Here is a 112,881-nt window from a genome sequence, read left to right as displayed (position 1 = left end):
GGGCCCGGCCGCGCCGCCCGCGCCGCCGCGTCACTGCACCGCCTCCGCCTCGCCCCCGGCCTCCGCCCCGGCGCCCGCCTTCGGCCCGGCACGGCCCCCGGCCCGCGGCAGGTACCGCAGCGAGACGGCCCCCAGCGCCGCGTGCAGCAGCGCCGCGACGAGCGCGGCGGCGTGCAGCCCGGTGACGAACGCGGACTCCGCGTCCCCGGCGGCCGCCGCCGTGATCCCCGGCACCCGCAGCGTCTCGGTGAGCGTGCCGGCCAGGTCCGGGCCCTGCAACCGGAAGACCAGCGCCGCGAGCGAGCCGAGCAGCGCGATGCCGAGGGCGTTGCCCAGCTCGTTGCTCGTCTCGGCGATCGCCCCGGCCGCGCCGGCGCGCTCCGGCGGCACCGCGCCGACGGCGGTCTCGGCGACGACGCTGAACGAGATGCCGTAGCCGACGCCGGCGACGGCGGTGGACGCGACGTACCAGCCGGTGCCGCCCGAGACCCCCGTGGGCAGGATCAGCAGCAGGCCCCCGGCGACGAGGAAGTGGGAGGCGAGCAGCGCGGCCCGGGTGCCGCGGCGCGCCACCACCGCGGGCGCGACGACGGTGGTGACGGTGAGCACGACGGCGCCGGGGAGGGTGACGAGGGCCGCGTCGAAGGCGTCGAGCCCGCGTACGGACTGGAGGTAGACGCCGCCGAGGTAGGCCACCGCCGACCAGGCCGCCAGCGGCAGCAGCCCGGTGACGGCCGCGATCGCGAACACCCGGTCGCGGAAGAGGCGCAGGTCGACCAGCGGGTGCGGCAGCCGCAGCTGGCGGCGTACGAACCACCGGAGCAGGACGACGCCCGCGCCGGCCGCGGCGAGCGGGACGGCCGCCGGGCCCTCCGCCGCCGTGTGCTTGATCCCGTAGACCGCCAGCAGGATGCCCGCGGCGGACAGCGCGACGCTCCGCGCGTCGACACGGCCCGGCCCCCCGGTGCGTACCTTGCGCAGCAGCCGCGGCGCCAGCAGCAGGAACAGCGCGACCACCGGCAGGTTGATCAGGAACACCGAGCCCCACCAGAAGTGCGCGAGCAGCTGCCCGCCGACGACCGGGCCGAGCGCGAAGCCCGCGGCGAAGGCCGCCGCGAAGATCCCGATGGCCTGCGCCCGCTGCCGGGCGTCGGTGAACAGCTCGCTCAGCACCGCGAGCGCCGACGGCAGCAGCGTGGCGCCGGCCACGCCCATGAGCACCCGGAAGGCGATCAGCAGCTCCGCCGACGGCGCGAACGCCGCGCCCGCGGACGCGGCGCCGAAGAGCGCCGCCCCGATCATCAGCAGCCGGAGCCTGCCGTAGCGGTCGCCGATGTTGCCGAAGGCGATGAGCAGCGAGCCGACCGCGAAGCCGTAGCCGTCGAGGATCCACAGCGCCTGGTCCGCGGACGGCGACAGGTCCGCGGTGATCCGGGCCGTCGCCAGGAACAGCACCGAGCCGTCCATCGCGACCAGCAGCACCGGGCCGAGCACCACGAGCAGCCCGAGCCAGGCCCGCCGCCCGGGGGCGGGGGGAGCGGCGGGGCCGGGGGGAGAAGAGGCAGGTCGTACGTCCATGGCCACGACGGTGCTCCGCGGCGGGCCCGGCAGCCATCCCCGCGCCGTGGGTACACCCCGCGGGGATACCCGGGGCGGGCCCGCGACCGCTCACGCCCGCGTAGCCTCGGAGCCATGGAACCGGAGAGCCTCGGGGCGTACCTGAAGACCCGCCGCGACCGGGTCACGCCCGCCGCCGCCGGACTCGGCACCTACGGCGCCGTCCGCCGCGTGCCGGGCCTGCGCCGCGAGGAACTGGCGCAGCTCGCCGGGGTGAGCGCCGGCTACTACACGCGGCTGGAGCAGGGGCAGGCCGGCACCGCCTCCCGGCAGGTGCTCGACGCCCTCGCCCGGGTGCTGCGGCTGGACCCGGCCGAGTCGGCCCACCTGCACAACCTCGCCCGCCGCCCGGCCGCGCCGCGGCTGACCCGCCCCGCCCCCGAGGAGCCGCACCCCCGGGTGCTGGCGCTGCTGGCGTCGCTGGCCGAGACCACGCCGGCCGTCGTGCTCGGCCGCCGCGGCGACGTGCTGGCCTGGAACCGCACCGGGCACGCGCTCGTCGCCGAGCACGTCGGCTTCGACGCGCCCCGCGACCCCGCGCACCGCCCGTCCGTCCCCCGGATGTTCTTCCTCGACCCGCTCGTGCGGGACCAGCACGCCAACTGGGCGGAGCTGGCCCGCATCCACGTCGCCTACCTGCGGCTGACCGCCGGCCGCTACCCGGCCGACGCCCGCCTCGCCGAGCTGATCGGTGAACTCGCCATGCGCAGCGCCGACTTCGCCGCCCTGTGGGCCACGGGCGACGTCGCCGACTGCACCGTCGGCGCCATGGACCTGCGGCACCCCACCGTCGGCGCGCTCGACGTCGACTACCAGGTCTGGCTCCAGCCCGACAGCCCCGATCACCGGCTGGAGGTCTACACGCCCCGCGACTCCGCCGCGGCGGACGCGCTCCGGCTGCTGGCCGCCCCGTGGCAGTCGGCGCCCGCCCGGCCCGCCGCCGCCGACGCCCCCGCCGCCCCCGATGCCTCCGCCGCCCCGGGTGACCTCGGTGCACGGGCAGGGTAGGCGCGACGGCCGGGAACGGCCGGAGGCGCACGGGCAGGGCGGGGAGAAGAGCCGCCAGGCGGCCTCCTTCGGCGCGGCGGCCGCCGCCTACGAGCGCGGCCGCCCGCCCTACCCGCCCGAGGCGGTGGCCTGGCTGGTGCCCGCCGGCGCCCGCACGGTGGTCGACGTCGGCGCCGGCACCGGCAAGCTGACCCGCGCGCTGGCCGCCCCCGGCCGGGAGGTCGTCGCCGTGGAGCCCTCCGCCGGCATGCGCGAGCAGTTCGCCCGCGTGCTCCCCGGGACGAGGGTCCTGGCGGGCACCGCCGAGGCGGTCCCCCTGCCCGACGCGAGCGCGGACACCGTCGTCAGCGCCCAGGCGTGGCACTGGGTGGACCCCGCCCGGGCCGTGCCGGAGGCCGCCCGGGTGCTGCGGCCCGGCGGGCGGCTGGCCCTGGTGTGGAACAGCCGCGACGAGTCGGTGCCCTGGGTCGCCGAGCTGGGCCGCATCCTGCGCGAGTACGCCGCGGCGCCCGCCGAGGACCGCCAGACCGACCGCGTCGGCGCGCCCTTCGGGCCGGTCGAGCGGCGCGACTTCCGCTGGCGGCACCCGGTGTCCGCCGCGGAGATCGCGGACATGGTCGCGTCCCGCAGCTACGTGATCACGCTGGCGCCCGCCGTCCGCGCCCGCCTGCTGGACCGGGTCCGCGCGCTGCTCGCCGCGGAGCGACCGGGTGAGATGCCGTACGTGACCGAGTGCCACCGCGCCCACCGATGAGTTTCGCGGGGCCGGGTGGTCTATCCGTAGGGAAAGGCAATCCCCGAACGCCGGAGGACCACCATGACCGCCAAGGCACTGCCGCCCGTCGTCGACGCCGAGACGTGGCGGCGCGAACTGGATGAACTGCGCGTCCGGGAGAAGGCCGCGACCCGGGAGCTGGACGCCGTCGCCGCGCAGCGGCGCCGGCTGCCGATGGTCGAGATGCCCGACTACACCCTGGAGGGTGAGGAGGGGCCCGTCCGTCTCGTCGACATCTTCGACGGCAAGTCGCAGCTGATCGTCTACAACCACATGTGGTTCGAGGGCAAGGAGTGGCAGTGCGGGGGCTGCACGAGCCTCACCACCCAGTACACCCGGCTGGGCTTCCTCGACCCCTACGACGCGCGGTTCGTCATCGTGACGCAGGGCCCGATCGACGAGGCGCTCGCGTACAAGAAGCGCGTCGGCAACAAGATGACCTGGTACTCCACCGCGAACAGCCCCTTCGGCGCCGACGTCGACGCCCCGCCCGGCGGCGGGTTCGGCTTCAACGTCTTCCTGCGCGACGGCGGCACCGTCTACCGCACCTGGCACACCAACGGCCGCGGGGCCGAGCAGCTGAGCTACACGTTCCCGCTGGTCGACGTGCTGCCGTACGGCCGCCAGGAGGAGTGGCAGGACTCGCCGGAGGGCTGGCCGAAGTCGCCGGCGTACAGCGGGTGGCTCGACTCGAAGGATGTCGCCCGCCTCTACGGCGAGGACGCGTAGGGCCCCGGCCGGCTCCGGCCGGAGGGCGACCGCGGCCTGCCGCCGGCCGGGGCCGCCCCGCTAGGGTCGGGCCGTGCTTCTGTTCGTGCGGATGCGGGAGTCCCGGGTGCGCGGGGCGCTGGCGCGGGCCCGGCGGCGGGAGGGGGAGGGCGACCACCGGGAGGCGCTGCGCGACTACCGCGCGGCGCTGCGGCAGCACCGCCGGCTCCTCGACCGCGGCCACCTCCTCACCGGCGTCGACGTCCGCGTCACGGCCACCGCCGGGATCCACCGCGCCCTGCGCGAGCTGCACCGCCACGCCCCCGCCGAGACCCGCGCCGGCCTCACCGCGGAGCTGGCCGCCGCGCGCGCCGCCGCGCTCCGCGCGGTGCTCGGCCGCGCCCGCGGCCACCGCGAGCGGGGCCTGCTCGCCGACGCCCAGCGCGACTTCCGGACCGTCGTCGACGACGGCGAGGGCAACGGCGACGGAGCCGGCGGCCTGCCGGGCGAGGCCGCCCGCGAGCTCGCCGAAATGATCGACGACGCCCGCGGCAACCCGCGCCACGACCGCTACCCCGACACCCCGTACGACCGCGACCAGCCCCGGCCCGTCCGCACCCCCGCGCCCGGCTCCCGCGCCCGCCTCCGCGCGCTCGGCTACGCCACCGAGGCCGACGCCCGCGCCGCCGCCGTCCGCCTCTGCCGCACCGCCCTCGCCCACCCCACCCCCGTGTTCGAACGCCACGGCGTCTCCGCGCTCCTCGCTCAGCTGCTGGAGGACGACGGCGACGCCGAAGGCGCGGCCGCCGCCCGCGCGCACGGCCGGATACCCCTCCTCCTCGACGGGGCCCTGACCGACGCCGGCCACAGCCACGCGCACTCCCGGGCCCAGGAGTTCGCCCCGTACGTCATCGCCCGGCTGCGCCCCGCCGAGACCGTCGAGCACCTGCGCTGGTCCACCCTGACGCTGCCGCACCCCCCGGGTTCGTACCGGACGGGCTACCTCCTCCGCACCGGCGAACGGCTGCTGTTCCTGGAGGACTTCTTCTATCCGCACCTCCGCGGGGACGACGGGCGGCCGCCCCCCTACGAGGCGCTGGCCGTCGAACGCGCCCACGTCCGCGGCACGTTCGCCACGGACGAGCGCGGCGGCGTCCGCTGGCACCTGACGTTCGGGCCCCGCGCCGACGGCGCGATGGCGCACCAGGGCGAGGTCTTCGTGGCCCTCGGCAAGGACCCCGGGCCGTGGCGGAACGCCGCCGGTGCACCCGGCTAACCTGGCCCGATGACGCGATTCGACGGGTACGCGGTGCTGGTCACGGGCGCCGGGCAGGGCATCGGGGAAGCGGTCGCGCGGCGGTTCGCCGCGGAGGGCGCCCGCGTCCTCGTCACCGACCGGGACGGCGGCCGCGCCGAGCGCGCCGCCGCCGCCGTCCGCGCGGCCGGCGGTACGGCCGCGGCGCGGGCGTGCGACGTGACGGACGGCGCGGCGGTCCGGGCGGCGGTCGCGTACGCCGCGGAGTCCTTCGGCGGGCTGCACGTGCTCGTCAACAACGCCTACTCCGTCCACCTCGACCCGCCCCGCTTCGAGGACGGGCAGGAGCCGGCCTGGTACGAGGACTTCGAGGTCACCCTGCACGGCGCGGCGCGCTGTGCCCGCGCGGCGCTGCCGCTGCTGGCCGGGGCGCCGGGGCGGGCCGCGATCGTCAACATCGGCTCGGTCAACGCCGAACGCCACTACGGCGAGCACGCCTACAGCGCCGCCAAGGCCGCGCTCGTCTCCCTCACCCGCACCCTGGCCGTGGAGAGCGCGGCGCGCGGCGTGCGCGTGAACCTCGTCGAGCCCGGCACCGTCCGCACCGCGGTCTGGGAGGGCCGGCCCGAGGTCCTGGCCCGGGTCGTCGAGCACTACCCGCTGGGCCGCGTCGGCGAGCCGGACGACGTCGCGGCGGCGGTCGCGTTCCTCGCCTCGCGCGACGCGGCGTGGATCACCGGCGTGGCCCTCCCGGTGGACGGCGGGCTGCTGGCGAGCCATCTCGCGATGTCCCGCGGCATGTCGGGCGACGGCGCGGGCGATGGCGGGGGCGGCGGGGCGGCCCCCGGCGTGTAGGCGCGCGCGGGCCGTAAAGTTCGGGCCAAGGCGCGGTTCCGCCGCCCGCGGCGGGTTACTCTACGCCGGGTAGCGTCAGTCTTGTCAGCGAGCGCCCCTCACCCGCGGAGGACCGATGGCGGTGCCGATGCCGGCAGCGTACGGGCCGGAGAACCGGCCCGGCGGCGACCACGAGCGCGGCGGCCGGCCCGTCTGCAGGTCCGTCCTCGGCTCCCGGCTGCGCCGGCTCCGCCGCGAACGCAACGTCCAACTGCAGGAGGCCGCCCGGGAGATCGGCGCCTCCGTCGCCAAGCTCTGCCGGCTGGAGCTGGGCCAGGGCGGCTGCAAGGACCACGACGTCGCGGCGCTGCTGGACTACTACGGTGTCGTGGACGAGGACGAGCTGGACGAGTACGCGGCGCTGACCCGCGGCGCCAACGCGCCGAGCTGGTGGCAGGAGTACAGCGACCTGATACCCAGCCGGGCGGAGACCCACCTCGGCCTGGAGGAGGCCGCCACCGTCATCCGCGCCTACCAGTCCCAGCGCATCCCGGAGCTGCTGCAGACCCCCGCGTACGCCCGTGCCGTGACGCAGCTCGGCTACCCGCTCGACCCGGCGCAGACGGTGGAGCGCCGCCTGCACCTCCTCGAACGCCGCCAGCAGGCCCTCACCCGCGCCGACCCGCCGCGCTGCTGGGTGCTGCTGGACGAGGCGGCGCTGCGGCGCTCCGTCGGCGGCCCGGAGGTGATGGACGGCCAGCTGGCGCACCTGCTGCGGCTGCACGTCGACCACCCGACGGTCACGCTGGACGTGGTGCCGCTGGCGGCGGGCGGCCCGGCGGTGATGGCGCAGTCGCTGACGCTGCTGCGGTTCGCCGAGCCGGAACTGCCGGACGTGGTCTGCCTCGACCAGCTCTCCGGCACGGTCCGCATCGACAAGCCGAGCGAGGTCGACCGCTACCGCCTGGCCATGGACAACCTCGCCGCGGCCGCCAGCGCCGGCACCGACACCGCGGAGTTCCTGACCCGCCTGCTGCACGGACGCTGACGACACCCCGCCCGACCCGCTGTTCCGCCCCCGCGCACCCACCGGCCACACTGGCCCCATGACGGAAACGGAATCCTTCGCGTACGACGTGGTCGTCCTCGGTGCCGGGCCGGTGGGCGAGAACGTCGCCGACCGCACCCGCGCCGCCGGGCTGTCCACCGCGATCGTCGAGAGCGAGCTGGTCGGCGGGGAGTGCTCGTACTGGGCGTGCATGCCCAGCAAGGCCCTGCTGCGGCCGGTGATCGCGCGCGCCGACGCCCGCCGGGTCCCCGGGCTGAGCGGGCTGGCGGCGGGCGACCTCGACGTGCCCGCGGTCCTCGCCCACCGGGACGCGTACACCTCGCACTGGCGGGACGACGGACAGGTCGGCTGGCTGGACGGCATCGGCGCCGACCTCTACCGCGGGCAGGGCCGCCTCGCCGGGCCGCGCACGGTGACCGTGACCGACGCCGACGGCGGGGTCCGCACCCTCACCGCCGGCCACGCCGTCGCCGTCTGCACCGGCAGCCGCGCCTCGCTGCCCGACCTGCCCGGGGTCGCCGACGTCGCCCCGTGGACCAGCCGGGAGGCCACCAGCGCCGCGAGCGTCCCCGGCCGGCTGATCGTGGTCGGCGGCGGCGTGGTCGGCGTCGAGATGGCGACCGCCTGGCAGGCCCTCGGCTCCCGGGTCACCCTGATCGTCCGCGGCGACGGCCTGCTGGACCGCATGGAGCCCTTCGCCGGCGAACTGGTCGCCGAGGCGCTGGCCGAGGCCGGGGCGGAGATCCGTACCGGCACCTCCGTCACCTCCGTGGCCCGCGAGAACGGCACCGTGGTCGCGACCACCGACGCCGGCGACACGGTCGAGGCCGACGAGATCCTCTTCGCCACCGGCCGCGCCCCGCGCACCGACGACATCGGCCTGGAGACCGTGGACCGCACGCCCGGCTCCTGGCTGCCCGTCGACGACAGCCTGCGGGTCGAGGGCAGCGAGTGGCTGTACGCGGTCGGGGACGTCAACCACCGCGCGCTGCTCACCCACCAGGGCAAGTACCAGGCGCGGATCGCGGGCGCCGCGATCGCCGCCCGCGCCCGGGGCGGGCCGCTACCGGAGCCGGCCCCGTGGGGCGCGCACGCCGCGACCGCCGACCACGGCGCCGTGCCGCAGGTCGTCTTCACCGACCCGGAGGCCGCGGCCGTCGGGCTGTCGCTGGCCGAGGCGGTACGGGCCGGCCACCGGGTGCGCGCGGTGGACGTGGAGCTCGGTTCGGTGGCGGGCGCGGGGCTGTACGCGGACGGCTACCGCGGGCGGGCGCGCATGGTCGTCGACCTCGACGAGGAGATCCTGCGCGGCGTCACGTTCGTCGGGCCGGGGGTGGGGGAGCTGATCCACTCGGCGACGGTCGCGGTCGCCGGGCAGGTGCCGGTGAGCCGGCTGTGGCACGCGGTCCCCGCGTACCCGACGATCAGCGAGGTGTGGCTGCGGCTGCTGGAGGCGTACCGCGGCTGAGCGCCCGGCCGCCCGGGCTCCCGCGCGGCCGGAACCGGCGAAAACCCGTCGCGCGCCCCGCGCCGCGGTCGCTACCCTCCGTCTGGCGCCGCGGGACGCGCGGTCGCGCGGGGGAGGAGACGGGGATGGCCGACGGGCGGGCGGGGAGCGGGCGGCTGCGGCTGCTGCTGGACCAGTTCGACATGGCGCGGGAGAACGCCGAGCTGCGGCTCTCCGGGCTCGGCGACGAGGAGTTCCGGTGGGAGCCGGTGCCCGGGTGCTGGTCGATCCGGCGCCGGGCGGAGGCGGTCACGCCCGGGGCGTACGGGCCGGGGGAGTGGGTGCTCGACAGGGGCGCCCCCGACATCCCCCACAGCGAGTACGCCGGGGTCGTCGAGGACGTCGCCGGCGGCATGTCCGTCGAGAAGGTCGCCGCGGACTGGCACGTGAGCGTCGAGCGGGTCCGCGAGGTGCTCGCGTACACCGGCCCGCTGGAGCCCGACACGGCCCCGGTCACCACCATCGCCTGGCGGCTGGGGCACCTGCACACCGGCATCGCCGGCGGCTGGGAGTGGACCTTCGGCGAGCGGCGGCGGGACCCGAAGCTGCTGGTCGACTTCACGCCCGACGCCGGGCAGGCGGTGGCGCGCTTCTGGGAGAGCGTCGACCGCTGGCGCGCCGGCGTCGCCACGGTCACCGACGAGCAGCTCGACACGGTCGGCTTCTCGCAGTACCCGTACGCCTCCGACCCCGACGAGAAGTACGTCGACGTGCTGTGGGCGGGCAATCTGGAGTTCATTCACCACATGGCCGAGATCGCGCTGCTGCGCGACCTGTGGCGGGCCCGCTCCGGCGGCTCCGGGAACGCCGCCGGCTGAGCGCCGCGCGCCCCGTGCGCCCGGCCGGGCGCACGGGGCCCGCGGGCCGCGTACCGTACGGGCTCAGAGGCCGAACTCCGAGGGCGGCAGGCCCAGCGCCGTGCACGCCTCGCGGAGCACCTGCTGCTCGGCCGGGTCGGTGTGGCCGTCGGCGCCGGCGATCACGAACCCGGTCTGGATCACCGCCCGCGCCTCCGCCGGCTTCTTCTTCGCCTTGGCGATCTCCTGCATCGCCTCCGCCTTGCCCTGCTGGAAGTTCACCGTGAGCCGGTCGAGGTGCTGGGTGAACCGCTGCCGCAGCTGCTCCGGCGGGAAGTTCTGCAGCACGTCGTTGCTCACGATCAGCGAGTCCATGCGCTCCCGCTCGGCGGGGTGCACGTGCCCGTCCGCGGCGGCCACGAGCGCGCAGACCGCCATGCTGGCGTCGCGGTACGCGCCGCTCTTCAGCTCCGACTTCATCGAGCTGAGCTGCGACTTGAACAGGCTCATCAGCTGGGCCTTGGACCCGCCGCCGGAGCCCGTGCCGCCGGAGCCCGTCCCGCCGGGCCGCGCACCGCCGCCCCGGGACTGCTGAAGACCCTTGGCCTGGTCCTTGATCCGATCAAACATCGACACTGCATGCCACCTCGGGTTGCGGGCGTGCTGCCCGGCTCATCGGTTCCGGTCAGTCTCTCAACGCGCCCGCAGGACGGTGAGGTTCCGCATGGCCCCCGTCCGGGGGAACCGGCCGGGGCGCGGCGCCGTCGAAACCGGCGTACGGGGGAGGCGAAGGGGGACGTATGACGGGGGACCGGACCGTGCCGTGGCGGCGCCGCGGCGGGTGGACGGTGGCCGCCGCGGTCGTCGCGGGGGTGCTGCTGGTGGCGAGCGTGTGGTGGGCGGTGGCCGACTCGACGGGGCCGCCGGGGCCGCCCGGGTCCGGGCCGGACGGCGGCGGCACGGTGGTGGCCGGGGCGGATGCCGTGCACTTCGAGCAGGGGCACGGGCTCGCGGGCGTCAGCACGGTGCTGCGCTCGCCGGCGGACGTGCGGGTGTTCGCCGGCCGGTACCCGCAGGACGGCGTCGGCGCCGAGCTGCGGGAGAAGCTGCTCGGCCGCGACCTGGATGCCGAGGCGCTGGTCGCCCTGGCCTGGGGCAGCGGCTGTACGAGCGCGGAGGGCGCGGTGCTGACGTACGCCGAGGGCACCGGCTACTCCGCGCGGCTGACCGGCACCACGACGTACCAGACCTGCGAGAGCCCGTGGGAGGTGCTCGCGGTCTTCGCCGTCCCCGAGGAGGACGTCGGCGCCGAGCCCCTCATCGGCGGCACCTCGCCCGACCCGCCGGGGCCGGCCACGTTGCTCGCCCACGCGCCGCTGGAGGGCCGCGGCGCGGCGGCGCGCGGGCCGCGGGCCGCCGAGGTCAGCCAGCCCGACCAGTTCGAGGACTTCGTACGCCCGCTGCCCGAGGAGGCGGCGAGGCTGCTGGAGAGCGAGCTGGGCGGCGTCTACGACGCGGAGCTGCCGGGCCCCGCGCGGCGGTTCGCCTTCGAGGGGCGCGGCTGCGGCGAAAAGGCGCGGCTGGAGATCACGGCGGAGCGGCTGCGGCCGCTGCCGGCCGACGGCTCGTGCCGGGATCCGCGGCCGTACGTGGCGGTGTTCGCGGTGCCGGCCGACCGGGTGCCGGCGAGCGCGGTGATCGGCGGCTGACCGGTTCGAAAGTTTCGTTCGACATAGCGAAAGTGGCCGGAAACCCCTGTTGTCGTGTTCAGGCCACCTCTCTACGGTGTGGGAGCGCTCCCGAGAAATCCGGAGGTACCCCCCATGCGCTTCCACCCGCTCCGCCGGCACCGGGCACCCGCCTGGGCCGTGGCCGCCGTCGTGGCCGTCGCGGCGGTCCTCGCCGGGACCCTCGACGCGCGGCCGGACGCCGCGGCGGCACCCTTCCAGCCCGTCGCGCAGGCCGACCCGCCGGTCGAGGACGACGGCGCCGACTGCCCCGTACCCGACCAGCCCACGCCGAGCGACCCCCTGCTGCCCGACCCCTTCACCCGGCTGGACGGCACCCGGATCTCCACCGTCGCCGACTGGCGCTGCCGCCGCGCCGAGATCAGGGAGCTGGCGGAGCGCACGGTCTACGGCCAGAAGCCGGCGAAGCCGGCGAGCGTCACCGGCGACGTCTCCTCGTCCCGCATCACCGTGAACGTCTCGCACCAGGGCCGCAGCGCCGGCTTCTCGGCCGGGGTCGACCTGCCGAGCGGCAGCGGCCCGTTCCCCGCCGTCATCGTCTTCGGCGGCTTCGGCGCGGACACCGCCGCCATCAAGGCCGCCGGCGCCGCCGTCATCAGCTTCGACCCGTACGCCGTGGGCCGCGAGGGCACCCCGCGCGACAACAAGCAGGGCGCCTTCTACAGCGTCTACGGCTCCTCCAGCGGCACCGGGCTCCTCATGGCCTGGGCCTGGGGCGTGAGCCGGATCATCGACGTCGTCGAGCAGTCGGACGGCAGCGTGCTGCGGGCGGAGGCGACCGGCGTCACCGGCTGCTCCCGCTTCGGCAAGGGCGCGTTCGTGGCCGGCGCGTTCGACCAGCGCATCGCGCTGACCATGCCGATCGAGTCGGGGACCGCCGGCGCGCCCGCCCTGCGCGCCGTCGCGCGGGAGAGCGGCGCACAGCCGCTGAGCAGCGCGTACTCCGAACAGCCCTGGCTGGGAGACGCGTTCGGCTCCTACACCGGCGACCCGGCCCGGCTGCCCGTGGACACCCACGAAATGGTCGGCATGGTCGCGCCGCGCGGGCTGTTCCTCATGGAGAACCCGCACGTCGACTGGCTCGGCGCCACGTCCGGCAGCGTGGCGGCGCTCGGCGGCGCGGAGGTCTACCAGGCGCTCGGCGCCGGCCAGAACATCAGCTACTGGTCCGACGTGCAGGACGGCACGCACTGCGCCTCGCGGCCCGAGTGGCGCGGGCCGCTCCAGCAGAGCATCGCGGCGTTCCTGCACGGTACGGGCAGCGCCCCCGGCGTGTTCCGGATCTCGCCGCGGAAGGCCGGCGACCTCGCCGAGTGGCGCGACTGGCGGACCCCGGTCCTCACCGCCGGCGGCTGACCCCGCGCCGCCCCGCCACCCCCTCGGCGTACGCCCGCCCGAGGGGGTGGCTCTGCGCGGGAGTTGCGGCGCTCTCTGTGAGACGTTGTGGTGGGTGACCGGCGCGCGGCGGGCCGCCGCGCCGGGTCGCCGGGGCCGCGACGTGACGAGGAGGAGCGCTGAGGTTCGACGTGGCCGACGCCGTCCGGCGCCGTCCCTCCCTGGCCCGCCTCGCCGAGCGCGCCCGGGCGCCCGCGGTGGGGCAGACGCTGCGCGCCGCCATGGCCGCCACCATCGCGTACGCCGTCGCCCTCCAGCTCAGCAGCGCGGCCAGGCCGCTGACCGCGCCGCTCACCGCGCTCCTCGTCGTCCAGGTGACCTTCTACGCCACGCTCACCAAGGGCGTCCGGCGCGTCACCGCCGTCGTCGTCGGGGTGCTCATCGCCAGCGGGTTCAGCCTCATGGTCGGGCTGAGCTGGTGGAGCCTCGGGCTGATCATCCTCGCCTCGCTGATCGCGGGCCGCATCGTGCGCGTGAACGAGTTCGTGCCCGAGGTCGCGATCAGCGCCATGCTCGTCCTCGGCGTCACCCGTGTGGAGGGCACGGCCTGGGCGCGGATCCTGGAGACGCTCATCGGCGCCGTCGTGGGCCTGACGTTCAACCTGGTGCTGGCGCCGCCGGTGTGGGTGGAGACCGCCGGCGAGGCCATCGAGGACCTGGCCCGCCGCATGCGCCGGCTGCTGCTGCGCAGCGCCGAGCAGCTGACCGTCGTCACGCCGCACGCCGAGGCCACCGACCGGCTGCACGCGGCGCGCGAGCTGGACGACTCCGTCGGCGACGTCGACGCCTCGCTGCGCCGCGCCGAGGACAGCCTGCGGCTCAACCCCCGGGTGCGGGAGGCCCTGATGCACCGGGTGGTGCTGCGCACCGGGCTGGACACGCTGGAGATCTGCGCCGTGGTGGTGCGCACCCTCACCCGGGCGCTGGCGGACCTGGCGAAGGCGCGGGAGCGCGGCGAGCCGCTGTTCCCCCGCGACGTCGGCGCGGCGCTGGAGGACCTCCTCGGCTACGTCGGGGACGCGCTGGTGAGCTTCGCCCAGCTGGTGTCGACCGAGGTGTCGGCGAACGCCGAGACGGCCGCCGGGCGGCTGGAGGCGGACCTCGGCGCGGCCCGTGCCGTACGCGACCGGGTGGAGGCCCTGCTGCTGGACAGCGTGGAGCGCGACGAGGAGAACTGGTTCCTGTACGGGGCGCTGCTCGCCGACGTCAACCGGATACTCGACGAGCTGGACACCGAGCACCGCTCCGCGCGGCTGCTGGAGGCGCTGGACCGCAGCGGACGCGACCTCCGCGAGGACCTGCCCCGGCTGCCCCGGTTCCGCGCCTGGCTCACCCGCTGACCCCGCCCCGGCGTGGCGCGGCGGTGCGGAAGATCGCCCGTTAGCCCGCCCCCGGGCGTGGTACCCGGCCCCTGTGACCTGCCCGGAGACGGCGCGTACGGGCGGCCGGGGACGGCGTGCCGCCGGGCCCCGGGCCCGCGCCCGTACGCCCGCCGCCCGGGGCGCGCCCAGCACGAGAAGGAGACCGACATGACCGTCGCCGCCGTGGATCCGCGCCGCACCGCCGAGCTCGGCCGCCGGCTGCGCGTCGACGTCGTACGGGCCGCTGCCGCCGCCGGATCCGGCCACCCGACCTCGTCGATGTCCGCGGCCGACCTGATGGCCGTCCTGCTCGGCGGACACCTGCGCTACGACGTCGACCGGCCCGACCACCCCGGGGCGGACCGCCTGGTCCTGTCCAAGGGGCACGCCTCGCCGCTGCTGTACGCGGCGCTGAAGGCGGCCGGCGCCATCGACGACGAGGAGCTGCTGACGTTCCGGAAGGAGGGCAGCAGGCTCGAAGGCCATCCGACGCCGATGCTGCCGTGGGTGGACGTGGCCACCGGCTCGCTCGGGCAGGGGCCGGCCATCGGCGTCGGCATGGCGCTGGCGGGTAAGCGGCTCGCGCACCTGCCGTACCGGGTGTGGGTGCTGTGCGGCGACAGCGAGCTGGCCGAGGGGGCGGTCTGGGAGGCGTTCGAGCACGCCGGGTACGAGCACCTCGCCAACCTCACCGTGATCGTCGACGTCAACCGGCTCGGCCAGCGCGGGCCCACCCGGCACGGCTGGGACCTGGACGCGTACGCGCGCCGGGCGCGGGCCTTCGGCTGGCACACCGTCGAGGTCGACGGGCACGACACCGCCGCCGTGGAGGCCGCGTACACCGCGGCCGAGGAGGTGACCGACCGGCCGACGGCCGTGCTCGCCCGCACCGTCAAGGGCAGCGGGGTCGCGGCCGTCGCGAACCGCGAGGGCATGCACGGCAAGCCGCTGCCCGACCCGGACGCCGCGATCGCCGAGCTGGGCGGCACCGGCGACGAGGTGCGCGTCGAGCTGCCGGCCCCGCCGCCCGCCGCCGACCCGCCGCGCGGGTCCGCCTCCCATCCGGCGCTGCCGCTCTACGACGCCGGGGACGAGGTGTCCACGCGCGACGCGTACGGGCAGGCGCTCGCGGCGCTCGGCGCGGTGCGGCCGGACGTCGTAGCCCTCGACGGCGAGGTCGGCGACTCCACGCGCACCGAACTCTTCGCCAAGGAGCACCCGGAGCGGTACTTCGAGTGCTACATCGCCGAGCAGCAGCTCGTCGCGGCGGCCGTGGGCATGCAGGCGTGCGGCTGGACGCCGTTCGCCGCGACCTTCGCCGCGTTCCTGACCCGCGCCCACGACTTCGTCCGCATGGCCGCCGTCAGCCGGGCGAGCCTCAACCTGGTCGGCTCGCACGCCGGCGTGGCCATCGGCGAGGACGGCCCGTCGCAGATGGGCCTGGAGGACCTGGCGATGTTCCGCGCCGTGCACGGCAGCACGGTGCTGCACCCGTGCGACGCCAACCAGGCCGCGCGGCTGGTCGCCGCCATGGCGGCCGACGACCTCACCGGCGTGCGCTACCTGCGGACGATGCGCGGCGCCCGGCCCGTCCTCTACGGGCCCGACGAGGACTTCCCCATCGGCGGCAGCCGGCTGCTGCGCGCCGCGGCCGGGGACGACGTGACGATCGCCGCGGCCGGGGCCACCGTGCACGAGGCGCTGGCCGCCGCCGACCTGCTGGCCGCGGCGGGCGTCGGGGCGCGCGTGCTCGACCTGTACTCCGTCAAGCCCGTCGACGCCGCCGCCGTGCGCGCCGCGGCCGAGCAGACCGGCCGGGTGCTCACCGTCGAGGACCACCGCCCGGAGGGCGGCCTGGGCGACGCGGTGGCCGAGGTGTTCGCCGACGGCCGCCCGGTCCCGCGGCTCGCCCGGCTGGCGGTACGCACCATGCCCGGCTCGGCGACAGAAACGCAGCAGCTCGCGGCGGCGGGCATCGACGCGGCGGCGATCACCGCGGCGGCCCGCGACCTCGTCGCGGCGGACCGCGCCCGGACCGCCTGAGGACCGCCGGAGGAAGGAGGACGGAACCGTGACGACGCGGGAGAGGCGCACGGTGCACGCGCTCCTCGACGGCTACGGACGCACGTACGCCGAGGACGCGGGCATCCGGCTGCGCGACACCCCCCAGCCCCTCTACCGGCTCCTCGTGCTCTCCCTGCTGCTCAGCGCCCGGATCCGGGCGAGCGTCGCGGTCGCCGCGGCCCGCGCGCTGTCCGACGCCGGGCTGCGCGACGCGCGCCGGATGGCCGGCGCCACCTGGCAGCAGCGCGTCGACGCCCTGGGCGAGGGCGGCTACCGGCGCTACGACGAACGCACCGCCACCCAGCTCGGCGACGGCGCCCGGCTGCTGCTCGACACGTACGGCGGCGACCTGCGCAAGCTGCGCCGGGAGGCGGACGGCGACGTCCGCCGGCTCGGCGCTCTGCTGCGGCAGGTGCCGGGAATCGGGCCCACGGGCGCCACCATCTTCCTGCGCGAGGTCCAGGGGATCTGGCCGGAGGCCGCGCCGTACATCGACGCCAAGGCGGTCCAGGGCGCCGGCCGGGTGGACCTGCCGGAGGACCCGGCGCGGCTCGCCCGGCTCGTGGGCGAGCCGGAGCTGCCGCCGTTCACCGCGGCCCTGGTGCGCTGCGCGCTCGACCGGAGCGTGTCGGACGACGTCAGGGAGCACGCGCACGCGTGAGCGCGCACGGCCGGTCCCCGGGGATCCGGCAGCACCACGAGCGCGTCGGCCCCCGGGTCCTGATGCGGCTCGGCCTGCGCTGAGCGGCGCGGCGGGACGACTCGCCCCCGTACCGCCCGCGCAGGCCCGCGCCCGCGGTCCCGCGCCCGCGCCGGGAACCCGGGCCTGCGACGCCCCGGGTTGCTCCCCCCGGCGCGGGGCGGGGCCCCGCTATCCGCGGATCAGTCCTCGCCGGGCAGGCACTCCCGCCAGGCGACGTGGTACGTGGTCTCGATCTCTCCGTCCGTCGAGTCCATGGTCAGCAGGCTGGTGGTCGTCTCCGGGTCCGACGTGCCGGCGTTGACGCGCAGCTCCGTGTTGATGTTGAAGTTGCGGATCTCGCCGCACGGCGCCCAGACGAGCGATTCCAGATCGGTCTCGTCCGTCGTGGTCCAGTTGTCGTCCATCGGCCCGTTGAAGTTGTGCGTGAACGTGTCCGTGTCGGGCGAGCCCTGGAAGTAGTACGACGCCTTCTCCAGGCCGGTCGCGCCGTCCTCCAGGTAGCCGTACCCCCGGTAGTCGACGCTGGCGATGGCGTAGGTGAAGCCGCCCGGCACCTTGATGGCCAGGTTGAGCTGGCAGTTCTTGCGGAAGTCCATCGGCGTGGCGCCGACCCCGACCAGAGCCATGTACTCGCTGTAGGTGACGGTGAAGGCCTGGTTGTCCGCGGAGACCGCGATGGCGGCGGTGCCCGGTTCACAGCCGGTGCCGTTGACGGTGAGGACCTCGATCGCCATCTGGTCGGGCGGTACGTCTTCGAAGTACGGCGGCGTCGCGATATCGTTGGACGGCGACGCGATGGGGCTGGTGACGGTCGCGGCCAGTAATGCTGCGAGGACACTGCCTGCGACAGGAATCATGGTTCTCCAATCGGTCGGATGGACCGCTGCCCGGGCACGGCAATGCCCACGAGCGGGCCATGCGGGCGGAATCTGGCGAGCGGGCGGCGAACGGGTCCGCTGGCCGGATTCCGTCAAGACACACACCGGCGGCGTACCGGCGCGAATAGCGGGACAGGCAGGAATTCCGCTGCCGTCTCCGAAGGCGTACCGCGGGTAAGGTCCTTACCCGCGGTATTTCAGCACTCCTTCCAGGCCAGGTGGTACTTCGTGCTCACCGCGCTGTCCGTGGAATCCATCGTCATCAGGCTCGTCGCCCGCTGGTCGGAGGATCCGCGGTACACCCGGAGTTCGGTGTTGACGTTGAAGTTCCGCTGCTCGCCGCAGGGCGCCCACACCAGCTCGGCCCACTCCTTGGAGTCGGTCACCTGCCAGTTGTCGTCGTACGGGCCGTCGAAGCTCTGGCTGCTGGTCGTCGTCTCCGGCGAACCCATGTGGTAGTACGACGCCTGCTCCAGCCCGGACGCGCCGTCGGCCAGGTACGCGTAGCCCCGGTAGTCCACGCTCTGGATCGCGTACGTGAACCCGGAGGGAACGTCCAGCACCAGGCTGAGCTGGCAGTTCTTGCGGAAGTCGAGCGGGCTGGCGCCGGCCCCCGCCGCCGCCAGGTAGTCGCTGTAGGTCACGGTGAACGCCGTGCTGTCGGCGTTGGCCGCCACCGCCGCCGTGCCGGCCGAGCACCCCGAGCCGTTGATGGTCTGGATCCCGACCTTGATCTGCTCGTCGGGTCCGTCGGCCGGCTCCTCGCCCGCCGCCGTCTGGGCGGAGAGGGTGGTGGCGACTAAGGCCGCCAGGGCTCCACCAGCTATCAACTTACCGGACATGGTTCTCCTATCCTTTGTCTCCGGGCCGGGCCGGGGCGAAACCGGCGCCGGCCGTCCTGAATGGGGCACGGGAGAGCCGGATTGCGGCTCGTGAAAGAGCACATGCGCCGCAGGCGGGGCGAAACGGTACGGCCGCTCCTGAGGGTCGCGCAGGGCATGGCGAAGAACTCCCGGGCGCCCGCGGGCGCGAGGGTGCTGAAAGGGGAGAGCGGCTTCGGGGACTGGGAAGCATTCGTGCGGAACGCTGTGGGTGGGGGTGCCGTACCGAATGCGTCCCCGACCTCACTGGAGCACATGAGGTGGGAGCGTTCTCATGCTAGGGCCAGGTAAAGCCCGTGTGAAGAGGAATTTCACCTGGAGGGGCGCGAGTCCGAAAACCGGTTCTCGCCCGTCTTGACGTCGGGCCGCCGGCTGTCAACTCTACGCGGGTGGACACCCGGAATACGCGAGAGTAGGGAAACAACCCCTCCGGCCGCACCGCGCCGGCTGCCGGAGTCCGGCCACCGGTACGCGCTTGCGGTGCGGAAGTTACCGGCGGGAAGCCCGACCGGCCCAACGGGTCCGCGCCACCGGCGGGCCGGGTGTGCGTGAGTTCCGCACCGCGGGTACTTGTGCGGTGTCCGGCACCGTCGTCCTCGTATCGGGTGAGAGTGAATGACCGACCGCTTCACCGTCCGCCAGTCGGTGTTCGACGCCGTGGCGGACAGCGGCCCGGGCGAGCTGCCCGGCCGGCTGTGCCGGCTCCTGTGCGCGGAGCTGGACCTGGACGCGGTGGCGATCTCGCTGCTCAGCCACACCCCGTACCGGCAGGTGTACGCGGCCTCCGACGCGACGGCGCTGCGCGTGGCGGAGCTCCAGTTCGAGCTGCTGGAGGGCCCGTCCGTACGCGCCTCCGCCCACGGCCGCCCCGTCGTCGTCCCCGATCTGCACGGCGGCGACCGGCGCTGGCCGGCGTTCGGGGCCCGGGCCCGCGAGGAACTGCCGGAGGCCGGCGCGGTGTACGCCTTCCCGATGCGGTTCCGGCGGCGCGTCCTGGGCGCCGTCTGCATGGTCAGACGTACGCCCGGGAGCCTCACGGGGGCCGGGTACGAGCGGTGCGCCATCGCCGCCGACGCCGTGGCCGTCGCCCTGCTGGACGACTTCCACCGGCTGTTCCACCGCACCGTGCCCCACCCCCGGTCCCCGGACTGACCGTTTGCCCCGGACTGCCACCGTTCCTGAAGAGGAAGGATGTCTAGAAAGCCGCCAGTTGGGGTACCCGAGGCTGATGAGAGTCGGCGTGATCGATGCGGGTTCGAACACGGTGCGGCTGGTGGTCGCGGACGCGGACGGCCAGGTGCCGCTGCCCGTGCACACGTCCAAGCGGCAGCTGCGGCTGGCCGAGTTCGCGGACCCCGACGGGCGGCTCGGCGAGCGGGCCGTCGGGGAGCTGGCCGCGGCCGTCGGCGCCGCGCGCGAGGAGGCCCGGCGCTGGGGCGTCGCGGAGCCGTTCGCCTTCGCCACCGCCGTCGTCCGCGACGCCCCCAACTCCCGCGACATCTGCCGCGCCGTCCGCGAACGCACCGACGTGGCGCTGCAGTTGCTCCCCGGCGAGACCGAGGCGGAGCTGACGTTCCTGGCCGCGCGCCGCTGGATGGGCTGGCGCGCCGGGCCGATGGCCGTCCTCGACATCGGCGGCGGCTCGTTCGAGGTGGCCTGCGGCCGCAGCCGGCTGCCCGACTTCGCCATCGCGCTGCCGCTGGGCGCCGGCCGGCTGACCCGCGAGTTCTTCGGCAGGCACGACCCGCCGCCGCCCGCGGCGGTCAAGGCGGTACGCCGGCACGTCCGGCACCGGCTGCGCGACGTGGCCGCCCGCATCCGCTGGGAGGCGCCGCGCACGACGGTCGTCACCTCCCGCACCATGCAGCAGCTCGCCCGCCTCTGCGGCGCGGCGCCCGGGCGGCACGGCCCGTTCGTAGCGCGCACGATGGCCCGGGAGGACCTCCGCCGGGCGGTCAAGCAGCTCCAGGGGCTGCCCGCGGCGGAGCGCGCCCGGCTGCCGGGCATCTCCCCGGCGCGCGCCCGGCAGTCGCTGGCCGGCGCGGTGGTCGCGCACACCGCGATGAAGCTGATGGGCATCGAGACGGTCACGGTCTGCCCCTGGGCGATCCGGGAGGGGATCCTGCTGCGCACGATCGAGGAGGGCAGCGTGAGCTGGTGGACGGCCCCGGCCGGCGCCGGGCCCCGCGTGCCCGGGCAGCGCCGGCCGCCGGCGCACCCCGGCCCGGACCGGTTCCGGCAGCAGATCAACCTGCCGAACTGAGCCGGGAGGCCGCCCGGAGGCTCAGCCGTGCGGCGTCGGCCGGTACACCAGCTCCTGGATGGAGCCGTCGAGCGTCCGGGTCCCGACCAGGTCGAGGTCGAAGTCGGCCGCGCCCCGGAAGACGGGGTCGAGCCCGGTCCGGCCGGTGATCACCGGAAAGAGCGTCACCTGGACCCGGTCGACGAGGCCGGCGGCCAGCAGCGCCCGGTTCATCGACAGGCTCCCATGCGAGCGCAGCGGCACGTCGGACTCCTCCTTCAGCCGGGCGACGACGTCGACGGCGTCGCCGCTCGCGACGGTCGCGTCCGCCCAGTCGAGGGGCTCCGTCAGCGTGGTCGACACGACGGTCGCCGGCAGCCGCGTCATCCGGGTCACCCACGGGTCGCGTACGTCGGAGTCCTCGGTGCTCTCCGCCAGCATCCGCGAGAACAGCCGGAAGGTCCGCGCCCCGAAGACCATCCGCTGGTCCGCCTCGTACTGGCCGAGGCGGTGGTCCAGCAGCTCCGGGCCCTGCTTGCCCCAGTAGCCGGTCCAGTCGCCGCCGGCGGCGCCGAAGCCGTCGAGGCTGGTGAAGACGTCGAAGGTGTAGGTGGCGGTCACGGTGCCCTCCAGGGTGCGGTCCGTCGGTGCGCAGTCATTGAGACGGCGCGCCGCGGCGGAACTCATCGCCGCCGGGGCCGGCCCGGGCGCTCAGGCGGTGGCGAGCAGGTCCCGTACCCCCTGGGCGGTCAGCGCCATCTCCTCCGGCGCGCCCGCGTCGATGACCAGCGACGGGCCGTCGGACGGCCAGCCGCGGGCGAGGTCGCCGAGCGCCACCGCGTTGTAGTGCTGAATCTCCGGGAAGACCTGTTCCAGCCGGTCGGCGGAGGTGAAGACGGGCACCAGCCGGGTGCCGTCGCCCTGCTCCACCACCGGCAGGCTGAGGGCCCGCGCGTCCTCGGGCGCGGCCGGCTCGGCGGCCGGGTCCGGGTCCGGCAGCAGCACCCGGCTCTCGGCGAGCGTGTGCAGCGCCTCTTGGTCCGGGCCGTTCTCGGCGACGGTGTGCAGCGCCTGCTGGGCGGCGGAGCGCAGGCCGTCGGGGTGGTACGTCATGGGAGTCCCTTCGCTGTGGGGCAGGCCGGTCACGGCTCGGGTTCCCCGGCCCGCCGACCGGAAACCAGGGCGAAGAACTGACCCTTCTGTCCATTTGATACGCAATTCATCCTGGCTGACGATGAGGGTGTCCGACCGAACCGCCGCCAGGGAGAGAGCATGCCGAGCGGATCCAGCCCCAAAAGGGAACGCCAGTACGAACACATCAAGAAGGGCGCCCAGAAGCGCGGCGCCCGGACCGCGCGGGCGAAGGAGATCGCCGCCCGGACCGTGAACAAGGAGCGCGCCCGGACCGGCGAGTCCCGTACCGCCAGCCGCACCTCCACCCGCGACATCTCCGCCGCCCGCCGGGGCGGGCTCCGCTCCCACCGCGGCGCCGCGGGCCCCACCTACGACCAGCTCTACGCCGAGGCGCGGCGCCGCAACATCCACGGCCGCTCGTACATGAACAAGGCCCAGCTCAAGCGCAAGCTCGGGCGCTGACGGCGGCGTACGCCGGGTCGGCCGCACCCGCCGTCACCCGGACGGCGGGCGCGGCCTCTCAGGAAGCGGCCGGGCGGATGTTCTGGTTCAGGTGGAAGACGTTCCGCGGGTCCCACACGGCCTTCAGGGCGGCGAGCCGGGCCAGCTTGGCGGCCGGGTAGGCGCGGCGGACGCCGCGGTCGCCCTCGTGGGCCGTCAGCGAGTTGACGTAGACGCCGTTCGCGTACGGGGCGAGCGCCGCGCCCGCGGCGCGGGCGGCGGCCATCCGGGCGTCGTCCTCGGCCGCGTCCGTCCAGCGCGACCCGGCGCCGAACTCGAACGCCGTGCCCCGATGGCCGAACGCCGCGTCCCCGTCCGGCACGTCGGCGATGGCCCCGCCGTGGGCCTGCAGCCCGACGCCGGGCAGCCCGGTGCCGGCGCCCGCGCCGCGGCGGGTGCCGCGCAGGTCGGCGGCCCCGCGCAGCAGGAAGTCCTCGACGGCCGCGGCGGGCAGGTCGCGCAGGTAGTGGCCCGCGGAGTAGCGCCGGTAGGCGTGGCCGCCGGTGGAGTCGTCGCGGCGCTGCAACTCCAGGTACGAGGGCGTGGTGATCCGCGTCGCGACCGGCCGGCCCAGCGCGCGCAGCGCGGGCAGCAGCCGCCGCCCCCGCTCCGGGTCGCCCACCCACACGAACCCGACGGTGGCCACCGGCCCGCCGCCCGCCGGCCCGTCGGCGACCGAGGCGGTGAACGTCGCCTCCCGCGGCGCGGCCGCGCTCAGCTCCCGCCAGCCGGCCAGCACCGGCACGGCGTCCTCGGCGCGGAAGTCGAACTCGGCGACCAGGGTGCGGGTGCCGGTGCGGTGCAGCCGGAACTCGAACTCCGTGACGACGCCGAAGTTGCCGCCGCCCCCGCGCAGCCCCCAGAACAGCTCCGGATGCTCGGTGCGGCTCGCGGTCACGGTCTCGCCGGACGCCGTGACCATCGTGTACGACTCGACGTTGTCGCACGCGAGACCGTACCGCCGGGCCAGCCAGCCCATGCCGCCGCCGAGGGTGAGCCCGCCGACGCCGGTGTGCGAGACGTTCCCGGCGGTGGTCGCCAGCCCGTACGGCTGCGTGGCCCGGTCGAGCGCGCCGAGCAGCGCGCCGCCCTGGACGCGGGCCCGCCGCCGCACCGCGTCGACGCGCACGCCGCCCATGGGGGTCAGGTCGATCATCAGGCCGCCGTCGGGGACGGCGAAGCCGGCCACGTTGTGCCCGCCGCAGCGGACGCCGATCTCCAGCCCGCGGTCGCGTGCGAAGCGCACCGCGGCCGCCACGTCGGCGGCGCTCGCGGCCTGGACGACCATCCGGGGCCGGCGGTCGACCATGGCGTTCCAGACGGTACGGGCGGTGTCGTAGCCGGCGTCGCCGGGGGTGAGGAGGCGGCCGTCGAGGCGGGCGGCGAGGGCGGCTTCGGGGCCGGCGTCGGGGTTGCGGGTCCCGGGGAGGTGCGTCGCTGTCGTCATGTCTGGAGCCTGACGCGGATCGGTACCCGCGGTAAGGTCCGATTCCATGCCCGGCACAAGGACCAATCTGACCAATTCCAGCACGGCCGAGGACCTGCTCATCGAGCTGGACCGCGACCGCACGCGCGCGGAGCCCCTGCACCGGCAGATCGCCGCGTCGATCCGGGAGAGCGTACGGGCCGGCCGGCTGCGCCACGGCGCGTCGCTGCCGCCCAGCCGCACGCTCGCCACCGGCCTCGGGGTGTCGCGCGGGGTGGTGGTCGAGGCGTACCAGCAGCTCACCGCCGAGGGGTATCTGACCAGCCGCGCCGGCGGCTACACCCAGGTCGCGCTGGAGCCGGACGCCGCCCCCGCACCCCCCGCCACGCCCGCCCCGGAGCGGGCGGCGGCGCCGGCCGTCGACTTCGGCTACGGCCACACCGACGTCTCCACGTTCCCCCGGGCGGCGTGGCTGCGCTCGGTGCGTACGGTCTTCACCGCCACCCCCAACGAGCGGTTCGCCTACCTCGACGGCCGCGGCGTCCCGGAGCTGCACCAGGCCCTCGCGGACTACCTCAACCGCGTCCGCGGCACCTCGGCCGAGCCGCGGCACACGGTGGTCTGCAGCGGGTTCGGCCAGGGCGTCTCCCTGCTCATCCAGGTCCTCGCCGCCCGCGGCGCCCGCCGGCTGGCCGTCGAGGACCCGTCGCCCGACGACGACGCCCGCCCGCTGGCCGGCGCGGCCGGTCTTGACGTCGTCGGCATCCCGGTCGGCCCGGACGGCATCCGCGTGGCGGAGCTGGAGCGGTCCGACGCCGACGCCGTCGTGCTCACGCCGTCGCACCAGTGGCCCACCGGCGGCGTGCTGTCCGCGGCGGCCCGCGCCCGGGTGATCGCCTGGGCGAAGCGGCGCGGGGCGCTGGTGATCGAGGACGACTACGACGCCGAGTACCGCTACGACCGCGCCCCCGTCGGTGCGATCCAGGGCCTGGCGCCCGACCACGTCGTCTACTGCGGTACGGCCAGCAAGACCCTCGTGCCCGGGCTGCGCCTCGGCTGGCTTCTGGTGCCCCCGCACCTGGTGGCCGACGTCGCGCAGGCCAAGCTGCTCGCCGACCGCGGCTCGGGGGTCATCGACCAGCTGACGTTCGCCGACTTCCTCGGCCGCGGCGAGTTCGACCGCCACCTGCGCCGCATGCGGCCCGTCTACCGGCGCCGCCGCGACGCCCTGCTGACGGCGCTCGACACGCACCTGCCGGAGCTCACCCCGACCGGCGTCGCGGCCGGCCAGCACGTGGTGGCCTGGCTGCCGCCGGAGCTCGACGAGGCGGCGGTCGTCGCCGCGGCGGCCCGCCGCGGCGTCGCGCTGCGCGGCGTCGCCCGCTACCGCCTCGACCCCGCCGGCCCGGGCGGCCTGATCTTCGGCTACGCGACCCTCACCGAACGCGCCATCGCCGGCGGCGTCGCCACCCTCGCCCGGGCGGTGGCGGACGTACGCGCCGTGTAGCCCGCGCCAACCGGCGCCGGGCGGACGGGAGCCGCCCGGCGCCCCGGCCGCGAAAGGTTTCGTACGGGTGAACCCGGGGGAGGGGTCGGATGATTGGGAGCGCTCCCAATCTCCGCACCTCCCAACCACCCCCTCCCGGAGGAGGAGTCGCAGTGTCATCGCCACGGAACGATCGCACCGACGCGCGGAGCCTGCCCGCCCGCGCCCTTCTGGCGGTCCTGGCCGCCGCAGCGCTCCTGCTGACGCCCTGGACCGGCGGCACCGCCCAGGCACACGGCTCGGCCGCCGACCCCGTCTCCCGCAACTACGGCTGCTGGCAGCGCTGGGGAGACGACTTCCAGAACCCGGACATGCAGCAGCAGGACCCCATGTGCTGGCAGGCGTGGCAGCACGACACCAACGGCATGTGGAACTGGAACGGCCTCTACCGCGAGGGCACCGGCGGCGACTTCCAGGCCCACATCCCCGACAACCAGCTCTGCAGCGCCGGCCGTACCCAGGACGGCCGCTACGACTCCATGGACACCCCCGGCCCCTGGCAGACCTCCGACCTCGGCACCGACTTCACCGTCGACGTCCTCGACCAGGCGCACCACGGCGCCGACTACCTCTACGTGTACGTGACCCGGCAGGGCTACGACGCGCAGAACGACGCGCTCGACTGGGGCGACCTGGAGCGCGTGGCCACCGCCGGCCCGTACGGCCCCGCCAGCCACTACACCGCGGACGCCAGCGCGCCCGGCCGCAGCGGCCACCACATCGTCTACACCATCTGGAAGGCGTCGCACGCGGACCAGATCTACTTCTTCTGCAGCGACGTGACGTTCTGACCGCCGCGGCGCCGCGCGTCAGGCCCGGCTGACGCGACGCGCCGGGCCGGAGCGGACGGGGAAGGGGCGCCGGACCGGACCGGCGGGCCGGCATCCCGCCCCGGACGGCGGAGGCAGAGGCGCGCCGCCGGGAGGCCGGCCCCGGGGCGTACCGGACGGACGCCCGCACCCGGGAAATCGGCGCCGAACCGCACCGGTTGGGCGGCCACGCGGGAGTGCTCTCCGCGCACGCCGGGGTGCGGGCCGCCCTGGGGCCGCCGCACGCGCGCCACCTCAAGGGCGCGTGGGACGGCATCGGCGACCGGCTCGGGTGACCGCCCGCGGGACCGCCGCACCCCAACGCCCATGTTGCAAAAGGAACTCGACCGGGGAACGCGCCGAACGTACGCGCGGAGGTCACGTCTATGATCAGGCATCAGTCCGTCCGGCACCCCGCCAGCCCGACCGGCCCCCCGGCCGCCCGAACGTTTCTGGATCTCATATGCCTCTGCACCACGTGCGTAGAAAGGCGGCCCCCCTCGCCGCCGCCGCAGCAATGCTGTCCGTGCTGGCCGCCTGCGGCGACAGCGACGACGGCGACGGCGACAACGCCGGGAGCAGCGCCTCCCCGGCCGCGGGCGCCGGCGGCGCCGCGGACCTGAGCAAGGTGTGCCCGGAGACGATCGTGGTCCAGACGGCGTGGTGGCCGGACATCACCTCCGCAGGCGCCATGTACCAGCTCCTCGGCGACGACATGGACGTCGACGCCGGCGCCAAGAAGGTCACCGCCCCGCTCGTGGCCTCCGGCGGCAAGGACACCGGCGTGCGGCTGGAGCTGCGCTCCGGCGGCCCGGCGATCGGGTTCAACCCGACGTCCTCGCAGATGTACACGGACGACAGCATCCACCTCGGCATACCCCAGGGCTTCGACGAGGCGATCCAGAACTCCGAGAAGCAGCCGACGCTCGCGGTGATGTCGCTGCTGGCGAAGAACCCGCAGATCATCATGTGGGACCCGGAGACGCACCCGGACGTCGAGACGATCGAGGACCTCGGCAAGACCGACACCACCGTCGTCTACGTCCCCACGCCCTACATGGACTACCTGACCAGCACGGGCATCCTGAAGAAGGACCAGGTCGACAGCTCCGGCGACGGCTCCCCGGCGCGCTTCGTCGCCGCCGGCGGCGACGTCGCCACCTCGGGGTACGCCACCGAGGACCCGTACATCTACGAGAACGAACTGCCCGACTGGGGCAAGCCGGTCGCCTCCCAGCTGGCCTACGAGTACTACCCGAACCCCGGTCCCTCGCCGATGATCCGCCCCGCCGACAAGGCCGAGCTGGCGCCGTGCCTGGAGAAGCTGGTGCCGGTCATCCAGCAGGGCGCGGTCGACCTGCTGGACAACCCGGACCCGGTCATCGACAAGGTCATCGAGCTGCGCGACGCCTTCAAGGCCGACCAGCCGTTCTCCAAGGGCGTCGGCACCTACTCCATCGAGCAGATGAAGGCCCTCGACCTGGTCGCCGACCCCGGCCAGCCGGTCGGCAAGTTCGACACCGGGCGGGTGCAGGAGCTGATCGACCTCGCCGGGCCGGTCTTCGAGGCCCAGAAGAAGCCGATCAAGGACGGGCTGAAGCCCGCGGACCTGGTGACCAACGAGTTCATCGACACGTCGATCACGCTCGGCGGCGAGTGACAGGGAGGCACGGATGACGGCTGACGGGGCTCCGGCCGGACGCGGGGCGAGAATGCCGCTGCCGGACGCGCGCAAGGCGCATCCCTCGCGGTTCTGGGACTACGCGCTGGGCGGCCGTGACAACGTGCACGCCGACCGCGACCTGCTGGCGGAGGCCGAGCAGATCATGCCCGACCTCAAGGTGCTCACGCGGGAGCAGCGGCTCTTCGTCGACCGCACCGTCGAGTTCTGGGTCGGCGAGGCCGGCATCCGGCAGATCCTCGACATCGGCGGCGGGATGCCCACGGACATCTACGACAACGTCCACGAGGTCGCGCACCGCATCGCGCCCGAGACCCGGGTGGTGTACGTCGACAAGAACCCGGTCGCGGTGGCGCACATGGCGGCGCTCCAGGCCGACGGCGAGTACACGGTGGCCCTCGAAGGCGACGTGCGCGAACCGGACTCCGTCCTGTTCCACGACGCCGTGCGGGCCACCCTGGACTTCACGATGCCGATCGGCGTCCTGTTCTCGGGCATCCTGCACTTCCTCACCGACGCCGAGGACCCGGCCGGCATCGTCGCCCGGGTGCGCGAGGCGGTCGTCCCCGGGAGCTACCTGGCGGTCAACCACATCTCGTCCGACGTCGACCCCCGCGTGCCGGCGGTCATCGAGGTGTTCGGGCAGGCGAGCGACCCGCTCGTCGACCGCGGCCGGGCGGAGCTGGAGCGGATCCTCGACGGCTGGACACCGGTGGAGCCGGGGCTCGTTCCGGTCAGCCAGTGGCGTCCGCGGGGCCCGGCGCGGCAGGCGTGCGACGCCTACGGGGCGGTGCTCCGCAAGTCGTGACGCAGGGCCGCGCCGGCGGGCGCGGCCCTTCGGCGTCACCGGCACGAAGGCGCCGGTTCCCGGTAATTGACGGACCAGTAAATTCCGCGTGCCTTTTCGGCGGTGCGGACGCGTCTGTCAAGCACTCGCCAAGTGCGCGTAAAGTCAGCGCCAAGCGCGATCTGGGATGATACGGACGTGTCCCCAAGTCGATGCGGCTTGTACCCTCAATGCCCACACCTGCTTCGGGTCGTCCGAAAGGAAATTCCCGATGCCGACGCGGGCGCGGCCGGGCGAAGTGAACCGAATGGGGTCATGGGTCACAGAATTTTGCCGTTCTGCTGAACACCGAGGTCGACCCCCCTGGAGGAAGAATGCCTGAGGCCACCAAGCTGGAAACGGTTTACTCGGCCATCGAGGAAACCGCCCGGCTCGTGGACGCGTCCTGCTCCCGTGAGAAAGTCTGGCCGGCGCTGGACACCTTCGGCCGGTGGTTCGACGACTCGCACATCATCTTCAGCATGGGGACGGGCAAGCGGTACCGGGGCGAGCTGGCCTTCGACTTCACCGTGCCCACCGAGGCCGGCGACCCCTATGCCGCCGCGGTGGCCGGCGGCCTGCTGGAGAAGACCGACCACCCGATCACCGGGCTGTTCGCCGAGATCGAGGAGCGGTTACCCATCGACGCGTACGCCGTGGACTACGGCGTCGTCAGCGGCTTCAAGAAGGCGTGCGTCTTCTTCCCGCTCGACCGGCCGGCGAGCATGAAGGCACTCGCGGAACTGCCGTCCATTCCGCCGGCCCTCGCGGCGCACGCCGGGTACTTCGCCGACGCCGGTCTCGACGGCAAGGTCTCCTGCATCGGCATCGACCACCGCAATCGGACGTGGAATCTCTACATCAGCGGGCTGACCCCCGAATACACCCGGCGGGAGGCTGTCGGAGAGACCCTCCGCGGCCTGGGGCTGCCGGAGCCGAGCGAGCAGATGGGGGAGTTCATCAGCACCTCCTTCGCCCTGTACCCGACTTTCGGCTGGGACAGCACCCGGATCGAGCGCATCTGCTTCTCCACGCGGACCTCGGACCCGAACGCGCTCCCGGCCCGCGTCGACCCCGACGTCGCGAAGTTCGCCCGCGACATGCCCACCGCACACGGCGGCGAGCCCAGCTACGTCTATGCCGGCACGGTGACGCGGGGCGGCGAGGAATTCTTCAAACTCGCCTCGTACTACCAGTTTTCGTCCCAGGTTTCCGAGCGGGTCCGTCCGGCGGACTGAACCCGACAGAAAACCAGTGAGGATCAGGATCCGAGCATGACCGAGACCCGAGAAAGCACCGAAACCGAGGATCCGGCCGCGCCGTCCGTGCACGTCCGCAACCGTCAACCCGCCCCCGCCGCGCCCGCCGCCGTCGCGTGCCCCGGCGCAGCCGAGAGGGGCGCCCGATGACCGCACCCGTCCTCATCGCCGGCGGCGGCATCGGCGGCCTCACCGCCGCGCTGAGCCTGCACGCCGCCGGAGTCGACGCGCTGGTCGTCGAGCACGCCCGCCGCATCGAGCCCATCGGCGTCGGCATCAACCTCCTCACCCACGGCGTCCGCGAACTGACCGAGCTGGGCCTCGGCGACGAACTCGCCGACATCGGCGTGGCCACCGCGGAGTACGTCTTCTGCGACAAGGCCGGCAACCCGCTCTTCACCCAGCCGCGCGGCGAGGGAACCGGCTCCAAGTGGCCGCAGTACTGCATCCACCGCGGCGAGCTGCACCTGATGCTCCTGGAAGAGGTACGCCGGCGGCTCGGCGCCGACGCCGTCCGCACCGGTACCCGGCTCCAGGACTTCACCCAGCGCGACGACGCCGTCGAGGTCCAGGTCGTGAACCGGGAGAGCGGCGCCGTCGAGACCCTCCGGGCCGCCGCGCTGATCGGCGCGGACGGGCTGAACTCCACGGTCCGCGCCCGGCTGCACCCCCAGGAGGGGCCGCTGGCCTGGTCCGGCCAGCGGATGTGGCGCGGTGTGGCCGAGGGCGTCCCGCCGTTCTTCACCGGGCGCTCCTGGGTCGGGGTGGGCGACGGCGACGTCACGCTCGTCGCGTACCCGGTCGGCAAGGGCCGTACCAACTGGGTCTCGCTGGTACGGGTCGCCGAGCCGGGTCCGCTGCCCGAGGGCGGCGACGCCCCGATCGACGACCAGCGCGAGGGGCAGCTGCAGGAGGTGCTCGGGTACTACGCGGACTGGTCGATCGACTGGCTCGACGTGCGCGGCATGCTGGAGAGCTCCGGGACCATCCTGGAGTACCCGATGGTCGACCGCGACCCGCTGCCCGCCTGGGGCCGCGGCCGGGTGACGCTCCTCGGCGACGCCGCCCACCCGATGTACCCGGCGGGCGGCAACGGCGCGGCGCAGGCCGTCCTCGACGCCCGTGTGCTCGCGTACGAGCTGGCGCGGGCGGACGGCGACGTGCCGGCGGCCCTGGCCGCGTACGAGGCCGCCCGGGTGGAGGAGACCGGCGGCGTCGTCATGGCCGCCCGGGCCATGGAGCGCGCCACCGGGCCGGACTCCTGGGACCGCGAGCAGGTCACCCGGATCATGGAGATGTACCGCAAGAAGGCCGAGAGCGAGGCGGCCCAGCTCAACTCCCGCCCGTCCTACGCCCCGCCGGGCCGGACGTAGCGCCCGCGACGGGAACACCGCGGAAGCCGAGACCGAAGGGGCCCGTCAGCGTCCGCTGGCGGGCCCCTGCCGCTTCATCGGTCCACACCCCGTACCCCACACCCCACACACCGACCACCCGCATTCGTCCGCTTGCGCCAGGAGGCGCCATGACCTCGTCAGTGCCGCTCCGATCAGACACGGCATCCCCGGTGTTCACCCACCACCACGACCTGCGGGCCCGCAACCGCGCGGCCGTCGAGCAGTACATGCAGACCGGCGCCGAGGCGCGGCTGCGCCGCTACACCCTGTACACCGAGGACGGCTCCGCGTCGCTGTTCTACACCGACGTCGGCCGGCCCATCGTCGTGCGGGGCCGGGAGAAGCTGAAGCGGCACGGTGAGCTGTCGATGCAGGTGCTGCCGGACTGGCAGTGGGAGGGCGTGAGCATCTACGAGACCCAGGATCCGTCCGTGATCTGGGTCGAGTGCGAGGGCGAGGGCACGATCCGCTTCCCGGGCTATCCCCAGGGGCGCTACCGCAACCACTTCATCCACGGCTTCACGCTCAGCGACGGCCGCATCGTCGCCAGCCGCGAGTACACCAACCCGATCGAGCACATGCGCGCGCTGAGCATCGAGACGCCGCACATCGAACGGGGCTGGATCCCCTCCTGAGCGGGCGCCCCCCGCCCTCCCGGGTCGGGCCACCCGCCGGGTGACCCGACCCGGTCCGCCGGCGCCGTTGCGCCGGCGGCCCCGGGACCTCGTACGGCCCGGGGCACGACCGCCGCGCCCGGCCCGCAGGCCCCGGCGCCGCCTCGACGATCACCGCCTGCCGGACCGGCCGTCGTTGTATCCCCAGCGCGTTCAGCGCACCTCCGGCCCCGCGCAGCCGCCCGGCCGCCGCGCCCACGAGGGCGGCGCCGGGCAGGAACGCGTACCGACCGCGCCCGGCGCGCGCCCCTTTCGGGGGAGTTCCGTGTCCGGTTCCGCACCCGCGCCCGCGGCGCCTCCGGGGCGGAAACCGGCCGGAGTACCCCCCTGAGTCCCCCCTACGGCTTTCCGGCAGCGGTGCCCGATACGCCCGCGCGACGCTGCGCCATTGCCGCTCTGAGCGGCGCGGTTTAGCCACCGCCAATTCCGTGCCAATCCGAGATGTACTGCTCTTTAAGACACGGGGGTGAAACTGGCCAAATCCGCAACTCGCGGGCAGACCACCGTACGTACCCACGAGGAGGACACGTGTCCAGCAACCCACAAGCGGCCGCGGCAGCGGCGGCACCATCCGGAACCGGGCGGCCCGGCACCGGCGTTCGCGGCGCGGACGCCGGCACGTCCGGCGCGTACTCGGTGCTCGACTTCCTGACCGAGGGCGAGAACGACGTCGCCGGACGCCAGGTCGCCCAGCTCTTCTCCGGCTACCTTTACACCCCGATCGCCGTCGCGATCGTCGAATTGGGCATCCTCGGCCGGTTAACGGGCAAGGCGCTGACCGCGGAGGAGATCGCCAAGGAGGGGGGAACCGACCCCGACGCCACCGCCCGGCTGTTGCGCGCGGGCATGGCCGTCGGGCTGATCTCCGGCACCGAGGACGGCCGGTTCGGGCTGACCGCGGCCGGTGAGCGGCTCGGGCCGGACGCCGGGCGGCTCGGCGAGATGGCCGTGCTGTGGCTGGAGCCGATCCGCGAGGCCATGGCCGGTCTCGCCGAGCACGTACGCACCGGGCCGCAGGTGGACCCGGCGGCCCCCGGCGGCTTCTGGGACTACCTGGGCAGCCACCCGGGCGAGGCGGTGAAGTTCGCCCGCGCCATGGGCTACGCCACGTCCCGGGTGCCCGGCGCGCTGGCCGCCGCCGGCTACCGGCCGCCGGCCGCCTCGCGGGTCGTCGACGTCGGCGGCAACCGGGGCACGATGCTGGCCTGGCTCCTCAAGGAGCTGCCCGAGGCGGCCGGCGTGATCATCGACCGGCCGGAGGCCATGGCGACGGCGCCGGACTTCCTCGGCGCCGCCGGCGTGAAGGAGCGCACCGAGCTGGTGCCCGGCAGCTTCTTCAACGAGGTGCCCCCGGGCGACCTGCACCTGCTCAGCCGGGTACTGCACAACTGGGACGACGCGAGCGTGCGGCGGATCGCCGGCAACTGCGCCGGGGCGAGCGCCCGGGGCGGTTCGCTGGTCGTGATCGAGTACGTCCTGCCCTCCGTTCCCGAGCCCACCGTCGGACATCTCATGGACGTCATGATGATGGTCCTCTACGGGGGCCGCGAGCGGACCCTGGAGCAGCACCGGGCGCTCATCGAGCCCGCCGGGTACGAGCTGCGCCGGGACTTCCCGGTCGGGGCGGTGAACGGCGGCCAGCCGCCGCTGCGGGTGCTGGAGTTCTCCCGCACCTGAGCCGCCCGGTCAGACATCCCCATCGGTGGCCGATATCGGACACCGGGCACGGTTCGTCGGCGCCACCGCGCCGACCGCGCACGGACCGTGCCCGCCCCGGACGGCCGCGAGCCCCGGCCGACGGGAGGCCGACCGGGGCGAAGTACCGTTCCTCGCGGGTGTGCGCCGGGTCTAGAAGACGTCGACGCCGTACACGTCGAGGGCCTCCACGACCGGCTGGTAGAACGTCGTGCCGCCGGAGGAGCAGTTGCCGCTGCCGCCGGACGTCAGGCCGAGGGCCGTGCTGCCGGAGAAGAGCGGGCCGCCGCTGTCGCCGGGCTCGGCGCAGACGTTCGTCTGGATCATGCCGTACACGACGTCGCCGTTGCCGTAGTTGACGGTGGCGTCCAGGCCCGTGACGGACCCGCCGTGCAGACCGGTGGTGCTGCCGCTGCGCTGGACGGACTGGCCCACCGAGGCGTTGGCCGCGTCGGTGATGTCCTGGTACTGCCCGTTGTACAGCGAGACCCGGCCGTCGGCGGCCGCCGGGTCGGAGTGCCGGATGATGCCGTAGTCGTTGGTCGGGAAGCTGGTGCCCGCCGTGGTGCCGATGCTCCACGAGCTGCCGATGTTGGTACAGTGGCCGGCGGTCAGGGCGTACTTGGTGCCGTCGCCGCTCTCGACGTTGAAGCCGAGCGAACAGCGGGCGCCGCCGGTGGTGATGGCCTCGCCGCCGGCGATGTACTTGGTGAACTTCCCGTTGGTGCGCTGGACGTCCACGGCACCGGCGTGGGCGCCGGCCGCCTCGGTGATCCGGGCCACCTCGGCCGCGGAGACGGTGCGGTCGACGGTGACGACGACGGTGTCGCTGGCGTCGTCGACGTACCAGGCGGTGCCCGCGACGTCCGCCTCGCCGACCGCGAGGTCGACGGCCTTGAGCTCCGCCGTGCTGAACGAGGGTGCGGCTTCCTGGGCGTTGGCGCCGGCGGGGAGCGCGAGCGCCGCCGCGGCGGCGAGCCCGGCGGCCGCGGTGATCAGCCGCAGTCGGCCGCGGGAAGCCCCGTGGGGGGTGGTGTGCGTGATCTTCACAGATGTCTCCTCTGGTTTGGGGGAACCGGGGCTCGAGGTGACGAGCCCGTGAGACACCGTCAGCGGCGCGGCTTTTGCCGTGCCCCTGACACGTCGTAGGGGAGTCTTGGCCACGCGGCGGAGATGCGCAAGACCGCCCCCGGCCCCGGACCCCGCGCGGACCGCCCGCAGGCGGCGGCCGGACGGCGGGCACGGCGGCGGATATCGACGCGCCTTCATGACGCTGCACATTCATCGCGAAGACACCGCACCGGCATATTGCACCGACGGCCGGAATCAGAATGGCAATTCATTGCCAGCCGTCCCTATGAAGCTGCTACGCCGCGCCGGACGGACCCCGCAGACGGATATGGTGCAGGAGCAGGTTCGGATCCGTACAAGGGACAAGGGAGGTTCAGCTCGGTGGTACGCGTTTCCGTCCGATCTTTCATCGCGGCCGCACCTCCGACGCGGCGGTTCCGTGTCCCGTGTGCCCGCCCTGCGTGGGGGTTTGCCCGCGGCGCCCCCCTGCCGACGGGGAATTGCAGACCGTCTCACTAGCGCCGCGCGAACCGCTCCCGTGCCGGGAAACGGAATTTCATCGAACCGAACCAGGCAGCCGGGCGCACCGTATTCAGGACGGCGAAGTCCGTACGGCATCCGCCCCGTCCCGCCCCTTCAGTAAAAGGAAGTGAGTCCAGCTATGTCCGGCGACAATGAGGTACGCGACCACAACCGCGCCATCGTCGAGAAGTACATGCACTGCCGCGGCCAGGACCGGCTGGAGCGGCACCTGCTGTTCACCGAGGACGGCACCGGCGGCCTGTGGACCACCGAGACCGGCGAGCCGATCGTCATCAGCGGCCGCGACCGGCTCGGCGAACACGCCGTCTGGTCCCTCCAGTGCTTCCCCGACTGGGCCTGGATCAACATCGAGATCTTCGACACCCAGGACCCCGACCGCTTCTGGGTGGAGTGCGACGGCGAGGGCAAGATCGTCTTTCCGGGCTACGAGCCCGGCCACTACCGCAACCACTTCCTGCACTACTTCAAGTTCGAGAACGGGAAGATCAAGCAGCAGCGCGAGTTCATGAACCCCTGCCAGCAGTTCCGCGCCCTGGGCATCGAGGTGCCCAAGGTCCGCCGCGAAGGCATCCCGACCTGACGGCGACCGCCCGACGACCCTCGTACCTCGACACGCACACTCGGCAGGGGGAGAACGTGCCTACCTCAGTCCAGGAAGTCCACGCGCCACCGGCTCTTCAGCAACCCGTGTGGGAGGACCCCGGCCAGGTGCGACTGGTACGGGAGGCCCTCGAAGCCGCGCCGCCGCTGGTCACCGGCGACGGTGCGGCGCGGCTGCGGCGCCGGCTCGCCGAGGTCGCCGAGGGACGGGCGCACCTGATCCAGGCGGGCGACTGCGCCGAGGACCCGGCGGAGTCGACCCCGTACCACGTGCGGCGCAAGAGCGCGCTCCTCGACGGGCTCGCCGACACCGCGGCGCAGCTCACCGGGCGGCCGGTGTTACGGATCGGCCGTCTCGCCGGACAGTTCGCCAAGCCGCGCTCCAAGCCCGTCGAGCAGGTCGGCAACGCCACGCTGCCCGTCTACCGCGGGCACATGGTGAACCGCCCCGAGCCCGACGCCGCGGCCCGCCGGCCCGACCCGCGGCACATCCTGGAGTGCTTCCGGGCCGCCCAGGACGTCGTACGCGAACTCGACGCCGTCAACGCCGGGCGCCCGGACGACGAACGGGTGTGGATCAGCCACGAGGCGCTGCTCCTCGACTACGAGACGCCGATGCTGCGGCGCGGCGCCACCGGCGAGCAGTACCTCTCCTCCACCCACCTGCCGTGGGTGGGGGAGCGCACCCGCAATCCCGACGGGGCGCACGTCGCGCTGCTCGCCGGCGTCGCCAACCCGGTGGCGTGCAAGATCGGTTCCGGGACCACGGCCGCGGACGTCACCGAGCTGGCCGAACGGCTCGACCCGGCCCGCCAGCCCGGCCGGCTCGTGCTCATCTCCCGGATGGGCGCCGGCTTCGTCACCGGCCGGCTGCCGGGCCTGGTGCAGGCCGTCAACGCGGCGGGCCACCCCGCGGTGTGGATCTGCGACCCCATGCACGGCAACACCGTCACCGGCCCGGACGGGCAGAAGACCCGGCTGATGGACGCGATGCTCACCGAGATCCGCGGCTTCTGCGAGGTCCTCGCCGCCACCGGCGGCGTCAACGGCGGGCTGCACCTGGAGACCACCCCGGACCTGGTGACGGAGTGCGCCGCCGACACGGCCACGATCGGCTCCGCGGGCCGGCGCACCACCTTCTGCGACCCCCGGCTCAACCCGGGCCAGGCCCACCAGCTCGTGGCGGCCTGGGCCGGCACGAGCTGAGAGCCGCCGCCGGGACCGGGGCCCCGCCCCGGTCCCGGCGGCGGCGGCGCGGCCGTCCGCACCGGCCGCGCACCCCACCGCACCCGAGAGGAGCCGAACCGTGGTCGGCATACCCGTCATCGACCCGTACGAGCTGCCGACGGCAGCGAACCTGCCGGCCAACCTGGCGGCGTGGACGCCCGACCCCGCGCGGGCGGCGCTGATCGTGCACGACATGCAGCGGTTCTTCCTGCGCCCGGTGCCCGAGACGGTCCGCTCCCAGCTCGTCCACAACGCCGCGCTGCTGCGCAAGCGCGCCGCCGAACTCGGCGTGCCCGTCGCGTACTCGGCGCAGCCCGGCGGCATGAGCCAGGAGGAGCGCGGCCTGCTCGTCGACTTCTGGGGACCGGGCATGCGCACCGCGCCCGAGGACCGCGAGGTCGTGCCCGAGCTGGCCCCCGCCGACGGCGACTGGCTGCTGACCAAGTGGCGCTACAGCGCGTTCTTCAAGTCCGGGCTGCTGGAGCGGCTGCGCGCCGAGGGCCGCGACCAGCTCGTGCTGTGCGGCGTCTACGCCCACGTCGGCGTGCTGGCCACGGCGATCGAGGCGTTCACCCACGACATCCAGGTGTTCCTCGCCGCCGACGCCGTCGCCGACTTCACCGCCGACCAGCACCGGATGGCGCTGGAGTACGTGGCCCAGCGCTGCGGGATGGTCGTCCCGAGCGCGGAGGTCTTCGCGTGAGCGCCGCCCCGGGCCCCGCGGGCTCCCCGGGTGCCGCGGACACCGGCGCCGGTCTCCTCGACCGGCTGCTGACCGGGCCGCTGCCGCCCGCGTTCGCCCTGCTGCACCGCCCGGAGAGCGGCACCCCCGGCACCGTCGACGTACTCCTCGGCGACGTCTCCCACCCCGGCTCCCTGGCCGGCCTGCCGCTGCCCGAACCCGCCGCCCCGCCGGCCGCGCCCGCCCACCGCACGCTGCTCGTGGTGCCGTACCGGCAGCTCACCGAACGGGGCTTCGCCGCCCCCGACGACGGCGCCCCGCTGATCTCCATGAACATCACCGAGCAGGCCGCGCTGCCGCTCGCCGACACCCTCGCCCGGCTCCCCGACACCCCCGCCGCGCTGACCGGGCACCGCTTCGACCTGTCCGACGAGGAGTACGCCGACGTCGTACGGCGCGTGGTGACCGACGAGATCGGCACCGGCGAGGGCGCCAACTTCGTCATCAAGCGCACCCTGCTCGCCGACGTCGGCGGGGAGCCGGCGCGCGCGGCGCTGACCGTCTTCCGGCGGCTGATCGCCCTGGAGCCCAGCGCCTACTGGACGTTCGCCGTCCACGTCGACGGCCGCACCTTCGTCGGCGCCACCCCCGAGCGGCACATCTCCGTCACCGGGGGCCGCGCCGTGATGAACCCCATCAGCGGCACGTACCGCTACCCCGCCGGCGGCCCGACGCTCGACGGCCTCACCGCGTTCCTGCGGGACCGCAAGGAGACCGACGAGCTGTACATGGTGCTGGACGAGGAACTGAAGATGATGTCCCGCATCTGCCCGGACGGCGGCCGGGTCACCGGCCCCGCGCTGAAGGAGATGGCGCGGCTCGCCCACACCGAGTACTTCATCGAGGGCCGCACCGAGCGCGACGTACGGGACGTGCTGCGCGAGACGCTGTTCGCGCCGACCGTCACCGGCAGCCCGGTGGAGAGCGCCGCCCGCGTCATCGCCCGCCACGAGCCGCAGGGCCGCGGCTACTACAGCGGCGTCGCCGCGCTCGTCAGCGACGAGCCCGACGGCAGCCGCACGCTGGACTCCGCGATCCTCATCCGCACCGCCGACATCGCCGACGACGGGCGGCTCTCGCTCGCCGTCGGCGCCACCCTCGTACGGCACTCCTCGCCGGAGGGCGAGTCGGCCGAGACCCGCGCCAAGGCCGCCGCGCTGCTCGACGCCCTGGGCGCGGACCCCGCCGCCGGGGCCGCCGGGGCTGCCGGAGCCGCGCCCGCCGCCCCGCGCTTCGCCGGGCACCCCGCCGTCCGCGACGTACTGCGCGACCGCAACACCGGCATCGCCGACTTCTGGCTCGCCCGCACCGGCGCCCGCCCGCTGACCGTGCCCGCGCTGGAGGGCATGAAGGTCCTCGTCGTCGACGCCGAGGACACCTTCACCGCGATGATGGTGCAGCAGCTGGAGGCCCTCGGCCCCACCGCCGAGGTACGCCGCTTCGACGAGCCGTACGACGTCGACGGCTTCGACCTCGTCGTCATGGGCCCCGGGCCCGGCGACCCCCGCGCCGCCGCCGACCCGAAGATCGCCGCGCTGGACAAGGCCGTCGCGGGGCTGCTCGACAACCGCACCCCGTTCCTCGCCGTCTGCCTCAGCCACCAGGTCCTCAGCCTCCGCCTCGGCCTCGACCTGGTCCGCCGCAACCGCCCCAACCAGGGGGTGCAGCGCGAGATCGACCTCTTCGGCCGGCGCGAACACGTCGGCTACTACAACACGTTCGCCGCCGTCAGCCCCGCCGACGAGCTCGACGTGCCCGAGGTCGGCCGCGTCCGCGTCAGCCGGGACGCGGACACCGGCCAGATCGACGCCCTGCGCGGCCCGCACTTCGCCTCCTTCCAGTTCCACGCCGAGTCCGTCCTCACCGTCGACGGCCCCCGCCTCATCGGCGACGCGCTGCTCGGGGTGATCGGCCGGCCTCCGCCGACCGCCTGAGCCCCGACGCCGGGGCCGTCCCACCCGCGCCGACCGAAGACCCGTACATCCGCCCGTCAGGAGTGCCGTACATGCCCGATCTCGACTACATGCTGGTGGACGCCTTCTCGCGCAGGCCGCTGTACGGCAACCCGGTCGCCGTGTTCCTCGACGCCGAAGGGCTGACGCCCGACCTGATGCAGCGCATCGCCCGGGAGATGAACCTCTCCGAGACCACCTTCGTGCTGCCCCCCGGCGAGGGCGGCGACGCCCGCATCCGCATCTTCACGCCCGTCAACGAGCTGCCCTTCGCCGGCCACCCGCTGCTCGGCACCGCCGTCGCCCTCGGCGAGACGCGCAAGCAGGACAAGCTCCGGCTGGAGACGGCGATGGGCGTCATCCCCGTGACCCTCACCGACGACGAGGGCGCGGTGCAGGTCCGCATGCGCCAGCCGCAGCCGGTGTGGGAGCCCTACGCCGAGGCCGACGAACTCCTCGCCGCCCTCGGCGCCGACGACTCCGTCGCGCCCGTCGAGGTCTACCGCAACGGCCCCCGGCACGTCTTCGTCGGGCTGGAGAGCGTCCCCGCGCTCTCGGCGCTGCGGCCCGACCACCGCGCGCTGTCCGCGTTCCCCGACATGGCCGCCAACTGCTTCGCCGGCGAGGGCCGGAAGTGGCGCGCCCGGATGTTCTCGCCCGCGTACGGGGTCGTCGAGGACGCGGCGACCGGCTCGGCCGCCGGGCCGCTCGCCATCCACCTCGCCCGGCACGGACTGGCCGCGTACGGCGAGCAGGTGGAGATACTCCAGGGCGTCGAGATGGGCCGGCCCTCCCTGATGCTCGCCACCGCCGAGGGCGACGGCGACCGGATCCACTCCGTCCACGTCGGCGGCCACGGGGTCACCGTGGGGCGCGGCACCCTCTTCCTCTAGACGCCCGGGCGCCCGGCGGGCGGCCACCGAAGAGAAAGGCACGTGATGCAGACCAGCAAGTTCGAAAGCCTCACCGTCGAGAACGACCCGGACTTCCCGGAGTACGACAACCCGCCCGCCGACCCCGTGGGCCTCATGCGGCGCTGGCTGGACCGCGCCGTCGAGCTGGCGGTCCGCGAGCCCAAGGCGCTCGCGCTGGCCACCGCGGACAAGCGCGGCCGGCCGTCCGCGCGCATCGTACTGGTCAGCGCCATCGACGAGCGGGGCGTGCTGTTCACCAGCCACGCCTCCAGCCGCAAGGGCCGCGAGATCGAGGAGAACAACTGGGCGGCCGGGCTGCTCTACTGGCGCGAGACCGGCCAGCAGATCAAGATCTCCGGAACCGTCGAACCGGTCCCCGTGGCCGAGTCCGAGTCCCTGTGGCAGGCCCGGGCCATCCCGCTGCACGCCATGTCCGTGGCGTCCCGGCAGAGCGAACCGCTGGCCGACCCCAAGGCGCTGCGCGCCGAGGCCGAGCGCCTCGGCGAGGGCGGCAAGGCGCTGGACCGCCCCGACCGCTTCTACGGCTACCGGCTGCAGCCGCAGGACGTGGAGTTCTGGGCGCACCGCCCGGACCGGCTCCACCTGCGGCTGCGCTACGACCGCGAGGGCGACGGCTGGACCTCCGTCCGCCTCCAGCCGTAGCGGGTACGGCGCCCGCGCAGCCGCCGGCTCCGGGCGAGCCGGCCGGCTCAGCCCTTCGTCGCCTCGATGATCGCGGCGTGCGGGGAGACGTGGTGCACCTCGCCGGGCGCCAGCCCGGCCTTGCGCATCAGCTCCTCGTACTCCGCCTGCGTCCGGCCCTTGCCGTTCAGGACCGTCAGCATCGTCATGTCCACGGTCTTGCTCGGGTGCGGGTCGTTGCCCTCCGGCACCAGCGCGTTGACCATGAGGAGGCGCCCGTCGTCCGGCATGGCCCGGCGGCACACCTCCATGATCTCCACGCACTTGTCGTCGGGCCAGCTCGCCAGCACGTGCTTGAGGATGTAGACGTCGCCGCCCTCCGGCACCGCGGAGAAGAAGTCGCCGCCCACCGCGCGCCACCGGCCCGCCAGCTCCGGTACGTCCAGCACGTGCCCCGCGACCACCGGCTCCAGGTCGAGCAGCGTGCCCTCCAGGTGGGCGTTGCGGCGCAGGATCGCCCGCAGCTGCCCGCCGCGGCCGCCGCCCACGTCCACCACCGACCGCGCGGAGCCGAAGTCGTAGGCGCCGGCGACCTGGTCGCTCAGCGCCTCCGAGAACGACGCCATGCTCGTGTCGAACTGCGCGCCCAGCTCACGGTTGGCGAACAGGTACTGGTAGAAGGGCATCCCGTACTCGTCCTCGAACGGGTTCCCGCCGGTGCGGATCGCCTCGCTCAACCCCGCCGCGGAGCGCCAGAAGATCTCGTTGCCGTGCACGTCCACGTACGCGCGCATCGACACCGGGACGTCCTCGCGGAGCAGCTGCGCCATCGGCGTGAGGGCGAAGCGGCCGTCCTCCTCCTGCCGGAAGACGCCGTGCGCGGCGAGATAGCGCAGCAGCCGGGCCAGGTGCGGGCCGTTGAGCCCGGCTTCCGCCGCCATGTCGTCCGCGCTGCGCGGGCCGTCGGCCAGCAGGTCGGCGAGCCGCAGATGCGCCGCGGCGTGCAGCGCGGCGGACCGCAGATAGCCGGTCGATAAATCGATCAACTGCTCGATGGGGTTGGTAGATGTGTCCATGCGGGACACAGTAAGTCGGCGGTCCGGCTTCGAACAGGCGGCCGCACGGGACAGGTATCTGCTACGCGACCGCTGGTCACCCGGCTTCAGAACAGCTCGATGCGCAGCCCGGCGAGGTCCGCCTTGATGTCGATCGCGGTGATGCGGCCGTGCGCCGCGCCGAAGCAGAACGCCACGTGCGGACGCCCGTTCTGCACCCAGACCAGCGCGGGCTCGTCGTCGATCAGCGCGGGCGCCGGGTTCCAGGTACGCCCGGCGAACACCCGGGTGACGGCGTCGGCGCCGCGGATCTCGGCGACGTTCGTGATCGGGTTCTCCCCGCGCAGCTCCGCCTCCAGGCTCATCCGGATCGCCGCCGCGTCCGTACGCAGCACGATGTCCGGGTCGAGCATCGCCAGCAGCGCCTCGAAGTTGCCCTCCCGGGACGCGGCGAGGAACGCCGTCGCCAGATCCGACTTGCCCGACGGGAAGGAGCGGGGGGTGTCGTCGTACACGCCGAAGCTCTCGCCGCGCCGCGCGCTCGGCGTGGAGCGGTGCACGCGGCGCCGCGCCCGGCTCGCGAGCTGCCGGGCCGCGGCGGGGGAGCGGTCGACGATGGCGGCGATCTCCTCGAAGGGCACGGCGAACATGTCGTGCAGCACGAACGCCAGCCGCTCGGCCGGCGTCAGCGTGTCCAGCACGACGAGCAGCGCCAGCCCCACGGAGTCGGCGATCATCGCCTCCTCCTCCGGGTCGTCCGGCGAGGGCTCGTCGTGCGGTTCGCCGGGCTCCGCCGTGTCCACCAGGACCTCGGGCCGGGACTTGCGCGACTGGAGCATGTTGAGCGACACCCGGGCGACGATCGTGGTGACCCAGCCGCTGAGGTTCTCCACCTCGCTGGTGTCCGAGCGGCTGAGCCGTATCCACGCCTCCTGGACGGCGTCGTCGGCCTCCTGGACCGAGCCCAGCATGCGGTACGCGACCGCGCGCAGCCGGGGCCGGTCGGTCTCGAAACGCTCCGCCAGCCAGTCGTGTTCGCCCATGGGTCTCCGGTCCTCCCCGTTGGCCTTCACCTAAGTGACCGGTGAGAACGCGCCAATGTGACCGATGGCCGGAAAAAATCGCGGACCCGGCTACCGTGACCGGATGCGTGAAACCCCCGAAGACCTGCGGCGGCTCCAGGAGCTGCTCGACGCCTCCCTGGCCCGCTCCACCGGCCATCTGCGCTCGATCATCAACGCCGACCGCACGCTGACCGCCGAGCAGCTCACCCGGCTGCTGACCGGCATGTGCACCCTCGCGCTCTCCACCGTCACCGCCAAGGGCGAGCCCCGCATCAGCGGCGTCGACGGCCACTTCCTCCACGGCACCTGGTACTTCGGCACCGCGCGCACCGCGGCCAAGGCCCGGCACCTGGCCGCCCGCCCCGCGGTGAGCGTGGCCCACATGCGCGGCGAGGAGGTCGGCGTGTTCGCCCACGGCGACGCGGTCACCCTCAACCCCGAGCACGGGGAGCCCGACCCCGAGTGGCCGGAGATGCTGGCGTACTTCAAGGAGTGCTACGGCGAGGACGCCTTCCGCTGGGACGAGGAGGTCGTCTTCTACCGGCTCCGCCCGCACTGGATGACGGTCTTCGCCCCCGACGCCGCCCGGCTGGGCGTGGCGTAGCGCGGCCGGCGGAGCGTCCGGCACCCGCCCGGCGACGTCAGGAGACGAGGCCCGGGCATCTCCGCCCGCCGCGCCCCGGCGGCCAGCGAGCCGGGCGCCGCGCCCGGACCGTACTGGGGCACGCTCGCGCCGATCTGCACGAAGAACCCTCGGCGGAAGAGACCGCCCCGTGGGCGGAAACTCATCGCGGCGCGCCCCGCGGCCCGGTGCGGGCCGCCGGCGGCCGGCGGGCGTCGTCGACCGCCGTGGCGAAGCGGCGGGCGAGCGTCGTCGGGTGGGTGATCGCCGTACCGACGACCACCGCGTACGCGCCGCGCGCCAGCGCCCCCGCGGCCTCCGCCGGGGTGCCGATCCGGCCCTCGGCGACCACCGGCACCCGCAGCGCCGCCGCCAGCCGCTCCACCAGGGCGAGGTCCGGGCCCGCGGCGGGGGCGGGGGAGCTGCCGGTGTAGCCGGCGAGGGTGGTGCCGACCAGGTCGGCGCCCAGGCCCGCCGCGCGCAGGCCCTCCTCGTACGTCGAGACGTCCGCCATCACCAGCGCACCCGCCCCGTGCACCGCCGCGAACGACTCCGCCAGCGCGCGCCCGTCCGGCCGCGGGCGGTCGGTGGCGTCGAGGGCGACGACGTCGGCGCCGGTCTCCGCGACCGCGCGCGCGTGCGCGGCGGTGGGGGTGATGACGACGCCGCCGTCGCCGTCCTTCCAGAGCCCGATCAGCGGCGCGCCGGTCGCGGCCCGGATCGCCCGCAGGTCGGCGAGCCCCTGGGCGCGGATGCCCGCCGCCCCGCCGTCGAGGACGGCCAGCGCCATGCGGCGCATGGCGTCGGGGTCGCGCAGCGGCTCGCCGGGGTACGCCTGGCAGGACACCACCAGCCGCCCGCGCAGCCGCTCCAGCACGGCCCGGCCCCGGCCGCCGCCCGTCCGGCCGTCCTCCGCCGCCTTCACGCGACCGCCTCCGGCGCCGGCCCGGCGGCACCGGGCAGCGCGGCGGCGGTCTTCGGACCGCCGATGTCGAGGGCGGCGACGACCGGCACGTGTCCTCCCCGTCCTCCCGTACGCAGTACATCAGATGTCTGATGTCCCACCTGATAGCGTGTGACCGTAGCCCGGGGGACGAAGTGGGTCAAGAGGCGGGAGTACGCGCGTGACCGGAGCCCGTGCCGGAAGGTCGCTGCTGCGGCAGGAGGTCACCGAGGGGATCAAGCGCTACATCCTGGCGAACAAGCTGCGCCCCGGCGACCCGCTGCCCACCGAGGCCGACCTGTGCGCCGCCCTGGGCGCCAGCCGCTCCAGCGTCCGCGAGGCCGTGAAGACCCTCCACGCCCTCGACATCGTCGACGTACGGCACGGGCACGGCACGTACGTCGGCCGGCTGGGCCTGTCGGCGCTCGTCGAGAGCCTCGCCTTCCGCGGGCTGCTCGGCCCGGACAGCGACGTGAACGTGATGGCCGACCTCGTGGATGTGCGCGAACTCTTCGAACGCGGCATGGCGGAGCGGATCGTGGCCCGGCTCGACGGCGGCCGGCTCGACGCGCTGGACGCGCTCGTGGAGCAGATGCGGGCGGACGCGGACGGCGCCGAGGACGACTTCGTGGCGGCGGACCGGGCCTTCCACGCGCTGCTCGTCGAGCCGCTGGGCAACGAGCTGATGGGGCAGCTGTCGCTGGCCTTCTGGGACGTGTACGCCATCGTGGCGCCGACCCTGGAGATGGCCACGCGCCGGGACCGGACGGAGACGGTCGACGCGCACGCGGGCATCGTGCGCGCCGCGCGCCACGGCGACCCGGCCGCCTTCGCCCGGGCCGTCGCGGCGCACTACGCGCCCGTACGCTGCCGGATCGCCGCCAGCCGCGACGGGGCGTCCGGCGCGGGCGGCGACGGCGCCGCGGCGCCCTGACCCCGGCAGCCGTCCCGGCGGCCGCCGCCGTCCACGGCGGACGACGGGCCGACCGACCCGCAGGATCAGCCGGAACCGCCGGACACCCGACGGCTTACCGGCGCCTGAACCGCCGCGCCAGCCGCCCCCAGGTGCCCAGCCGCAGCGCCTCGTACTCGGCGAACCGCTGCCGGTCCGCCGGCTCGGCGACGTCGTCGAAGACCTCCCGCGCCGCCGCGCGGAGCGCCGCGTCGTCGTGCAGCATCAGGCCGAACAGCATGCCGTCGCGGCGCAGCGCGCGCAGCGCGCCGGCGCGGGCCGGCGGGTACGCGGTGAGCCCGTGCAGGGCGCGCAGCAGCGGCAGTTGCTCCGCCGCCCGGTCAGGGTGCAGCCGCAGGGCCAGCCGCAGCGCGAGGTCCAGCTCCGCGTCGGACGGCCGCGGCTCGCGGGCGAGCACGGCGGTGACGGCCCGCGCCGCGGCCGGCGCGTCCTCGGCCATGCGCCGCAGCCGGCGCCGTAACTCGCGGTCGTGGCCCGCCGGTCTGCCCTGCGCGGCCAGCGTGATCGCGGTGCGGACGACCGCGGCCGGGGGCGGCGCGTCCATGGCGGCGGCGCCGTAGTCCGCGTCCGGCGCGCCCGGAACGCCGTCCCGCAGGTCGTCGTCCCGTATCTCCTCCGGCGGTTCCCCCAGCTCCGCCAGCGCCCGCAGCGCCCGCCGCCGGTCCGGGGCGGAGCGGTCCAGCGCGAGGAAGACGAGCGCGTCCCTGATCTCCTCCTCCGCGGGCCTGCCGGCCGCGTCGCCGGGCAGCCGCTTCATCACGTGCATCAGGCTGACCCGCGCCTGCGGCCCGGACTCGGCCTCGAACCGCGCCCGGACGTCCGCCACCGTGGCGCCGTAGTGCTCCAGCGCGCCGAGCAACGCCGGGAACGCCATGTCCGCCGGCCCGGTGCGCGCGGCGGCGTCGAGCAGCGCCGGCACGGCGCCGTCGAGGCGTATCTCGCGCAGCGCCGTCGCGGCGTGGTGGACGCAGGCCCGGTCGCCGAGCGCACGGCCGAGGACGGGCGCGGCGCGGTCGTCGCCGATGCGGCGGAGGGCCTCGACGATGCCCTGCTTGAGGTCGTACGGGTCCTGGTAGTGCTCGTCCCGGGGCTCGCGCTGGGGGAGGCTGTCGCTGGGCACCGTGCGGTACCGCTCCAGCTCGAACACCGCGCCGACCCCGTGCTCGTCGACGAGGGCGTCGCCCTCCTCGTACCAGGCGTCCCACGCCGCCGTGACGGCCCCGACCCGCTCCAGGTGGGCGGCGTGGTCGGCGAGGAGGGCGTCCAGCCGTCCGACGAGCGCGGGAACCGCCTCCGGACGGCGCTCCCGCAGGGCGACGATCGCCTGTTCCCGCAGGCTGGCCTCGTCGTAGCCGCCGTCCCCGGTCCGCCACAGGGCCAGCCGCTCGATCAGCTCGCCCACGTCGTCCGCCACCGTCTCACCCCCGCGCCACGGGCCGTTCGGAGCCAGGACGGTACCGGATGGCGGCGGGGGCGGCTCCCGAACGGCGAAACCCGCCGGACCCGCCGCCGTTCCGGCTGCCCGGCCCGCGCGGCCCTCAGTCGGCGACGAGCCGGTTGCCGGCCCGGCCCGTGCTCTCGCTCCGTTCGCGCTGGCGCCGGACGACGTACCTGCCGGGCGCGATGCCCGTGGCGCCGTGCTCCGGGTGGATCAGGTACGCGACCGCCGTCGCGTCGAGGACGCCGAGGGCGAGGCCCGTGGCGTCGCCGACCCGCCGGGTCCAGCGGCACGTGCCCGGGTCGGCGACGAGGGTGTGCGGGTTGCCGCCGGCGGCGCCGCGCAGCAGCTCCACGCCGCCCGCGGGGACCGGTTGCCAGGGGGCGCGCGGCGGGACGGTCACGTCGTCGAGGAGCGCCAGCGGGACGACGATCACATCGCCCTGGGCCTGGAGTCCGGCGATGACGGGGATGGTCACCTCGCGCTCCAGGTGGGCCAGGACGTCGAGGCCGGTCCTGGCGGTGAGGTCGGCGAGGGTCACGGACGTGGAAGCGGACAGGGACATGGACGTGGACATGTGCATCACCTCTGGGTGGGAGAAGGGAGGTCGAGGGAAAGGGAGCGGCGCGCGCGGCTCAGGTACGGCGGGCCATCCGCGCGTACTGCGCGCCGGTGAGCCCGTACGACCATCCGGCCGCCGCGACCGGGTCGTCGATGCCGGCGGGCACGCTCAGCCCGTACCGGCGCCGCCGGCCGTCGGGTTCGACGGAGCCGTTGACGGCGAGCAGGACCCGCGCCTCGGCGCCCCACACCCGCCGCGGCACGCGGTAGAGCCGCAGTTCGGAGCCGGGGTTGCCGGGGTCGGGGGCGCCGGCGAGCAGGCGCAGGCCCGCCTGGTCGATGTACGTGTCCCAGCCGATGCGCTCGATCGCGCAGCGGCGCACCTCGACGTTCGGCTCGCCGTGGATCCGCGCCACCGTCGGCTCCTCGACGACCCACCGCGGCACGGCGGTGCCGTGCAGCGCGTACACCTCGGCGCCGTCGGCGTACCGGACGGCCGGGCGGCGGGGGTGGTGCAGCCGCACCTCGCCCTGGCGGGCGCCGGGCAGCGGCTCGGTGTGCACCTCGACGGGCCGCTCCGCGACGACGCACACCCCGTCCCCCGGCCACCACCAGCCCGCGGAGCGGGCCACGGCGGCCCACAGGGCGAATTGGCGGGCGTCCTCCGCCGGGTTCGGCGCGAGGCCGAGGCGGGCCTGGACGTCGTGGTGCCCGATCCAGTGCGCGTCGTGCTGGCCGTGGAAGGTGAGCCCGCCCGGCTCGGTGCCGGTGGCGGGCGTCAGCGCGGTGCGGATCGCGTGCCGCGGCCCGTCGAGCAGCGAGGTGTGGAGCGGGCCGTGCACGGTGGTCCAGAGGATGTCGCGCAGCGGGTACCCGTCCGCCAGGCCGTCCTCGGGGGCCGTGGTGCGCGCGGCCAGGGACCACGGCGGGCGGTTTCCGCGCCACAGGTGGCCGGGCCGTGCGACACGCCGGTTCAGCCGGGTCCGCAGCGCGGACTCCAGGGACGCCAGCCGGGACGCCACGGGCCAGCCGGACCACCGCGCCGGCGCCTCGGCCGCCCGCAGCCGCGGGCGGGGGAAGGCCGGTTGCTCGTCGCGCAGCACCGGCCGGGCCGCCGCGGGGGAGGGGATCCAGCGGAACCGCGGCGGCGGTGCGCCGGCGAGCCGGTAGAGCCCGGTGAGGGCGGCCTCGGCCGCGGGGCGGTCGGCGGGGAGGGTGGAGAGGGCGTGCCCCAGCCACTCGTCGCGCAGCGCGACGGCGAAGGCAAGGCAGGCGTGGGAAGAGGAAAGTGAGCCGTCGAAGCGGGGGGCGCCCCCGCGCGGGGTCGTCACCGCGGTCACCGGAGGGTGGCGGTGGACGCCTTTCCGTGAGTGGTCATGTGGATCAGGGTGACACCGGCGGCGGCCGGACGCAAGGGAGTTGCCGCGCGAGCGCCGGCCGCCGGGACCGGCTACGCCACGTGCCGGTCCGCCACCGCCAGCGCTTCGTCCAGCAGCGCCACCCCCTCGCGGGCGTCCGCCTCGCCGATCGTGCACGGCGGCACCGCGTGCACCCGGTGCTGGCTGACGAACGGCAGCAGCCCCGCCGCCCGGCAGGCGGCGGTGAGTTCGGCCATCGCCGGGCTCGTCCCGCCGTACGGGGCCAGCGGCTCCTTCGTCCGGCGGTCCGCGACCAGCTCCACCGCCCAGAACACGCCCATCCCGCGCACGTCCCCCACGCTCGGATGCCGCTCCGCCAGCGCGCGCAGCCCCGGGCCGAGGACGGTCTCGCCGATGTGCGCGGCGTTCTCGACGATCCGCTCGTCGCGCATCGCCTCGATCGTGGCGACCGCCGCGGCCGTCGCCAGCGGGTGCCCCGAGTACGTCAGGCCGCCGGGAAACGGCCGGTGGCCGAACGTCGCGGCGATCCGGCCGCCGAGGACGACGCCGCCCAGCGGCACGTACCCGGAGTTGACGCCCTTGGCGAAGGTCAGCAGGTCGGGCACCACGCCGTCGTGGTCGACGGCGAACCAGCGCCCGGTGCGCCCGAACCCCGTCATCACCTCGTCCGCGACGAACACGATGCCGTGCCGGTCGGCGATCTCCCGCACCCCGGCGAGGTAGCCGGGCGGCGGCGGCATGACGCCGGCCGTGCCGGGCACCGGCTCCAGGACGATCGCCGCGATCGTGCCCGGGCCCTCGAACGCGACGACCTGCTCCAGGTGCGCCAGCGCCCGCCCGGTCTCCTCCTCCGGGCTCGCCGAGTGGAACGGCGAGCGGTACGGGAACGGGCCGAAGAAGTGCACCGTGCCCGACGCGCCCTGGTCGTTGGGCCAGCGGCGCGGGTCCCCGGTGACGTTGATCGCGGTGGCGGTGCCGCCGTGGTACGAGCGGTACTGCGACAGCACCTTGTGCCGCCCGGTGTGCAGCCGGGCCATCCGCACCGCGTACTCGACGGCCTCCGCGCCGCCGTTGGTGAAGAACACCCGGTCCAGGTCGCCGGGCGCCAGCTCCGCGATGAGCCGGGCGGCCTCGGAGCGGGCGGCGTTGACGTGCTGCGGCGCGACCGTGCAGAGCCGGGCGGCCTGTTCGCGCACCGCCGCGACGACGCGCGGGTGCTGGTGGCCGACGTTGGTGTTGACGAGCTGGCTGGAGAAGTCGAGCAGCCGCCGCCCGGCCCCGTCCCGGACGTGGCAGCCCTCGGCGGCGGTGACGACCATCGGGTCCAGCTCCGCCTGGGCGGACCAGGAGTGGAAGACGTGCGCGCGGTCCAGCTCGTACGCGCGCCGCGCCTCGGCGGTGAGTCCGGCGGGGCCGGTTGCGGTGCGTGCTGCGGTGCCGGTCATGACGGGTTCCTCCGTTTCGTGGCCGCGGTCTCAGTCGTTCTGCGGGAAGCCGAGCCGCAGCCCGCCGCGCCGGCCCGGGTCGGGCCAGCGGGAGGTGACGACCTTGGGGCGGGTGAAGAAGTGCACGCCCTCGGTGCCGTGCGCGTGCGTGTCGCCGAACAGGGAGTTCTTCCAGCCGCCGAAGGAGTAGTACGCCATGGGCACCGGGATCGGCACGTTGACGCCGACCATGCCGACCTCCACCTCCGTGCGGTAGCGGCGCGCCGCGCCGCCGTCGTTGGTGAACACCGCGGTGCCGTTCCCGTACGGGTTGGCGTTGACGAGCGCGACCGCCTCCTCGAAGGACCCGGTCCGCAGCACCGACAGCACCGGCCCGAATACCTCCTCCCGGTAGACCGTCATCTCCGGCGTCACGTGGTCCAGCAGCGTCGGCCCCAGCCAGAAGCCGCCCGGCTCGCCGTCCACCGCCCCCGGCGCCGCCGCGCCCCGGCCGTCCAGCACGACCTTCGCGCCCTCCCGCTCGCCCGCCGCCACCAGGTCCGCCACCCGGTCCCGGTGCGCGCCGGTGACCAGCGGCCCCATGTCGCAGCCGCGCCGCCCGTCGCCCGTGCGCAGCCCGGCCGCGCGCTCGGCGACCTTCGCCACCAGCTCGTCCGCGACGCCGCCCACCGCGACCAGCGCGCTGATCGCCATGCAGCGCTCGCCCGCCGAGCCGAACCCGGCGCTGACGGCCGCGTCCGCGGCCTGGTCGAGGTCGGCGTCGGGCAGCACCACCATGTGGTTCTTGGCGCCGCCGAGGGCCTGCACCCGCTTGCCGTGCGCCGTGCCGTGCTCGTACACGTACCGCGCGATCGGCGTCGACCCGACGAACGACACGGCCTTGACGTCCGGGTCCTCCAGCAGCGCGGCCACGGCGGCGCGGTCGCCGTGGACCACGTTGAACACCCCCGGCGGCAGCCCGGCCTCCGCCCAGAGCGCCGCCAGCCAGTTGGCGGCCGAGGGGTCCTTTTCGGACGGCTTCAGCACCACCGTGTTGCCCGCGGCGATCGCGAGCGGGAAGAACCACATCGGCACCATGGCCGGGAAGTTGAACGGGCTGATGACCGCGACCGGGCCGAGCGGCTCGCGGACGGAGTACACGTCGACGCCCGTCGAGGCGTTGCCGGTCATGCCGCCCTTCAGCAGGTGCGCGATGCCGCAGGCGAACTCGACGACCTCCTGGCCGCGGGTCACCTCGCCCAGCGCGTCGTCCAGCACCTTGCCGTGCTCGGCGGTGATGATCTCCGCCAGCTCCGCCTTGCGCGCGTTGAGCAGCTCCCGGAAGGCGAAGACGACCTGGGTGCGGCGGGTGAGCGAGGTGTCCCGCCAGGCCGGGAAGGCCGCCTTCGCCGCCGCCACCGCCGCGGCCGTCTCGGCGGCGCCGGCCAGCGCCACCCGGGCGGTGACGGCGCCGGTCGCCGGGTCGTACACCTCGCCGGTGCGGGCGGGCTCCGCCGGCAGGTACGCCTCGCCGTGCACCCAGTGCGGGATCGTCGTGGTCATGGGCGGTCTCCGTCTCTCGCGTCGCGCCGGGCGGTCGGCCCGTACGCCCATCGTGGGCGCGCGGGCCGCCGCCGCGGCCGGACAGAGTGTCAGTGATTCCGCCTATTGCTTTACAGTGTGTCAATGCCGCCGACGATCCAGGACGTGCTCGGCCTCGACCCGGTGCGCCGCGGGCGCCCCGAGGTGGTCGCGGGCGCCGGGCTGCTCGACCGGCCGGTGCGCTGGGCGCACGTCAGCCAGCTCACCGACCTCACCGGGCTGCTGCGCGGCGGCGAGCTGGTGCTGACCACCGCGGATCCGCTGCGACGCGCGGCGCCGCCGCCCGCGGCGTACCTGCGGCACCTGGCGGACGCGGGCGCCGCCGGCGTCGTCGTCGAGACGCCGGACCCGGACCCCGGCGGCGGGTTCGCCGCGTGGGTGCGCGAGGCGGCGGCCGGGCTCGCGTTCCCGGTGGTGCTGCTCGGCCGCCCGGTCCGCTTCGTGGAGGTCACGGAGGCGGTGCACGCCCGGATCGTCAACGAGAGCTACGCCGAGGTCCGCTTCGCGCAGCGCGCGCACGAGGTCTTCACCGCCCTCAGCCTCCAGGCCGCGCCGCCCGGCGAGATCGTCGCGCGCGCCGCCGAACTGGCGGGCACCGCCGTCGTCTACGAGGACGTCGCCCACCGCGTCGTCGCCTCCGCCCCCGGCCCGTACGACGACGGGGGCGGCGGGCTCCTCGCCGACTGGGAGCGGCGCGCCCGGCTGGCCGCGGGGGAGTGGCCCCGCACGCCCGTGGACGTGCACGGGCAGCGCTGGGGACGGCTGGTGATGCCGGACGAGCGGACGGCGGCGCCCCCGGACAGCGGCAGCGGCGACGGCGACGGCGACGGGGCGGCGGACGGGCGGCTCGGCATGGTGCTGGAGCGCGCCGCGCAGGCGCTCACGCTGCGGCTGATGACGGAGCAGAGCCAGGCGGACGTGGCGCTGCGCGCGCAGAGCGGGCTGGTCGCCGAGCTGGCCGAGGGCCGCGCGGGGGGAGAGGCGGAGGCGCTGGCCCGGGCCCGGGCGGTGGGCCTGGGGCCGGCGGCGGTGTACGTGCCGGTGGCGGTGCGGTACGACCCCGGCGCGGCGCCGGGGTCGGCGGAGGAGCTGCGCCGGGACCGGGAGTTCGTCGCGGCGGTGGCCCGGGCGGTGGCGGCGGCGGGGCTGTCGTCCCTGACCAGCTCGGTGCGGATCGGGGAGGTGGCGCTGCTGCTGGCGTGCCCGCGGCCGTACGACGAGCGGCGGGTGCTGGAGCGGTTCGCGGAGCTGCTCGCGCGGCACCTGCCGGGCCCCGCCGTGCCCCGGCACCGTATCGGCGTCGCCCCCGCGCGCCCGGAGCTGACCGCCGCCGCCCGCCGGCTCGCCGAGGCCGCGCACGTCGCGGAGGTCGCGGCCGCGGTCGCCGACGGCCCGGTCCGCCCGTACTACCGCGCCGAGGACCTGCGGCTGCGCGGCCTGCTGTCCCTGCTCCGCGACAACCGCCACCTGCGCGCCTTCGCCGAGACCGAACTCCGCCGGCTGCTGGACCACGAGGCCCGCCACGACTCCGGCCACCTCGCCCTGCTGCGCCGGTACCTGGAGGTCAACGGCAACAAGAACGAGCTGGCCCGGCGCGCCGGGCTCAGCCGCCCGGCGCTCTACGCCCGCCTCGCCGCCGTCGAGCGCATCCTGTCCGTGCGCCTCGACGACCCCGAGACCCGGGCGTCGCTGTACGTCGCGCTGCTGGTCCGCGACCTCGCGGCGGACGGGAGCGGCGACCGCTGAGGACGGCGACCGTGCCGCGGACGGCCCGTACACCTGCCGGGCCCCGGCCGCTACCGCCGCGCCGGGCCGCGCAGCCAGCCCGCCGCGAACGCCGCGAACGGCACCGCCCCGAGCGCCACGCTCACCCCCGTGCCGCCGCCCGTGATCAGCGTGAAGTTCGAGACCACCAGCCACAGCCCGGTCAGCAGCCCCGCCACCGCCAGCACCGGCGCGACGCGCGTCTGCCACGTCCGCCCGCCGGCCAGGTCGCGGTGGCGGGCGAAGAAGACCAGCACCGCGACCGAGGTGGTGAGCATCAGCAGCACCATGCCGACCGTCGACACCCCCGCCATCGAGCCGAACACGCCGACCAGCGGCTCCAGACCGAGCGCCGCGAAGATCGCGACCAGCGCCAGCGCGCTGCTGGTCTGCACCGCCGAGGCGATGTACGGCGAGTGGTGCCGCGGGTGCACCGCGCCCAGCCGCGCGGGTGCCAGGCCCTCGCGGGAGAGGGTGAAGGCGTAGCGGGCGATGACGTTGTGGAACGACAGCACGCACGCGAACAGGCTGGTGAGCAGCAGGACCTGCATGACGTCCCGGAGCGCCGTCCCGACGTACGCGCCGGCCGCGTCCATCAGCATGTTCCCGCCGGAGGTCAGCGACTCGTCGGCGACACCCTCGACCCGGTCGGTGCCGGCGCCGAGCACCAGCGCCCAGCAGGAGACCGTGTAGAAGGCGCCGATGACGAGGACCGCGAGGTAGGTGGCGCGGGGGATGGTGCGGTCCGGGTCGCGCGCCTCGTTGCGGAACACGGCCGTCGACTCGAAGCCGATGAACCCGGTGAGCGCGAACAGCACGGCCACGCCCAGCGGTCCGGAGAAGGCCGCGTCGGGCGTGAACGACTCCACGTTCAGGCCGCTCTCCCCGCCCTTGGCGAAGATCACCGCGTCCAGGACCGCCACCACCGCGATCTCCAGCACCAGCGCCACCCCCAGCACCCGCGAGCTGAGTTCGATGTGCCGGTAGCCGAGGAGCGCCACGACGGCGACGGTCGCCAGCGACCAGACCCACCACGGCACCCCGGTGGGGCCGCCGAAGTCGTCGAGCACGCTGTTCACGGCCCAGCCCGCGTAGCCGTAGACGCCGGCCTGGATGGCGGTGTACGCGACGAGCGCGACGGCCGCCGTGCCGACGCCCGCGCGGTCGCCGAGGCCGCGGGTGGCGTACGCGTAGAACGCGCCCGCCTGCCGCACGTGCGGCGTCATCGTGACGAAGCCGACGGCGAAGACCAGCAGGATGAGGGAGGCGAGCGCGAAGCCGACGGGGGCGCCGGCGCCCGGGCCGCTGGCGATGGCGAGCGGCACGTTGCCGCCGACGACGGTCAGCGGCGCGGCGGCGGCAATGACCATGAAGACGATGGAGCCGGTGCCGAGCCGGCCGGTGAGGTTCGCGGGCGCGGGCGGCGGGGCGGCGGAGTGGCCTTCGGAGGCGGTGGGTTCCCTCAGCATGGGAGGTCCTTCGACGCGGGCGGGACGGGGGAGAGGTGCGGGGCGCCGGGACCCGCGGGGGCCGCGGCTCCGGCTTCGCGGGCGGCGTACAGCCGGGGCCTGCGGTCCGTCAGATACGGGTTGGCCGCGCGGGCGGCGCGCACCCGCGCGGGGTCGACGTCCGCGTAGATGAGCCGGTCGCCGTGCCGGACGGAGTCCAGCACCTCGCCGGACGGCGCGGCGATCGAGCTGCGGCCGACGTAGCGCAGCGAGCCCTCGGCGCCGTCGTGGTTGACGTAGGCGACGTAGACCTGGTTCTCCCAGGCCCGTACGCGCACCACGTGCTCCGCGACGAAGGCGTACGGCTCCATCTGCGCGGTCGGCACCGCGAGCAGGTCGGCGCCGGCGAGCGCGGCGGCCCGGGCGGCTTCCGGGAACTCGACGTCGTAGCAGATCAGCAGGGCGATACGGAGTCCGCGGTAGGCGACGGGGGCGGTCAGCCGGTCGCCGGGGGCGAACAGGGCGCGGTCCAGGCCGCCGAAGAGGTGGACCTTGCGGTGGCGGGCGAGCACCGCGCCGTCGGCGCCGATGAGGAAGGCGGTGTTGTGGCAGGCGCCGTCGGGTCCGGTGCCGTTGTGGCCGGGGCCGGCGGCGCGTTCGGGTGCGCCGAGGACGAGCGCGAGGCCGTGCCGGCGGGCGATGTCGCGGGCGGGCGTGAGCAGGTCGCGGCGGGCGAGGTCGTGCACGGCGGGGCCGATGTCGTAGCCGGTGACGAACATCTCGGGGGTGACCAGGAGTTCGGCACCCCGGCCGCGGGCGCGGCGGGCGGCGGCGTCCAGCTCGTGAAGGTTGGCGTCGACGTCGCCGGGGGTACCGGCGGTCTGCAGTCCAGCGATCTTCATGCGGGGGTCCTGGGTCCTCGGGCGGACATCGGGGCGTGCAATTTCAGCCATATAAACATGCTCACTTTGAGCACGTAAAGGGGTTGGGCGGCGACGACCTGCGCCGCGACCGCCCCCGGGGCGCCCGGCCGCGTGCGTACCCTGGGCGGGTGGCCGAGAACTCCAGGACGCGCGCCGACCGCCCCGCGGCGGGTTCCAGCCGTACGTCCAACCCCCTGGCCAGCACCGCGCTGGCCGCCATCCGCCGCACCAGCGCCGTCGACACCGTCCGCGCCCGCATCTCGCTCGCCGTCGACCTCGGCCTCCTCACCCCCGGTGAACGGCTCCCGAACGTCGAGCGCACCGCCGCCGCCATGGGCGTCGCGCGGATCACCGTCCGGCGGGCGCTGACCGCGCTGGAACAGGAGGGCGTCGTCACCCGCCGACCCGGCCGCGGCGGCGGCACGTTCATCGCCGAGGAGCCCAGCGGCCACACGGTGCCGCAGGTCGAGGCGTACGCGCAGGACAGCGAGCGCGTGCACCGGCTGATCGACGAACGCGCCGTGCTGGAGACCGGCTTCGCGCTGCTCGCCGCCGACCGGCTCGACCGGGCCGGGCTCGCCGTGCTCGACGAGTGCGTCGCCGCCATGGACGAGGCCGAGAGCTGGGCCGACTTCCGCGCCGCGGACGAGCGCTTCCACCTCGGGATCGCCCGCGCCGGCGCGCAGCCGAGGGCGCTCGACCTCTACCTCCGGGTCACCCGGGAGCTGTACCTGTACTTCCTGCCGTACCCGATGAGCTACCTGTGCGAGAGCAACCGCGAGCACCGGCGCATCCGCGACGCCCTCGCCGCCGGCGACGCGGCGACGGCCGGGCGGCTGCTGCACGAGCACGTCTCCGCCCTGCACCGCACCATGTACGTCGGCCTCACCGGCGACGCGGGCTGACCGGGAGGGTCTTCGCCCGGGCGTGTGCGGCACGGCGAGGAGGACCCGGGACCACCACCGGCGCCGGACGGCCTGAAGTCGGTTGTCCGGCCGGACGCCACCGGACTACGTTGCCGGGGTGGATCACTTCGTACGCTCCTGGGCGGCGCTGCGCGCGGCCGTCGCCGACCTGGCCGACGAGGACTTCGCGCGGCCCTCCGGCTGCGCCGGCTGGCTCGTCCGCGACCTCGTCTGCCACCTGGTGATCGACGCGCAGGACGTGCTCATCACCCTGGTCACCCCGGCGGACGGCGAGCCGACCGCCGACGCCGCGGGCTACTGGCACGTGAGCGACGAGCCGCCCACCGGCGCGGACCCCCTCGACGCCCTCACCGTCCGGCTGGCCGCCGCGTACGGGGACCCGGCGCTGCTGAAGTTCCACCTGGACGACGTCGGCTCCGCCGCCGGCCGCGCCGCCGGACTCGCCGACCCGGCGCGGCGGGTGGCCACGCAGGACATGGTCCTCACCGCGGGCGACTACCTCGCCGCGTACGTCCTGGAGTGGACCCTGCACCACCTCGACCTGACCGCGCACCTCCCGCACGTCCCCGGCCCGCCCGCGGCGGGGCTGGCGGCGTCGCGGGCGCTGCTGGCGGAGATCGCGGGCGGCGCGGTCCCGGAGTCCTTCACGGACACGGACGCCCTGCTCGTCGGCACGGGCCGCCGGGCGCCGACGGCGGCGGAACGCGCGGCGCTGGGCCCGGCGGCGGCGAAGCTCCCGCTGTTCCTGGGCTGACCGGCGACGCCGCCTACGCGGCGCCGATCCGGGCCCGTACGTCCTCCGGCAGGGCGTAGGGCTCCTCCGGCGGCAGCAGCGCCGCCGCCTCGTCGCGCCGCTTCTCCCGCACCTCGATGCCGCGGATCCACTCGTCGACGTAGCCTCCGGCCGCGGGCCCGGAGAGCCCGATCTGGATCGCCCGCCGCTCCAGCGGCCGCAGCGCCAGGTCCCGTTCCGGATCCCACCGGATCCGCACCGGGCCGGCCTCCTTCGCCGCCGGCCAGTCGCCGTGCGTCGCGGACATCCGGTGGCCGTGGTGGCTCAGGCAGGAGTGCCGCAGCGGTACCTCATCCACAGGAACGCGCCGCGTCGATCACCGCGGCGGAGCTGAACTTCACCTGCGGGGCGATCGTGGACCGACCCCGGGTTTCGGAGCGTAATCGCCTCGTGATGACCGTAATGGGCATATGGGATGGTTACGGGAGCGCTCCCACGCTACGCTCCCAAGCCCAGGCCGCGCCCCGTCATCGGGGAGGGGGCGCGGCAGTTCCCGGGGGAGTCCCATGCGCACAAGCACCCGCACCCGTACGTCCCGGCGGCCCGCGAGCCGCCGATCCGCCTCCCGCGCCCTCGCCGCGGCGCTGGCCGCCGGCCTCCTCGCCGGCTGCGCCCTGCTCGACGAGGGCTCGCCGGCCGCCGCCCCGGACGACGGCGGCGACGGGGGGCCGGTCACGCTGACCGTCGGCGTCTTCGGCGTCTTCGGCTTCGAAGAGGCCGGGCTCTACGACGAGTACGAGAAGCTGCACCCGGACGTCACCATCAAGGAGAACGCCGCCGCCAGCAACGAGGAGTACTACCCGGCGCTGCGCGAGGCCTTCGACTCCGGCGAGGGCCTGGCCGACATCCAGGCCGTCGAGGTCGGCAACATCACCGAGGTCGTCGGCAGCCGCGCCGACCTGCTGATGGACCTCGGCACCGCGCCCGGCGTCGACGAGGGCGCGTTCCTGCCCTGGAAATGGGACCAGGCGACGACCGACGACAACAAGACCATCGGCCTCGGCACCGACATCGGCCCCATGGCCGTCTGCTACCGCAAGGACCTGTTCCGCGCGGCCGGGCTGCCGACCGACCGCGAAGAGGTCGCGGCGCTGTGGTTCTCGGACTGGGAGAAGTACCTCGACGTCGGCGCGGCCTACATGGCCGACGCCCCCGCCGGCACCGCCTTCACCGACTCGGCCGCCGGCGTCTACAACGGCTCGATCAGCAGCTTCCCCGTCCGCTACTTCGGCCGCGAGGGCGAGCCGATCTACCGCGACAGCCCGGCCGTCGAGATCTCCTGGGACCTGGCGATGCAGGCCGCGCAGGGGGAGATGACCGCCCGGCTGGAGCAGTTCAGCCCGGCGTGGGACGAGGGCTTCGCCGAGGGCGCCTTCGCCACCGTCATCTGCCCGTCGTGGATGCTGGGTTACATCCAGGAGAAGGCGGGCCCCGACGCCGCGGACAAGTGGGACATCGCCACCGCGCCCAAGCCCGCCAACTGGGGCGGCTCGTTCCTGACCGTCCCCGAGGCCGGCGAGCACAAGGAGGAGGCGGCCCGGCTCGCGGCCTGGCTGACCGCGCCCGAGCAGCAGGCCCGGCTGTTCGAGAAGCGGGCGAGCTTCCCCAGCTCCCGGGCGGCGTACGACCTGCCGCAGGTCGCCGAGGCCACCCACCCGTACTTCAACGACGCGCCGACCGGCGAGATCTTCTCCATCGCGGCCAAGAGCATCCCGACGCTCGAACTCGGTGCGAAGGACCAGCCGATCCAGCAGCAGATCACCGACGAGGGCATCCTGCCGGTCGAGCGGGGGGAGCTGACGCCCGCGCAGGCGTGGCAGGCCGCGCAGCAGAAAATCGACGAACTCCTGGACCGCTGACGCCACCGCGGCCGACGGTTCGCCCCCGGACACCGGCCCCGCCCGCCGCCGGCCAGGGCGCGGTCCCGGTCCGTACGGACGGCGTGCCAGGCCCGGCCCGGCGGAGCCGGGCCCTCCGGCCGCGGGGTGCCCGCGGGTGACCCCTCAACCCCCCTCCGCCCCCGGCGGGTCGGCGGCCAGTGCGCGGCGGAGGCGCTGGATGCCGTCGGGCAGCTGGGCGGCGCCGGCGGCGGCGTAGCTGAGCCGCAGGTGCGGCGCCGGCGGCTGGGCGGTGAAGTGCGGGGCGCCGGCGGCGACCGCGACGCCGTGGCGCAGCGCGCCCGCCGCCACGGCCGCCTCGTCGGTGCCGTCGGGCAGCCGCAGCCACAGGTGGTACCCGCCGGGCGGCGGCCGGTCCGGTACGAGGCGGGGCAGCTCGCCGCCCAGCGCGGCCAGCACGGCGGTGCGGCGGTCGCGCAACGCGCCGGCGAGCGCCCGCAGATGGGTCGCCCAGGCGGGGGAGCCGACCAGTTCGAGCGCGGTCTCCTGGAGCGGCCGGGGCACGAACAGGCTGTCGACGACCTGGACCGCGCGCAGCCGCTCCAGCGCCGGGCCGCGCGCCGACAGCGCCCCGACCCGCAGGCTGGGGGAGGCGGCCTTGGTGAGCGAGCGGACGTGCACCACGACGCCGTCCGGGTCGTCGGCGGCCAGCGGCGGCGGTGGCGGCGCGGCGTCGGCGTGCGCGAGGCGGCGGGCGAAGTCGTCCTCGACGACGAACGCCCCGGCGGCGCGGGCGGTGTCGAGCACCGCGGCGCGCCGCCCGGGCGCCAGCACGGCGCCGGTGGGGTTCTGGAACAGCGGCTGGCAGACGAACACCCGGGCCCGGGTGGCCGCGAACGCGTCGGCCAGCAGGTCGGTCCGTACGCCGTCGGCGTCGAGGGGCACCGGCACGGGCCGCAGCCCGGCGGCGCGGGCCACGGCGAGCAGCCCCGGGTACGTGGGGGACTCGACCAGCACCGGGGAGCCGGGGGCGGCCAGCGCCCGCAGCGCGGTGGTCAGCCCGCTCTGCCCGCCGGCGGTGACCAGGATGTCGGCGGCGTCGAGCCGCCCCGCGGGCCCGCCGATGTCGCGGGCGAACCAGCCGCGCAGCTCGGCCAGCCCCGCGACCGGCGGCCGGGACCAGGTGCCGGGCCGCCGCCCGGCCCGGGCCAGCGCCCCGGCCAGCGCGCGCTCCGGGCGGAGCGTGGCGTGCGGGTAGCCGCCGCCCAGGTCGACGACCTCGGGCGGCGGGGCGGCGAGCGTGGCGAGCACCCCGGCGGGGTCGGCCGTGCGCGGGCCGGTGTCGACGGCGGCGACGGGCGGGTCCGCGGTCAGCGCCAGCTCCTGCCAGGAGACGTCGCCGCGGGCGCGGGCGGGACGGCGGGCGGGGGCACGGAACGCGCCGGCGCCCGGCCGGGTGGTCACCAGGCCCTCCGCGGCCAGGGCGGCGAGGGCGCGGGAGACGGTCACGGGGCTCACCCGGTGGCGCGCCACGAGCGCCCGGCTGGCGGGCAGCTTCTCTCCTGGAGAGTAGCGGCTCAGCTCCTCACGGAGGGCAGCGACCAGCTGCGTGACACTGCTACCGTCATTCATGACAGCACAAGATAGCGCTACTCGGCCGACGGCGGTATCGGTCCGCACCGGCACGCTCCTGGCCGCCCTCGGCGTGGTGTCCTTCTCCCTCAGCTTCCCGGCCACCGTCCGGGCCCTCGACGGCTTCGGCCCGTGGACGGCGACCGGCGTCCGCGGCCTGCTGGCCGGCCTGCTTGCCGCGGGCTGCCTGCTCGCCGCCCGGGCGCCCGTCCCCGCCCGGCGGGACCGGGCCGGGCTGCTCACCGTCGCCGGCGGCTGCGTCGTCGGCTTCCCGCTGCTGACCACCCTCGCGCTGCAGACGTCCACCACCGCGCACTCCGCCGTCGTCATCGGCGTGCTCCCGCTGGCCACCGCCGCCTGCTCGGCGGCGCTCACCGGCCGCCGCCCGTCGCGTACGTTCTGGGCCGCCGCCGGCGTCGGGGCCCTCGCGGTGCTCGCCTTCACGCTGAGCCGGAGCCACGGCCTGCCGGGCACCGGCGACGTCTACCTCTTCGGCGCGCTGCTGCTGTGCGCGGCCGGCTACGCCCAGGGCGGCCGGCTCGCCGGCCACCTGCCGGGCTGGCAGGTCATCGCCTGGGGCTGCGTCGCCGCGCTGCCGGTCTCCGCCCTCGTCACCGTGCTGGCGCTGCCCCGGGAGCCGGTGCGGCTGACGGCGGAGGCGGCGGTGGGCATGGCGTACATCGCGGTGGTGTCGCAGTTCGGCGGGTTCGTCGTGTGGTACCGCGGACTGGCCGCCGCCGGGGTGCCGCGGGCGAGCCAGATCCAGCTCGCCCAGCCGCTGCTCACCCTCGTCTGGTCGGTCCTGCTCATGGGCGAACACCCGGGCCCGCTCGCCCCGGTCACCGCCGCGGTCGTCCTCGGCTGCGTCGCCGTCACACAGCGGGCCCGAAGCTGACGCCGCCCCCGCCCCCGGGTGCGGCCGGCGAGTCCCGTACGGCGTACGGCAGAAGCCCCCCGGAGCTCCGCCGACCGGCTGTAGGGTGGCGGAGGACGCGACAGGTGGAGGGGTGATCGTGGGAGTTTCCCTGGCCAAGGGCGGCAACGTCTCGCTGAGCAAGGAGGCGCCGGGTCTGACGGCCGTGACCGTGGGACTGGGCTGGGACGTGCGCACCACGACAGGCGCGCCTCACGACCTGGACGCCTCGGCGCTGATGTGCGGCGCGTCCGGGAAGGTGCTGTCCGACCAGCACTTCATCTTCTACAACAACCTCACCAGCCCGGACGGTTCGGTCGAGCACACCGGCGACAACCTCACCGGCGAGGGCGACGGCGACGACGAGTCCCTCACGGTGGACCTGAGCCTGGTCCCGGCGGAGGTGGCGAAGATCGTCTTCCCGGTCTCCATCCACGACGCGGACCTGCGCGGGCAGAATTTCGGCCAGGTCAGCAACGCGTTCATCCGGGTCGTCAACCAGAGCGACGGCGTCGAGCTGGTCCGCTTCGACCTGACCGAGGACGCCTCGACCGAGACCGCGATGGTCTTCGGCGAGCTGTACCGCCGCGAGGGCGACTGGAAGTTCCGCGCGGTCGGCCAGGGGTACGCCTCCGGGCTGCACGGCATCGCCACCGACTACGGCGTCAACGTCGGCTGACCGCACCGGCCTTCCCGGCCGCGACCGCCGCGGGCACGACGGCCAGCGCGAGGACGCCGCCGCCGACCGTCAGCAGCGGGTAGCCGGCGGTGGCGACCACCGCGCCGGAGGCCAGCCCGCCCCCGGCGCCCGCGGCCGATATCGCGACGTCGACCAGCCCCTGGGTACGGGCCCGGGTGGCCGGCGGTACGGCGCGGGTGACCATCGCCGTACCGCTGACCAGCCCCAGGCTCCAGCCCAGCCCCAGCAGCCCGAGCGCCACCGCGAACACCGCGGTGGACTCGGCGGTGGTGGCGGCGACCACCCCCGCGGCCAGCATCACCAGCCCCGCGGCGACGGCGACCGGGAGCGCGCCGCGGCGGTCCACGAGCCAGCCCGACAGCGGCGCCGGCAGGTACATCGCGCCGATGTGGACGGCGATGACCAGGCCGGAGGCGGCGGTGCCGTGGCCGTGGTCGTGCATGTGGACCGGCGTCATCGTCATGACCGCCACCATGACCAGCTGGGTGACCACCATGACCAGCGCCCCCGGCAGGACGCCTGAGCCGCGGCGCCCGCCCGCCGGGGGCGCGCCGGCCGCCGCGGGCTCCCCGGCGGCGTCCTTCGGCCCCTCCGCCGCGCCTTCGAGCGCGCGGGCCAGCAGCAGCGGGTCGGGCCGCAGCCACACCGCCAGCACCAGCGCGGCGGCGCCGTAGGCGGCGGCCGAGACGAGGAACAGCCCGGACAGCCGGGGGACACCGAGGGCCACGCCCAGATCGCCCGCGGGCACCGCGAGGTTGGGGCCGGCCACCCCGCCCAGGGTGGTGGCGACGAGCACGGTGGACACGGCGCGGGCGCGGTACGCGGGCGCCGCCAGATCGGCGCCCGCGTAGCGGGCCAGCAGGTTCGTGGCGGTGCCCGCGCCGTAGACGACCATCGCCGCGAACAGCAGTGCGGAGCTGCCGGCGACCGCGGCGGCGACGACGCCGGCGCTGCCGGCGGCGCCGGTCAGGTAACCGGCGGCCAGCCCGGGGCGGCGGCCGTACGCGTCGGAGACGCGGCCGACGACGGCGGCGGCCAGCGCGGCCCCGGCGGTGGCGAGCGCGCCGAGCAGACCGGCCAGGCTCGTGGAGCCGAGCATGTCCTTCGCGAGCAGGGCCCCGTTGGCCACGCCCGCCGCGAGGCCGGCGCCGCTGAGGACCTGGGCGGCGAACAGGACGGTCAGGGCCCGGCGTTGCGCGCGGGCCCGGGTGCCGTCGGCCGGCGGGGCGGGCGTGGTCGTCGTCACGTGCGGTTTCCTTCGGTTCGGGGGCGCGGTACGGCCGGATGCCGCCGACGCTACGGGGGGCGCCTCGGCCGCCCGGCGCCGAGGTGGCGGACCGGTGGCGGGCGAAGCGCGGAGGCCGGGGCGCAGGGGGCCGTGACGGGCTCCGGCGGCCCGCCCCCGGCACCCGGTGCCCGGGCTGCCGGGCGACCGGGCGGCGGCCGCCCGCGGGTTTCGGCCGTACGGTCCCGGTCGCGCCCGTCCGCCGCCCGGCACCCCCGGCTTTGGACCTCCGCCGCTTTGGATTTCCGCCGCTCCGGCGCACCCCGGCTCCCGCGCTCCGGCTCCCCGGCTCCCGCGCTCCGGCTCCCCGGCTCCCGCGCTCCCGCACCCCGCCTCCCGGCTCCCGCGGTCCCGCCGCTCCGCGCCGGCCGCCTCGGGTCAGCCCCGCCGGCCCCAGTCCAGCAGGTCCGCCGCCCCGGCCGCCGCGAAGGCGGCGGCCAGCTCGTCGCGGCCCTCGGTGAAGTGCGACCAGCTGTCGTAGTGGACGGGCACCACCCGGCGGGCGCCGAGGACCCGGGCGGCGTCGGCCGCCTGCGCGCTGTCCAGCACGATCGGCTCGCCGTCGAAGAGCACGGGGATGCGCGGCCCGCCGGCGAACAGGATCGCCGTGTCGACCGGGCCGAACCGCTCGGCGACCTCCGCGACCGCCGCCGCGGAGGCGTTGTCGCCGCTGACGTAGACGACGGGCAGCCCCGCGCCGGTCAGCACGAACCCGACGACCTCGCCGAGCGTCGCCTCGACGGTGGCGCGCGGGCCCGGCCCGTGCACGGCGGGCACGCCGGTGACCGTGACCGTGCCGCCGCCGGGCCGGTCCAGTTCGGCCGTCTCCCAGTCGGCCAGCCCCCGGGCCGCGGTGCCCGCCGCGCCCAGCCGCTTTCCGCCGCCGGGCGTGGTCAGGGTGAGCGGGATGTCCGCGAGCAGCGCGCGCCCGGACTCGTCGAGGTTGTCGGGATGTTCGTCGTGGGAGAGGAGGACCACGTCGATACGGCCCAGGTCCGCCGGCGTCGCCGCGGGCGCGGCGGTCTTGGTCAGCGAGCCGCCGGGCACCGTGTAGTCGCGGGGCTGGTCGAAGGTCGGGTCGGTCAGGAAGCGCAGCCCGCCGTACTCGAAGAGGGCGGTGGGGCCGCCCAGGACGCGTACGGGGAACCGCGCGGCGGTCGTCTCGGCACCGGACATGGAAACCTCACGGATGGGTAGGTGTTTATCCGTGAGGGACGATAGCCCTCCCTCACGGATGGCGGCAACCCTTACCATGAGACCCATGTCCGAGAGCCCGACCGGAGACCTCGCCGTCACCCCCGCGCCCGGGGCGGCCGACCACGTCTCGCTCGACTTCGTCAACAGCGCCCTGGCGCTGCCCGGAGGGCACTTCACCGACCTCCTCGGCACGCCCGCCGGCGCGAACAAATGGCTCACCGATCACGGGCTCGCGCCGCCCGACGCCGGGGTACGGGAGATGTGCGCGGCGCAGCTGCGGTCGCTGCGCGAGCACCTGCGGGCGCTGTTCGCCGCCCGCGCCGAGGGGCTGCCCGCCCTGCCGGGGGCGCTGGCCGCCGTCAACGACGCGCTGAGCCGCGCCCCCACCGCCGCGCTGCTCCACTGGGACGAGCGGAACGGCCCGTACCGCGCGGCGCCGTGCCCCACCAACGAGATCCTCGACCGCGCGCTCGCGGTCCTCGCCGCCGACGCCGCCGACCTGCTGACCGGCCCCGACGCCGAGCGGCTCACCCCGTGCGGGTCCAGCCCGTGCAACCGCTACCTGCTGCGCCACGGCCGGCGGCACTGGTGCTCCACCCGCTGCGGCGACCGCGCCCGGGCCGCCCGCGCCTACGCCCGCCGCGCCCGGCCGAGCGCCGGCTGAGCGCCGCCGAGCGCCTGTTCCAGCTGGGCCACGCCCTTCGCGGTCTGGCTCTTGACGGTGCCCACCGAGATGCCGAGGGTGTGCGCCGTGTCGCGCTCGGAGAGGTCGAAGGCGTGCCGCAGGACCACGCAGGCGCGCTTGCGGAACGTCAGGCCGCGCAGCGCCGCGCGGACGTCCACGACCGCCGGCACGTCCGGGCCGTCGACGCGCCCGTGGCCGTCGGTCCAGCACAGCGCGAGGCGGCGGCGCTCGCGCACCGCGCTGCGGATGCGGCTGCGTACGAGGTTGGCGACGACCCCGCGGGCGTACGCGGCCGGGTGCGCGGCGGCGCGTACCCGGTCCCAGCGGTGCCAGAGCGCGACCAGCGCGTCGGCGGCCAGGTCGTCGGCGCCGTCCGCCTCGCCGCTCAGCGAGTTCGCCAGGCGGGCGAGTTCGGCGTGGTGGAGCTCGTAGAACTCACGGAACTCCGCGGTCGCCGCGGTGTCGTGGCCGGCGCTGGGGGTGTCCACGGGTGCCTCTCCTCGCCCTTGCGTGCGCTGGCCCCTTCCTCGCATCGAGTTCACGCTGCGAGCCATCGTTCAAGATGGTGAACGCAATCTAGGGCAGGGCGACTCCGGCGGCAACCCCTTGCGCCGCCGGAGCCGCGCGCGTTCCCGGCCCCTCGCACGCGAACCCGCCCGGGGGGCGGGCCCCCATGGCGCGGTCGTCTCCCGCGGCCGGTCCCGACAGCGCGACGCGCGCGTGGGCGGTGCCTCCGGCCGGGGGGCACCGGATCAGGGCTCGTCGGTGCGTGACTCCAGCTCGCGCCGGGTCTCCGGGCCGTAGACGCCGCGTTCGTCCTCGTCGAGGCCGTTGAACGACTGGAACGTGCGCACGCTGGCCCGTACGCCGTCGTCGTACGAGCCGTCCGCCCGCTGGAGCAGACCCAGCCCGACCTGCCGCAGCCGCAGCTGCAACTCGGTGACCTCGGCGCCCGAGTCGCCCGGGTGCAGCACCGGCGGACCGGCCGGGCCGGGGGCGCCGCCGGTGGGGGAGGCGGACGGCGGGAGGTCCGGGTCCCCGCCGGCGGGCGGGGCCGTGGGGGCGACCGAGCCGGTCTGCCGGTTCGTACGGCCCGGCGCGTCCGCCGCGGCGTCGTCGCCGGCGGCCGCCCGGCGCCCGTCCGCAGGCGCGTCCCCGCCGCCGCGGCCGGCGCGTTCGCCGGGCGCGGCGCCGTCGTCGGGCGCGCCCTCGTCGCCGGCGAGCGGGCCGCCGCCCGCCGCGCCGCCGCCGGATGGGGCCGCGCTGACCCCGGCCGGACCGCGGCCGGCGGCGTCGTCCGTGTCCGAACCGCCGCTCAGCAGCCCGGCGGTGACGATCAGCCCGGCGATCACCGCCGCCGCCCCGCCGCCGGCGAGGAGCAGCGTGCCGGGGCGTATCCGCCGCCCGCCGCCCGCGGCCGCCGCCGCGCCCGCGGCGGGGCCGGCGGCGGCGTCCGGCTCGTCCCCCGGCTCGTCGCCCGGGTCCGCACCGGATCCCGCGACGCGCGCGACCTCGCCCTTCCGCCGCACCTGCGGCAGATACGCGGCGCGGGGCACGGGCAACAGGTCCGTCCCGGGCACCGGTTCGCGCTCGGCGTCCGGCGGGCTCTCGTCCGGGCCGCCCGTCCCGCTCACGGCCGCGGGCGCGTGCATGACGTACGGTCTGATCAGCCGCGGCTCGGTCCGCTTCCCGGCGGTCGTCGGCGTGCCCGGTTCCTGTGCGGCGTCCGCCGCACACGCGCAACTCGGCCTGCCGTCCTCCTTGAGCGGTGCGAAGCACCGCGGGCATCCGTCGGATGGCACTGGCGTTCCCCTCAGTTCGATGCCGACGATTATGCAAGCCACCCGCGTTCTCCGCCGCATGTTCCGCTTCCGTGCGCCGTCCGCGGAGTCGGGCGAATCGCCCCACGACCTGTCCAATCCGGCGCATACTGGCGTCGCCCCCCACACGGCCGAGGCGCTCGGCCGCGCCTGTGAGGGGACGCGCATGGACGACGACCGCACCTTCGGCCTCACGGCCTGGATCATCACCCTGACCATCGCGGTCCTCGCGCCGCTGGCGGTGGCGCTCTACCTCCTGCTGTAGGCGGCCCGGGGACACGAGAAAACAGTTAGGAAAGTTTACTTCCAGTATTGACGGGGTGCGCGGAGGTCCCTAGCTTTCCGGCCACGCCCCTCCGTTCCGGAGGGCGTGACCCCCAACACACTGGAGACCCCCCATGCGAAGGACCAGGCCCCTCCTGCTCGGTTCCGCCACCGCCGCGACGGCGGCGCTGCTGTTCGCCCTCGTCCCGCAGTTCAGCGCCGGGGCCGAGGAGGGCTCCGGCGCGAAGTCCGGCGACCCCCGCGGCGCGGCGACCGCCGCGCAGGCCGCCGCCCCGGTCGGCTCGCCCGTCGCCGACAACGGACTGCTCCAGGTCTGCGGCACGACGCTGTGCAACGCGCAGGGCCGGGCGGTCCAGTTGAACGGCATGAGCTCGCACGGCACCCAGTGGTACGAGCAGTGCCTCACCGACGGCTCCCTCGACGCGCTGGCGCAGGACTGGGAGGCGGACGTGCTGCGCGTCTCCACCTACGTCCAGGAGGGCGGCTACGAGAGCGACCCCGAGCGGTTCACGGCCGTCGCACAGCGCGTCGTCGACCAGGCGATCGAGCGCGGGATGTACGCGGTCATCGACTGGCACCAGCTCAGCCCCGGCGACCCGAACGCCAACACCGCGCTCGCCAAGCGGTTCTTCACCGACATGGCGACGAAGTACGCCGGCCAGCCCAACGTCTTCTACGAGATCGCCAACGAGCCCAACGGCGTCGGCTGGTCCGCGGTCAAGTCGTACGCCGAGGAGATGATCCCCCACATCCGGCAGTACGACCCGGACGGCGTCGTCCTCGTCGGCACCCGCGCCTGGTCGTCCTTCGGCGTCTCCGACGGCGCGGACGAGCGCGAGGTGATAGAGAACCCGGTCGACGCCGGGAACATCATGTACACCTTCCACTTCTACGCGGCCTCGCACGGGGAGGAGTACCTGCAAACGCTCTCCCGCGCGGCCGACGAGCTCCCGGTGTTCGTCACCGAGTTCGGCACCCAGGACTACGCGGGCGAGGGCGCCAACGACTTCGCGATGTCGCAGCGCTACCTGGATCTGATGAAGGAGAAGGGCATCTCCTGGACCAACTGGAACTACTCCGACGACCACCGCTCCGGCGCGGTGTTCAAGGAGGGCACCTGCGGCGGCGGCGAGTGGACGGGCACCGGCGTGCTGAAGGAGTCCGGCGTCTGGATCCGCGAGCGCATCAAGGAGTGACGGCGGCGCGAGCCGCGCCGAACCGCGGGACCGGCCCCGAGCGGGCCGGTCCCGCGGCCGTTCCGCACCGGCGCGGTGGAGAGGGCCCGCGCCGGCGCCGTCAGCCGACGTTGAGGTTGGAGCTGCCGCTGCTCTGGTAGCCCTCGGTGGCCATGATCATGTAGTAGCGGAAGTCGCCCAGGTTCATCCCGGCGCGGGCCCAGGCGTCGAAGTGCGTCCCGGTGTTGATCGTGCCGCCGGTCCGCTTGGACCGGTTGACGCTCCAGTACTGCGGGAAGGTCTGGGTGCCCTCGACGGACGGGGCGTTGTAGCGCATCGTCCGGTAGATGTCGTACGTGACGCCGTCGCTGCTGACCGAGCCGCGGTTCTCGCCGGTGGGGCGGTAGTTGCCGTAGCTGTCGACGATGTAGTACTCGACGAGCGGGTTCGAGGTCCAGCCGTAGAGGCAGAGGTAGCCGTTGCCGGACGGGCTGAAGCTCCCGGAGTAGCCGACGTTGCGGCGGGAGCCGTTGCTCCAGCCCTTGCCGCAGACGAAGTTGCCGGTGTTGCGCCACGAGGTGCTGTAGTTGCCGCCGCCGCCGAGGGTCATCGAGACCGTGCCCTGCGCGTCGGTCCAGAACGAGTAGTAGTACCCGTTGTGCGTGCCGGTCTGGTTGGTCGTGATGGTCTGCGCGTGTGCGGCTCCGGCGGGCAGGAGCGTCGCGGCCGACGCGCCGAGGGCGACCGCTCCGGCGCGGCCGAAGAACAGCCGGCGGCTCATGCCGTGGGGGGTGCCGTTCGTGTTCATTCTTCCTCCTTGTGGGGGGCAGGCCCCGAACGGGTCGTGCGTCAGTGTTGGGCGACCGGGAGGGAGTGTCAACAGTTTCGGCAGCAACTCCGAAACATTGCTGCATGATGACTCGACGTCAGCGCAGGTCAACGGGTCGTTCTGTGAGGTAGAGCCGGATGACTGCGATGAGAAGATCAACTCGGACGGCGAGGAGAGTCGAAAGTTTCGCTACTCGACCAGGTCGTGTCGGCCGAGGAGGCGGAACGCGCCGTCCCGGACCTCGTAGAGGAACGCCGCCCGCTCCGGGCTGAGGAGGTGCAGCAGGCCGCCGACGAAGGTGAGCGGCTTGGCCACGCCCGCATGCTTCAGCTCGACGATCCGCTCGGCGACCTGGCCGGGCAGGATCCCGGCGCCGCCGCCCAGCGCGTCGAGCGCGGCGGCGATCAGGTTCACGGCGTCGTACGCCTCGGCGGCCCACCGGGGCGGCGTCCCGTCGTAGCGCTCGCGGTACGCGGCCGTGAAGTCGCGGGCCGCCCCGGCCGTCTGCTGCTCCACCGCCGTGTACGGCGCGCCGAACACCCAGCCCTCGCCGGCCGCGCCCGCCGCGCGCAGGAACGCCGGCCGCATGATCATCTCGTACGACGTCCGCGGGCCCGAGAAACCCGCCCCGGCGACCGCGCGTGCGCACGCCGCCGCGCGCTCCGGAGAGGTGCCGGCGTAGACGACGGCCTCGGGCCGGGCCGCCAGCGCCGCGTCGACGGCCGCCTCGAAGCCCTCCGAGGCCGCCACCGGATGAAAGCCGATCTCGCCCTCCCCGGGCGGTGTGTCACGCAGCGACCGCACCATGTCCCGGGCCGTGTCGCCGCCCTCCCGGTCCTCCACCACGGCGGTGCGCGTCACCCCGCGCACCCGGGTGAGGTAGTCGAGCGTCGGATGGTGGTGGTACGACCCCGACAGCCTGGTGACGACGAGCGACTGGACGTCGCTGGTGGACACCCCGGCCGCGTCGGCGTCGACCGACACGTCCACGGCCGCCATCGACTCCTCCCCGTAGAGCGGCACCGCGGCGCGCAGGGAGGCGACCGTCGTCGGGCCGAGCACCGCGCTGACGGTGCCCTCGTCGAGCACCCGGCGCGCCACGTCCCGGGCCCGGTCCGCCTCGCCGCGGTCGTCGTAGGGGGCGAGGGAGAGCCGGAAGCGGGCGTCGTCGCGGGCGTTGTGCCGCGCCACGGCGAGCCGGGCGCCGCGCTCGTGGGCGACGCCGTCGGCTTTCCGCTCGCCGGTCAGGGCGGCGTGCAGGCCGATGACGTGGGTGGGCGGATCGGGTGCGGCCCCGCCGCCGTCGTCGGAGCCGCCGCGGGCGGCGAAGAGCACGGCCGCACCGGCGCCCGAGGCGGCCAGGGCGGCGGCCGCGGAGCCGCCGACGACGAGGAACCGGCGGCGGGAGGGCGGGGAGGCCGTGGTGGTCCCCTCGGGCGGGGGCGGTACGGCGCCGGCGCGGGGGACCGGTTGCCGGGGCGGGGGGTCGAGGGCGCGGGCGGACCGCTCGGCGACGAGCCGCAGCACGGGGGAGGGCAGCCACTCGCCGGCGGCCGCGGGCGGTGCGGCGGCCGGGGCTCCGGGGGCGGGGTCGCCGGGGCCGTCCCCGGCGCGTACGCCGGGCGGCCGCGGCGGGGTACGGGGATCCGCGCCGGGCCGGTCCGGCGCGGAGGCGTCGCCGGTGGGGACCGTGGCGGGGTGGCCCGCCGCCGGTCCGCCGCCGGTCCGCCCGTCCGCGCCACCGTCCCCCTCCGCGCCGCCGCCGTCCGCGTTGCCGCCGTCTGCGTCCGTGCCGCCGCCGTCCGCGTCCGTGCCGCCGCCGTCCTCGTCGCCGTCCCCGTCCGGGCCGTACGGCAGCGTCTCCGCGGCCGGCGCGCCCTCGTCCCGCAGCACGCGGGTGGCCGCGTCCGGCGGAGGCGGCGCCGGCACCCGCGGGTCGACGGCCCCCGCACCCGCGGGCGGCGGCTCCGCGCCCGCCGCGCGCTCCGGCGTCCGCGACGGCCCCTCCGCGGCCAGCACCCGCGCCAGCTCCGCCGCCGTGGGCCGGTCCCCGGCGGCCTTCGCCAGACAGTCCGCGACCGCCGTCCGCAACCCCCGCGGCAGCCTCTCCAGCCCCGCCAGGTCCGGTTCCTCGTGCACCGTGCGGTACAGCACCGCCGCCGGGTCGCCCGTGCCGTACGGCCGCCGCCCCGTGGCCGCGTACGCCAGCACGCACCCCAGCGCGAACACGTCGCTCGGCGGCCCCGCCCGGCCGCCCGCCCGGATCTGCTCCGGCGCCAGGTAGCCGGGGGTGCCGACCACCGCGTCCGGCGCCGTCAGCGCCGTCGCCCCGGCGTCGTGCGCGATGCCGAAGTCGATGAGGCGGGGGCCGTCGAGGGTGAGCAGCACGTTGCCCGGCTTGACGTCCCGGTGGACCAGCCCCGCCGCGTGCACCTCCGCGAGCGCCTCCGCCAGCCGCGCGCCGAGCGCGGCGACGGCGTACCGCGGCAGCGGGCCGTACCCGTCCACCGCCTCCACCAGCGCCGGGCCGGGCACGAACGCCGTCGCCAGCCACGGCGCCCGGGCCTCGGCGTCGGCCGCGGTCACCGGCACCACCCAGCGGCCCGTCAGCCCCGTCGCCAGCCGCACCTCGCGCCGGAACCGGGCGCGGAAGGCCGGGTTCGCCGCGTGCTCGGGCCGGATGACCTTCAGCGCGACCAGCGCGCCGTCGCCGCCGCGGGCGAGGTAGACCACGCCCATGCCGCCGGTGCCGAGCCGGGCGAGCAGCGTGTGCCCGCCCAGCTCGTCCGGGTCGTCCGCGCGCAGCGGCCGCATCGTCCGCCCCTCCCGTCAGGAGCCGGGGAGCGACACCCGGCCGACGTAGCCGAACCGGCCGTCCTCGACCCGGTGGTGGTGGTACTTCCCCTGCTTGATCTGCTTCTCCTCGTCGAAGCTGTACGTCGTCGTCAGCCCCTGGAACTTCGCCGCCGCCAGCGCCTCGGCCAGCGCGCCGCGCGTGGGCGGGCGCCCGCGCCGCCCGCCCGTGCGGGCGAGGGCCGTCAGCCGGTCGGCGATCAGCCGGGTGACGTCGTACGCCTCCGCCGCCCCCGGCCCCGGCGCCGCGTCGAACCGCTTGCGGTACGCGGCGGCGAAGTCGCGTACCGCGTCGGCCTCCGCGCCCACGTACGGGGTCACCGCCTGCCAGCCCTCCGCGGCGTCGGCCGCCGCGGCGGGGAACGGGCCGGCGGCCGCGGGCGTGTCGAGGAACCGGGGCCCGTCGAAGCCCCGGTCCGCCAGCTCGCGCGCGACCGCCGCGGCCCGCTCGGGCGTGCCCGTGTAGTAGAAGCTGTCGGCGCCGTGGTCGAGGATGTCCGCCGCCACCGGGCCGAAGGCGTCGTCGCCCGCGGCCGCGGGAACGACCCGCAGGTACAGCTCCAGCCCGATGTTGGCGGCGCCGTTGTGCGCGATGCTGAAGTGCTCCCAGCCGCGGGCCGCGCCGGCCCGGTCGGCCAGCAGGCCGACGTGCGTCGCCCCCTGTTCGACGAGCGTGTACACGGTGGCCAGGGACGCCTCGGCGCCGAGGACGGTGGTGTGGAAGTACGTCTTGGTCGCGCCCGCCAGCGCCGCCTGCGCGGCGCTGAACGACGTCTCGGAGATCGTGAGCACCGGCATCCCGGCGCCCTCGTAGACGTCCAGCGTCGCCTGGGCGGAGCCGTACCCGGTGGGCCCGAGGACGGCGAGGACCGCGCGGTCGCCGGTCAGCCGCCGGGCCGCGCGCAGCGCCCGGGCCGGGTCGCCGGCGTCGTCGGCGACCGCCAGCTCCAGCGTGAACGGCTTCTTCCCGCGGGCGTTGAACTGCTCCACCGCCAGCCGGGCCGCCCGCTCCTGCGCCGTCCCGGCCGCCCGCTGCGGGCCCGTCAGGTCCGCGTGCAGGCCGATGGTCCGGCGCGGTCCCGCCGCCTCCGCGGTCGGATCGCCGTCGTCGCGCAGCGCCGCCCAGAGCGCGGCGCCCCCGCCGGCGGCGAGGAGCGCCGCACCGCCGCCGGCGAGCGCGAGGACCCGGCGGCGGCCCGGGCCGCCCGGGCCGGCGCCGGGCACGGTGGTGTCCGTACCGCCGGCGGAACCGGCGGTGTCCGCCTCGCCGGCGGCGCCCGTGCCGCCCGCTGCGCCGTCCGGCTTCCCGGCCGGTGCCGCCGCGACCACGGTCGGCTCGATGCCCGGCAGCCGCAGCATCTCCGCCGACCGCTCGGCGACCATCCGCACCACCGGGTCCGGCAGCCAGTCGATGTCGCCCTCGGGCGCCTCCCCGGCCAGCGCCTCGTCCACCCCGGCCGCGGTGGGCCGCTCACCGGGCTCCTTGGCCAGGCAGCGCACCAGCAGCGCCCGCAGCTCCTCGTCCGCGAGACCGGCGAGGTCCGGCTCGTCGTGCACCGTGCGGTACAGCAGCGCGTCCGCGGGGCCGGTGCCGAACGGCGGCCGGCCGGTGGCCGCGTACGCCAGCACGCAGCCCAGCGAGAACACGTCGCTCGCCGGCCCGACCGGCCGCGCCCGCGCCTGCTCGGGGGAGAGGAAGCCGGGCGTGCCGACGACCATGCTGTCCGCCGTCAGCTCCGTCTCCTCGGCCGCGGTGGGCCGGGCGATGCCGAAGTCGATGAGCCGCGGGCCGTCGAGGGCGAGCAGGACGTTGCCGGGCTTGAGGTCGCGGTGGACCAGGCCGGCGTCGTGCACCGCGGCCACGGCGCGCGCGAGCACCTTGCCCAGCACCCGTACGCCGTGGTCCGGCAGCGGGCCGCACTCGGTGACCGCCTCGGCCATCGACGGGCCCGGCACGAACGCCGTCGCCAGCCACGGCGCCCCGGCCTCCGTGTCGGCGTCGAGGACGGGCACCACGTACGGGCTGTCGACCCGGCGGGCGGACGCCGCCTCCCGGCGGAAGCGGGCCCGGAACTCGGGCTGTTCGGCGTACTCGGGCTGGATGACCTTCACCGCGGCCGGCGCACCGGCCTTCGTACGGGCGAGGTAGACCACGCCCATGCCGCCGGCGCCGAGGCGGCCCAGCAGCCGGTTCCCGCCCAGGTGCGCGGGGTCGGAGGGCAGCAGCTCCGCCATCACGCGCCCCCCCTCCGGTCCGCGGACTTCCCGCCGCCGTCCCCGCCTCCGCCGCCGTCCTCGACGGCGATGGCCTCCTCGGCGCCCAGCAGCATCCTGACCAGCGGCTCGACGGTCAGCTGCCGCACCTCCTCGGCGCCGCGCTTCTCCCCGCCGCACGCGGACACGCCGACGACCACCGGGCCGAACGTCGCCTGGTCCCACGAGTACGGATACGGTCCGCCCCGGCTGTCGCTGACGCACTCGCCGCTCTCGGAGAGCGAGTCGTCGCTGGAGTCGTTGGCGCCCTCGCCGCGGGCGAGGGCTATCGACCGCAGGCCCGTCAGCCGCTCACCCGGCCGCAGCGTCTGCTCCGGGCAGCCGACGGCCTCCTCCAGCATCCGCGCCTGCTCCCACGCCGCGTCCAGCGTCGTGCGGTGCACGGTCACCGTCGCGGACAGCTCGATCGCCCCCTTGCCGTCCGCCGCGGGCACCTCCAGATAGCGGGTGCGGGTGGCCAGCACGTCGTCCGGCAGGTCCTCCGTGCGCCAGGCGCAGCTCTCGCCGAGCACCGTCCAGCGCGCCGGATCGCTCTCGTACGGCGTGGCCCGCACCGCCTCCGGGCCGAAGTGCCGCGGCCCGGCGATGATGTCCCCGATCAGCCGCTCGGCCTGCGCCGCGGTGCGCGGGATCCGCTCCGGGTCGGGCGTCGGCGTCTTCGCCGGAGCCGCGCCGCCCCCGCCATTCGCCTCCGCGTCCGTGCTCGTGCGCGGGTCCGCGGTCTCCTTCCCCCCGGGATCGCTCCCGCTGTCACACGCCGCCGCGCCGCCCGCGAGCAGCGCCGCCGTTAACACCGCCGGAACACTCCGGCGGCGTACGCGCCTTCCGTACGCCATGACCCCCACCCGTGTCCTCCCCGACCACCCATACCGATGCCGCCCCGGCGCCCGGCGGTTCCACGCCGGGCGCAGGAGCGGCACCCCGTCTTCACCCGAACTCTACAAGGGCCGGGGCCCCCGCGGCCCGGCGGCGATGACGGTGCCGTGACGGGCCGGGGGGACCTGCGTTGCCGGAAGGGGAACGCTGTGACCGCCGCCGGACGCACGACCGCGCGGCGCCACGCGCCGCACCCGGGTCTCCCGCCCCCCGGGCGGGTGACGCTCGCCCGCCCCCGGCGCCCCCGCCGCGAGGGGCGCTTCCGTGGCGGGGCCACCGCCGCGCATGCTGGAGGGATGCACGTCGCCTCGGTCGTCTCCTCGCGGTGGTTCGTGGCGACGCTCTTCGTCGTCATCACCCTCGCCGACCTCGTGACCACCGAGGGGCAGTCCCTCGGCGCGCTGTTCTCCGTCATTCCCGTGCTGGTCGCGGTGAACGGCGGCCGGGCCGCCGTCATCGCCGCCGGGGCCCTCGGCGTGGTGCTGGCCGCGCTCCTGAGCTGGTACAACACCGAGGTCGGCAACGCCCAGTTCTTCGCCCGGTTCATCGCCGTCGTCGGCGCCACCGCCCTCGGGCTCGTCGTCCAGGCCGTGCGCGTCGACCGCGAGGCGCGGCTCGCGCGGGCGCAGCGGATCGCGGACGTGGTGCAGCGGGCGCTGCTGCCGGTGCCGCCCGCCCGCGTCGGGCCCGTCGCCGTCGCCGCCAGCTACGCGTCCGCCGCGCGCGACGCGCAGGTCGGCGGCGACCTGTACGACGTGGTGGACGCCGGGGCGGGCGTGCGGGCGGTGATCGGCGACGTACGCGGCAAGGGGCTGCCCGCCGTACGCATCAGCGGCAGGGCGCTGGGCGTCTTCCGCGCGGTCGCGTACGACGAGCGGGACCTGCCGCGGATCGCCCGCCGGATGGAGCAGAGCGTGCTGCGCGAGGCGGGGCCGGAGGACTTCGTGACGGTGCTGCTGGTGGAGGTCTCCCGGCAGGGCCGCTGCACCCTGCTGTCCTTCGGGCACCCGCCGCCGCTGGTGCGCACCGCCGCGGGGGAGGTGCGCGAGGCCCCGGTCGCCTCCCACCCGCCGCTGGGCCTCGGCCTGGCGCGCGGCGCGCCGGAGCCGGACGGCGCCGCCCCGGCACCCGCCGACGGGAGCGCCCCCGACGACCCGGGCGGCCCGCCCGCCCCCGGCGCCGTCGCGCACGCCACCGACCCCGCCGTCGACCCGGTCGCCGCCGCTCCCGGCGGCGACCGGGTGCGCACCACCGAGCTGACCCTCGGGCCCGGCGACGAACTGCTCCTCGTCACCGACGGCGCCCTGGAGGCCCGCAACGCCGCCGGCGAGTTCTACCCCCTGGCCCCGCGCTACGCCGCCTGCCCCGGCCCCGCGGACGACGCGCCCGTGGACGTGCTCACGGCGCTCGGCGCCGACATGCGCGCGTACAGCGGCGGGGCGCTCGACGACGACTCCGCGCTCGTCCTGCTGCGCTACGCGCCGCCGCCGGGCGACCGCTCGTCGTCCGGCGCCGTCTCGCCCCGCTGAGCCGGCAGCCGCGGCACCTCGGCCGCCGCCTCCCGCTCCGCTTCCGGCTCTACCTCCTGCGCCGCCGCCGGCTTCGCCGGCCGGGCCCGCTGCCGGGCCTCCCGCCACGCCGTCACCCGCAGGGCGATCGGCTCCGTGTACCGCGCCGCCAGCGGCCCGGCGACCACCAGCACCAGCACGTACGCCGTGGCCAGCGGCCCCAGCTCCGGTTCGGTGCCTGCGGTGACCGCGAGCCCCGCGATGACGATGGAGAACTCGCCGCGCGCGACGAGCGTGCCGCCCGTCCGCCAGCGGCCCTTCGCCGAGATACCGGCGCGCTTCGCCGCCCAGTACCCGGACGCGATCTTCGTCAGCGCCGTCACGACCGCCAGCGCCAGCGCCGGGAGGATCACCGGGGGGATCGACGCGGGGTCGGTGTGCAGGCCGAAGAAGACGAAGAACACCGCGGCGAACAGGTCCCGCAGCGGGCTGAGCAGGTTGTGCGCGCCCTCGGCGACCTCGCCGGACAGCGCGATGCCCACCAGGAACGCGCCCACCGCCGCCGACACCTGGAGCTGCTGCGCGAGCCCCGCGACCAGCAGCGTCAGCCCGAGGACGACGAGCAGCAGCTTCTCGGGGTCGTCGCTGGAGACGAAGCGGGAGATCAGCCGCCCGTAGCGGACCGCGACGAACAGCACCGCCCCGGCCACCCCGAGCGCGAGGGCCAGCGTGAGGCTGCCCTGCGCGATGCCGACGCCAGCGACCAGCGCGGTGACGATCGGCAGGTACACCGCCATCGCCAGGTCCTCCAGGACCAGCACGCTGAGGATCACCGGCGTCTCGCGGTTGCCGAGCCGGCCGAGGTCGCCGAGGATCTTGGCGATCACGCCCGAGGACGAGATCCAGGTGACGCCGGCCAGCACCACCGCGGCGACCGGGCCCCAGCCGAGCAGCAGGGCCATGACCGCGCCCGGCAGCGCGTTGAACGTGAAGTCGACGAGCCCGGACGGGTACTGGGTCCTGAGGTTCGAGACCAGGTCGCTGGCCGTGTACTCCAGGCCGAGCATGAGCAGCAGCAGGATGACGCCGATCTCGGCGCCGATCGCCACGAAGTCCTCGCTGGCGCCGAGCGGCAGCAGGCCGCCCTCGCCGAAGGCGAGACCGGCCAGCAGGTAGAGCGGGATGGGGGAGAACTGGAAGCGGCCCGCGAGCCGCCCGAGCAGACCGAGCCCGAGGATGATCGCCCCGAACTCGATGAGGAACACCGCGGAGGAGTGCAAGCGCTCACTCCCGCCCGAGCAGCGCCGCGGCCGCCTCGATGCCCTCGCGGGTGCCGATGACGATCAGCGTGTCGCCACCGGCGAACCGGAAGTCCGGGGTGGGGGAGGGGATGGCGTCCGCGCGCCGCAGCACGGCCACGATCGACGCCCCCGTCTCGGTGCGTATCCGGGTCTCGCCCAGCACCCGGCCGTTCCAGTACGACGTGGCCGACAGCTCGATGCGCTCGGCGACCAGCCCGAGGTCGGTGGTGTGCAGCAGGCTCGGGCTGTGGTGCGCGGGCATCAGCGCGTCGATCAGCGCCGCCGTCTCGGCCCCGTTGAGGTGCAGCGACTGCGCGCACGCGTCCGGGTCGTCGGCGCGGTAGACGTTGATCGACCGGGTGCCGTCCCGGTGGGCGATCACCGACAGGTGCTTCTTCTGCGCACGCGTCGTGAGGTCGTATTGCACGCCGATACCCGGCAGCGGCGTGGTGCTGATCCGTGGAGCAGGCACGACCTGTCCCCTTTCCGGCTTCGAAGCTGGTGTGTCGCGCGTCCGCGGCCCCGGGTTCGGGCGGCCGATCCCCCCGCGCGGCGCTGCCGACATCGTGCCATCCCGACGTGCGGCGGGAACACGGGCGCCGGCGCGGAGGGACAGCCGGGCCGCCGGCCTCAGGCCGCCGCCGGCGCCGGGCGCCCCGGCGTGACCGCCCCCGCGACCGCCGCCGACACCGCCGCCGCGGCGGCCGCCACGGTGAACGCCTCCGTGAACCCCGCCAGCGTACTGCCGACCAGGCTCGCCGCCGCCACGCTGGAGACCACCGCGGCGCCCAGCGAGGCCCCGAACTCGTGGAAGGTGCTCACGATGCCGGACGCGACCCCCGCCTCGTGCGGCGCCACCCGCCCCAGCGCCGTCGCCGAGGCGACCACGAACATCGCGCCCGTGCCCAGCGCCGCGACCGTCACCCCGACCGCGACCGTCACCGGCCGCATCGAGACCGCCGGCACCGCGAGCCCGGCCGCCGCGGCGGCCAGCGCGGCGACGGCGGGCGCCCGCGCGCCGGTGCGCCCGATCACCCGGCCCGTCAGGTCGGCGCCCAGCATCGCCCCGAGCGCGACCGGCAGGAACAGCAGCCCGGTGTGCAGCGCGCCGTAGCCGCGGGCGTGCTGGTAGTAGAACGTGCCCAGGAAGAACACCGCCACCATCAGCGCCGTGGCCATCAGGATGAGGAACGCGCCGGTGGCCACCGGCCGCCGGGCCAGCAGCCGCACGTCCATCAGCGGGGAGCGGGCGCGCCGCTGCCGGACCGTGAACAGCAGGTAGCCGACGGCCGCGAGCAGCACGAGCCCGCCGGTACGGGCCGTGAGCCAGCCGCGTTCGCCGGCGTCGATGAGCCCGTAGATCAGCGTCGCCGTCGAGGCGGTCACCAGGGCCGCGCCCGGCAGGTCCAGCCGCGGCCGCGCCGCGGGCGCGGAGCGGGCCGGCAGCAGCGCGGCGAGCACGGCGGCGACGGCGAGCCCGAGGGGCACGTTGACGTAGAAGACCCACGGCCAGCCCGGGCCCGCGGTCAGCAGCCCGCCGAGGAGGACGCCGAGCGCCGCCCCGCCGCCGCCGAGCGCGGACCAGACGCCCAGCGCCTTGTTCCGCTCCTCGCCGTCGAAGAGCGTGACCACCAGCGACAGCGCCGCGGGCGACAGCAGCGCCGCGCCGACGCCCTGCGCGACGCGCCCGCCCACCAGCGTGCCGCCCGACCCGGCGAGCCCAGTGGTCAGCGACGCGGCGGTGAAGACGAGCAGCCCGGCGAGCACCACGCGCTTCGCCCCCACCAGGTCGGCGATCCGCCCGCCGAGCAGCATCAGCCCGCCGAAGGTCAGCGTGTACGCGCTGACCGTCCAGGTCAGCGCCGCGCGGCCGAGCCCGAGGTCGGCCCCGATGTGCGGGAGCGCGATGGCCACCACGGTGACGTCGAGGATCAGCATGAGCTGCGCGACCCCGAGGAAGCCGAGGATGCGCCAGCGGGCGGGGTGCCGCCCTTCCTTCGTCGGTTGCCCGGCCCCCTCGTGCGACATCATCAGTGCCCTCCCATATCTCGTACGTTCATGTACGAGTTCTAACGGAGGACTGTAACGCAAACATTCCCGTACGAGTTAAGCTGGGACCGTGACCGCCTCCCCCCGCCCCGCCGCCGGCCGCGGCGCCCGGCCGCGCCGCCGGGCCGACGCCGAGCGCAGCATCGCCCGGATCGTCGCCGCCGCCCGCGAGCGGCTGGGCTCCGACCCGGCCGCGACCACCGACGACATCGCCAGGGCGGCGGGCGTGGGCCGGATGACGCTCTACGGGCACTTCAAGACCCGCGCCGAGCTGGTCGACGCCGCCCTCCGGGACGCGGTCGAGGACGGCGACCGGACCCTGGCCGCCGTGGACCTGACGGGCGACGCGTACGACGCGATGCGCCGGCTGCTGGTCTCCAGCTGGGCACTCGTCGCCGAGTCCGCGGCGCTGCTGACCGCCGCCCAGGGCGTGCTCCCGGCCGGGCGGGTGCGGGAGCTGCACGCCGGCCCGGCCGCGCGCGTCGGCGAACTCGTCCGCCGCGGCCAGGACCAGGGCGTCTTCCGCACCGACATGCCGACCGCCTGGCTCGTCGGCGTGGCGCAGCACATCCTGCACGGCGCCGCGGAGGAGATCCGCGCGGGGAGGCTGGAGCTGCCGCCGGGCGAGGTCTCCGACGTGGTCACGAAGTCGGTGCTGGCGGTGCTGGCGGCACCGGCGGCGCCCGGTCCGTAGCCCGCGGAGACCCCGCGCGGCCGTTCCGGCGCTAGCCGTTGAGGCCGAAGAACACGACGGCGCGTTCAGCCATGCCGGACGTCGGCAGCGAGTGGCCCACGCCCTGCACGCTGATGCCCTCCACCGGCGCCTGCTCGCCCGTGCCGCCGTAGCGGGTGCGGGTCCAGCCGGACTGCGGGCTGTCGGTCATGGACGGGGTCTGGCCCACGCCGTGCACGTCGGTCCACTGCTTGATCTCCTCCTGGAAGTTGGGGTAGCGCAGGGTGGTGTCGTTGGTGCCGTGCCAGACCTGCATGCGCGGGTACGGGCCGGTGTGGCCGGGGTACGCGCCGCGGACCAGGTCGCCCCACTGCCGCGGGGTGCGGATGACCTGGCCGTTGGCGCAGGCGCTGTTCCAGCCGGAGCCGTCGGTGGTGGCGAAGCAGCTGTGCGGCACGCCCATGAAGGCCGCGCCCGCCCGGAACACGTCGGGGTAGTTGCCGAGCATGACGTTGGTCATCATCCCGCCGGACGAGGCGCCGGTGACGAACGTCCGGTTCGGGTCGGCCCCGTGGTTGGCGCGCACGTACTCCACCATCGAGCGGATGCCGACCGGGTCGCTGCCGCCGTCGCGGCGGAGCGCCTGTGGCGAGGAGACGTCGAAGCACCGGCCGCTGCGGGTCGCGGAGGGGTAGACGACGAGGAAGCCGTGGCGGTCGGCGAGCCGGGCGAACTCGGTGCCCGAGTAGAACGCGGGGCCCGAGCCGGTGCAGTAGTGGATCGCCACGAGCACGGCGGGCTGCGGCCGGACGCTGTCCGGGACGTAGAGGTGCATGCGCAGGTTGCTGGGGTTGCTGCCGAAGTTCGTCACCTCGCGCAGGGTCGCCGCGGACGCCTGGGGCGGCGCGCTGAGCGACAGGGCGGCGAGGAGGGCGAGGACGCAGCCGAGGAGCGCGGTGTGCAGCGGGCGCGCCCGGCGGCGGGTGGGGGGTGGTGCTGCGGCTCTGGTGAACATGTCCATGCCCTTTCTAGACTGCGTGCGTGAAGGGTCTGCTGGTGCGGCTTTCGTCGCTGGACGCGGACGCCGCCGCGGCGGTGCGCGTGATCGCCCACTTCCAGGCGCTGTTGGGGGCCGGGGGCGTCGCCCCCGAGGTGCTGGCGCGGTCGACCGCCGCGTTGGCCGGCTGCCCGGCGGGGCTGTCGGGCGGCGGGGCGAGCCGCGCTGTCCGCTTCGGCCCGGACGGCGCGGAGCTGCCCGCCGGTACGGGCGAGGCGGCCGGCGAGGTGTCGGGGCGGCGGTCCGTTGCGCCCGCCGGGTGCGTGTGGCTCGAACGGGACGGCGGCCCCGGCCCGTTGGACGACCTCGTCCTCGAATGGATGGCGCTGGCGGCCGGCGTGAGCCCGCCGCGGCCGGCGCCGCCGCCGCACGTCGCCGACCCGGCGCTGGTGGAGACCGTGCTCTCCGCCCGCGAGGCCGTCGAGGACCGCACGCGCGCCCTGCGGCTGCTCGGCCTCGGCCCCGAACGGCCGCTGCGCGTGGTCGCGGTGGCGGGCGGCCGGGAGACCGACGCCGGGGTGGCGGCCGTCGCGCTGCTGGCGCGCGGCGTACCGGGCGCGACGGTACGGATCGCGGCGATGGACGCGCTGGCGGCGGTGCTGGTGCAGGCCGCGGAGGGCGGCGCGCACACGGCCGGTGAGCTGGCGCGGGACCTGTCGTTCGCGGCGGCGGAGCGGGTACGGGGCCGGGGCCGCGGCCGGCGTCGGGGGAGCGCGGCGGGGGCGCCGGGTACGGAGGGGCGCCCGGCGGCCACGGCGGCCGGGGGACGGCCGGACGGGCCGGGCCGGCGGCCGGGCGGCGGGGCGCCGGAGCGGGGCGGTGGCGCCCGGTTCGGGGTCGGCGGCGGGGTGGCTCCCCTCCGGGCCCACGTCTCGTGGGCGCAGGCCCGGACCGCGCTGCGCTTCGCCGGCACCGGCGGCCCGGGGGAGACGGTGGTCGACCACGACGCGCTCGGCCCCCTGGCGCTGCTCGCCGAGGTACCCGTCGAGCGGCTGCGCGCGGACCCCGGCGTACGGGCGCTGACCGACCTCGCCGCGCAGGACGGCGGCGAGTCCGCCCTCGCGGCGCTGGACGCCTTCTGCCGCACCGGCTCGCTGCGCCGTGCCGCCGCCGAACTGCACCTGCACCACAGCTCGGTGGCCGCCCGGCTGGCCCGCGCCGAGGGCGCCCTCGGCGTCCGGCTGCGCGAGCCGGACGACCGGCTGCGGGCCCGGCTCGCGCTGTACGCCGGGCGGCTGGCGGCGGCCGACGAGTGACGTCGCGCGGCGGGGGCCACGGGTGTCACCCCCGGCCGGGGCCGGGCGCCTCGCCGCGGGGCGTCTCACCGCGGGGCGGTGAACCGCGCCGTGCCGGGCCCGGCCGCGGCACGCGGCGCGTACCCGGTTCCGTGCCTGCCGGGTGCCGGCCGGCTCCGTACTCCCCGGGCACGCCGCCCGCTTCGCCGCGGTCCCCGGCGCGACCGCCCCGCTCGGCGCCCCGCCCGCCCGCCGCGTCCTCCCCGGCGGCCAGCATCGCGCGGAGGGCGGCCTCGGCGTCGGCGAGGATCCGCCGGGCCACCGCCGCGTGGGTCACCCCCACCGCGCCGTGGAACGTGCCCCGGTAGAAGCACAGCCGCACCGGCACCCCCGCCGCCGCCAGCCCCTCCGCGTACGCCACCGCCTCGTCGCGCAGCGGGTCGAACTCCATCACCGCCACGCACGCCGGCGGCAGCCCCGCCAGGTCCGTGGCCCGGGCCGGCGCCGCGTACGGCGGGACGCCCGGCGAGCCGGGCACGCCGGGGCCGAGGTAGGCCGCCCAGCTCAGCCGGGCGTTGCGGCGGTTCCACACCGGGGTGTCGGTGAACGTCCGGGCGCTGGGCGTGGTCAGCCGGTCGTCCAGCGCCGGGCTCTGCAGGTGCTGGCAGCGGATCGCCGGGCCGCCGCGGTCGCGGGTCAGCAGGGCGAGCCCCGCCGCGAGCCCGGCGCCCGCGCTGTCGCCCCACAGCCCGATACGGGCCGGGTCGACGCCCAGTTCCGCGGCGTTGTCCGCCAGCCACCGGAGTCCGGCGCGGCAGTCGTCGAGCGCGGCCGGGTAGGGGTGTTCGGGCGCGAGGCGGTAGTCGGCGGCCACGACCACGGCGGGCAGTTCCCGGCAGAACCGCAGCAGGGTGTCGTGGTCGACCTGCGGCGAGCCGAGGACGAAGCCCCCGCCGTGCAGCGCGTACACGGCGGGCACCGGCCCGGCCGCCGCCGCGGGGCGGTAGACCCGCAGCGGCACCTTGGGCGCGCCCTCGGCGAGCCCGGGCGCGAGCGCGTCCCGTACGACGACGCCCCACTCGTCGGCGGGCGGCGCCGCGGCCAGCTCGGCCGCCTGCGCGGCGCGCGCGGCGGCGAGGTCGGCGATGTCGACCTCGGCCATGAGCGCGACCGCCGCGGCGAGTTCGGGGTCGAGGGCGTAGCGCATGGGCGGGTCCCGTCGGTGCGGAGGAGTGCGGGTGCCGGTGCGCTAAGCACGGTGCCACGGGCGGAGCCCGCCGGGCAGCAGACACCCGTCGGCGACCCCGCCGCCTCCGCCCGACAAGCGCGCGGCTCCCGCCGCCCGGGTGCGCTCGCACCGTTCGAGCACGAGGCGGAGCACGTCCGCGGCCTTGCCCCGGCGCCGGCGCGACGAGGCTTACAGCCGCGCGAGGCCCCGCAACGCGGTCGGCGTCTCCTCGGCGTCGGGGCCGAAGAGGCGCTCGCGCGCCCGGGCCGCCGCCCGGACGTCGTCCGCGGCCTCCCCCCGGGACGGGTCCCCGGAACCCCGCATCCCGGCTCCCGGTCGCCTCGGCGCGCGCCGTCCCGGCACCTGCCGGATGAAATCGATTTCGGCTACGGTCCCTACACCCGAGAAAGCGAGGAACCATGCACGACACCCCCTGGCCGGTGGTACGCCGCTACCGAGGCGACCGGCTCGCCCACATCGCCATGCCCGTCGGCGGCATAGGCACCGGCTCCGTCAGCTTCGGCGGACGCGGCCAGCTCCTCGACTGGGAGCTGTTCAACCGACCGGCGAAGGGCTTCACCCCCGACTCGTTCTTCTGCCTGCGCGCCGCCGGCGCCTCCGGCTCGTTCACCCGCGTCCTCGAATCGGCCCTCCTGCCCGGCGAGTACGCGGGCCACGTCGGCAGCCCCTCCGCACTGCACGGCCTGCCCCGCTTCCGGGAGGGCGAGTTCGCCGCCGCCTACCCCTTCGGCCAGGTGCGGCTGACCGACCCGGAGCTGCCGGTGGCGGCGACCGTGCGGGTCTTCAACCCGCTCGTCCCGGGCGACGCCGACGCCAGCGGCATCCCCGCCCTCGTCTACCGGGTACGGATCCGCAACACCGGCACCGAGGAGCTGGCGGTCGACGTCTGCGGCAACCTCCAGCACGTCGCCGGCCGCCGCCACACCGGGGAACTGCCCGCGGGCAACGCCTTCCGCCACGTCGAACTGGACGGCGCCACCGTGCTCGCCGGGCACACCACCGAGGTCCCCGAGGACGCCGAGAGCTGGGGCACCCTGGCGCTCGCCGCCGTCGCCGGCGGCCCCGGCGCGGGTGCAGGCACGGGCACCGTCACCTCCCACCGGCTGACCTGGGCGCGCCGCTCCTGGGGCGACTCCCTGCTGGACTTCTGGGACGACTTCACCGCCGACGGCCGCCTCGCCGAACCCGCCGAGGGCGCCCGCGTGCCCACCGGCTCCCTCGTGGTCTCCGACCGCGTCCCCGCGGGCGCCGAGCGGGAGTTCACCTTCCTCGTCGCCTGGCACTTCCCGCACCGCCGCGGCTGGAGCCACCGCTTCCAGGGCCCGCCCGACTACGGCCACGGCGACGACGTCGTCGGCAACCACTACGCCACCCGCTACGCCGACGCCGCCGACGTGGTCCGCGGGCTCGTGCCCCGGCTGGCCGACCACGAGCGCCGTACCCGCGCCTACGTCGAGACCGTCACGTCCTCCAGCCTCCCGCCCGCCGTCCAGGACGCGGTGCTCTCCAACGCCGCGGTGCTGAAGTCCCCGACCTGCTTCCGCATCGCCGACGGCACCTTTCTGGCCTGGGAGGGCGGCAACCCCGACCACGGCAGCTGCCACGGCAGCTGCACCCACGTGTGGAACTACCAGTACGCGCTGGAGCAGCTCTTCCCCGACCTCGCCTGGACGATGCGCGAGGTCGAGTTCGTGCACGCGCTGGACGAGCGCGGCCTGATGAGCTTCCGCGCCGGTCTGCCGCTCGACCGCGAGGGCACCGGCTGGCGCACCGCCGCCGCCGACGGGCAGCTGGGTGCGCTGGTCCGCCTCTACCGCACCTGGCGGCTCACCGGCCGCGACGACCTGCTGGCCGCGCTGTGGCCGGGCGCGCGCCGGGCGCTCGCGTTCGCCTGGATCCCGCTGGGCTGGGACGCGGACCGGGACGGGCTGATGGAGGGCTGCCAGCACAGCACCAGCGACGTCGAGTACTACGGGCCGAGCGGGATCAACCAGTCCTGGTACCTGGCCGCGCTCGCCGCCTGCGAGCGGATGGCGCGCGCCCTCGGCGACCACGCGTTCGCCGGCACCTGCGCGGACATCCTGGCCCGCGGCGCGGCGCGGACGGACGCGGAGCTGTTCAACGGCGCGTACAACGAGCAGAAGGTGCTGCCCCCCGGCTCCGCCGACAACATCGCCGAGGGGCTGCGCATCCGCTACGGGGGCGACAACCCCGACGTCGGCTCCGACGACCTCGTCGACCCGGACCTCCAGATCGGCCCCGGCTGCATGGGCGACCAGCTCGCCGGCCACACGCTCGCCGTGCTCTGCGGCCTCGACGACCGGCTCGATCCGGAGCACACCCGCACCGCCCTGCGCAGCGTCCTGCGGCACAACCACCGCGACGGGTTCCACGCGCACGTGAACCATCTGCGCACCTTCGCGCTCGGCGCCGAGCACGGGCTGCTGAACTGCACGTATCCGCGCGGCGGCCGCCCGGAACGGCCGTTTCCGTACTGCAACGAGGTGTGGACGGGCGTGGAGTACACCGCGGCCCTCGGGCTCGCCGCGCAGGGCGACCGGGAGGCGGCCGGGCACGTGGTGGCGGACGTGCGGAACCGCTACGACGGGCGGGCGCGCAACCCGTTCAACGAGGTCGAGTGCGGCAACCACTACGTGCGCTCCATGGCCTCGTTCGGGCTGGCGCACGCCTGGCCGCGGACGGTGGTGGACGCCGGCGCCGGGACCGTCGAGCTCGACCCGCTGCCGGGCCGGTGGCCGGTCGTCGCCGGCGGGCACGTGGGCGTCGTGCACGTGGTGCGGGGCGCGGCGGGCTTCGCGGCGGAGGCGGTCTGGGAGTCGGTCGCGGAGGGGAGCGCCGGGCCGCTGACGGTACGGCTGCGCGCGGCGCCCGCGGGCGCGGACGCCGAAGACGACGGGGACGGCGGGGACGCCGGGGCCGGTCCCGTGCTCCCGCCCGCGTAGCCGGCGCGCCGCCGCCCGGTCGCCCGCGCGCCCGAACACCCGCCCCCGCGGGGACCGTACGCCGATTCCGCGTGCACGCCTCTTGACCCCCGCCGTGACGCGCTGCTTGCATGGCTGGCCATCAGGCAAGAAATCGATTTCACGCCGTGTTCCGCCCGTACATACCGAATGGTCCGCGCTGCCCGAAAACGGCGCGGGCCGAGCGAGAGGAGCCGCAATGGGTTGGGTCGGACCGGGAGGAATGTCACGCCGCCAGGTGCTGCGCTCGCTGGGCGCCGCGGCGGTCGCCGCGCCCGCGGGCGGGGCCCTGGCCGCGTGCGGCGGATCGTCGTCGGGGGACTCGTCCTCCCTCGACCTGGTCTATCTGGGCGACGCCACCCAGCAGGAGTCGTCCAGCTGATTCCGGTGACACGGAATCGCGCCGTGTTGAAGGTGGATTCCCGGGGTTGCTTGCCGGAGCTGTCAAGGGGTAGCCCGGGAGCTGATCACTGATATGGGTGAACGTGACGAAAGTCGTGATCACGTGTCGTTGGTCGGGCTACTGTCCGATGCCATGAAGCTCGTGGTGCAGGTGAAGCTGCTGCCGACACCGGATCAGGCGTCGGCGCTGCTGGCGACTCTGCACGCTTGCAACCGGGCCGCCACCTGGATCGCCCAAGTTGCCTTCGAGCAGAACACCAAGGACCGCAACGGCCTGCAGAAGCTCGTGTACGCGGAGGTGAAGGCGACCTTCGGGCTGTCTGCGCAGCCGACCGTGCGCGTCATCAAGAAGGTCGTCGACACGTATGCGGCCCTGGCCGCCGCCGTGAAGGCGAGGCGTCTCGGCCCCTCTAGCTGCCAGCGGCACCGAAAAGCCGTGAGCAGCCCGGTCGGTTTCCGGCCGCACGCGGCCCAGCCGTTTGATGACCGCTGTCTGTCCTGGCAGTTTCGCGCCCGCACTGTGTCAATCTGGACCGTGGAGGGCCGGATGAAGGGCGTCAAGTACACCGGTTCTGCGGACCAGTTGAACACGCTGTCCCGTTGCCGCCGAGGCGAGAGCGACCTCGTCCAGCGGGACGGCAAGTGGTATTTGATCGCCACCTGCGAGACTCCCGAGCCGGAGGTGTACGCCCCGAGCGACTGGATCGGTGTGGACCGCGGCATCGTCAACTTGGCCACCACCAGCGAGGGCACGAATTACCAGGGCCGACGACTCACGCGTTACCGGCGCTGGCAGGCCCGCAAGCGCGCCGAACTGCAGAGGAAACAGACCCGCTCGGCCACCCGGCGTCTGGCCCGGCGCAGCGAGCAGGAGCACCGGCATGCCACGCATATGAACCACCGCATCAGCAAGGAGATCGTGTCCGTCGCCCAACGCACCGGTCGTGGAATCGCCGTCGAGGAACTTGACGGGATCCGCGACCGGGTACGGCTTCATGGCGACCAGCGGGGCATTCACTCCTCCTGGCCGTTCCACCAACTCGGAGCGCACCTCGCCTACAAGGCTTGCCAGGCTGGGGTGCCGTTTCTCGAGGTGGACGCGCGCCATACCTCGCAGCGCTGTCCGCGCTGCGGGCATACCGAGAGGGCCAATCGGCTCGACCGGGATCGATTCGTTTGTCGTCGGTGCGGGCTCGCTGGCCCGGCCGACCACGTCGCCGGGGTCAACGTGCGAAACCGCGCACGCTCGGCGTGGGCATTCGTCACCATGCCCGTCCCCTCAGCAGCCTGAGGCTGCTGAGGGGAGATGCGACCTGTGACCGCCCTGCCGTAGGGGGCAGTCGGGAGCGCGACGAGGCGTGAACGAACCGAGCACAGGCTCGGCCGTTCACGGCCGAGAAGGTGACCGAGATGTTCTCCGACCCGCTGCTGTACGAGGCGCTGGCCAACACCTTCGTCTTCGCCTTCGCCTCCGTCGTCACCCATCTCGGCGGCGGGCTGCTGCTGGCCATGGGCGTGAACCGGATGATGAGCAGGGCGCTGTCGTACTTCGTCCGCACCGCGCTCTTCTTTCCCTTCGTCATCTCCTGGGCCGCGGTCGCGCTGCTCTGGAAGTACGTGCTGGACCCGACGTTCGGCCTCGTCGCGCACTACGCGGGCGAGGTCGGCGTGCAGCCGCCGGACTGGTTCACCGACCCGGCGTGGGCGCTGCCCGCGATCATCGCCATCGACTTCTGGCACACCATCGGCTTCACCTTCGTCATCATGCTCGCCGGGCTCCAGACCGTGCCCCGGGAGCTGCACGAGGCGGCGCGCGTGGACGGCGCCCGCCCGCACCAGGTCTTCTGGCGCGTCACCCTGCCGATGATGTCCCCGACGATCTTCTTCGCCGCCGTCATCACCTTCATCGGGGCGTTCCAGATCTTCGACCCGGTGCAGATCATCACGCCCGACGGCGGGCCGGAGAACTCGACCATCACCATCGTCATGTACCTCTATCAGAAGGGCTTCCAGTCCTTCCAGATCGGCTACGCCGCGGCCGTCTCCCTCCTGGTCTTCGTGATCATGATGGCCGTCACGCTGCTGCAGTTCTGGGGCTCGCGGAAGTGGGTGCACCAGCAGTGACGCCACGGACCCGGGGCCGCCGGCGCATCCGCCCGGCCCGCCTTGCGACCGAACTCCTCCTGGTGGCCGTCGGCCTCGTCATGATCGCCCCGCTCGTCTGGCTCGTCGTGCAGAGCCTCACCGAGGAGCAGGCGGCCTTCGAGATGCCGCCCGACTGGATCCCGAAGCCCTTCACCACCGAGAACTTCCGCGCGGTGCCGGACGCCGTCCCGTTCGGCCGGATGGCGCTCAACAGCCTCCAGGTCGCGGTGCTCGCCACCGTCGGCTCGCTGCTGGTCAGCGTGCTCGCCGCGTACGCCTTCTCCCGGCTCCGCTTCCGCGGCCGGGACGGGATCTTCCTCGTGCTGCTCAGCGCGCTGATGATCCCGGGGCAGATGACCGTCATCCCCGTCTTCGTGCTGATGCGGAACCTCGGCCTCATCGACTCGCTGCCGGCGCTGTGGCTGCCCGCGCTGATCAACGTCTTCTCGATCTTCTTCTTCCGGCAGTACTTCAACACCATCCCGCGCGAGCTGGACGAGGCCGCGCGCATCGACGGCGCCGGGCACCTGTGGATCCTCTTCCGGATCATCGTGCCGCTGTCCGGGCCGGCGCTCGCCGCGATGGCGATCCTCACGTTCGAGGCCGCCTGGAACAACTACTTCGGCCCGCTGATCTTCCTCAGCACCCCGGAGAACATGACGCTGCCGATCGGGCTGGTCACCCTCCAGGCCAGCCACGGCGGCTCGCCGGTGGTGGTGTTCGCGGCGATCACGGCGGTGGTGGTGCCGGTGCTGGCGCTGTTCCTGATCTTCCAGCGGTCGTTCGTGGCGAGCATCGCGCAGGCGGGGCTGCGCGGATGAGGCGGCGGACGGCGGCGGCCCCGGCGGGCGGGCGGATCCGGTACGGAGCGGGCGCCCCCGCCGGCGGCCCGGACACCGGCGGCGCACCGGCCGCCGCCGAGAACGAGGCGCTGCGGCGGCTGCTGCGCGGCGCCTGGCCGAGCCTGCCGGCGCTGGCCGTCGCGGGCGCGGCGGTCTGCGCCGCCGCCACCCTCGCCGTGCTCCTGGCGCCCGGCGTCACCCCCGTCTCCGTACCCGTCGCCGCCGTGCTCACCGGCCCCTGGCTGGCCGCGCTCGGCGCCACGGCCGACCGGATCGCCGCGGACGGCGAGGCGGGGATACGGGACTGGTGGCGCGGGCTGCGCGCGCTGTGGCGGTTCGGGCCGGCGCAGGCGCTGGTGCCGGCGGTGCCGGCGGCGGCGTTCCTCGCCGCGCTGGCGCTGTGGCGGCAGACGCAGCACCCGTGGCTGCTGCCGTCGCTCGCCGCCGGCGGCGCGTGCGCCGTGGCCGGGCTGCTCGCGCTCCCCGCCGCGCTGTCGCTCGGCGCCGCCCGCCCGGCGCTGCGCGGGCGGCTGCTGTGGATCTGCGCGGCGCACCTGGTCGCCCGCCACCCGGTCCGGTTCCTCGCGGCGCCGTCGCTGGCGCTGCTGGGCCTGTGGGTGTCGCTGCGCTGGACCGCCTCGCTGCTGCTCCTCGTCCCGCCGGCGGTGGCGCTCGTCGCGGCGGCCGCGACGGCGACGGCCCTGGTGCGCCACGCGGAAGCCGACGCAGGGGCCGGGGGAGCGGAGCCGGGGCGGGGCTGACGCGCGTACGGGCGGCGCCGGCCCGCCCTCCGTACCCGCCCCTCGGCCGTCGCCGCGGTCAGCCCTCGTGGCCGGCGATGCGCTCGCTGTTCAGTACGCGCACGGCGCCGCGGGCGTCGCCGATCGTGGCGTAGTCCACGGCCACCAGGTTCACCGGCCGGCCGCGCGCCCGCTCGCACGCGCGGACCCGGTCGAGCACGAAGTCGCGGGCGTTGATCCGGCCGGCGTCCAGGCGGCTGCCGCCGTTGTTGGTGATGAAGTGGTTCATGAGGAAGAGCCGCTTGTCGTCGCCGCCGCGGTTCGGGTCGCACGTCATGTCGGCGGGGGTGCGGAACGAGAACGGGGTCTCCATGCCGTAGCGGTAGAAGTTGCGGTACCAGGGCGCCGGGCCGTCGGCCTTCTCCGCGAACACCACGAGCCGCCGGTCCTCGTCGATCATCTCGCCGAGCGTCGGCCACGGCTCGTCCGGGTCGTCGTCCGGCGTGTACACCAGGTCGGTCAGCCCTGCTCGGCGCATCGCGGTGCGCGTGGCGGTGCCGCTGATGCCGTCCTGGATCACCAGCGTGACCACGTCGGAGGGGTGCTGCTCCAGCCAGTCGCCGATCTTCTCCAGCTCCGGGACCAGCGGCAGCGCGCCGCCGCGGCAGACGGCGTGGCACAGCCAGGCGCCCTCGCGGGGCGGGTCGACGGTGTTCAGCACGGAGCGGACCTGACGCTGCACGGCCGGGCTGAAGTCGGAGTCCACCAGCCGCGCGTTGATCTCCCGCGGGGTCTCCCAGCGGTGGGTGTCGAGGAGCAGGGCGCGGACGCCCTCGTTGAGCTGGCCGGTGATCGACGGGTCCTGGAGCGGGGCGATGAAGCGGTCCTGGGAGGTGGCCATCGCGTTGTGCGAGGCGAGCTGGGCCACCTCGTCGTACGGCAGCGCGCACAGCTCCGCCCGGCCGTTGCAGTGGCGGTCGTCCTCGCCCCCGAAGGCGTTCGGTACGAAGACGGCGCCGGCCAGCGAGGCGGCGACGACGCCGACCGCGCCCCAGCGGAACCGCGGCGGCACGGGCCCCGCGGGCCCGGCGGCGCCGGGCCCGCCGGCGGGAGCGGGCTCACCGGCCGGGTCACCGGCGGGCTCACCGGTCTCCGGCGCGGTCTCCGCGCCCTCCGTGGCCTCCGCGCCCTCCGCGGCCCCTGCGGCCTCCGTGCCCGCCGCTTCCGCGGCCGCCGCCCTCGCGGCCGCCCGCCGCTGCCACAGCAACCCCCCGGCGACCAGCAGCACCCCCGCCGTCAGCGGCACGCCCGCCGTCGTCAGCGCGGCTGCGTAGAGCCGCTCCAGCGCCGTGCGCTGCACGTCGTCCAGCAGCCGGGCCGCGGAGTCCGGCCAGCCGCCCGGCGCGGCGGCGACGTTGACACCGGCCATCCCGCGCACCACCAGCGCCAGCGTGAAGGTCAGCGCGCCCCCGCACGCCAGCGCCGCGCTGATGCGCACCAGGCGCCGCCCCGGGGCGCGCGGCCCGTACCGCCACAGCACGGCCAGCGAGGCGAGCCCGAGCAGCAGGGCGCCGGTCTGCACCCAGCCGAGGCCCAGCCGGGTGAAGGAGCGGGCCTCCCGCACCGGGTCCAGCGAGTCGCCGGCGGCGTCGAACTCGGCGGCCAGGTCCCAGGACACCCCGTCCGCGGTGTTGCGCAGCGCGGCCGCGGCGCTGTACTCCCGCTCCGCGAAGACCGCGGGCCCGACCTCCGCCAGCGCCGTGGCCAGGTCGCCGCTGGCGAGCGCGGCGAGCAGCCGCGGGCGCAGCTCCGCGCGCTCGTCCGCGGGTACGGCCCGCAGCACCGTGTCGGTGGCGGCCCTCGCCTGCGCCTCGGTGAGGTCGAGGGCGGGCAGCCCCTTGGGCCGCTTGCCGTCGGCGATCCGGTCCACGGCGTCGCCCAGGTCGGACCGGAAGGCGGCGTAGTCGGGGGCGGGCTTGTCCTGGAGGTTCGCGACGACGTCGGCGAAGTGGACGTTGGCGACGGTGCCCAGGCTGTCGAGCACCGGCCGCAGGTCGATCTCCAGCGTCAGCTCGTCGCGCTCCCCGCGCAGGTACGCCACCGCGTCCGCGATGACGGCGTCGGCCAGGGCCCGCGCGGTGGTCGGCGGCAGCACGGTCTTGAGGTTGGAGGTGACGACGGCCTCGGGCACCGGCAGCCGGGCGAGCAGGTCCCGGGTCACGTCCGACGCCTCGGGGTCGACGAGCACCTGGTCGTAGAGCCGCTCGAAGGCGTGCTCCCGGTCCAGCGCGGAGCGGTAGAAGCCCGCGTCGGCGACGGTGGAGCGGGCGGTGCCGGCGACGACGAGCATCGCCGTGGCGAGCGCCGCGACCACGAAGGCGAGCCACCGCAGGACGGTGGCGTCCCGCGGCGGCGCGGCCTCGCCGACCCGGCGCACCGCGCGGGCGAGCCGGGCTCTGATCTTGTCGAACGGGGTCATACACTTTCCTGCCTGCGGTTGCCCTAAGAGCGTACGGGCTGCGCGCAGGAAACGTCCCGGCCGCGCTTCCGCGGGCGGATCACGGCCGGTCAGAGGCCCGCGGCCGGGTCGTCAGCCGCCGGGCCGTCAGCCGCCGGGGCTGAGGAAGTCCCGCGGGGACAGCGCCCGCGCCACGATGCGGGTGTCCCCGATCCAGCCGTAGAAGCCCTGGCCGTACTTCTCGTCGAACTGCGTGGCGCCGAGGACGAACGGCTTGCCGAGGGTGGCGATCCCGGTCGAGCGCTGGGACGGGTTGCGGGCGATCTTCGAGCCGTCCACGTACACGACGGTCCGCCGGCCGTCGTTGACGACGGCCAGGTGCATCCAGCGGCCCACCGGCAGCGCGTGGCTCCACGAGGTCGGGTCGGCGTCCTGGCGGTGCGGGTAGACGACGAACTGCAGGAACCGCTCCGGAGACAGGTTCAGGCTGCACGTCGGCTCGTCCGGCGACCAGCCGGTGGTCTTGCCCGCGTCGCCGTTGCGCCCCTCCCAGCTGAGGATCCCCATCCAGGCGTGGTCGCCCTCGAAGGGCTCGGGCAGCTTCACGTACGTCTCGATCGTGTAGCCCCGGGTGAACTTCTCGCCGTTGAGAGGAGCGTCCGCCGCCGTGGTCAGGATCGCGCCGCGGTCCGGGCCCTTGCCGCCGTCGAAGCGCAGGCTGGCGTGCGCCGGCTGGCCCTCGTGGTGCCCGTCCGACCAGGTCAGCGCGGTGGGACCGCTGTCGTGCAGGCGGCGTACGGTCAGGTCGTTGCCGTTGCCGCTCAGGTCCCGGGCGCGTACCCCGTCGGCGACCGGCTCGCCGTCCCGCCCGGCCGCGGCCAGGCCCTCGGCGTCGAAGCGCCAGTACGCGACGGTGTCCCGCGGCAGCACCGCGGCGGGCGGCCGCGGGCGCGGCGGTACGGCGGGCGCGAAGCCGGCGAACCGCTCCGCGAAGCCGATCTCCAGCGAGAAGCGGTCGGCCGGGCCGGTCAGCTCGACCGTCTCCGCGGCCAGCGGCGACCGGCGGTCGGGGTCGCGGTCCAGGAACCACGGCGCGAAGGTCTCCACGTCGATCACGCCGCGGGCCAGGTCGAACGCGTACAGCCGGATCATCGCGGCGCCGCCGTAGTAGCGGTCCTGGTAGTTGGTGATGTGCACGTGGACGTCGTGGCCCGCGTCGTTGGTCAGCACGGTCCGCCCGGGCGGCCAGTAGTGGCCGCCGAGCGCCAGGAAGATCTGGTCGTTGCCGCGGATCAGCCCGTCCCACAGCCGCCGCCCGTGGTCGGACAGCTGCGCCGCGCCGTCGTCGTCCGACCAGGCCAGGTCGTGCGTCGTGAGGATCGCGGGCAGCTCGGGGAACCGGTCGAGCACGCCCTGTGCCCACCGCAGCCCGCGGTCCGAGATCCGCCAGTCGAGCGCGAGCACCAGCCACTCCCGGCCGCCGCCGCGCAGCACGTGGCAGGTGTTGTAGCCGTCGTCGGAGGCGCCGCGGAAGGTCGGCATCCGGCGGTAGCGCTCCGGGCCGAAGGCGTCGAGGTACGCGCTGTCGCCGCGCTGGTCGTCCTGCGAGCCGTCGATGTCGTGGTTGCCCGCGAGCACGCTGTACGGGACCGCGCCGTGGATCGTGCGGAAGGTGGCGGCGGCGAGGCGGATCTCGTCGGCCGTGCCGTGCTCGGTGACGTCGCCGAGGTGCGCCATGAACGCGATGTTCGCCTCCCGGCGCTCCCCGGCCAGGTACCGGAACGTCGCGCGCAGCGGCTCCGGGTCGGCGCTGTCGGCGTCGAAGAGGTACTGGGTGTCCGGCAGCACCGCCAGCGCGAAGCGCGGGCTCTCGGCGTCGTACCCGCGCCACCGCCCGGCCGCCGCGGGCGCGCCCGTCCCCCCGGCCGCCGCCGCGGGGCCGGCCGCCAGCGCCGCCGCCGCGCCGGCGGCCGGCACGGCGACGGCGGTCGCCAGAACTGCGCGTCTGTCGAGGCGGGTGCGCTGCCCGCCGTGGTCCTCTGCCCGGTCCATGGAAACTCCGTCCGCGAGACGTGGTGTCAGCCGCACTGTGCTGATCATCCGTGGCCGCGGGGTGGCACGGACCTGAACGACGCCTGTGCGGGGAACGTACAAGGGGACGTACGCGGCGGAAGCGGGCGTGCCGCGGTCACTTCAGGCCCGTGTGCGCGAGGCCCTCCACGAACTGACGCTGCGCGAAGACGAACACCGCCAGCACCGGCAGCGCGGTCAGCGACGCCGCGGCGAGCTGCACGTCCCACATCGGGCCGCCGTAGGAGTCGGTGAACTGCGTGAGCGCCTGCGGCAGCGTGAACTTCTCCGGCGTAGAGAGGTACACGATCGGCTCCAGATACAGGTTCCAGCTGTGCAGGAACGTGAAGATCCCCACCGCCGCCAGCGCCGGCCGCGCCAGCGGCAGCGCGATGCGCCAGTAGATCGCGAAGCGGCCCAGGCCGTCCATCCGCGCCGCCTCCTCCAGCTCCGTCGGCAGCGTGATGAAGAACTGCCGCATGATGAGCGTGGCCAGCACGCTCGGCGCCCCGAGGATCGGCACCAGCACCAGCGGCCAGTGCGTGTCCGTCATCCCCCAGTCGTTGAACATCTGGAACAGCGGCACGATGGTGACCTCGCTGGGGATCAGCAGGCCGGTGAGCACCACCAGGAACAGCGCGTTCTGGCCGCGGAAGCGGATGCGCGCGAAGGCGTAGCCGGCCATCGACGACACCGCGAGCGTGCCGATCGTCACCACCGCCGCGATGTACATGCTGTTCCAGTACTGCTGCGCGAACGGCTGGAGGTCGAAGACGCGCTCGTACGCGCCGAAGCCCGGGTTCTCCGGCCAGAGCGACGGCGGGAACGCGAAGATCTCGCTCGCCGGTTTCAGCGACGAGGTCACCATCCACCACGTCGGGAAGACGAAGGGGACGAGGAGCACCAGCAGCACTCCGTAGAGCACGAGCCGGGCGCGCCGCGGCAGCTTAGGACTCATGGAAGACCCACTTCTTGCGCATCTGCCACTGCACGACGGTCAGCACGAGCACGATGACGAAGAGCAGCACGGAGAGCGTCGCGCCGTAGCCGAAGTGGTGGAACTCGAACGCCTGCTGGTAGAGGTAGTAGACGAGGACGGTGGTGGAGTTGCCCGGGCCGCCCTGGGTGAGGACCGCGATCTGCGCGAACACCTGGAGCGAGCCGACCACCGTGATGATCGACGTCAGCAGGATCGTCGGGCTGATCAGCGGCACCGTGATCCGCACGAACTGCCGCCAGCGCCCGGCGCCGTCCACCGTGGCGGCCTCGTACAGCTCCCGCGGCACGCCCTGGAGCGCGGCCAGGAACAGCACCATGTTCAGGCCGACGTTCTTGAAGACCTGCACCACGATCACCGAGATCATCGACGAGGTCTCGCCGCGCAGCCAGTTGGGCCCCTCGACGCCGATCAGGTCGAGCCCGGCGTTGATGCCGCCGTTCTTCTGCAGCAGGAAGCCCCACACGATCGTCCAGGCGACCAGCGAGACCACCACGGGCGAGAAGAACAGGGTGCGGAAGACGACGTTGCCGCGCAGCTTCTGGTTCAGCAGCACCGCCAGCGCCAGCGCCAGGCTCAGGTTCAGCACCACCAGGCCGACGGAGAAGAACGCGGTGGCGCGCAGCACACCCGGCAGCTTGGGGTCGTCGGCCAGCGCCCGGTAGTTGTCCGCGCCCACCCCGTGAAAGCTGCCGGCCAGCACGTTCCACTCGTGGAAGCTGTACCAGAAGACCAGGACGAGCGGGATCAGGACGAACAGGACGCTGCCCAGCAGCTGCGGGGCGATGAACAGGTAGCCGGCGAGCTGGTCCCGGCGGCGGGCCGTCCAGAAGGGCCGCCGGGAGCCGTCCCCGCGCCGGCGCGGGGGAGCGGCCTTGGCCCGGGCGCGTTCCAGGGTCGCCATGGGAGCGCCGTCACTTCTCCAGCTGCGGCTGGATCGCCGAGCAGACGTCCTGGAGCGTCTTCGCCACGTCGGCGTCCGGCTGCCACAGCGGGTCGAGCGCGGCGCGTACGGCGTCGAACAGCTCGGCCTGGTTGGTGTGGGTGGGCTTGACCTTCCCGTTCTCGATGCCGCCGATGACGACCTCTTCGAGCTGCGCGGGCCTGAGCTGCGGGTTGCTCTTGGCGAGGGTCTTCGCGTCCAGCTGGGAGCTGCGGGCCTGCGGGAAGTAGCGGCCGAGGGCGGCGGAGTTCTTCTCGTTCGTCATGAACGCCAGGAAGTCCACGGCCTCCTCGACGTGGTCGCCGTTCGCGAGGACCCCGAGCCCGGCCTGCCCGATCACGTCGTACGAGCCCGCCGGCCCCTCCGGCAGCGGCACGAAGTCCCAGCCGAAGCTGTCGTCGAGCAGCGAGGCCCGGCTGATCTGGGTGACGGTCATCGCCGCCTCGCCGGCGAAGAAGTCGGCGGTGGTGCCGGGCGCGGGCATCGCCTCGTCGGCGAAGACCGCGTCGTGCAGGTACGTCATCGCGGCGGTCATCTCCGGCGCGTCGAACGTGCAGGTCGCACCGTCCTCGCTCCACGGCTCGGCGCCCCAGCCGTCCCACACGGTGGCCAGGTTGTCCCACATCTTGTAGTCGAAGTCGCGGATGACCATGCCGGCCTCGCCGGTCTCGTCCCGTACCGCGCCGCCGACCTCCGCGACCTCCTCCCAGGTCCACTTCCCCTGCTCGATCAGCTCGGCCGGCGTGGGCTGCCCGGCCTCCTGGAGCAGGTCGGTGTTGACGAAGACGCCGAACGGGGAGGTGGAGAACGGATAGGCGTAGAGCTTGTCCTCGTGCCGCCACAGCTTCTTCGCCGACGGCAGCACGTCCGGGTCGTCCTCGATCTCGGCGAGCGCGCCGGAGGAGACGAAGTCGGGCGCCGCGTTCTCGAAGATCCAGGCCAGGTCCGGGGCCTTGCCGCCGGCTATCTGGGTGGTCAGCGCGGTGGTGTAGCTTTCGACCGGCAGGGTGTCGAACGTGATCTCCTTCACCTCCGGGTTCTTCTTCCGGTAGTCCGCGGCGATCCCGTTCAGCAGCTTCAGGTGCTCCTCGTTGCCGGTCCAGATGGTCATGCGCAGCGTGACCGGACCGCCGTCGGAGCCGGAGCCGCCGTCGGACCCGCCGCACGCGGTGAGCGCGAGCAGGCCGGCGGCGGCGAGCGCGACGGGCCTGCCGCGGACGGGGATTCGGTTGCTGGGCCGGGTGCGTGGCCGTGCGGGCGAAGACATGCTGGCGTCCTCCTCGGATGCCGGGTCGGCCGGTCGGTGACCGTCGGTTCAGTAACCGCTGATGTCGGGCCAGCGCAGCTCGACGCCGTGGGCGGTCAGGGTGCGCTGGAAGTCCTGGAGCAGGCGGGGGGTGTGGCGTACGGCACGGGGGGTGTGCCCGTGCTCGACGCAGTGGGCCGCGAGCAGCCCGGCGGCCTCGCCGATGTTCCACTCGACGGGGTGCAGGCGGTAGCAGCCGTTGGTGATGTGGGTGGTGCCGATGTTCTTGCCGGCGGGCAGCAGGTTCTCCGTACGCCGCGGGAGCAGCGCGCCGAGCGGGATCTGGAACGGGCTGGACGGCACGTCGATGTACGTGTCGCGGCCGGTCGAGGGGTGCAGGTCGATGCGGTACATGCCGACGCCGACCGAGTCGGCGTAGCCCACCGCGCCCTTGCCGCCGCGCGCGTCGAGCGACAGGTCCTGCTCGACCACGGTGTACTCGGCCCGGATGCGCCGCGACTCGCGGATGTACGGGGCCATCGCCAGCCCGTCCGCGCCGCCGCCGGTGACGTCGGCGCGCAGCCGCAGCCCGGGGAAGCCGGTGCCGCCGTCGGGGCGCGGGGCCTCGGTCTGCATCCAGTACAGCATCGACAGCGACAGCCCGCGGGCCTCCTTGAGCTGCGCCGCGGCGTCGGGCACGTCGATGACCGGGGCCTCGAAGTAGTCGATCATCGGCCAGTTGACCAGGGTCACGTCGCTGGCGTACGCGCCCGGCGCGAACTGGTCGCGGGCGGCGATCCGGCGGAACGTCCACAGGTTCGCGTCCCCGCCGCCGCGCCGCTGGTCGGCGACGACGGCGAGCGGGTCGTCGCCCGGGTTCGGGGTGAACGCGCGCTCGACCAGCTCCAGCGTCCGCGGGTGCGGGGCCCGCCAGGACAGCAGCGGGGCGCCCCAGAACTCCGGCTCGTAGTCGCGCCAGAAGCCGTAGGCGGCGGGGCGGTCGATGGTGTGGTCGCCGTCGACGTGGTCGACGGCGAAGCAGTACGACACCGCCTGCATGTTGAGCGGCTGGGCCTCGTCGGGCGCGCTGGGCTCGCCGGTCTCGGCGGCGGACTCGAAGCCGGTGACGTATTCGGTGCCGGTCAGCGGCAGCAGCTCGCCGGTCTCGGTGGCGTCCAGCACGTACGGCGCGGTGAGCACCAGCGGCTCGCCGCCGCCGGGGCGTTCGACCGTCACGGAGGTGACGCGGTCGCCGTCGGTGGTGGCGGCCACGGGACGGTAGGGCCGCAGCAGCGTCAGCCGGCCGGCGCCCAGGTACGGGGCCAGCAGCGCCTCGATCACGGCGACGGCCACCCGCGGCTCGTGGCAGAGCCGGCTGACGTGCCCGGCGCCCGGGTTGAGGTCCGGCTTGGCGCGGGCGGCGGCGGTCAGCGGGTAGTGCCGGCGGTAGTAGTCGCGGATGCCGTCGCGCAGCGCCCGGTAGGAGGCGGTGGCGCCGAACTGCTCGATCCAGGTGTGCTCGTCGGGGGGTACGGCCTGGCTGGTGAGCTGGCCGCCCAGCCAGTCGTACTCCTCGGTGAGGATCACCGAGCGGCCGGCGCGCAGCGCGCCGAGCGCGGCGGCGACGCCTCCGGTGCCGCCGCCGACGACGAGGACGTCCGCGTGCATGGGTCTCCTTGGGGGTGCGGGGTCGTGGTGGGCGCGTGGGGGATTCGGGCCCGGTCAGCGGGCGGGGGCGGCGAGGGTGACGCCCTCGACGAGGCGGCAGTCCAGCAGCCGGCGGGTGTTGTCGGCGCGGGCGTGCAGCATGCCGGTGAGCAGCTCGACGGCCTGCCGGCCCATCTCGCCGCGGGGGAGGCGGAAGCCGGTGAAGTCCACCGGCGGGTCCACCGGCGCGGTGGGGTCGCCCAGCGCCAGCACCGACAGGTCCCGCGGTACGTCCAGACCGCGGGCCGCCGCCGCCTCGTACAGCGCGACGGCCTCCTGGAGGAACTCCACGAACACCGCCGTCACCCCCGCGTCGAGCACCTGCTCCAGCAGCTCCCCGGCCGGCCGCCCCCGCCCGGCCAGATGCGGCGCGTCCGGCCCGGCCGCGCGCCGGAACCCGGCGAACTTGTCGTCGGACGACTCCGCCCCCGCGCCCGGCCCGGCGAACGCCAGCCGCCGGTGCCCCAGCGCCCGCACCCGCTCGACGAGCCGGGCGGTGGCGGTGACGTAGTCGGCGCCGATGTACGGCACGGGCCCGCCGTCGGCGTCGTCGCGGCGGCCCACGCAGACGAAGGGGTAGCCCTCGTCGACCAGCCGGCTCAGCTCCTCGTGCGGGATCTCCCGGCCGAGCAGCACGCAGCCGTCGGCCACCCGCAGCCGGTTGTTCTCGTGGAAGATGCGCCGCCGGCCGGCGGTCACCGGCGCGGAGGTGAACAGCAGCAGATCGCAGCCGCTGCGCTCGGCGCTCTCCTCGATGCCGCGCAGGAAGGGGTGGTAGAAGTCGGCGCTGGTGCTGGGGAAGACGGGCTCGTAGGTGAAGACCCCGAGGATCTGGTTGAGTTGCTTGGTCAGCCGGCGGGCCATGGGGTCGGCGGCGTAGCCCGTCTCGCGGATCACGCGCAGGACGCGCTCGCGGGTCTCGGGGGCGATCCGGGCGGCGTCGGGACGGTCGTTGAGGACGAGGGAGACCGTGGTCTGGCTGACGCCGGCCAGCCGGGCTATGTCGCGCTGGGTGAGCCTGCCGGGGGCTTCGGGCATGGGAGCTTGTGCCTTCACAGTGGGTAGCTAATGCGTATTGCCTGACTGCTGTGCGAGGAACCTAGAGCGGCTCGCGGAGCGCCGTCAAGGGGTGTTGCGGCAGTGGTAATGCGAATTAGCAGATTACCGGGGAGGGTTGGCGTCCGAGTTGGTCGACGTTCGGGTCGTACGGGCTGAAATGTCCGCGGTCGCGGGGTCAGCCGCCGGGCGCCGGGCCGCCGTGGGTGAGGGCGACGCCCGAGCCGCGCGCCGCCGACCCCGGCGGCGCGATCTCCACCGGCTCGTGCCAGCCCCCGCCCGGCAGCGCCCAGACGACCCGCACCGACCCGTCGTCGCCCGCGAACACCGCGTCGAGCGGGCCGGGCGCCGTACGGTGCCCGAGGCCGATCGCCGCCCCCGGCGCGCACGTGCCCGGCGGGGCCGCGGCCACCGGCCCGAGCCAGCCCTCCTCGCCGGCCGCCGACAGCGCCAGCACGGCGCCGTCGGCGCCGGCGACCACCGCGTCCAGCCGGTGCGCGGACTTCTCGTACGCCAGCGCCACCGGCGACCCGGGCGCGCAGCCGCCCGCGGGCGTGACGGTCGCGGCCCGCGTCCACGGGCCGCCGCCGTCCGCCCGTATCGCCCGCACCGAGCCGTCCGCGGCGGTGAACAGCGCGTCGAGCCGGTCGGCGGGGTCCCGGGACGCGAGCGTCACCGCCGTGCCCGGGACGCAGGTGCCGGGCGGGGCGAGGACCCCGGGCCCCCGCCACGGATGGTCGGCGTCCGCCCAGAGCACCTGTACGGAGCCGTCCGCGCCCGCGTACACCGCCTCCAGCCGCTCGGCCGACCGCCGCCGGCCCAGCCCGACCGGGGTGCCCGGCGCGCACGTGCCCGGCGGGGCGAGGACGGCCGGGCCCTGCCACGGCCCGCCGCCGCCCGCCCACAGCACCTGCACGGAGCCGTCGGCGCCGGTGCAGAGCAGGTCGAGCTGGTCCATCGTCCGCTGGTGCGCGAGCGTGACCGCCGCGCCCGGCGCGCAGGTCCCCGGCGGGGCGACGGTGTGGGGGCCCTGCCAGTCGCCCTCCCGCCGGGACCACATGACCAGAATCGACCCGTCCGCGCCCGCGTACGCGGCCTCCGTACAGCCGGCCGACGTCCGGCGGGCCAGACCGACCGGGGTGCCCGGCGCGCAGCTCCCCGCCGGGGCGAGCACCGCGGGCCCCCGCCACCGCCCGCCCTCGCCCGCCCACACCGAACGCACCGATCCGTCGGGCCCGCTGAAGAGCGCGCGCGACTGCGTACCGGTGTGGGTCAGCGCCATCATGGCCTCCGGGTCAGCGGCCGCCGGCCCCGGAAAGGGGCCTGCGACCAGGTGCGCGACGGGCCACCGGGCGGCCGTCGCCGTGGCCTGCGACGGCCGGTCCGGAACCGCGGACCCGCGGTCGTCTCCCACGTGGGTCACGCCGTCCCCCTTCGGTGGCACGTTGCCGGCGCCGTGCCGTGCCCCTCACTGTTAGCACCCCGTCCCGCGGCAGTCGATCGTCGTTTGAGGCTATGCGGTCCGCGGGCGGCGGGGCCGCTGTCAAGAGCGCAGAAACGCCTGAAGGGGTGATCGGGTGGGGGGAATTCCAGCCATGATGGGGTCGGATTCGGCCCCGGGCAGCCGGGAAAGGAGGGGCGTATGAAGCGATCCTGGTGGGGCTGGGGCACCGTCGAGAACGCCGTGCGCGGCGCCGAACTCACCGCGCTGCTCGACCGCGTACGGCTGCTGTCGACCGCCGAGCCCGTCGACCACCCGCCGCCCGCCGTCGCCTCCCTCGCCCTGCCCCCGCCCCGGGTCGCGCCGCCGGCCTCGCTGGCCCCGCTGTGCTCCGCCGACCCCGCCGACCGGGCCGCGCACGCGCACGGCAAGGCGTTCCGCGACGTCGTACGCAACCTCCACGGCGACCTCCGCCACCCGCCGGACCTCGTCGCCCGCCCGCGCCGCGAAAGCGACGTCGCCGACCTCCTCGACTGGTGCACCCGCGAGGGCATCGCCGCGATCCCCTACGGCGGTGGCAGTTCGGTGGTCGGCGGCGTCGAGCCCCGCTGCCCCGACCACCGCGCCGCGGTCACCCTCGACCTGGCGCGGCTGGACGCCGTGACGGAGGTCGACGCGACGAGCCGCGCGGCGCGCATCCAGGCGGGGATCCACGGGCCGCGGCTGGCGGCGCAGCTGCGCCCGCACGGCCTGACGCTGCGGCACTTCCCGCAGTCCTTCGAGTTCTCCACCCTCGGCGGCTGGCTGGCCACCCGCGCCGGCGGCCACTACGCCACCCTCCACACCCGCATCGACGACCTCGTCGAGTCGCTGCGGGTGGTCTCGCCGGCCGGCACCGGCGAGTCCCGGCGGCTGCCGGGCTCCGGCGCGGGCCCGTCGCCGGACCGGCTGTTCCTCGGCAGCGAGGGCGCGCTCGGGGTGATCACCGAGGCGTGGCTGCGGGTGCAGGCGCGGCCGCGGTGGCGCGCGCGGGCGTCGGTGCGCTTCGCGGACTTCGCCGCGGCGGTGGCGGCGACCCGGGCGGTCGCGCAGAGCGGGCTGCACCTGGCGGACTGCCGGCTGCTCGACCCCGCCGAGGCGCTGGTCAACCTGGGGGTGAGCGTCGGCGGCGGGATGCTCGTGCTGGGCTTCGAGTCCGCGGACCACCCGGTCGGCGACCGGCTCGCGCGGGCCCTGGAGCTGTGCCGCGACCACGGCGGCGCCCCGGACGAGCCGGGGGAGCGGGGCGTACGGGACGAGGCGGCCGGCGTCGCGGAGCGAGGCGCGGGACAGCGGCCCCCGGCACGAGGCGGGGGCGGGAGCGACGGCGCCGGTGGTGACGGCGCCGGTGCGGCCTGGCGGTCGGCGTTCCTGCGGATGCCGTACCAGCGCGACGCCCTCGCCCGGCACGGCATGGTCGTCGAGACCTTCGAGACGGCCTGCACCTGGGACGCCTTCGACGCGCTCCACCACGCCGTCACCGACGCGGCCCACCGCGCCGTGCGCGCCGCCACCGGCGGCACGGGCGTCGTCACGTGCCGCTTCACCCACGTCTACCCGGACGGCCCGGCGCCGTACTTCGGCGTCATCGCCCCCGGCCGCTGGGGCAGCACCGTCGCGCAGTGGGACGACATCAAGGCGGCGGTCTCCGAGGCGATCGCGGCGCACGGCGGCACGATCACCCACCACCACGCCGTCGGCCGCGACCACCGGCCCTGGTACGACCGTCAGCGCCCGGACCCGTTCGCCGCGGCCCTCACGGCTGCGAAGCACGCGCTCGACCCGGCCGGCGTCCTCAACCCCGGGGTCCTCGTCCCGGCCCGCTGAGCCCGCCGGCCGCGCCGCCGCCCCGGCGGGGCGCTACTGCCCCGGGTGCCGGGGCGGCTGGTGCTGCGGCTGCCGGGGCACGGACCGCCGGGGCTCCTGCGGCGCCGCCGGCGGCTGCGCCGGCCGCTGCGGGGCGGACTGCGGGGCCTGCGGGGCGGATTGCGGCGGGCCCTGGCGGCGGCCGGGCGGGTTCGCGATCGCGACCACCGCCTGCTGCGCCTCCGCCAGCCGCGTGCGCGCCTCCTCGATACGCGCCGCGTAGCGCTCCTGCTCCAGCGCCGCCCGGATCTCGATCCGCTCGGCCGCCTGCCAGGCCCGGTCGCGCAGGTCGGCCGCCTGAAGCTCCGCGTCCCGCAGCAGCCCGGCCGCGTACGTCGCGTTGCCGTCCCGGCGCCGCAGATACTCCGAGCGCACCGCCTCGGCCTGCCCCTCCGCCGCGCCCAGCGCCTCCTCCAGGTCCGCGAGCACCGCGCCGGCCTCGCCGTCGAGCTTCCGCTCGCGCTCGGCCTGCGCCGCCTGCTGCGCGCCGATGTGCGCGGCGGCCTCCAGCGTCACCTGCTGCGCGCGCTGCCGCGCGTCCTCGCGGGTGCCGTCCGCCTGCCGCTGCGCCTCGGCGACGAGCTGCCCCGCCGTCTCGTGCGCCTGCTTGATCCGCTGCCGGGCCCGCTGTTCGGCGTCGGCCCGTATGCTCTCGGCCTGCCGCTCCGCCTCCTTGCCGCGCTCCTCCGCGGCGGCGCGGGCGGCCTCCTTCAGCTCCCGGCACTCCGCCTCGGCCCGGGCGAGCACCCGGTCCGCCTCGGCCCTGGCGTCCTGGAAGAGCTTGCGGGCGGTCTCCCCGAGCGACTCGTACGTCTGCGGCCCCAGCGCCGCGGCCCGTTCGAGCAGCCCGGCCAGATGCCGTCCGCTTGCCTCCACCTGTGTCTCCAGGTCTCTGGCGTGGCGTACGGCCGCCTCCCGCTCGGCGAGCAGGTCGCCGACGACGCGGTCGACCTGCTGCGGCGAGTAGCCGCGGCTCCTGGTGGCCATCATGAAATCGCCGGGTTGCATCATCTCGCCCATCGTGCCCTGTCGTCTCGGCTGCGCGCTTCACCCCATGATGCTGCATCCGCCGCCCGGGTCCTCAAGGCCGGTCCCCGGGTGCGCAGGCGGGTAGCCTGGCGTCGCCGGCGCGCTCGCGCAAGTCCCGTGGCGGGGGCGTTCGGTGGCGTCCGCCGGGCACGCGGCGGCGGTTCCGGGCGTCCGCCGGGCACCCGGAAGCGGTACGTGGCCACCGGCCCCGGGGCACCCTTCCCGGTACGGCTGCCGTGCGGGCTGTCGCCGTACGTCCGCGCCCCGCCGCCGACCGCGCGCGTCTCCGCGCCGGTCCGGACGGGCAACCGGTGAAGCCGTCGACGAGCGCCGCCCGGTGCGGACCGAAGTCGTCCGTGGACGGTGCGAGCCTGAGAGAGCGCTCTCTCACCTCCCTCCGGGGACGGTATAAAGGCTGCATGGCAACACAGGCTCCGCGGCCCGACCGCCCCGCCACCCTCGAAGACGTGGCCCGGGTCGCCGGGGTGTCCCGGGCGACGGCCTCCCGGGTCATCAACGGCTCGCCCACCGTCGACGCCGCGCTGCGCCGCAAGGTCGAGGAGGCGATCACCGCCACCAGCTACGCGCCCAACCGGGCCGCCCGCTCCCTGGTGACCCGGCGCACGGACTCCGTGGCCCTGGTCGTCTCCGAGCGCGAACAGCGCCACCTCGCGACCCCGTTCATCGGCCGGATGTTCACCGACCCGCACTTCGGCCGGGTCGTCAGCGGGCTGCTCCAGGTGCTGCGCCCGGCCGGCATGCAGACCGTGCTGATGGTCGCCGACGACGAGGCGTCGCGCGGGCAGGTGCTCACGTACCTGCGCCAGGGACACGTCGACGGCGTCGTGCTCGTCTCCTCGCACCCGGACGACCCGCTGCCCCGCATGCTCTCCGGGACCGCGCTGCCCACCGTGCTGGCCGGCCGCCCGGGCCGGGCGGCGACGCTGCCGTACGTCGAGGTCGACCAGCGCGCCGGCGCGGCGCTGGCCGCGGAGCGGCTGGTGGCCCAGGGCCGCCGGCTGATCGGCACGGTGGCCGGCCCGCAGGACATGCCGGCCGCGAAGGAGCGGCTCGACGGGTTCCGCGCCGCGCTCGCCGCGCTGGGCGTGGCCGACCTGCCGTGGGCGGAGGGCGACTTCACCCGGGCCGGCGGCGCCGAGGCGATGCGCCGGCTGCTCGCCGGCCACCCCGGGGTGGACGGCGTGTTCGTCGCCTCCGACCTGATGGCGCTGGGCGCGGTGCCCGTGCTGCTGCGCGCCGGCCGCCGGGTGCCGGAGGACGTGGGCGTGGTCGGGTTCGACGACAGCGAGGCCGCCGAGGCGTCGGAGCCGGCCCTGACGACCGTGCGGCAGCCGGTGGAGGACATGGCCTGCGAGATGGCCCGGCTGCTGCTGCGGCGGATCAGGGAGCCCGGCGCCGTGCCGTCCTCGGTGGTCTTCCGCCCCTCGCTGGTCGTCCGCGAGTCGGCCTGAACACCCGGGCGCCGGGCGCCCGGGACGCCCCCGCCCCGCCCCCGGCGTCCGCTGGACCGGGGGCGGGGCCCGCGCACCCGCAGGTGCGGCTCAGGGGTAGGCGACGACCTTGGAGGGGATCGTGTCCGTGCCCGAGGTGGGCGCCCCGTGGTCGTTGATCACGTGGGCGTACTGCCCCTGACCGCCGAGCGAGACCACCATGATGTGGTGGAACTTGATCCCGGAGCCCGTGGGCGTGGCGAAGCCGTGCTCCTGAATGATGTCCGGGGCGACGTTGTAGTAGCAGTAGCTCCCCATGCCCCAGCCCTCGTGCTCGGACACGTCGTCGGCGACCTTGTACGCGGCGTAGCCCCGCAGGTCGCCGTTCTGGATCGCGGCCTGGTTCGGGGCGTCGTACGCCTTCTCGTTCTGGAAGAAGACCGTGCGCCCGCGCTCGCCGTTCCACTGCACGTCGTACTTGTTGAAGTGCTCGACGAAGAGCCCGGTGATGAGCACGTCGTCGCCGTTGACGACGACGCCGTAGTCGCAGCGGTTGGTCTCCCAGCCGACGCCTTCGCCGTGGTCCGCGCGCCACACCCAGGTGTGGTCGACGAGCACGTGCCGGCTGTTGATCACCATGCTGGTGGTCGCCTTGCCGGGGCCGGCGCCGCCGATGCGGATGAACACGTCCTGGAGCGTGGTCGGGTCGGCCTCGTGGCCCGCGGCGGAGCCCTCCGGGCCCACTTCGAGCAGCACGTCGGAGTTCTCCGGCCCGGCGTCCAGCAGGAAGCCGGCGAGCCGGACGCCGTCGACGTCGGCGACGGTCATGGCGGCCACGCCGCCGTCCGGGATGATCGTGGGGTAGCCGATGCCGAGGACCACGGTGCCCGCCCGGTCGATCTCGATCGGCGCGTCGACGTGGTAGATCCCCGGGGTGAGCAGCAGGTGCTTGCCCTCGCGCAGGGCGGCGTTGATGCTCGCGGCGGTCGCGCCCTCCTTGACCACGTGGAAGTCGGAGAGCGGCAGCGACTCGCCCTGCGGGCTGCCGCCGCCCCAGGTGGTGCCGCGGGAGTTGCGGCGCAGCGCGGGGAGGAAGACGCGGTACTCCGCGCCGTCGACGTAGAGGAACGGCTTCTCGCGGGAGATCGGCGTGGTGTCGAGGGTGGTGTACGGCGGGTCGGGGAAGGACTGCGCCGGGGCGCCCTCGACGCCGGAGAAGACCATGTTCCACACCGCGTTCAGCCAGCCGCCGATGCTGCTGTCGCGGGTGTACCACTGCTGCTGCGAGTACGGCTGCACGGTGCCGTCGACGCGGCTGTCGGCGATGTAGCCGCCGCTGGCCCAGCCGTAGCCGGCCGGCGCGAGGTTGAGGTTGCCGCGCACGTGCATGCGGCGGAAGGGCGCGGCCTGGGAGACGGCGAAGCGGTTGGTGCCGTTGACGGGGCTGAGCGACAGGTTCTCCGCCGAGCGCCAGAAGTTCTGGGTGGCGTTGCCGTCGAACCAGCCGGCGTCCACGGTCACGTCCCCGTTGATGTGCGTGTCGTCGGGGGAGATGCCGAGGCCGATGATGGAGGTGTAGAAGCCCAGCTGGGCGTTGAGGCCGTTGTACGTGCCGGGCTTGAACAGCAGCGCGTAGCGGCCGGTGCCGAACTGCGCGGACTCCTGCTGGCGGAAGATCTGGTCCAGCCGGCCCTGGATGTCGGGGGAGGACGGGTCGAAGAAGATCACGTTGGGGCCGAGGTCCGGGTCGGCGAGCGGCCGGTCCGCGGACCGCGGCGGGGCCGCGGTCGCCTGGGAGACCGCCAGGCCGGTGGCCGGCACCGCGGCCGCCGCCGCGGCGGCGGCCAGCAGGGTGCGGCGGGAGGGGCCGGATCTTGCGGACCGCCGGGGCGAGTCTCCGGTGGGGGGTACGCGCATTCTTCACACTCCTGAGTCGTCGGCTCATGGTGCGGATGACACCGGTGGGGGCTTCAAGGAATGAACGATTGAACGGGAGAGAGCGCTCTCTCACGCCTGGTTCGGTTTACGCCCGCGGGCGCGCGCCGTCAAGGGGGTGCGCACGCGACGGTCCGTTCGCACCGCCGGTAAGTCCGGTTTTGCGGCGCTTGGTTGGCGGTGGCGGGCCGGGAGGTCCGGGGAGCGGCGGGGGTGCCGGCACGGTCGCGGTGAGTTCAAGGGGTGTGGACAGGGCGGCGCCGTGCCCGGACGGGCGTGGACGCCCGGATGGGACGGCGGCGGCCCGTTCGGCGGGCTCGGGCCGGTCGCCGAACCTGTCGCGCGGGGCCTTCAGGGCCGCGGCGCGGAGGAGGCGGTGGTGCCGGTACGGGAACGGTTGGCGCGGATCTCGTCGTGGTGCTCGGCCGCCCAGCCGATCAGCTGCTTGACGATCCCGTTCAGGCCGCCGCCGAGCGGGGCGAGCGCGTACTCCACGCGCGGCGGCACCTCGGCGTAGGCGGTACGGCTGATCAACCCGTCCTCGGTGAGCCGGCGAAGGGTGTGGGTCAGCATGCGCTGGGAGATGCCCGGGATCTGGCGCTGCACGTCGGTGTAGCGCATGGGGCCGCCCTCCAGGACGGCGATGATCAACATGCTCCACTTGTCGCCCACCCGGTCGAGCACCTGGCGGATGAAGTCCATGTGATCGGCGGGGATGCTCGCGCACGGCCCGGCCGAAGCCGCCATCCCGATATCCGCGCTGTCCTGCATGGCGCCCGTTCCTCTCCGTCGCGCACACCGGTGTGCCTTTTGTGTCGCCGTCCATACTGGCTCATCATGGCGTTACGAACAAACAGTAGGAATCGGAGGTCAGGCCATGAAGGTCGAGATCTGGTCGGAGATCGCCTGCCCCTGGTGCGGTCTGGGCGGCCATCGGTGGGACCGGGCCGTGGAGCGATTCGAGCACGGCGGCCACGTGGCGGTGGTCCACCGCTCGTTCCCGCTGGGCACCGACCTCCCCGAGGACCGCACGCTCAGCGTCCGCGAATTCGTGCTGACCAAGTACGGCGCCCTCCCCGGGCAGGCCGGCGTGCCCGATATCGAAGGCATCGCCGCCGCCGAGGGCCTGGCCCCCTACCGGGTCCTGGACAACCGCGTCGGGAACACCGGCCTGGCCCACGAGTTCCTGGCTCACGCCTCCGCCGAGGGCAAGAACCGCGAAGCCTGGAACACGGCCTTCCGCGCCTACTTCGGCAGAGCCGAGCCGATCTTCACGCTCGACGACCTGCTCGGCCTGGCCGGCGAGACCGGCCTGGACCGCGAGCAGACCCGCCAGGTGCTCACCGACCGGCGCTACCGCCGCCGGGTACGGGAAGACGCACGCCGGGCGCGGCAACTCGGGGCGACCGGCGCCCCCTTCACCGTCATCGACGGCCGGTACGCCCTCGCCGGAGCGCAGGACACCGACACCCTGCTCGGCATCCTGCGCCAGGTCTGGGACGAGACCCACCCGGCCCTTCCCGATGCCGGCCACGACGCGGCGAGCTGCGGCCCGGACGGCTGCGCGGTTCCCGCCGACCACGCCGCCCACGCCTGAGCCGCCCACCTGATCCGCATCCGCACACCCGATCCGCACACCCGATCCGCACGCCGGCCGGGCATCCGGTCTCCGCATGGCCCGGCGGCCACCCCACGGAAGAGAGGTC

At 75.3% G+C, this 112,881-nt stretch carries 97 protein-coding genes and 1 pseudogene; 53 read left to right on the top strand and 45 right to left on the bottom strand.

The annotated features are described in order from the left end of the window. Window positions 1-30: 30 nt before the first annotated feature. Window positions 31-1,584: an MFS transporter gene (locus tag ACHZ99_RS08450; protein WP_420303771.1), complete on the bottom strand. Its 1,554-nt coding sequence runs from the start codon at window positions 1,582-1,584 to the stop codon at window positions 31-33. A 108-nt stretch (window positions 1,585-1,692) separates the two neighbouring features. Between ACHZ99_RS08450 and ACHZ99_RS08445 the strand changes: the two genes are divergently transcribed. The 8 genes from ACHZ99_RS08445 to ACHZ99_RS08410 all read left to right on the top strand — a co-directional run bounded on the left by ACHZ99_RS08445 (window position 1,693) and on the right by ACHZ99_RS08410 (window position 9,591). Further along, window positions 1,693-2,625 carry a helix-turn-helix domain-containing protein gene (locus ACHZ99_RS08445; protein WP_420303770.1) on the top strand — a complete coding sequence of 311 codons (933 nt, stop codon included), beginning with the start codon at window positions 1,693-1,695 and terminating at the stop codon, window positions 2,623-2,625. Next, window positions 2,609-3,379: a class I SAM-dependent methyltransferase gene (locus ACHZ99_RS08440; RefSeq protein WP_420303769.1), complete on the top strand. Its 771-nt coding sequence runs from the start codon at window positions 2,609-2,611 to the stop codon at window positions 3,377-3,379. Before ACHZ99_RS08445 ends, ACHZ99_RS08440 begins: the two co-directional genes overlap by 17 nt. A gap of 63 nt (window positions 3,380-3,442) precedes the next feature. Then, window positions 3,443-4,129, top strand: coding sequence for a DUF899 domain-containing protein (locus ACHZ99_RS08435; protein ID WP_420303768.1), 687 nt, complete (start codon window positions 3,443-3,445; stop codon window positions 4,127-4,129). 73 nt (window positions 4,130-4,202) lie between these two features. Continuing rightward, complete coding sequence (locus tag ACHZ99_RS08430; protein WP_420303767.1) at window positions 4,203-5,384, top strand: hypothetical protein; 1,182 nt, start codon at window positions 4,203-4,205, stop codon at window positions 5,382-5,384. Between the two features lie 9 nt (window positions 5,385-5,393). After that, complete coding sequence (locus ACHZ99_RS08425) at window positions 5,394-6,218, top strand: SDR family NAD(P)-dependent oxidoreductase (protein ID WP_420303766.1); 825 nt, start codon at window positions 5,394-5,396, stop codon at window positions 6,216-6,218. 115 nt (window positions 6,219-6,333) lie between these two features. Further along, window positions 6,334-7,245: a DUF5753 domain-containing protein gene (locus ACHZ99_RS08420; protein WP_420303765.1), complete on the top strand. Its 912-nt coding sequence runs from the start codon at window positions 6,334-6,336 to the stop codon at window positions 7,243-7,245. 58 nt (window positions 7,246-7,303) lie between these two features. Then, window positions 7,304-8,734 (top strand): dihydrolipoyl dehydrogenase family protein, encoded by a 1,431-nt coding sequence (locus ACHZ99_RS08415; RefSeq protein ID WP_420303764.1) that lies wholly within the window; start codon window positions 7,304-7,306, stop codon window positions 8,732-8,734. A 125-nt stretch (window positions 8,735-8,859) separates the two neighbouring features. Further along, a complete protein-coding gene (locus ACHZ99_RS08410) occupies window positions 8,860-9,591 on the top strand; it encodes a DinB family protein (protein ID WP_420303763.1) in 732 nt (243 codons plus the stop codon). 63 nt (window positions 9,592-9,654) lie between these two features. Here ACHZ99_RS08410 and ACHZ99_RS08405 read toward each other — a convergent pair whose 3' ends face one another. Further along, a complete protein-coding gene (locus ACHZ99_RS08405) occupies window positions 9,655-10,200 on the bottom strand; it encodes a tellurite resistance TerB family protein (RefSeq protein WP_420304020.1) in 546 nt (181 codons plus the stop codon). Between the two features lie 170 nt (window positions 10,201-10,370). Here ACHZ99_RS08405 and ACHZ99_RS08400 point away from each other — a divergent pair, with 170 nt between their 5' ends. The 5 genes from ACHZ99_RS08400 (at window position 10,371) to ACHZ99_RS08380 (ending at window position 16,799) form a co-directional block, all read left to right on the top strand. Then, entirely contained in the window at window positions 10,371-11,279 is a 909-nt protein-coding gene (locus ACHZ99_RS08400) for a hypothetical protein (RefSeq protein WP_420303762.1), read from the top strand. 114 nt (window positions 11,280-11,393) lie between these two features. Further along, window positions 11,394-12,674: a cellulose-binding protein gene (locus ACHZ99_RS08395; RefSeq protein ID WP_420303761.1), complete on the top strand. Its 1,281-nt coding sequence runs from the start codon at window positions 11,394-11,396 to the stop codon at window positions 12,672-12,674. A 170-nt stretch (window positions 12,675-12,844) separates the two neighbouring features. Continuing rightward, window positions 12,845-14,053, top strand: a complete 1,209-nt coding sequence (locus ACHZ99_RS08390; RefSeq protein ID WP_420303760.1) for an FUSC family protein — start codon at window positions 12,845-12,847, stop codon at window positions 14,051-14,053. A 189-nt stretch (window positions 14,054-14,242) separates the two neighbouring features. Next, on the top strand, window positions 14,243-16,117 hold the full coding sequence (locus ACHZ99_RS08385; protein WP_420303759.1) for a transketolase: 1,875 nt from the start codon (window positions 14,243-14,245) through the stop codon (window positions 16,115-16,117). Between the two features lie 28 nt (window positions 16,118-16,145). Continuing rightward, window positions 16,146-16,799 (top strand): endonuclease, encoded by a 654-nt coding sequence (locus ACHZ99_RS08380; protein ID WP_420303758.1) that lies wholly within the window; start codon window positions 16,146-16,148, stop codon window positions 16,797-16,799. Between the two features lie 221 nt (window positions 16,800-17,020). On the opposite strand, the gene ACHZ99_RS08375 is transcribed toward ACHZ99_RS08380, so the two are convergent. Both ACHZ99_RS08375 and ACHZ99_RS08370 read right to left on the bottom strand, forming a co-directional pair. Then, a complete protein-coding gene (locus tag ACHZ99_RS08375; RefSeq protein ID WP_420303757.1) occupies window positions 17,021-17,698 on the bottom strand; it encodes a DUF4360 domain-containing protein in 678 nt (225 codons plus the stop codon). Window positions 17,699-17,916: 218 nt separating this feature from the next. Then, a complete protein-coding gene (locus ACHZ99_RS08370) occupies window positions 17,917-18,561 on the bottom strand; it encodes a DUF4360 domain-containing protein (RefSeq protein WP_420303756.1) in 645 nt (214 codons plus the stop codon). A 654-nt stretch (window positions 18,562-19,215) separates the two neighbouring features. On the opposite strand from ACHZ99_RS08370, the gene ACHZ99_RS08365 reads away from it, so the two are divergent. Both ACHZ99_RS08365 and ACHZ99_RS08360 read left to right on the top strand, forming a co-directional pair. Continuing rightward, window positions 19,216-19,752, top strand: a complete 537-nt coding sequence (locus ACHZ99_RS08365; protein WP_420303755.1) for a GAF domain-containing protein — start codon at window positions 19,216-19,218, stop codon at window positions 19,750-19,752. 76 nt (window positions 19,753-19,828) lie between these two features. After that, window positions 19,829-20,863: a Ppx/GppA family phosphatase gene (locus ACHZ99_RS08360; protein WP_420303754.1), complete on the top strand. Its 1,035-nt coding sequence runs from the start codon at window positions 19,829-19,831 to the stop codon at window positions 20,861-20,863. Between the two features lie 21 nt (window positions 20,864-20,884). On the opposite strand, the gene ACHZ99_RS08355 is transcribed toward ACHZ99_RS08360, so the two are convergent. Continuing rightward, window positions 20,885-21,463, bottom strand: coding sequence for a dihydrofolate reductase family protein (locus tag ACHZ99_RS08355; protein WP_420303753.1), 579 nt, complete (start codon window positions 21,461-21,463; stop codon window positions 20,885-20,887). Between the two features lie 90 nt (window positions 21,464-21,553). Beyond that, complete coding sequence (locus ACHZ99_RS08350) at window positions 21,554-21,955, bottom strand: SseB family protein (RefSeq protein ID WP_420303752.1); 402 nt, start codon at window positions 21,953-21,955, stop codon at window positions 21,554-21,556. A 159-nt stretch (window positions 21,956-22,114) separates the two neighbouring features. On the opposite strand from ACHZ99_RS08350, the gene ACHZ99_RS08345 reads away from it, so the two are divergent. After that, window positions 22,115-22,438 carry a plasmid stabilization protein gene (locus ACHZ99_RS08345; protein WP_420303751.1) on the top strand — a complete coding sequence of 108 codons (324 nt, stop codon included), beginning with the start codon at window positions 22,115-22,117 and terminating at the stop codon, window positions 22,436-22,438. A 58-nt stretch (window positions 22,439-22,496) separates the two neighbouring features. Here the strand turns inward: ACHZ99_RS08345 and ACHZ99_RS08340 are convergent, their stop codons facing one another. Further along, window positions 22,497-23,924, bottom strand: coding sequence for an FAD-binding oxidoreductase (locus tag ACHZ99_RS08340; RefSeq protein WP_420303750.1), 1,428 nt, complete (start codon window positions 23,922-23,924; stop codon window positions 22,497-22,499). A gap of 46 nt (window positions 23,925-23,970) precedes the next feature. Here ACHZ99_RS08340 and ACHZ99_RS08335 point away from each other — a divergent pair, with 46 nt between their 5' ends. The 8 genes from ACHZ99_RS08335 (at window position 23,971) to ACHZ99_RS08300 (ending at window position 33,769) form a co-directional block, all read left to right on the top strand. After that, window positions 23,971-25,410, top strand: coding sequence for a PLP-dependent aminotransferase family protein (locus ACHZ99_RS08335; protein WP_420303749.1), 1,440 nt, complete (start codon window positions 23,971-23,973; stop codon window positions 25,408-25,410). 152 nt (window positions 25,411-25,562) lie between these two features. After that, a complete protein-coding gene (locus ACHZ99_RS08330; RefSeq protein WP_420303748.1) occupies window positions 25,563-26,240 on the top strand; it encodes a lytic polysaccharide monooxygenase in 678 nt (225 codons plus the stop codon). Between the two features lie 496 nt (window positions 26,241-26,736). Beyond that, window positions 26,737-27,918, top strand: coding sequence for a hypothetical protein (locus tag ACHZ99_RS08325; RefSeq protein WP_420303747.1), 1,182 nt, complete (start codon window positions 26,737-26,739; stop codon window positions 27,916-27,918). Between the two features lie 13 nt (window positions 27,919-27,931). Next, window positions 27,932-28,747 (top strand): SAM-dependent methyltransferase, encoded by an 816-nt coding sequence (locus ACHZ99_RS08320; RefSeq protein WP_420303746.1) that lies wholly within the window; start codon window positions 27,932-27,934, stop codon window positions 28,745-28,747. Between the two features lie 353 nt (window positions 28,748-29,100). Next, a complete protein-coding gene (locus ACHZ99_RS08315) occupies window positions 29,101-30,003 on the top strand; it encodes an aromatic prenyltransferase (RefSeq protein WP_420303745.1) in 903 nt (300 codons plus the stop codon). A 167-nt stretch (window positions 30,004-30,170) separates the two neighbouring features. Continuing rightward, on the top strand, window positions 30,171-31,397 hold the full coding sequence (locus ACHZ99_RS08310; RefSeq protein WP_420303744.1) for an FAD-dependent monooxygenase: 1,227 nt from the start codon (window positions 30,171-30,173) through the stop codon (window positions 31,395-31,397). A gap of 149 nt (window positions 31,398-31,546) precedes the next feature. Continuing rightward, window positions 31,547-32,053 carry a PhzA/PhzB family protein gene (locus ACHZ99_RS08305; RefSeq protein ID WP_420303743.1) on the top strand — a complete coding sequence of 169 codons (507 nt, stop codon included), beginning with the start codon at window positions 31,547-31,549 and terminating at the stop codon, window positions 32,051-32,053. A 567-nt stretch (window positions 32,054-32,620) separates the two neighbouring features. Beyond that, window positions 32,621-33,769 (top strand): methyltransferase, encoded by a 1,149-nt coding sequence (locus tag ACHZ99_RS08300; RefSeq protein ID WP_420303742.1) that lies wholly within the window; start codon window positions 32,621-32,623, stop codon window positions 33,767-33,769. A 171-nt stretch (window positions 33,770-33,940) separates the two neighbouring features. Here the strand turns inward: ACHZ99_RS08300 and ACHZ99_RS08295 are convergent, their stop codons facing one another. After that, window positions 33,941-34,837, bottom strand: a complete 897-nt coding sequence (locus ACHZ99_RS08295) for a S1 family peptidase (protein ID WP_420303741.1) — start codon at window positions 34,835-34,837, stop codon at window positions 33,941-33,943. 682 nt (window positions 34,838-35,519) lie between these two features. On the opposite strand from ACHZ99_RS08295, the gene ACHZ99_RS08290 reads away from it, so the two are divergent. The 6 genes from ACHZ99_RS08290 (at window position 35,520) to phzG (ending at window position 41,499) form a co-directional block, all read left to right on the top strand. Further along, window positions 35,520-35,981, top strand: a complete 462-nt coding sequence (locus ACHZ99_RS08290; RefSeq protein ID WP_420303740.1) for a PhzA/PhzB family protein — start codon at window positions 35,520-35,522, stop codon at window positions 35,979-35,981. A gap of 56 nt (window positions 35,982-36,037) precedes the next feature. Next, the gene (locus tag ACHZ99_RS08285) at window positions 36,038-37,207 is read left to right on the top strand and encodes a 3-deoxy-7-phosphoheptulonate synthase (RefSeq protein WP_420303739.1); all 1,170 of its coding nucleotides are present in this window, start codon (window positions 36,038-36,040) and stop codon (window positions 37,205-37,207) included. Between the two features lie 100 nt (window positions 37,208-37,307). After that, on the top strand, window positions 37,308-37,931 hold the full coding sequence (locus tag ACHZ99_RS08280; protein ID WP_420303738.1) for an isochorismatase family protein: 624 nt from the start codon (window positions 37,308-37,310) through the stop codon (window positions 37,929-37,931). Further along, window positions 37,928-39,904 carry an anthranilate synthase family protein gene (locus ACHZ99_RS08275; RefSeq protein WP_420303737.1) on the top strand — a complete coding sequence of 659 codons (1,977 nt, stop codon included), beginning with the start codon at window positions 37,928-37,930 and terminating at the stop codon, window positions 39,902-39,904. Before ACHZ99_RS08280 ends, ACHZ99_RS08275 begins: the two co-directional genes overlap by 4 nt. Window positions 39,905-39,975: 71 nt before the next feature. Beyond that, on the top strand, window positions 39,976-40,815 hold the full coding sequence (locus ACHZ99_RS08270) for a PhzF family phenazine biosynthesis protein (protein ID WP_420303736.1): 840 nt from the start codon (window positions 39,976-39,978) through the stop codon (window positions 40,813-40,815). A gap of 45 nt (window positions 40,816-40,860) precedes the next feature. After that, a complete protein-coding gene (gene phzG / locus ACHZ99_RS08265) occupies window positions 40,861-41,499 on the top strand; it encodes a phenazine biosynthesis FMN-dependent oxidase PhzG (protein ID WP_420303735.1) in 639 nt (212 codons plus the stop codon). 47 nt (window positions 41,500-41,546) lie between these two features. Here phzG and ACHZ99_RS08260 read toward each other — a convergent pair whose 3' ends face one another. Further along, window positions 41,547-42,554, bottom strand: coding sequence for a methyltransferase (locus tag ACHZ99_RS08260; protein ID WP_420303734.1), 1,008 nt, complete (start codon window positions 42,552-42,554; stop codon window positions 41,547-41,549). 86 nt (window positions 42,555-42,640) lie between these two features. Next, a complete protein-coding gene (locus ACHZ99_RS08255) occupies window positions 42,641-43,576 on the bottom strand; it encodes a sigma-70 family RNA polymerase sigma factor (RefSeq protein WP_420303733.1) in 936 nt (311 codons plus the stop codon). A gap of 103 nt (window positions 43,577-43,679) precedes the next feature. On the opposite strand from ACHZ99_RS08255, the gene ACHZ99_RS08250 reads away from it, so the two are divergent. Next, the gene (locus tag ACHZ99_RS08250) at window positions 43,680-44,201 is read left to right on the top strand and encodes a pyridoxamine 5'-phosphate oxidase family protein (protein WP_420303732.1); all 522 of its coding nucleotides are present in this window, start codon (window positions 43,680-43,682) and stop codon (window positions 44,199-44,201) included. A gap of 181 nt (window positions 44,202-44,382) precedes the next feature. Here ACHZ99_RS08250 and ACHZ99_RS08245 read toward each other — a convergent pair whose 3' ends face one another. Beyond that, window positions 44,383-45,144: an N-acetylmannosamine-6-phosphate 2-epimerase gene (locus tag ACHZ99_RS08245; RefSeq protein ID WP_420303731.1), complete on the bottom strand. Its 762-nt coding sequence runs from the start codon at window positions 45,142-45,144 to the stop codon at window positions 44,383-44,385. 199 nt (window positions 45,145-45,343) lie between these two features. Between ACHZ99_RS08245 and ACHZ99_RS08240 the strand changes: the two genes are divergently transcribed. After that, on the top strand, window positions 45,344-46,096 hold the full coding sequence (locus tag ACHZ99_RS08240; protein ID WP_420303730.1) for a FadR/GntR family transcriptional regulator: 753 nt from the start codon (window positions 45,344-45,346) through the stop codon (window positions 46,094-46,096). A gap of 94 nt (window positions 46,097-46,190) precedes the next feature. Here ACHZ99_RS08240 and ACHZ99_RS08235 read toward each other — a convergent pair whose 3' ends face one another. The 5 genes from ACHZ99_RS08235 to ACHZ99_RS08215 all read right to left on the bottom strand — a co-directional run bounded on the left by ACHZ99_RS08235 (window position 46,191) and on the right by ACHZ99_RS08215 (window position 52,500). Then, entirely contained in the window at window positions 46,191-47,549 is a 1,359-nt protein-coding gene (locus ACHZ99_RS08235) for a hypothetical protein (protein WP_420303729.1), read from the bottom strand. 124 nt (window positions 47,550-47,673) lie between these two features. Further along, a complete protein-coding gene (locus ACHZ99_RS08230; RefSeq protein ID WP_420303728.1) occupies window positions 47,674-48,150 on the bottom strand; it encodes a hypothetical protein in 477 nt (158 codons plus the stop codon). A gap of 58 nt (window positions 48,151-48,208) precedes the next feature. Then, entirely contained in the window at window positions 48,209-49,465 is a 1,257-nt protein-coding gene (locus tag ACHZ99_RS08225; RefSeq protein WP_420303727.1) for a DUF6745 domain-containing protein, read from the bottom strand. Between the two features lie 119 nt (window positions 49,466-49,584). Beyond that, window positions 49,585-50,958 (bottom strand): aspartate aminotransferase family protein, encoded by a 1,374-nt coding sequence (locus ACHZ99_RS08220; RefSeq protein WP_420303726.1) that lies wholly within the window; start codon window positions 50,956-50,958, stop codon window positions 49,585-49,587. A gap of 30 nt (window positions 50,959-50,988) precedes the next feature. Continuing rightward, window positions 50,989-52,500, bottom strand: coding sequence for a CoA-acylating methylmalonate-semialdehyde dehydrogenase (locus tag ACHZ99_RS08215; protein WP_420303725.1), 1,512 nt, complete (start codon window positions 52,498-52,500; stop codon window positions 50,989-50,991). Window positions 52,501-52,623: 123 nt separating this feature from the next. Between ACHZ99_RS08215 and ACHZ99_RS08210 the strand changes: the two genes are divergently transcribed. Further along, the gene (locus tag ACHZ99_RS08210; RefSeq protein WP_420303724.1) at window positions 52,624-54,285 is read left to right on the top strand and encodes a PucR family transcriptional regulator; all 1,662 of its coding nucleotides are present in this window, start codon (window positions 52,624-52,626) and stop codon (window positions 54,283-54,285) included. A gap of 50 nt (window positions 54,286-54,335) precedes the next feature. On the opposite strand, the gene ACHZ99_RS08205 is transcribed toward ACHZ99_RS08210, so the two are convergent. Both ACHZ99_RS08205 and ACHZ99_RS08200 read right to left on the bottom strand, forming a co-directional pair. Then, window positions 54,336-55,772, bottom strand: a complete 1,437-nt coding sequence (locus tag ACHZ99_RS08205; protein ID WP_420303723.1) for an APC family permease — start codon at window positions 55,770-55,772, stop codon at window positions 54,336-54,338. After that, on the bottom strand, window positions 55,766-56,653 hold the full coding sequence (locus tag ACHZ99_RS08200; RefSeq protein ID WP_420303722.1) for a carbon-nitrogen hydrolase family protein: 888 nt from the start codon (window positions 56,651-56,653) through the stop codon (window positions 55,766-55,768). The genes ACHZ99_RS08205 and ACHZ99_RS08200 overlap by 7 nt, the downstream gene beginning before the upstream one ends. Window positions 56,654-56,802: 149 nt before the next feature. On the opposite strand from ACHZ99_RS08200, the gene ACHZ99_RS08195 reads away from it, so the two are divergent. Both ACHZ99_RS08195 and ACHZ99_RS08190 read left to right on the top strand, forming a co-directional pair. Next, window positions 56,803-57,579, top strand: coding sequence for a FadR/GntR family transcriptional regulator (locus tag ACHZ99_RS08195; RefSeq protein ID WP_420303721.1), 777 nt, complete (start codon window positions 56,803-56,805; stop codon window positions 57,577-57,579). Window positions 57,580-57,697: 118 nt separating this feature from the next. Beyond that, window positions 57,698-58,354, top strand: coding sequence for a maleylpyruvate isomerase N-terminal domain-containing protein (locus ACHZ99_RS08190; RefSeq protein ID WP_420303720.1), 657 nt, complete (start codon window positions 57,698-57,700; stop codon window positions 58,352-58,354). Window positions 58,355-58,367: 13 nt separating this feature from the next. On the opposite strand, the gene ACHZ99_RS08185 is transcribed toward ACHZ99_RS08190, so the two are convergent. Then, a complete protein-coding gene (locus tag ACHZ99_RS08185) occupies window positions 58,368-58,691 on the bottom strand; it encodes a DUF4291 family protein (protein ID WP_420303719.1) in 324 nt (107 codons plus the stop codon). A gap of 208 nt (window positions 58,692-58,899) precedes the next feature. Here ACHZ99_RS08185 and ACHZ99_RS08180 point away from each other — a divergent pair, with 208 nt between their 5' ends. Beyond that, entirely contained in the window at window positions 58,900-60,252 is a 1,353-nt protein-coding gene (locus tag ACHZ99_RS08180) for an ABC transporter substrate-binding protein (protein WP_420303718.1), read from the top strand. Between the two features lie 144 nt (window positions 60,253-60,396). Here ACHZ99_RS08180 and ACHZ99_RS08175 read toward each other — a convergent pair whose 3' ends face one another. After that, the gene (locus tag ACHZ99_RS08175; protein WP_420303717.1) at window positions 60,397-61,863 is read right to left on the bottom strand and encodes a PLP-dependent aminotransferase family protein; all 1,467 of its coding nucleotides are present in this window, start codon (window positions 61,861-61,863) and stop codon (window positions 60,397-60,399) included. 73 nt (window positions 61,864-61,936) lie between these two features. Here ACHZ99_RS08175 and ACHZ99_RS08170 point away from each other — a divergent pair, with 73 nt between their 5' ends. Beyond that, the gene (locus ACHZ99_RS08170) at window positions 61,937-62,758 is read left to right on the top strand and encodes a DMT family transporter (RefSeq protein ID WP_420304019.1); all 822 of its coding nucleotides are present in this window, start codon (window positions 61,937-61,939) and stop codon (window positions 62,756-62,758) included. A gap of 118 nt (window positions 62,759-62,876) precedes the next feature. Continuing rightward, window positions 62,877-63,455, top strand: coding sequence for a TerD family protein (locus ACHZ99_RS08165; protein WP_420303716.1), 579 nt, complete (start codon window positions 62,877-62,879; stop codon window positions 63,453-63,455). Here ACHZ99_RS08165 and ACHZ99_RS08160 read toward each other — a convergent pair. Next, window positions 63,442-64,974, bottom strand: a complete 1,533-nt coding sequence (locus tag ACHZ99_RS08160) for an MFS transporter (RefSeq protein ID WP_420303715.1) — start codon at window positions 64,972-64,974, stop codon at window positions 63,442-63,444. The two genes, ACHZ99_RS08165 and ACHZ99_RS08160, sit on opposite strands and share 14 nt — an antisense overlap. Window positions 64,975-65,139: 165 nt before the next feature. Next, entirely contained in the window at window positions 65,140-65,937 is a 798-nt protein-coding gene (locus tag ACHZ99_RS08155; protein WP_420303714.1) for an MBL fold metallo-hydrolase, read from the bottom strand. An 85-nt stretch (window positions 65,938-66,022) separates the two neighbouring features. Here ACHZ99_RS08155 and ACHZ99_RS08150 point away from each other — a divergent pair, with 85 nt between their 5' ends. Continuing rightward, window positions 66,023-66,622 (top strand): CGNR zinc finger domain-containing protein, encoded by a 600-nt coding sequence (locus ACHZ99_RS08150; protein ID WP_420303713.1) that lies wholly within the window; start codon window positions 66,023-66,025, stop codon window positions 66,620-66,622. Here ACHZ99_RS08150 and ACHZ99_RS08145 read toward each other — a convergent pair. After that, window positions 66,589-67,131, bottom strand: a complete 543-nt coding sequence (locus ACHZ99_RS08145; RefSeq protein ID WP_420303712.1) for a SigE family RNA polymerase sigma factor — start codon at window positions 67,129-67,131, stop codon at window positions 66,589-66,591. The two genes, ACHZ99_RS08150 and ACHZ99_RS08145, sit on opposite strands and share 34 nt — an antisense overlap. Window positions 67,132-67,395: 264 nt before the next feature. Beyond that, window positions 67,396-68,295, bottom strand: coding sequence for a peptidoglycan-binding domain-containing protein (locus tag ACHZ99_RS08140; RefSeq protein ID WP_420303711.1), 900 nt, complete (start codon window positions 68,293-68,295; stop codon window positions 67,396-67,398). On the opposite strand from ACHZ99_RS08140, the gene ACHZ99_RS08135 reads away from it, so the two are divergent. After that, on the top strand, window positions 68,294-68,728 hold the full coding sequence (locus tag ACHZ99_RS08135; RefSeq protein ID WP_420303710.1) for a hypothetical protein: 435 nt from the start codon (window positions 68,294-68,296) through the stop codon (window positions 68,726-68,728). The two genes, ACHZ99_RS08140 and ACHZ99_RS08135, sit on opposite strands and share 2 nt — an antisense overlap. A gap of 133 nt (window positions 68,729-68,861) precedes the next feature. After that, window positions 68,862-69,944 (top strand): glycoside hydrolase family 5 protein, encoded by a 1,083-nt coding sequence (locus tag ACHZ99_RS08130; protein WP_420303709.1) that lies wholly within the window; start codon window positions 68,862-68,864, stop codon window positions 69,942-69,944. A gap of 100 nt (window positions 69,945-70,044) precedes the next feature. On the opposite strand, the gene ACHZ99_RS08125 is transcribed toward ACHZ99_RS08130, so the two are convergent. The 4 genes from ACHZ99_RS08125 to ACHZ99_RS08110 all read right to left on the bottom strand — a co-directional run bounded on the left by ACHZ99_RS08125 (window position 70,045) and on the right by ACHZ99_RS08110 (window position 76,715). Beyond that, the gene (locus ACHZ99_RS08125; RefSeq protein ID WP_420303708.1) at window positions 70,045-70,731 is read right to left on the bottom strand and encodes a glycoside hydrolase family 11 protein; all 687 of its coding nucleotides are present in this window, start codon (window positions 70,729-70,731) and stop codon (window positions 70,045-70,047) included. A 210-nt stretch (window positions 70,732-70,941) separates the two neighbouring features. After that, on the bottom strand, window positions 70,942-73,566 hold the full coding sequence (locus ACHZ99_RS08120) for a bifunctional serine/threonine-protein kinase/ABC transporter substrate-binding protein (protein WP_420303707.1): 2,625 nt from the start codon (window positions 73,564-73,566) through the stop codon (window positions 70,942-70,944). A gap of 15 nt (window positions 73,567-73,581) precedes the next feature. Continuing rightward, window positions 73,582-75,840, bottom strand: coding sequence for an ABC transporter substrate-binding protein (locus ACHZ99_RS08115; RefSeq protein ID WP_420303706.1), 2,259 nt, complete (start codon window positions 75,838-75,840; stop codon window positions 73,582-73,584). Next, window positions 75,840-76,715 (bottom strand): hypothetical protein, encoded by an 876-nt coding sequence (locus ACHZ99_RS08110; RefSeq protein WP_420303705.1) that lies wholly within the window; start codon window positions 76,713-76,715, stop codon window positions 75,840-75,842. The genes ACHZ99_RS08115 and ACHZ99_RS08110 overlap by 1 nt, the downstream gene beginning before the upstream one ends. Window positions 76,716-77,051: 336 nt before the next feature. Here ACHZ99_RS08110 and ACHZ99_RS08105 point away from each other — a divergent pair, with 336 nt between their 5' ends. Continuing rightward, complete coding sequence (locus tag ACHZ99_RS08105; RefSeq protein ID WP_420303704.1) at window positions 77,052-78,284, top strand: PP2C family protein-serine/threonine phosphatase; 1,233 nt, start codon at window positions 77,052-77,054, stop codon at window positions 78,282-78,284. On the opposite strand, the gene ACHZ99_RS08100 is transcribed toward ACHZ99_RS08105, so the two are convergent. The 3 genes from ACHZ99_RS08100 to ACHZ99_RS08090 form a co-directional block, all read right to left on the bottom strand. After that, window positions 78,230-79,543, bottom strand: a complete 1,314-nt coding sequence (locus ACHZ99_RS08100) for a cation:proton antiporter (protein WP_420303703.1) — start codon at window positions 79,541-79,543, stop codon at window positions 78,230-78,232. The genes ACHZ99_RS08105 and ACHZ99_RS08100 overlap by 55 nt on opposite strands. 4 nt (window positions 79,544-79,547) lie before the next feature. Then, on the bottom strand, window positions 79,548-80,021 hold the full coding sequence (locus ACHZ99_RS08095; protein WP_420304018.1) for a cation:proton antiporter regulatory subunit: 474 nt from the start codon (window positions 80,019-80,021) through the stop codon (window positions 79,548-79,550). 173 nt (window positions 80,022-80,194) lie between these two features. Next, entirely contained in the window at window positions 80,195-81,595 is a 1,401-nt protein-coding gene (locus ACHZ99_RS08090; protein WP_420303702.1) for an MFS transporter, read from the bottom strand. Between the two features lie 88 nt (window positions 81,596-81,683). Here ACHZ99_RS08090 and ACHZ99_RS08085 point away from each other — a divergent pair, with 88 nt between their 5' ends. After that, complete coding sequence (locus ACHZ99_RS08085) at window positions 81,684-82,307, top strand: TetR/AcrR family transcriptional regulator (RefSeq protein ID WP_420303701.1); 624 nt, start codon at window positions 81,684-81,686, stop codon at window positions 82,305-82,307. Window positions 82,308-82,338: 31 nt separating this feature from the next. On the opposite strand, the gene ACHZ99_RS08080 is transcribed toward ACHZ99_RS08085, so the two are convergent. After that, on the bottom strand, window positions 82,339-83,301 hold the full coding sequence (locus ACHZ99_RS08080) for an alpha/beta hydrolase family esterase (RefSeq protein WP_420303700.1): 963 nt from the start codon (window positions 83,299-83,301) through the stop codon (window positions 82,339-82,341). Between the two features lie 26 nt (window positions 83,302-83,327). On the opposite strand from ACHZ99_RS08080, the gene ACHZ99_RS08075 reads away from it, so the two are divergent. Further along, complete coding sequence (locus ACHZ99_RS08075) at window positions 83,328-84,599, top strand: PucR family transcriptional regulator (RefSeq protein WP_420303699.1); 1,272 nt, start codon at window positions 83,328-83,330, stop codon at window positions 84,597-84,599. Between the two features lie 205 nt (window positions 84,600-84,804). Here ACHZ99_RS08075 and ACHZ99_RS08070 read toward each other — a convergent pair. Together ACHZ99_RS08070 and ACHZ99_RS08065 are read right to left on the bottom strand one after the other, a co-directional pair. Next, a pseudogene (locus ACHZ99_RS08070) lies at window positions 84,805-85,785 on the bottom strand (alpha/beta hydrolase); the annotation flags it as partial. A gap of 210 nt (window positions 85,786-85,995) precedes the next feature. Then, window positions 85,996-86,130: a hypothetical protein gene (locus tag ACHZ99_RS08065; protein ID WP_420303698.1), complete on the bottom strand. Its 135-nt coding sequence runs from the start codon at window positions 86,128-86,130 to the stop codon at window positions 85,996-85,998. 95 nt (window positions 86,131-86,225) lie between these two features. Here ACHZ99_RS08065 and ACHZ99_RS08060 point away from each other — a divergent pair, with 95 nt between their 5' ends. The 6 genes from ACHZ99_RS08060 (at window position 86,226) to ACHZ99_RS08035 (ending at window position 92,958) form a co-directional block, all read left to right on the top strand. Continuing rightward, a complete protein-coding gene (locus ACHZ99_RS08060; protein WP_420303697.1) occupies window positions 86,226-88,790 on the top strand; it encodes a GH116 family glycosyl-hydrolase in 2,565 nt (854 codons plus the stop codon). 241 nt (window positions 88,791-89,031) lie between these two features. Continuing rightward, window positions 89,032-89,190, top strand: a complete 159-nt coding sequence (locus ACHZ99_RS08055) for a hypothetical protein (RefSeq protein ID WP_420303696.1) — start codon at window positions 89,032-89,034, stop codon at window positions 89,188-89,190. A 153-nt stretch (window positions 89,191-89,343) separates the two neighbouring features. Further along, a complete protein-coding gene (locus tag ACHZ99_RS08050) occupies window positions 89,344-90,501 on the top strand; it encodes an RNA-guided endonuclease InsQ/TnpB family protein (RefSeq protein ID WP_420303695.1) in 1,158 nt (385 codons plus the stop codon). Between the two features lie 119 nt (window positions 90,502-90,620). After that, a complete protein-coding gene (locus ACHZ99_RS08045) occupies window positions 90,621-91,334 on the top strand; it encodes a carbohydrate ABC transporter permease (protein ID WP_420303694.1) in 714 nt (237 codons plus the stop codon). Beyond that, window positions 91,331-92,176: a carbohydrate ABC transporter permease gene (locus ACHZ99_RS08040; protein WP_420303693.1), complete on the top strand. Its 846-nt coding sequence runs from the start codon at window positions 91,331-91,333 to the stop codon at window positions 92,174-92,176. Before ACHZ99_RS08045 ends, ACHZ99_RS08040 begins: the two co-directional genes overlap by 4 nt. Then, window positions 92,173-92,958: a hypothetical protein gene (locus ACHZ99_RS08035; protein ID WP_420303692.1), complete on the top strand. Its 786-nt coding sequence runs from the start codon at window positions 92,173-92,175 to the stop codon at window positions 92,956-92,958. The genes ACHZ99_RS08040 and ACHZ99_RS08035 overlap by 4 nt, the downstream gene beginning before the upstream one ends. Before the next feature lie 58 nt (window positions 92,959-93,016). Here the strand turns inward: ACHZ99_RS08035 and ACHZ99_RS08030 are convergent, their stop codons facing one another. The 8 genes from ACHZ99_RS08030 to ACHZ99_RS07995 form a co-directional block, all read right to left on the bottom strand. Next, window positions 93,017-95,416, bottom strand: coding sequence for a hypothetical protein (locus ACHZ99_RS08030; protein WP_420303691.1), 2,400 nt, complete (start codon window positions 95,414-95,416; stop codon window positions 93,017-93,019). A gap of 126 nt (window positions 95,417-95,542) precedes the next feature. Further along, on the bottom strand, window positions 95,543-97,447 hold the full coding sequence (locus ACHZ99_RS08025) for a LamG-like jellyroll fold domain-containing protein (RefSeq protein WP_420303690.1): 1,905 nt from the start codon (window positions 97,445-97,447) through the stop codon (window positions 95,543-95,545). 136 nt (window positions 97,448-97,583) lie between these two features. Beyond that, window positions 97,584-98,423 (bottom strand): carbohydrate ABC transporter permease, encoded by an 840-nt coding sequence (locus ACHZ99_RS08020; RefSeq protein WP_420303689.1) that lies wholly within the window; start codon window positions 98,421-98,423, stop codon window positions 97,584-97,586. Further along, complete coding sequence (locus ACHZ99_RS08015) at window positions 98,413-99,366, bottom strand: carbohydrate ABC transporter permease (protein ID WP_420303688.1); 954 nt, start codon at window positions 99,364-99,366, stop codon at window positions 98,413-98,415. Before ACHZ99_RS08015 ends, ACHZ99_RS08020 begins: the two co-directional genes overlap by 11 nt. Window positions 99,367-99,376: 10 nt before the next feature. Then, window positions 99,377-100,672 carry an ABC transporter substrate-binding protein gene (locus ACHZ99_RS08010; protein ID WP_420303687.1) on the bottom strand — a complete coding sequence of 432 codons (1,296 nt, stop codon included), beginning with the start codon at window positions 100,670-100,672 and terminating at the stop codon, window positions 99,377-99,379. A gap of 48 nt (window positions 100,673-100,720) precedes the next feature. Beyond that, entirely contained in the window at window positions 100,721-102,319 is a 1,599-nt protein-coding gene (locus ACHZ99_RS08005) for an FAD-dependent oxidoreductase (RefSeq protein ID WP_420303686.1), read from the bottom strand. 54 nt (window positions 102,320-102,373) lie between these two features. Beyond that, window positions 102,374-103,396 carry a LacI family DNA-binding transcriptional regulator gene (locus ACHZ99_RS08000; RefSeq protein WP_420303685.1) on the bottom strand — a complete coding sequence of 341 codons (1,023 nt, stop codon included), beginning with the start codon at window positions 103,394-103,396 and terminating at the stop codon, window positions 102,374-102,376. A 196-nt stretch (window positions 103,397-103,592) separates the two neighbouring features. Next, window positions 103,593-104,837: a hypothetical protein gene (locus tag ACHZ99_RS07995; protein WP_420303684.1), complete on the bottom strand. Its 1,245-nt coding sequence runs from the start codon at window positions 104,835-104,837 to the stop codon at window positions 103,593-103,595. Window positions 104,838-105,056: 219 nt separating this feature from the next. Between ACHZ99_RS07995 and ACHZ99_RS07990 the strand changes: the two genes are divergently transcribed. Further along, window positions 105,057-106,721 (top strand): FAD-binding oxidoreductase, encoded by a 1,665-nt coding sequence (locus ACHZ99_RS07990; RefSeq protein WP_420303683.1) that lies wholly within the window; start codon window positions 105,057-105,059, stop codon window positions 106,719-106,721. A gap of 33 nt (window positions 106,722-106,754) precedes the next feature. Here the strand turns inward: ACHZ99_RS07990 and ACHZ99_RS07985 are convergent, their stop codons facing one another. Further along, the gene (locus tag ACHZ99_RS07985) at window positions 106,755-107,771 is read right to left on the bottom strand and encodes a hypothetical protein (protein ID WP_420303682.1); all 1,017 of its coding nucleotides are present in this window, start codon (window positions 107,769-107,771) and stop codon (window positions 106,755-106,757) included. A 437-nt stretch (window positions 107,772-108,208) separates the two neighbouring features. Between ACHZ99_RS07985 and ACHZ99_RS07980 the strand changes: the two genes are divergently transcribed. Next, window positions 108,209-109,261 carry a LacI family DNA-binding transcriptional regulator gene (locus ACHZ99_RS07980; RefSeq protein ID WP_420303681.1) on the top strand — a complete coding sequence of 351 codons (1,053 nt, stop codon included), beginning with the start codon at window positions 108,209-108,211 and terminating at the stop codon, window positions 109,259-109,261. A gap of 90 nt (window positions 109,262-109,351) precedes the next feature. Here the strand turns inward: ACHZ99_RS07980 and ACHZ99_RS07975 are convergent, their stop codons facing one another. Both ACHZ99_RS07975 and ACHZ99_RS07970 read right to left on the bottom strand, forming a co-directional pair. Beyond that, window positions 109,352-111,157 (bottom strand): coagulation factor 5/8 type domain-containing protein, encoded by a 1,806-nt coding sequence (locus ACHZ99_RS07975; RefSeq protein ID WP_420303680.1) that lies wholly within the window; start codon window positions 111,155-111,157, stop codon window positions 109,352-109,354. A gap of 369 nt (window positions 111,158-111,526) precedes the next feature. After that, the gene (locus ACHZ99_RS07970) at window positions 111,527-111,946 is read right to left on the bottom strand and encodes a winged helix-turn-helix transcriptional regulator (protein WP_420303679.1); all 420 of its coding nucleotides are present in this window, start codon (window positions 111,944-111,946) and stop codon (window positions 111,527-111,529) included. Between the two features lie 106 nt (window positions 111,947-112,052). Between ACHZ99_RS07970 and ACHZ99_RS07965 the strand changes: the two genes are divergently transcribed. Then, window positions 112,053-112,772: a DsbA family oxidoreductase gene (locus ACHZ99_RS07965; RefSeq protein ID WP_420303678.1), complete on the top strand. Its 720-nt coding sequence runs from the start codon at window positions 112,053-112,055 to the stop codon at window positions 112,770-112,772. Window positions 112,773-112,881: the final 109 nt, after the last annotated feature.

This window comes from Streptomyces sp. MAR4 CNX-425, assembly GCF_048656465.1.
In the GTDB taxonomy this organism is placed as follows: Bacteria; Actinomycetota; Actinomycetes; order Streptomycetales; family Streptomycetaceae; genus Streptomyces.
This window is presented reverse-complemented; position numbering and strand designations above follow the sequence as displayed.

Excerpts from the sequence above, each read along its gene's own strand:
- ACHZ99_RS08445 (WP_420303770.1), top strand. The coding sequence starts at position 1,693 with ATGGAACCGGAGAGCCTCGGGGCGTACCTGAAGACCCGCCGCGACCGG.
- ACHZ99_RS08435 (WP_420303768.1), top strand. The coding sequence starts at position 3,443 with ATGACCGCCAAGGCACTGCCGCCCGTCGTCGACGCCGAGACGTGGCGG.
- ACHZ99_RS08425 (WP_420303766.1), top strand. The coding sequence starts at position 5,394 with ATGACGCGATTCGACGGGTACGCGGTGCTGGTCACGGGCGCCGGGCAG.
- ACHZ99_RS08420 (WP_420303765.1), top strand. The coding sequence starts at position 6,334 with ATGGCGGTGCCGATGCCGGCAGCGTACGGGCCGGAGAACCGGCCCGGC.
- ACHZ99_RS08415 (WP_420303764.1), top strand. The coding sequence starts at position 7,304 with ATGACGGAAACGGAATCCTTCGCGTACGACGTGGTCGTCCTCGGTGCC.
- ACHZ99_RS08410 (WP_420303763.1), top strand. The coding sequence starts at position 8,860 with ATGGCCGACGGGCGGGCGGGGAGCGGGCGGCTGCGGCTGCTGCTGGAC.
- ACHZ99_RS08405 (WP_420304020.1), bottom strand. The coding sequence starts at position 10,200 with ATGTTTGATCGGATCAAGGACCAGGCCAAGGGTCTTCAGCAGTCCCGG.
- ACHZ99_RS08400 (WP_420303762.1), top strand. The coding sequence starts at position 10,371 with ATGACGGGGGACCGGACCGTGCCGTGGCGGCGCCGCGGCGGGTGGACG.
- ACHZ99_RS08395 (WP_420303761.1), top strand. The coding sequence starts at position 11,394 with ATGCGCTTCCACCCGCTCCGCCGGCACCGGGCACCCGCCTGGGCCGTG.
- ACHZ99_RS08385 (WP_420303759.1), top strand. The coding sequence starts at position 14,243 with ATGACCGTCGCCGCCGTGGATCCGCGCCGCACCGCCGAGCTCGGCCGC.
- ACHZ99_RS08375 (WP_420303757.1), bottom strand. The coding sequence starts at position 17,698 with ATGATTCCTGTCGCAGGCAGTGTCCTCGCAGCATTACTGGCCGCGACC.
- ACHZ99_RS08370 (WP_420303756.1), bottom strand. The coding sequence starts at position 18,561 with ATGTCCGGTAAGTTGATAGCTGGTGGAGCCCTGGCGGCCTTAGTCGCC.
- ACHZ99_RS08365 (WP_420303755.1), top strand. The coding sequence starts at position 19,216 with ATGACCGACCGCTTCACCGTCCGCCAGTCGGTGTTCGACGCCGTGGCG.
- ACHZ99_RS08360 (WP_420303754.1), top strand. The coding sequence starts at position 19,829 with ATGAGAGTCGGCGTGATCGATGCGGGTTCGAACACGGTGCGGCTGGTG.
- ACHZ99_RS08350 (WP_420303752.1), bottom strand. The coding sequence starts at position 21,955 with ATGACGTACCACCCCGACGGCCTGCGCTCCGCCGCCCAGCAGGCGCTG.
- ACHZ99_RS08345 (WP_420303751.1), top strand. The coding sequence starts at position 22,115 with ATGCCGAGCGGATCCAGCCCCAAAAGGGAACGCCAGTACGAACACATC.
- ACHZ99_RS08340 (WP_420303750.1), bottom strand. The coding sequence starts at position 23,924 with ATGACGACAGCGACGCACCTCCCCGGGACCCGCAACCCCGACGCCGGC.
- ACHZ99_RS08335 (WP_420303749.1), top strand. The coding sequence starts at position 23,971 with ATGCCCGGCACAAGGACCAATCTGACCAATTCCAGCACGGCCGAGGAC.
- ACHZ99_RS08320 (WP_420303746.1), top strand. The coding sequence starts at position 27,932 with ATGACGGCTGACGGGGCTCCGGCCGGACGCGGGGCGAGAATGCCGCTG.
- ACHZ99_RS08315 (WP_420303745.1), top strand. The coding sequence starts at position 29,101 with ATGCCTGAGGCCACCAAGCTGGAAACGGTTTACTCGGCCATCGAGGAA.
- ACHZ99_RS08310 (WP_420303744.1), top strand. The coding sequence starts at position 30,171 with ATGACCGCACCCGTCCTCATCGCCGGCGGCGGCATCGGCGGCCTCACC.
- ACHZ99_RS08305 (WP_420303743.1), top strand. The coding sequence starts at position 31,547 with ATGACCTCGTCAGTGCCGCTCCGATCAGACACGGCATCCCCGGTGTTC.
- ACHZ99_RS08290 (WP_420303740.1), top strand. The coding sequence starts at position 35,520 with ATGTCCGGCGACAATGAGGTACGCGACCACAACCGCGCCATCGTCGAG.
- ACHZ99_RS08270 (WP_420303736.1), top strand. The coding sequence starts at position 39,976 with ATGCCCGATCTCGACTACATGCTGGTGGACGCCTTCTCGCGCAGGCCG.
- phzG (WP_420303735.1), top strand. The coding sequence starts at position 40,861 with ATGCAGACCAGCAAGTTCGAAAGCCTCACCGTCGAGAACGACCCGGAC.
- ACHZ99_RS08260 (WP_420303734.1), bottom strand. The coding sequence starts at position 42,554 with ATGGACACATCTACCAACCCCATCGAGCAGTTGATCGATTTATCGACC.
- ACHZ99_RS08255 (WP_420303733.1), bottom strand. The coding sequence starts at position 43,576 with ATGGGCGAACACGACTGGCTGGCGGAGCGTTTCGAGACCGACCGGCCC.
- ACHZ99_RS08250 (WP_420303732.1), top strand. The coding sequence starts at position 43,680 with ATGCGTGAAACCCCCGAAGACCTGCGGCGGCTCCAGGAGCTGCTCGAC.
- ACHZ99_RS08230 (WP_420303728.1), bottom strand. The coding sequence starts at position 48,150 with ATGTCCACGTCCATGTCCCTGTCCGCTTCCACGTCCGTGACCCTCGCC.
- ACHZ99_RS08220 (WP_420303726.1), bottom strand. The coding sequence starts at position 50,958 with ATGACCGGCACCGCAGCACGCACCGCAACCGGCCCCGCCGGACTCACC.
- ACHZ99_RS08215 (WP_420303725.1), bottom strand. The coding sequence starts at position 52,500 with ATGACCACGACGATCCCGCACTGGGTGCACGGCGAGGCGTACCTGCCG.
- ACHZ99_RS08210 (WP_420303724.1), top strand. The coding sequence starts at position 52,624 with ATGCCGCCGACGATCCAGGACGTGCTCGGCCTCGACCCGGTGCGCCGC.
- ACHZ99_RS08205 (WP_420303723.1), bottom strand. The coding sequence starts at position 55,772 with ATGCTGAGGGAACCCACCGCCTCCGAAGGCCACTCCGCCGCCCCGCCG.
- ACHZ99_RS08200 (WP_420303722.1), bottom strand. The coding sequence starts at position 56,653 with ATGAAGATCGCTGGACTGCAGACCGCCGGTACCCCCGGCGACGTCGAC.
- ACHZ99_RS08180 (WP_420303718.1), top strand. The coding sequence starts at position 58,900 with ATGCGCACAAGCACCCGCACCCGTACGTCCCGGCGGCCCGCGAGCCGC.
- ACHZ99_RS08175 (WP_420303717.1), bottom strand. The coding sequence starts at position 61,863 with ATGAATGACGGTAGCAGTGTCACGCAGCTGGTCGCTGCCCTCCGTGAG.
- ACHZ99_RS08155 (WP_420303714.1), bottom strand. The coding sequence starts at position 65,937 with ATGTCCGGTGCCGAGACGACCGCCGCGCGGTTCCCCGTACGCGTCCTG.
- ACHZ99_RS08150 (WP_420303713.1), top strand. The coding sequence starts at position 66,023 with ATGTCCGAGAGCCCGACCGGAGACCTCGCCGTCACCCCCGCGCCCGGG.
- ACHZ99_RS08135 (WP_420303710.1), top strand. The coding sequence starts at position 68,294 with ATGACGTACGGTCTGATCAGCCGCGGCTCGGTCCGCTTCCCGGCGGTC.
- ACHZ99_RS08140 (WP_420303711.1), bottom strand. The coding sequence starts at position 68,295 with ATGCACGCGCCCGCGGCCGTGAGCGGGACGGGCGGCCCGGACGAGAGC.
- ACHZ99_RS08130 (WP_420303709.1), top strand. The coding sequence starts at position 68,862 with ATGCGAAGGACCAGGCCCCTCCTGCTCGGTTCCGCCACCGCCGCGACG.
- ACHZ99_RS08125 (WP_420303708.1), bottom strand. The coding sequence starts at position 70,731 with ATGAACACGAACGGCACCCCCCACGGCATGAGCCGCCGGCTGTTCTTC.
- ACHZ99_RS08120 (WP_420303707.1), bottom strand. The coding sequence starts at position 73,566 with ATGCGGCCGCTGCGCGCGGACGACCCGGACGAGCTGGGCGGGCACACG.
- ACHZ99_RS08115 (WP_420303706.1), bottom strand. The coding sequence starts at position 75,840 with ATGGCGGAGCTGCTGCCCTCCGACCCCGCGCACCTGGGCGGGAACCGG.
- ACHZ99_RS08110 (WP_420303705.1), bottom strand. The coding sequence starts at position 76,715 with ATGGCGTACGGAAGGCGCGTACGCCGCCGGAGTGTTCCGGCGGTGTTA.
- ACHZ99_RS08105 (WP_420303704.1), top strand. The coding sequence starts at position 77,052 with ATGCACGTCGCCTCGGTCGTCTCCTCGCGGTGGTTCGTGGCGACGCTC.
- ACHZ99_RS08090 (WP_420303702.1), bottom strand. The coding sequence starts at position 81,595 with ATGATGTCGCACGAGGGGGCCGGGCAACCGACGAAGGAAGGGCGGCAC.
- ACHZ99_RS08080 (WP_420303700.1), bottom strand. The coding sequence starts at position 83,301 with ATGTTCACCAGAGCCGCAGCACCACCCCCCACCCGCCGCCGGGCGCGC.
- ACHZ99_RS08065 (WP_420303698.1), bottom strand. The coding sequence starts at position 86,130 with ATGCGGGGTTCCGGGGACCCGTCCCGGGGGGAGGCCGCGGACGACGTC.
- ACHZ99_RS08060 (WP_420303697.1), top strand. The coding sequence starts at position 86,226 with ATGCACGACACCCCCTGGCCGGTGGTACGCCGCTACCGAGGCGACCGG.
- ACHZ99_RS08055 (WP_420303696.1), top strand. The coding sequence starts at position 89,032 with ATGTCACGCCGCCAGGTGCTGCGCTCGCTGGGCGCCGCGGCGGTCGCC.
- ACHZ99_RS08050 (WP_420303695.1), top strand. The coding sequence starts at position 89,344 with ATGAAGCTCGTGGTGCAGGTGAAGCTGCTGCCGACACCGGATCAGGCG.
- ACHZ99_RS08045 (WP_420303694.1), top strand. The coding sequence starts at position 90,621 with ATGTTCTCCGACCCGCTGCTGTACGAGGCGCTGGCCAACACCTTCGTC.
- ACHZ99_RS08035 (WP_420303692.1), top strand. The coding sequence starts at position 92,173 with ATGAGGCGGCGGACGGCGGCGGCCCCGGCGGGCGGGCGGATCCGGTAC.
- ACHZ99_RS08030 (WP_420303691.1), bottom strand. The coding sequence starts at position 95,416 with ATGACCCCGTTCGACAAGATCAGAGCCCGGCTCGCCCGCGCGGTGCGC.
- ACHZ99_RS08025 (WP_420303690.1), bottom strand. The coding sequence starts at position 97,447 with ATGGACCGGGCAGAGGACCACGGCGGGCAGCGCACCCGCCTCGACAGA.
- ACHZ99_RS08020 (WP_420303689.1), bottom strand. The coding sequence starts at position 98,423 with ATGAGTCCTAAGCTGCCGCGGCGCGCCCGGCTCGTGCTCTACGGAGTG.
- ACHZ99_RS08015 (WP_420303688.1), bottom strand. The coding sequence starts at position 99,366 with ATGGCGACCCTGGAACGCGCCCGGGCCAAGGCCGCTCCCCCGCGCCGG.
- ACHZ99_RS08010 (WP_420303687.1), bottom strand. The coding sequence starts at position 100,672 with ATGTCTTCGCCCGCACGGCCACGCACCCGGCCCAGCAACCGAATCCCC.
- ACHZ99_RS08005 (WP_420303686.1), bottom strand. The coding sequence starts at position 102,319 with ATGCACGCGGACGTCCTCGTCGTCGGCGGCGGCACCGGAGGCGTCGCC.
- ACHZ99_RS08000 (WP_420303685.1), bottom strand. The coding sequence starts at position 103,396 with ATGCCCGAAGCCCCCGGCAGGCTCACCCAGCGCGACATAGCCCGGCTG.
- ACHZ99_RS07990 (WP_420303683.1), top strand. The coding sequence starts at position 105,057 with ATGAAGCGATCCTGGTGGGGCTGGGGCACCGTCGAGAACGCCGTGCGC.
- ACHZ99_RS07985 (WP_420303682.1), bottom strand. The coding sequence starts at position 107,771 with ATGATGCAACCCGGCGATTTCATGATGGCCACCAGGAGCCGCGGCTAC.
- ACHZ99_RS07980 (WP_420303681.1), top strand. The coding sequence starts at position 108,209 with ATGGCAACACAGGCTCCGCGGCCCGACCGCCCCGCCACCCTCGAAGAC.
- ACHZ99_RS07975 (WP_420303680.1), bottom strand. The coding sequence starts at position 111,157 with ATGCGCGTACCCCCCACCGGAGACTCGCCCCGGCGGTCCGCAAGATCC.
- ACHZ99_RS07970 (WP_420303679.1), bottom strand. The coding sequence starts at position 111,946 with ATGCAGGACAGCGCGGATATCGGGATGGCGGCTTCGGCCGGGCCGTGC.
- ACHZ99_RS07965 (WP_420303678.1), top strand. The coding sequence starts at position 112,053 with ATGAAGGTCGAGATCTGGTCGGAGATCGCCTGCCCCTGGTGCGGTCTG.